Origin of the sequence: Pedobacter hiemivivus (assembly GCF_005144565.1) — a bacterium.
GTDB classification, from domain to species: domain Bacteria; phylum Bacteroidota; class Bacteroidia; order Sphingobacteriales; family Sphingobacteriaceae; genus Pedobacter; species Pedobacter hiemivivus.
Genome location: NZ_SWDX01000009.1, coordinates 57,672 through 172,426 on the forward strand (window position 1 = coordinate 57,672; position 114,755 = coordinate 172,426).

Consider the following 114,755-nt stretch of genomic DNA (forward strand, 5'->3'; position numbering starts at 1 on the left):
GTGAATGTAAATGTAAAAGATCCCGAGCTCCCATACTTAAATAATTACCTGAATGAAGTGGCTATTTATGATAAAATACCAGCCGTACATGTAAACAATGCGGGTTTGCAGAAATTAACAGGAAGACAAGCCGTAGCCTATACAAGGATTAGGGGAGTAGGGAATGGTGATTATGAACGGACCGAAAGACAAAGGACTGTCCTGGTTGCTTTGTTTAGTAAATTAAAAAGCTCCGGACAAGAAGTGTTTCCAGTTTTTGCATCGCAGATATTGCCGAACTTAGAAACCAGCATGGCCAATATGACACTTATGAGGTTTGCTGGCAGCGTTTTGAACTCAGAAAATAAAGTAATTGATCAGGCAAGGTTTCCACTAGATGGGCAAAGTGTGGGGAAAAGGATCAACAACATCTGGTACCTGACTGTTGATTTAAAAACGACCACAAATTCTATTCATAATTTTATTTACAAAAATATGAAGCCTGTTGGCAAATAAAAATAGTTAAGATTCTTATCTTTGTAAAAAATAGCGATTACAAGGTTATACGATTCAGCTACTTATGTTTAGAAGATTAACGGGCATATTTATTTTACTTTCATTTTTACTGGTAAAAAGTACCTCGTTATTTGCTATAGACAAACATCAGCAACATTTATCTGTTTGTTCTACCGAACAAGAAGCTGATGAGGTCCCTGACCTTGAAAAGGAGTGCAAGCAGTTGGAGATTATGGACGAAGATTACATATCTCATCCAATTTCCAACCCGTTTTTCCTTTTGCTTTCCAAAAAATTGATTCTTTCTGGTGTCGCCAATATTAGCGATCCTTATATTTCCTTACCGTACCTGCCTCCCAACGGCTTGTAGTACGCACATTCTATCTTTTGGGTTGTATTGATCAACCCGTATTCAAGCATTTATACAATAATTTAATTTTATGAAATATCTAATATTCAAAGGAGCTTTTATGGCCCTTTTACTAAGCGCAAGTACTTTAACTGTAAGTGCTCAAAAAATTGACGAACAAGAACTTAAGGTAAGTGTTGGGAAGATTTCTAATTCAACGCAACATTTAAAAAAGCTGGAGCCTGTTACCTTCAAATACGATGTAAATAAGTATAAGCATCTTAAACTTCCTGCAGGTGAGCAGTATGGTTTTTTGGCCAGTAATGTACAGCCAGAATTTCCAGCAATGGTTTATGAGGCTTCAAAAGTTTACGAGTCTGGTAAAAACAACTCAAAAGTTGCCAAATACAACGAAGTACAGACAGCGGATTTGATTCCTGTATTGGTAGCTGCAATTAAAGAGCAACAGGCCGAAATAGAGCTATTAAAGAATGAGGTGAAGCTGTTGAAAGCTAAAAGCAAATAAGAATTTTTCAGTTTAAGTGTTTTGGAAAGAAGCTGCCCCATACGGGCAGCTCTTTTTTTTGTTATGCTTTATACATTTTTTCATAATATTCGTTGGCCATTCTGCTAGCTTCAAAAGCTGGTACCACATCCATGGCTGCTTTTTTTACCAGGCTTAACCATTGCTTCTGGTCGTTATAGTAGGTTGGCAGTACTGTGCGTTCTAATACATTCATGAGGTTGGTATTTTCCTGGTTGTCTTGTTCCTGATCTGGTAATCCATCTGCTGCTGGTTGAATTAGGAAGCTATTTATATTGTCTTTAGCAAATTCTGGTACCCAGCCATCAGGCAAGGAAAGGTTAATGCTACCATTCATGGCTGCTGTCATACCACTGGTGCCAGAAGCCTCTCTGTACATCCTTGGATTGTTTAGCCAAACGTCGGAACCTCTTTTTAATAAGGCTGATAACTCTAGCTCATATCCGGTAAGGACTGCACAGTTTTTTAGCGGTAGTGCACGATTGATGATGGAATTAAATAGGCCGATCGCCCCAAAATCTTCTGGATAAGGTTTTCCTGCCCAAATGATTTGAACCGGAAATGCTTCATTGTTAATCAAATTTAAGAACCTGTTCCAATCCTGCATCACCAGATCTGCTCTTTTATAACCTGCAAATCGTCTTGCCCAGACAATCGTCAGCACATCTGGATTAAAAAGCTTGCCACATTGATTGGCCACAACTTTAAATAAATCGGCTTTCATTTCTTTTTTGCGAAGCATAATCTCCTGATCATTACCGGACTTTATAGCTTTACCTATTGTAGGATCTTCCCAATATTTCTGGTTTTGAGCATTGGTGATAGAGGTGATTTCACATATACCTAAGTTATGGCTCCACATGTCCCGGGCCACTTTACCATGTAGGGCTGATACCCCATTGGCTTTTCTGGCAAATTTAAGTGCGCCAAGTGTATAGCTGAAATTATCGCCATCCATACCTAGAATCGACTTTACTTCATGTTCCTGCAGATGGTAAAAGAAGGACATTTCTTTAAGTAAGCTATACCTATGCTCTTCATTACCGGCCATTTCTGGTGTATGTGTGGTAAATACTACTCTCTTTTTTATTTCTTCCAGGCTTTTGTGCTTGCTGTAGAGGTAAAAATTAAGGGATACTGAATGACCTTCATTCATATGGTATATGTCGGGAGGCATATTTAAAATGTCCAACAGCATCGCTCCGCCAGTGCCTAGTATGATAGATTGGGCAATGCGCGTAGTTTCGTGAGGATCGTATAAACGATGCGTTATCGTACGCGATAAGAAGTCGTTCTCGGGTACGTCTGTGCTTAGCAAAAATAAAGGTGCTGTGCCAAATGTTTCTGGTTTTAACAGATAGGCACGGACGTGTACTTCAGCATCGTGAACAGGGACTTTAAAGGTGATGCCTGTATCTTGTAAAAACGCATATTGTTTTTCTGTATAATCAGGTTTCATCAACATATCCTTATCTCTGGACTGGTCGTAATACCCATATTTCCATAGTATTCCTATACCAAGCAGGTTCTGTTTTAACTCGTAGGCACTCCTTAGGTGGGATCCGGCAAGGAAACCTAATCCGCCACTATATATTTTTAGTGCCTGGTGTACCGCAAACTCCATAGAAAAATAAGCCACCGCAGTACTGTACTGCTGATTGGGTTCGTAACCGAAAATGTCTTTTTTAGATAGCATGGGTTTAATTTATAAAAATTATACTAAAAAAAGGTTTTGGATCTGATTATATATTAGGGGCTTGTAATGATATTGTTTAATTTCATCACATGAAAACATTGAAACCTACTGTAACTATTGAATACTGTCCAAAATGTGGTTGGATGCTTAGGGCTGCATATATGGCGCAAGAACTGCTGAGTACTTTTACCGACGAGCTGAATGGCGTATTGCTAAAGCCAGCAGAAATAGGAGGGGCCTATGTGATCAGTATTGATGATGTTGTTGTATTTGACAGGAAAGAGAAAGCTCGTTTTCCGGAAGTTAAGGAATTGAAACAACTGATACGGGACATAGTGAGTCCCGAGAGAGATCTCGGTCATTCTGACAGGTCGTCTTAATTTATTTTTGAAATAATATTTCTTCCCAAGTTGTAGGACTCAATTTCGTTGAATCGCTGTTTTTACAGTTTTATGCATTTTTACATGAAGATTTGGTAATTGTAATGGCTTAATAATTGATACGTTTTAATCAAAAGTTAATTACTTCGGAGTTGGACCGTTGAGGGAACTGTGACACCCTGTGATTTCTCTATATTAAACAAGGAGATAACAGGGAGAAAACAGGGACTTAACAGGGACTATTCTCCTGTGATGTCCTGGTTTAATCCTGGCTTAATTTTACTAAAGTTATTGTTATTATTATTTCACTTATTATTTACTTAACAACTTGTATTATGGCGATTATTAAAAAGGGTATTTTAGGAGGCTTTAAAGGAAAGGCTGGCACGGTTGTCGGTTATCGTTCAAAAGGGCAGGATCTTATGCGTGGTGTACCACGTAAGCGAAGTACGCCTCCGACAACGAAAGAGTTGGTGAACAGAGCAAAGTTTGCAACATCTCAAGTATGGCTTCAGCCATTGATTGAGTTTGTAAGAGTAGGTTTTCAAGGGTATGCTGAAACTTATGAGGGGTTTGTTGCGGCAAAATCGTACAATTCTAAGCATGCCTTAAAAGGGGAGAACCCAGACTTTTATATTGATCCGAAATTAGCATTGCTAAGCTTTGGAGATATGGATCAGTCTGAAAAGGCTACTGCTGTGTCTGAAAGCCCAGGAACGATTACGTTTGAATGGGATGGAGGAAGATTAGTGTATGATGATCGTGCTATGTTTGTGGCCTACGATATCGAAAAGGGGAAGGCATGTTTTGATACTGCCGCAGTAAAACGATCCAAGAAGAAAGGGATATTTGAAATTGATCCTGATTACTCAGGAAAAACAATTCATGTTTATCTCGCTTTTGTATCGGAAGATAGAAAAAGACGAAGCAACAGCCAGTATTTAGGTACTGTGAAGGTACTTTAAGCTTTGTTTTTTGTAGAATATGCTCGCTTTCGGGACCTAAATTAGGTTCTAAAAGCGAGCATATGTAAATAATCTGGCTTAGAACCAGCGTAGTGCGTGTTTTGTCAATTAATTATTTGCACAATATATATCGTAGTCCTATATTTGCGCCAATTAAAAAAGAAACCATTAGAGTTTACATTTAATTAAAAATAATGATTCCGTAGCTCAGCTGGTAGAGCATTACACTTTTAATGTAGTGGTCCTGGGTTCGAATCCCAGCGGGATCACAGAAGATAGTATCAAAACTACGTAAAAGCTTGCAAATCAAATGATTGCAAGCTTTTTTGTTTTACCGGAAACACCAAAATATGCAATAAATCGCATAAAAAAAGTGAGTGATTCGGTGAGTAGTTTTACAGAGTGGTATACTCACTGAAAACGATGTAAGTTATTGACTTACAGAAAGTTCAATTATTGAACGACTTGATACGATTAGACTGCAAGGCTAACTTTGTTAACTTTAAATCAGTCGATTATGAAAACTAATTTCAGTCTGCTCAGAGGGCATTTTAATTGTAGGTATGTCTTTCCTTTCGTATTCCATCGCTTTCATAAAACCTGATGTTGTGTGCTGTGGCTTTTTCTGTCCTTGGTATGCAGTCGTAAAATTATTGGAGTCGTTGATAATATATAAAGTCCAAAGATTATTTGTAAAACTATTTTATAATCATCAGAATTGCCAAATCTTTCAAATGTCAACCCGTTTGTATTTATTAGTACGTCTGAAACAATGATTAAATTAGAAATTATTAAAGCTGGAACAATAGTTCTTAAAATTAAGATAATAGCTAAAAAATCTAAGAAAGTTAACGATACCCAATATATGTTTTTCCACGTAGGCACATTTTTATTAAGTATTAAGCCATGATTTAACAAGTCCAATACATGGGTAGTTGTCCCAATGGCAAAACCTAAAACATAGATTGCTAGTAATATTTTTATTGTCTTAGGATATTCTAAAAAGTCTATTTTCAATTATTTTCGTTTTTTTAGTCAAAAGTCTTAATGTCTAGTCTGTGTCGATAGTGCCATTGTACACAACTTATATATAGGTCTGGCGCGGTCAGACCTATCCACCCAAAACTGGGCATATAGACCTAATAGAGTAGATCCTTTCAATAAATTAAATCTAAGAATAATCCTGTAAAATTAGCTGAATAAACCGTTTACCAAGTGCACCAAAATGATTTAAGATTGAATTAAAGTTCACATTCGATTATAAACAACAAATTATCAAAAAACGGTGAGATACTGGTAATTTGTCGCAATTATTTTTTAAGCTTTGCGATCTGTTAATTCCAAAATCATATTTGGTTTCATCGTTGTATGCCTTGACTTTGATCTATACCCTTTTTCTTCTTACGTCTTGCGGGTTCCTTGTGGCGCTATATAAACAGGCTTCATAAGCATACTTAATAGATCGGCACCCAGCTTTCCGGTTGTGCCGATCATTTCCCCGACACTTTCAAAAAGCCCTTCCGCCACACTTTTGCCCAGATCGTTGATGGTGTACTGGTCAGCCTTTTGATTATATTTATACAACAGCAATTGCAGCTAAAACGTATCGAAAAAAATGGTGAGCGATTAGGTGAGTCGAAATCGAAAACCGTATAGAATATTATTTAAACGCTGATATTGGAACTAGGTTCGAATCCCAGCGGGATCACAATAGAAAACAAAAGCCTTTATAAGTCAGACACTTATAAAGGCTTTTTTGTTTTACTGTCATTATTCCTGTCAGTATATATTCCTATAAGGTAGCGGGTTTCAATCGCTATTTATCAACATTAACACTTCGTATTTCATATCTATAGAATTAAATACATAAGATAACATCTTATTTAATTAACCAACTCAATACATGTCTAAATTATTGATCGATCTTAACGACGAATACAAAGTAAAAATTGAAAATAGCAACGAATTTGAAAATTCGATTTTTAAAGATGTTTATAATAATGCTGGGGAATAAACGGATATTGGTCAACTGCCAAAAAAACAAACTGACCACTCATTTCGCTCCAAACTGATCAGTCGGCTTATTTTAAGGGTTTTTAAGCTTCTGTGGAGGCCTTGTTGACGGCAGTTCATTTGTGTCTTTTTGAAAGACTGGTGATCTTAAAACGGGCGGATACTGCAAAATTATTTGCTGCTGACCAGGCCATGTTTGAACTTGATGGAGATATCGGTCAAGGCTCTGAACTGATCGCCGCAGGCGGTTAAAAATGGCCTGAATGAAACCGGGAGGAGGGTGGTATTCTGAAAGGCTAAAGGTCTGGAACTGGAGGAGTGTTTACCTGGAGATCAGCTGAATGCTTATATTTGGAGGTCCGATACTCCTATGATTTTCTCAATAAAAAATTCTTAAGACGCTTAGGAATGGAGTCTTTATCCATAGTAAGTAATACAGGAGAGCTTTTTTACATCTCTTCGGTGCCACAAGAACGTGGTACTGCTTATCCTTTTACCCGTCAGTTTTCTTTGTCTTTATACGCAGCATTTAAAATATGAAAACCTTGAAAAAAATATTTACTATTATCCTGATGCTGGGCACTTTATTGTTTACAGCGGACTTGCAACAGATGTAATGTATAAAATGTTTATTCAAAAGGCATCAACCTTACCTATAAACCAGGTGCTGCAGGTTCCTTTATTGCGCCTGAGTGAAATGTACCTGATCCTTACGGAATGTGCCGAAACAAAAACTGCGGTAGAAACGGCGAAAAGGCATATGCCTTTTATTGCGATAAGAAAGGAATTCCCTTTACTACTTTTAATGCGGAAGACTGGCTGACCGACCGCAGGAACAAAATGGTTAGGGAGTACTTGCGCGAACTATACGGCGAAGGGCAGTCATTCTTTGCCTTTAAGCGCCTTAGTCTTCAACCATTGCCTTGAAAGTGTATGATAGGCTTTCAATTGTGAAAAGTTAATACTATTCTTCCACTAAATATTGATTATGAGGAAATTAAAATAATGCATAAGGAGCTTTTAAGTCTACTATGACCCGTACGTCACAATGCCATTACAATGTCGTTTTATAAGAACTTCTGTGTATTATTAGAAAATAATTAACCTTAAATCCATATTTTATGAAATCAAAGTATTATCTATTTTCGATTATCTCACTTTTAATTTTTATTGCTAGTTGTAAAAAATCTTCAGATGTTGATGCCCCTGAAACTAAGCAAACTGTCGGAAAAGCTAAATTTAGCTTCACTCCATTATCAAAAGACTTAAAAACCTCTTTTTTAGAAGCAGATTCAGCCTATTTTACCGTTATGGTTACAAGTAACCCAACTGATTATTGTTATGTAAGTCTTTTCTACGAGGGTACGACTAGTAATCCTTTCGCTGTAAAATATTTTGAGGGCTCCACGAGTCCCCCATACACCTTCCAAATGTTGTTGGGGACGAGATTTTATATCCATACAACTACAGCATTAGGATCTACATTTGATAGCCAAGTTGTTGAGGCCGGAACAGTCGGGGGCGTAACTATCTCAATACCATCAAATTGAATCTAATTGTCCATTTTGTAATTATTTCAATAAATGGGAAAAAATAGACTTCACAAAAGTTGAATTAAATCAATTATTAACAGATGAGCTCAATATTATATTGGGCTCACTTCTTTAAATTTAATCTTATCCTGATACTTGGATTGAGTGGCTTCGGAAATATTTACCAAATCGTTATTGTATTGATAAGGCCATTATCATTGATAGTACAGGTCAACTAAGTCATCAAATTGACTTAGTCAGTTACGACCAGCAATATACACCGTTTGTTTTAACACAGAATGGCATATACTATATTCCGGCCGAAGGAGTTTACGCAGTGTTCGAGGTTAAACCTGACTTAAATAGTTCAATTATGTCTGGCGGTGATAGAATCAGCTATATTGAATATGCAGGTAGAAAAATCGAGAGCGTAAGGCGTTTGAAACGCACAACTACATCCATCATTGATAGGGGTAAAAAATATGACCCAAGGCCATTGACTAAAATAGTTGGGGGTATATTGGCAAGTACAAACACTTGGATATTCCGCTACAAAGTACGCCACCCATTCCGGAGCAAAGTACACCAGTATTCCGCTGGAAAGGGTACCACTTATTCCGGGCCAAAGTACGCCACTAACCTGAGTTTAACCGCCGATTACCATAAGTTTGGTTTGTAACCAAACCCAATGTAGTATGGCAAATAAGCTACTTAGTATGCATAAGATAAGACAGATACTTTTATTTCTTGAATGTTAAGATCACCTATAGACGTATTTACGCCGCCTTGCGTAACCAGACTTTCCATAGCCTTGCTGAACTTAACAGGGCGATCAGGGAAAAACTGGACCAGCATCATCAACTCAACTTTCAGAAAAAGATATTTAGCAGGCAGGAGTTATTTGATAGTCAGGAAAGGGCATTGCTGCAACCACTACCGGAATCTGTATACAGCATCAGGTATTACACCAAAGCAAAAGTGCAGAAGTACTATCACGTGCTGGTAGGTGAAGACTGGCACTTTTACTCTGTCCCTTACCGCTACATCGGGAAAGAAGTGCGCATCGCGTATTGTGCAGATCACGTGGAAATCTATTATGATGGCAAAAGAATCGCTGTACATACCAGAAATTATACCAGTCATGGTTACACCAGTATCAAAGAACATATGCCTGAAAGACATCAGGCAATCACCCGTCAACGCGGATGGAGTCCTGAATATTACTTAAAAAAAGCGGAGGACAATGGGCCACATACCCTGGAGTTCTTTAAAAAAGTAATGGATGATTGATTTTTAACTGTGTTAAAAAAGCTCTTTTCATTTTTAATAAACCAATTCCAAAAATCTTCATTTGATATTACAGGGGTATCAGCTTTGCCGAATATTTTTTTTTAAAAACGTCGCATAAACTAAGGTAGAAAGTTGGCAACGCTATCTAAAGTATTTTGTAAAATAACTAATTCTTCTTTCATTTCCATTACCTCTTCCGAATCAATTTTGGGCACGAACATTATGGCTTTGGTGCTCAAAATTCTAAATTGCGTAAAATCTCCATGTTTGTAACATAGTTTAGCTAATAAATATTTTGGCTTTATAAGGTTTGGAATTGCCTTCTCGATAAGCGTGTAATTCATTTTAGCCTCTCTATAATTGCCAATTTTTTCTTGACAATTGCCCAAGGCATAATAGAATCCTTTATAAGGAGAAAATTTTGTGGCGCGTTGCAAATAAGGTATTGCTTTTAAATAATGGCCGTTTTTAATATAATAGGAAGCAATCCGATTCAAATAATTGGGTTCTGTATTTAATGCACTGTATAACATTAAAAGGTCATTAATTTCAAAGATATCATCCTTTTCAAAAGTAATAGAAGTCCAATGTAAGTAAGCTTTCAGTTTGATGAACCCATAATATGCATGCGAAATTCCAGCTGTAAATAATAAAATAGGAAGTAGGGTTTTTAAAAAATATACTTTTGTGTTGAAAGATATTTTAGCCTCGGTATTCATTGACACAGAAACTGCAATCATAAACCAAAACAAAATGGCGAGCGGCAATATTGTCAAAGGATAAGAACTAGCTCCGGCAATAATAACAGTTAACAAACCGGAAAAAATGCAATAATTAAATATGGAACGATAACTCGATCCCTTGTTAAGAGATTTAAATATTTGTTTGCCACACAATGCAATAATTAATACAAATATCAATAGACCGAATATGCCTGTTTCACAGAATATCTGGATGGCATCATTAAATGCATAACGAACATCTCCTGCAAGGTTCCCATATTTTTGAATATTTAAGTCATTTTCCTCGAAAAATTTGGCTTGGTAAAAAATGTATTTCGGTGCAAAATTTCCGATCCCGACCCCAAACAACCAATTTTCCTTAAGCATAAGGGCTGTTACGTTCCAGATAAGTAAACGGCCTATAGAAGAAGCTTCTTTTAAGTAGTATAACCAATAAACAAAAGCAGGAAAAAGAAGTATGAAAGCTGAAAGACTTAATTTCCTTGTAGATGTCGATATTTTTATTTGAGCTTCGTTAAAATAGTAAAGGCAGGCAATCAACAACCCGAAGAAACTACCGAGCCAAGCAGAGCGGGACATGCAATTGATAAGAAAGAAAACTGCAATACATACTAAAATGCAATAAAATAGTAAGATAAAATAATTATTTCTAAACAGGCTGTTTACAATTAATATCCCCACGATGGAAAGAAGCATTGCTATAAGAATTGCAAATGGCGCTGGGTTAAAAAACATACCTGTAACACTAAAATTGGTATGGCAAGATGACATTATCGAAAAATACTGTGCAGCCGCAATAATGAGGTTGCAGCAAAGCAAAATCAGAAAAGCTACGATAATGGTTTTTATCAAAAAAACTTGTCGAATACCTATGCTTAAAATCCTTATTGAGAAGTAGCAAATTCCAAAATTAATCTGGTTTAGGATTTTTGAAGTGTTGTTACCGTCTTTATTGAATAGTAAGTCACTTATGGGCAGTAGGAAGAGAATGGCAAATACAAGGATGTCTATAACTTTAACTTTTATTTTAGTTGACCCTAAATTAAAAACCTTCAATGCAGTTAAAATGCAGCATATGCCTGCGGCCAGTCCTAATCCTAGTTCCTTTGAAGTAAATAAGCTATTAGGCAAGGAATCATATACCAAAAAACAATTAATAAATAAGATTGTGACGGCAATTCTAAACAGCCAAATATTAGTCATGGTTGAATTTAATTTACAAATCCTTTTATTTTCAAGGTATGTAATTGCATTTCAGTATTAGTTTGTATGACAATTTCCTTTTCAACCTTACCCGTATCATAAGTGATTGATGGCTTATAAACGAAACCTATCGCTTTCTTTTCTCCCGGAAGAATAGACTTTTTTTCATAACTTGTTATGGTACAGTTACAGGAAGGTGCAATGTTTTTAATCACAAGATCCCCACTTCCGATGTTCTCTAGTATGAATTCGCCCTTTACTGAATCGGCTTTATCTATTTTTGCAAAATCATAAACACTATTGTGAACTTTTAATATGGGCTGGTTACTAACGTTACAACTATAAAAAATAGAAGTTATGAGCAAGTATAGGATGACTTTATTTTTCATTGAGTAAGGCATTTATGGTATTTGTTGTTTTTTTATAATAGTAATCAGTTAAGGGTTCCTGATACCCTAGATGTATGCTTATGATTTTACCGGATTTATCTATTATTAGTTCTATCGGATAAACAGATACTCCGAGTTTTTGATGAAGCTTAGTTATGAGTTCTTTATTTGCGAGTAGAGAAACATCGAATACATCCTTGTATTCGATGTTCATTTTCTTAAAGGATTTAATATCGTCGAGTTTTCCGTCTATTATTCCTATAACTACAAAATCTTCTCTGTCTCTATATTTTTCATTTATTTTCTTTATTAGTGGTAGCTTTTTAATGCAGGGCAAACAGTAGCTATACCATAGCTCTATGTAAAGAACTTTATTATTGTATTTAGTCAACGATAGGGTGTCAAGCGATGAGGTTGTATAAAAGAAATTTTGTGTATCCTTTATGAAGTTTGCATTCTGAGGAATACTCATATCACCTTTATCATAGTAATACATTGGAGCTATATAAATGTTCTTTACCGCAATTAATACAATGCTTATGAAGGTTAAAGCCATCGCAACTTTTACATTTTGTTTTTTAATTGAAATGACAATAGCGAGTGAGAGACAAACGAAAAGTATGCAAAATGGTATTATTATCGGATAAAGGCTCTGATAATTCACAGCAGCACCAAATACAGCCAACATTAGCCAGGGTATAAGTGTCAAATAAACCAACCCAGTATCTTTTCTTAAGGTGGTAGCGAAAACAAAATAAGATAAAAGAATAATGATGTCGCAAATATATTGATGTAGAAATCCGGATCTTTGCAACATAAACATTGTAGCACAAAGCCCAAAGTACATCAACAACTTGAATGTAAAGATCAATATCTTTTCCGATGAAAACTGCATGAATTGGTTATAGCAGAATTAGCATTTTACTACACCAGCCGTTACAGTCCCAAACTAACAGGAAACCACATCCACTGCTATATGTAGTACAATTGGCACTTACACAGTCACCTTCAGTTGCTGAATTACACCAATCACTTGACTGAGAGCATTTGCAAAACTTCTTTCCTCCATTTTCTGAACCACCATCGTCACCTTCCGAATCGCCGTTATCACCATTCAAAGTTACTACATTATTTGCCTTCTGGTTTGTACTGTTTAGCGTTGTCATTTTATCCCTGATGAATTTTGGGCCTAACACGTTAGCTGCTGTTTTTATCCAGGCGTTTCCATAATCAGTCATAAATTTATCTCTAGCTTTACCGTCATTTTCATAAAAGTTTGATGGAATATGAATTATCAAATCCTTAACAAGCGCCACCTGTTCACTGTTTAATTTTGGATCCTCTGTAAGGAGCGTTAATTGATCGGTTATGGCTGTCAATTTTTCTGATTGGTTCAGAATCCTAGAAAAAGCTATTTTTCTAGCGTTCGGCGTAGAGAGGCTCTTAACTTCTTTAATTAATTTTAAGTCAATTTCATTATTGCGCGCACTATCGGTCTTTTTACAAGAGATAAACGACGCTATAATAAGGATGGATAGTAATAGTTTTTTCATTTTTTTTTAGATCTGTTAGATGAGTTGTTAAATTGAGAGTAAAACTAGACAATATATATGGCTGCACTCGGATGATAACTTTGATACTTAGAATATGGCGATAACGGTCATGAATTGTAGTGTTTCCTGTTGGAATACAGTCATTTCGAATCCACCGGTGAAAGTTGCTCACCACCAAACCTGTTTGCCGTTTTGCAGGAGAAAAATACGCTCCTCTTTCCCCCTTGTATGGTTATGTAAAAGAAATAATGCACCCTGGGGGCAGTTGTTGTAGACGAGGGTTTCTGTATTGGCTTTCCTGGCACCCAATGTGTTCCACTGTCCGTCATTCCAATACAGCAGCTCATAGACATCACCGATCCGGATATTGTTGTCGTCGTTTTTTGGGAGAAAATGGATCTCATCTATTGTCTTGCCTAATTTAAGATCATATCCGACCCAAGCACCAGAATCCACAAGCGCATCGAAAAATGAAAGCACGTCACCATCTAACGCCTTTTCTTTCGTCTTTTCCGGCTTATCTCCATAGGAGCCAGGGGTACCAATTATGTCACCGCAAACACGGGATAATATTCCACGTTCTTTAGTATAAAATTCTATCTCTGCGACATTAGTGAAACTCCGTGGGCCTCCAATATATCTTACATATCTAAACTTTTTTCGAATATTCGTTTTAACTTTGTTAAATGTGACTTTCGGCAATAATTTAATAGAATACAAATCCTCAGGTTTCTTAAAACCAGGATCGTTTGCACCCTGAAACCGACCATTAAGCATTCTTTTCGGATACTCGCGTACTTTTATGGTATAATACTTTCTTGTTAGAATAGCTTCTGTCGTATTTGCGGTATCGACCGTTATTGCACTAATTTTTCCGAGTGTATCCAGTATAAAAGGGGCTGCAGCTGCAACTATTTCATTATTAATGTAATAGGCTGGTAAATATATCAGTCCCTTACCCATTTTTGAAAACTTCACCTTAGTGCCTTTAACTAAGCCCCAATGTACGGGAACCCATCGCTTGTTATCAAAAACGCATAGATAGGCTACCTTTGGAAATGTGGCGCGGCTGTTTTCTAGATTAAGATCAACATCACACACAGGAAAGTATTCTTCCGAAACGTCTTTCAGGTTTGGTGATTTTAAAAAACCAGGCAATGATTCTCTGACATTTTGTTGTGCAAGACTTTCTTTCTGAATACTATAGGTTTTTCGAAATACCTTTGGGCAATGGAAAGTAGACTCTATATGCCAGTCTTTTATTTTTTCATCAAAACCTAGGAACGGATATTTTTTACCGTCGTCTCCAATTAATATATTCCATGTGTGTGAACTGTTAAAATTAATCCATTGTGGCGAAAAATCAGTTCCAACAGGGAGCCCCAATGATCTCATGAGATAGATTGTCTTCGATTTGTATTCTTCACATGATCCAGAGCGGATGTTATCTACCAAAGTTGGAGGGTAATTTCTTAATCCTTTCTGATACAACACAATTTTACTGTGATGAATAAGGCTGCCATTAACAAGTTCACAAAACTGCTGAATACTCGTGTTTTTATTTTTATTGGCATAATTATTAAGATAATGTCCATACTTACTTCTATAATAGCTGATCCAAAGCTCCCTTTTTTCATTCGATTCTGAATACGGTAGAATATATTCACAAAAATTTTCAAATGTGATCTTTTCTCGCCAGGGGGCGTTATACCATGCATCAAAAGATGCATCAATATGACTAATCAAAAAATCATACGATAAAGTTTTAATGTCTGAAAAGTTTCTTCTATGGGGCGTAGGGATGGTTTTTCTAGTAGAGTCAAATATTTTGTAAACACTATCAGTACTCAGCTGACTTCTATTTAAAGAATCCATGATATGAAATAATTTTGGATGAACTTCGTCATATTGATGTGATGGCATGTTTTCTATTAGAAAACACGCTGCCTTGTATTTTAAAGAATCCTTAGCCGTATGATAATGATCAAGTACTCTTTCTAACTCAGGACGATTGCTACCCGCAAGCATTAAAGCTTGCTCAATAGGCTTATCGCCTGTGTTACTGCAAGCCATTGAAACTATACATACGAGCGTGAAATATAAGAATTGTTTTAAATGAGTGTAACTTACCGTCATTGTCTTTCTTATTTAATCTTCATGAGTACTAAAAGTTCAGCTATAGAAGTAGTGAAGGGAATTTGCTTATCGTCGAGCAATTTAAGCTGTTTATTTTTCTTGTCGATAAGCTTAATATGATCTTTATTAACCAGAAAAGATTGACTAACCCTTATAAATTGTTGCGAACTAATTTCATCAGAAAGCTTTTTTAACGATTTGCAGACTATTAATTCCTCGCCATTATCCAGAAAAACACTAGTATAGCAATTGTCCGATTTACAGTATTTTATACTGGGTATTGAGATGAAACGAAGAGTGTCCTGAGAGTTGATAATTAATTTATTCATTTATTGAGTAAGCATGAAAGCGTAAAAAAAAAATATTTTGATATACTACTAGACGAATAACTTTGTATCATAGAGTATACGAATTAATATTATTTTGAATTTGAATTAAAGGCGACCCATGTAAAGACAACATAACATGTCGAGATAATTTCACTTACATTAAAAAAAATCTAAATAACTCTTAATTCCTATCTTTATCAACATGACAGCTACTTTAATCGCAATCCTACTCTTTTTCATCTTTCTGTTACTTTCAGGTATCCATATATATTGGGCTTTTGGTGGAGAGTGGGTTAGTGCTGCGGTTATTCCAACTAAAGAAGACGAAGTGAAGATAGCTGTGCCCAGCGCTTTTGGGACCTTGGTTGTGGCTGCGGGGCTCATGGGGTTTGGACTATTAGTTTTGGCAAGATCCGGCCTGTTGGATATCAGTTTACCAAATTGGCTCTTAAGGTATGGCCTATGGGCGATTGCCGGAATCTTTTTGCTCCGCGCAGTCGGAGATTTTAGGTATGTCGGTTTTTTCAAAAAGTATACAAAGACTCGTTTTGGACAGAACGATACGAAGTATTACTCACCGCTTTGTTTAGCCATTGTACTGATGATACTAATTATGGAATGGGTTTCTAGGTAAATCTATAGGTAATTTAGATTCAATAACTAATTAAATTATAATTCAGCACTCTCCACACATTAAAATAAAATTAATAAGGAAACTTGTAAGAAAGAATGGCATATGTTTATTTGGCCTATTCATGACGCATTCAATGTCAATATTACAAGAAAAAAAGCGGGCTTCGATCAGTCTATTGAAGAGTATGCAAAAACTTTCGGAATATCGTATCAGCTTGTAACATTGGATAGTGTAAAAAAACTTAAGGACTAAAAATATTTGAATGTATTTTTTTTAGTAGTATTGGTGCAAATTAACGCTTATTTATAAATGAAAAAAATACTATTGGTTACGCTCTCTATACTTTCTATATTACTTCTACAGGTTGATGTTGTTCTTTCTCAAGAAATTTATACGGATATAGCGGGTAAAAAGATGAGCTTTTTTAAAAAGCTGGAAAGGAAAAACAAGGGGGAAGTTTACCAAACAGATGGTGATATTATTATTCCCGGAGGTATGGCAATGCCTATCATGTATAGAAGGGCTCAAAAAGATATGCCGGATTTGATTGTGAATTATGTGTTTACGGAAAAGGATTCGCTAATGCACACTGTAGAGTATGAGTGGGATGTGCAGAATCAAAAAGCCTTTGTAAATAAGTACAATGAACTTCTAAATTTGTTAACAGCTAGATATGGAGCAAGTGTTTCTAAAGGTGAGCTTGCTGATTTTTTAAAGGTTGACGGATCGAAAAAGTTAAGCAAATCTGACAGGTGGTCAACTAAGGAAAATGCTGAGGTAGAATTATATGCTTTTAGGTCTAAAGAGTACAACCCTGTCTATAAAATAAGGCTTTATGTTAGTCCTAAAAGATCTTAAAAAATTTTATTTTTCTTAAAGTCAAGCTTTATGAAGTTATCGAGAAATGATCCTTTTGATTTAAGGCTGTGCATGAGAGGACTGGGGGCATTGGTTACCCGGATGCATTCAGATATTTATGAATATGTTTATCATTTTACCTTTAAAAAATCTCTAAAATCCTATGGAAAGGATTTTAAGGATCCCTGGGACCAATATATAGAAGATGATGATTTCTTTATGGATGTTGATGATCCCCTCGTTAAAAATTGCATTGTTAGTATGGGGAGGCTTATCGAATACAAACAAGCGCTTAACCTGATATTCGGGATAGAGGAAGTGGAGGATTTAGAAGACGAATTTATTGTATCGGAATCTAACAGGTTCAAGATATTTCTATTGGTTTATAAGCATTCTAAAAGCTATAAAAAATTGAAACCGTATTATGAACGTACTTTGGCGGGTTTTATTGAAAATCTGTCTTTGTACGCTTATGCTTTAACCGCTCAGAGTTATAAAATACCACTTGTATTGAGGCGACAACTTAATCTTCCGGGTGAGGAGAGCCTGAGGTTGCTAAATGCTGATGATACTAATGTAGCTATGATTAAGGAGTTGGTTATTGGATTAAAGAGAGATCTTGAAAATTCTAAAAGCTTAAGCCTTAGTAAAGCTGCTAAGCGTAAATAAGAAATAAATTCTTTTATTCTATAAATCAGTAGTTTAAAGGGAATGACTGGATTAAAATGAAATTAAGTCGTTGTTAAGGTATGAAATCATCATAAATTTTATACTTTTGCACTCCTTCAAACAAGGAAATGATTCCTTAGCTCAGCTGGTAGAGCATTACACTTTTAATGTAGTGGTCCTGGGTTCGAATCCCAGAGGGATCACAGAGAATAAAAAGCCTGCAATCAATTGATTGCAGGCTTTTGTTTTTTAGCTGTATCGTCCTAAAATATTCAAAAAATCAACTATTGTGCTTCTTTATTGACACCGTAATTTATCATCCAGCATACTCCGTATTTGTCCTTAAAACTACCGAAATAATCACCCCAGAACTGATCCTGCATGGGCATTTCTACTTCGCCGCCTTCCGACAGACCTTTAAACAAACGGTCTGCCTCTTCTTTACTTTCAGGACTAACACAAATGTAGTTGTTATTGCCAACCACTAATTTTTGTCCCATAGAAGGCATAGTATCGGAGGCCATTAACACATGGCCGCCGGTTATGGGCAGTGATACGTGCATTACCCGTCCTTTTTCTGCGTCAGTGATGCCTTCATATCCAGGTGCTCCATCCATCCTCATGATACCGCCGGCAAACTCACCGCCGAAAACAGATTTGTAAAAATTGAACGCTTCTTCAGCATTGCCGTCGAAGTTTAAATAAGAATTAAATTTTGGCATAATCGTATTTTTAGGAATTGCATTAATAATGAGTTTTCTTAACATTTTAGCCGCGCAATAGTTTTATAAAAATTCTTTTAGTTGAAATTTTATAGGCAGGAGGCTTTTACTCTTAGATCAAATTAGTCTTGTATGCTTATTTTTTTTGAGGTATTTTTAATAGGACATAAATATCAAATGTTATGGAATTCGAACAATCAACCAGGGTTATTTATTTGACGGACGAAGGTGAGCAAGTGTTCACTTTTATCAAGGATGTAAATGAGAAAGAAGGTTTGTATATTCTTGATTTTGAAGATGTAAAAATTTCCGAAAATAAGCTGAAATTAAATACCTATTCGAATTTTAGCGTTCCACATGCCATGAGTAAAGATCACATCAAAGCGTATCACTATGATCAGTTGATTAACCTTATAGTAGCGTTTCTTAAGGATCATCATGCTGAAGAGTACCTTGAAATTTATCGTGATATGGATACAATTTATTTTGAAACTGTATTTCATGCACCTAAAACCCCTGAAGAAAAGAAACTTTTCCAGGAAGTTGTTGATAAATTTAACAGAATCATCGGGCAGCTGAATAGTGCGGTTAAAAGTCGTTTTAACCAGAAGATTGAGGTTATTTTAAAATTCCCTCCTAATACCCATTATTTGCATTCCATTCGAGTGTAGAAAACCTGCATTTGGTCATACTCAGGTAACCACTCGTCAATAATCTTTTCTCCTTTAAGGGCTGCTTCCGTTCTTCGTGTCTGATATACAATAAGATCAGATACAAAATATGAAAACATTACGTTATTCTCTTACCATAGCTGGTATAGCTTTCGGTTCATCCTTATTTGCGCAAAGTGGATTCTCGGGGAAAATTAAGGCCGAATATGTTCCTTTCTCCAATTATGTAAGACCGATAGACAGCCTCAAAACTGGATCTACCAGCGACTTTAAGCGAATCCAGGCTGCTTTTAGCATTCCCATTTCAACAACATTAGATGAACTTGGGCGACCGAAAATCTGGGCTGTTGGAGTAGAGGGGTCATATGCTAAAATGACTAACCGAAACTATGAGGAACCGTTATTCCCTACAGAAATGCTCAATGCCCAGATTGGTTTAATCCATTCCAGGCACATTAGTAAAACCTGGTCAATCATGGCGATGGCTTCAGTAGGGGTTTATACTGACATGGAAGAAATTTCATCTAAAGACCTACTTGCCCAAGGGGGTGTTTTGTTTATTAAACATTTCAATCCAAGACTGGCGCTAGGGGTGGGGCCTGTATTAACCAATGCCTTTGGTGTTCCTATGGTTATGCCGGGTTTATATTTCAACTGGTCTACCCAGGGGCGGTACAAACTACAAATCAATTTCCCGAATGGAATCGAATTTGGTGCAAAATTGAGCGATGCGGTAGAACTTAAAACTGTTGTGGAACTGAGCGGTATGACTGCCGAAGTAAACCGCAACAATACTTCAATGCTTTTAGGCTACCAACAGGTTGTTGCTGGTTTACGTCCTGAAATTAAATTGAGTAAATCACTGTCTATTCAGTTGACTGCTGGTACATCACTTGCCCGCTCTTTTAGTTTGACCAGTAGAAGATTGAAGGATTTCTTTAAGATGAAGGATGAAGCGGATCCTCGTTTTACGACTACGTTTTATGGATCCGCTGGATTGTCATGGAATTTTTCCAAGCGCTAGCGGCTTAAAAGTTTATTGTAAACCACCTCTTTTAATAAATCCTCTCTGCGGGTTCTGGAAATTGGAAGTTCCTGTCCATTGATGAAAATCCGACCTCCCGATACCTGGTCAATATGAGCAATGTTGATTAGATAAGATTTATGAATTCTAAAGAAGTTATCCCTTGGAAGTGTTTCTTCCAGGGATATCATCGTTTGGTGAATCACCAGTTCCTGATCTTTAAAATGGAGCTTGGCATAATTCTGCATACCTTCAATATATAAGATGTCAACCCAGGATATCTTTCGGAAGCTATCACCCTGTCTAATGTATAAAAATGTATCTACAGGTTGCGGATGTCGCGGGCTTAAGCTCATCATATGCATCTGCCGGGCCTTTAAAGCGGCCTGGTAAAAGCGCTTAAAGGGGATTGGTTTTAATAAATAATCTACAATCTGAAGTCGGAAGCCTTCTAACGCATGTTCCGAATAAGCGGTAGTTAGGATGGTAAGTGGGGGATGTTCTAGTGATTCTAAAAAATCGAGTCCGGATAAATAAGGCATATTGATGTCCAGAAAAAGAAGGTCGATATTCCCTTTTCTTATGTATTCAGAAGCCTCCATCGCCGAAGAACAAGAGCCTACAACAGTTAGAAAGTCTAACTTTTCAATGAAATCAATAATTCCAGCCCTCGCCAGGGGCTCATCATCAATAACCAGGCACTGCATTGCAGGTTCAGTCTGTAAAGAGTTTGAGTTGAGTGTCGTGGTCATGAGTTTGATGGATTTAATTCTAAGCGCAAATGTACCTTATAGCTTGATTCTGTTTTTTCAATATTTAGTTCGTGTTTGTCCGGGTATAGAATTTCCAGTCTTTTTTGAACGTTGGTTAAGCCTAATCCTCCACTATCTTGTTTGCGTGGCTGTTGTGCCGAATTGGAATTTTCAACGTTCAATTCCAGCATGTCGCCTGATTGTTTTAATATCAAATGTACATAGCCCTTTTCTGTAGGTAAACGGGATACATGTTTAAATGCATTTTCTATGAAGGGTACCAGCAATAATGGAGATATTTCACTTTTGCCATTCTGAATGGTCCAGCTATATTTCACTTCAAGTTCATCTGCCCATCTGATTTGTTCTATTGCAACCAAATCTTTCAGGTATTTCAGTTCCTTTTCCAATGTCACAAATTCACGATTACACTCGTACAACTGATACCGGAGAATATCTGAAAAACGGATTAATAATACAGAGGCGCGGTCAATGTCTTTCTGCATAAGGATATGAATGTGATTCAGTACGTTAAACATCAGATGCGGATTGATCTGGTCCTGTAAAATCCTGAGTTGTGCTTCCAGATGTACCTTTAATAATTCCTCATGATTTTTCTCCATGAGGCTATGTTCCTGGTAAAATCGCAGACCGCAGGCTGTAGCATTGATTAGAATTGCAGAGGGAAGGTTGCTGTAAAACCTGAGTAGGGATTCTCCATAGGCTTCCATTCTTTCGGGAGTATCGAAAGCAGTCCCCATTACATAATGTTTATAAAACCACAATGGAATCACTGTTAATACAAAAGCTAAAAGCAAGGTCATTAAAAGGCTTTGGCCTACAAATAACTTCATTTTTCCATTAACGAGGGCATTTGGAAGTAGAACGTCACTAACTGTATGGGCCACAACAATGGCTGCTGTTACAAATGCGAGCGACTGCAAAACTGCGGGTACAAGCTGAAAATCTTTTATCATTTGCGCCCAAATGGATATACCCAGGAGTAGCCAGTAAAAGCAGATAAAAAGCCAGTGTTTATTGAGTAGAGTCTTTTTCATATATAAGATAGAAGTCCGAAAGGCAACAGTTCATAGAGAGCCGTTCCGTTCGGACAGTTTGAAATAGAAGGTAAAAGTATTTGTTTTTTTTTCCACAAAAGTAGGGAATTCGCAAGTGCGACTCAAAATGATTTGACCAATTGCAGGTTTGTATTGACAAATGGCGTTTTACTTCCTTAAGATAAAATCTATTTAAGCTTAAGGGGGATTTAAAACTTTACGCGTCCTGACTTGTAGTATTTAAGATTAAAACAACAAGCTATGTTTAAGAAATCAAAAGCATTCAGCTCATTTTCAGTGGATAATCTGGAAAAAGCAAAAGAATTTTACGGATCAATACTTGGACTCGAAGTTAAAGACAATCCAATGGGAATTTTGGAACTGCATATTGATGGATCATCTCCGGTAATGGTTTACCCTAAGCCCAACCATCAAGCTGCAACATTCACTGTACTCAATTTCCCTGTTCAATATGTAGAAAATGCAGTTACAGAACTCGAAGAAAAAGGTGTTCATTTTGAACACTATGATGATGAGCATCTTAAAACGGATGAGAAAGGAATTCTTCGCGGCCAGGGACCTGTCATTGCTTGGTTTAAAGATCCAGCAGGTAATATTCTTTCGATAGTAGAAACAATTTAAAAATGAAAAAAATACTGAAGATTTGCTGTTTTTTTACCCTGCTGACAGGGAGTTTATATCTTTTATCTTCCTTCCTGATCAATCCAGGACCTGTTAGCATATATAAATTCCCCTATAAACGGGCAGGTCTAACGGAACGGCAGGCTGCCGAACATTTGTTGAGCAGATTTTCTTATGGTGCAACGCCTGGACAAGTTGACTCCGTTATGAAAATCGGGTTGGAGAATTGGTTCAACCAGCAGCTCAATGCGGATTTGCCAGATGATTCTTTAAACAAACGTTTGAGCGTATATGACGGCCTTAAATTGAGTAATGCGGAGGTATGTAGTCAGTATCCACCCGGATTTGTAATCCGGTCGATGGCGATCAAAGATTCTGTAATCAGTAAGGATTCGGTAAATAAAGCAGTAGACAAAAAAGCATTCAACTTGCAGTTGCGGGCGTATATGGATAAGAAAGGCTTTAAGTCCGATCAGGATCTTTATAAACAGTTTATTAATCAGAAAATACTTAGGGCGGCCTATACACGGAACCAATTACAGGAGGTGATGACCGACTTCTGGTTTAACCATTTTAATGTTTCCTTTTTTAAAGGAGAATGCGCCCAATTCATTCCCGCGTATGAAAGAGATGTGATTCGACCCAATGTTTTGGGTAAATTTAGTCAATTGCTTTTGGCCTCCGCACAGTCGCCAGCAATGTTGTATTACCTGGATAACTTTACCAGTGTTGGACCACCGGCAACAAATCTACCTAAGCCTAAGGCCAAACCAGTTGCTGCCAATGAAGGTGCCGATATGATGATGATGGGAGGTAATAATGATACTACTGTGCCCAATAAAGTAAAAACCCTTACCAAGCCTGCGAATGTAAATGGTTTGAATGAAAACTACGCTCGTGAAGTGATGGAACTACATACCCTTGGGGTAGAGGGAGGCTATACGCAACAGGATGTGACCCAGGCAGCCCGTGTACTGACTGGCTGGACCGTTTACCCGATTAGTGACAATGCATATGGAAGTGCGATGAAAGGCTTAGTTGCTAAGATTGGTGAAAATAACCTGGCACAGAAAGGTTATGTTCGTGAAGGCGACTTCCTATTTACACCAAATCGCCATGACCAAGGTGAAAAAGTCGTGCTAGGTCATCGTTTTCCGGCCGGCTCTGATCCTGCAGCGGCTTATCAGGAGGGAGTGACACTATTGGATATGCTAGCACATCAGCCCGCTACGGCGAAATTCATTTCGCGTAAGCTCGCTGTCCGTTTTGTTAGCGATGCCCCGGTGCAAAGCCTCATTGATAGAATGGCGAAGTCATTTACTGATCATGATGGCGATATGAAGCAAGTATTGATCACATTGGTAACTTCCCGCGAGTTCTGGGATAAAAAGACCCTGTTTAGCAAAACAAAATCACCTTTTGAACTTGCGATAAGTTCGGTGCGTGGTTTAAACGCTGATGTTAAAGATCCTTATCCGCTATTTAGCTGGATTTCCAGGATGGGACAAAAGATTTACTATTATCAGGCGCCAACAGGTTTTCCGGATCGTGGTAAATACTGGATCAATACGGGTTCACTGCTAAACAGAATGGATTTCAGTCTAGCTTTAGCTTCCGGACAAGTTTCTGGAGTTAAAGTGAATCTCAATAAAATTACTGCGAAACAACAAACTCAGGAAAATGCGGAAGCCATTATTAACACCTATAGTAAGTTGTTATTGCCTGAGAAAAAGTTAGATCAAACGAATAAAAAACTTGCTGATCTATTAAATGATCCGAGCTTCTTGGTTAAAGCAAATAATATCGTTCGACAGGATAAAACAGTGTCGACAGCGGTATCGGAAAAGCCAGAAGTGGGGGCATCAGGTGATATGATGTTTATGAGTGCTACATCAGACAGCAAGTCTAAAGTTGCAGAAACAGTGGAGAAACAGAAAAACAATTATGAAATGTTCCGAACTAAGCGCACTGCGATGCAAGCATTGGCGGCAGGTATCATCATTGGCTCTCCTGAATTTCAACAACGCTAATAATTTTATGATTTTTTTATTAAATAAAATGATCCTAAGAATGAAGAGCGGTATTTAGCCATTCAAATCCGTCAATGGCGTTGGGACGGTCAAATCCTTTGTATCGTACAACCCATATTCCTTTGAGGGCAGCGCTTGCTAGGGTACTTTCATCGGCATGCACACACACAATAACAGGCTGTAACTGTAATTGTGCATATTCTGGTACTTGTGCGCCGAGTTTATCTATAATCTTTTGTAGCTGAGTGAAGGTCTCGGGCTTGAGTTGGGTTTTCACTTCAATTACGTAGGCATGAGTATCACTCAAGGCAAGCAAGTCTATTTCAACATTTCGGGTTTTATGCCAGAAGCGTTTATACTTCTGAAAAGAGGTATGAACACCATGGTGTTTACGGAGGTAATTTAGCATGTATTGGACGCCTAGGGATTCAATATAGCTTCCCCAATGGCTACTAAACATGCCTAACTGGTAATTGGTATCGTTAATATGCTGATTAAAAAGCACACGGAATGCTTTGGCCGATTCTTCGAAATCTAATACTTCCTGTTTATAATCAGGGATCAAGTTTTGGAGCTCCTTGTTATCTGCTAATGCGGTTGGAATATCTGGCTGATTTAACAATTTCAGCAACGTTTGATGAGTGTTTTTTAATGACTTTTGCCAATCTACCATTTGCAGCAGATGCGTTACATGGCTTTTTTGCGTGCTTTTTAGCAGTTCGGTGAAGGCATTTAGTTTTGCAGGAAAGATATTGTTGGTTTCTTCCATAAGAGGTTGATTCAGTTTTGTAAAGTTTCATATAATATATGAGCTGACCAAACACTTCATGCTAAGGATTTTTATCATTGATGGGATAGCTATCGTTGAATTATTAACTTAGCGACCTATTTATTTAGTTATGGAGAAGAATACCACTTTTTATTCCGGGGCAGACAATCCGGAAATGCTTGAGGCTTTTAGTAAAGCACAGGAAACTTTCAAATACTTTTGGAGAGAACTCTCCTGGGAGTTTCGGCGAATTGTCCCAGCAGTGGACCTTGCTTGTGTAAAAGTAGCTTTTATAGAAAATGTGCTTAGTCAAACTGCACCAATAGTCGAGCACATGTGGATTAATGATATAGATTTTGATGGCGAAATTGTTAGTGGAACACTTGCAAATGACCCGAATCAATTATCGAATATAAAGAATGGAGACTTTGTTCAAGTGCCATTAAACCAGGTTAGTGATTGGTTGTTTACCAGTGTAGGCAAAACTTATGGTGGATTTACGATACATGCATTAAGATCAGCAATGGATGAGCAGCAACGGCAACAACACGATGAAGCCTGGGGACTAGACTTTGGCGATTATAATGATATTTCTGTTGTTCGAGACCAAAAAACAAACCCTGAGCACCTAATTGAGCATCCGATGAGTCTCAATATGAAAAATGAATTGACCAAGTTTCTTAAAGAACATCCTGAAGAACTAACAGCGAAGGATGAGGCAGGTTATACACTTTTACACAAAGAAACCATAGCAGGAAATAGAACTTCTGTAGAAGTCATATTGCAATTTCATATTGATAAAGACGTGCAAACCGCCAAAGGACTGTCAGCATTAGACTTAGCAAAACAGGTCGGATGGACGCAAATTATTCCCTTGCTTTCACATTAAACTTATCAAATGGCTGTTCCAACTAACAAAGAAGAATTACAGCTGGCAATTCATACCAATTATGGAAAGCTTAAAAAGGAATTATCAGAGATCCCACATGAATTGACGCTGGGTAAAAATCTGGAAGGACATTCAAAAGGCACATTAATGAGTGTTAATAATCTTGTTGCTTACCTGATCGGTTGGGGACAATTGGTCCTGAAATGGAATCGAATGAGGGATAATAATGAAGATGTGGATTTTCCGGATACTGGATATAAATGGAATGAACTCGGTAAGCTTGCCCAAAAATTTTATAAAGATTATGAGGATGATGATTACGTTGTTCTGCTTGAAAAGTTAGATCAGACCGTAAAGGATATTTTGTTAATCATAGATAAGAAAACAAATAATGAACTTTATGGAGTTGCTTGGTATGACAAATGGACAAGAGGCAGGATGATACAGTTTAACACTTCCTCACCATATAACAACGCGAGGGGAAGAGTACGAAAATGGAGGAAGTTGTAGAAAAAGCTATTTTGTTCTTCCTTTGTCTAGGAAACTTTGAAGCATAGGAATAACAAAGTGTGCTTCTTTAGAATTAGATTTCAATGTAGTTATTTCCTCAATATACTCACCGTGTACACCTGGGATTATTGCCAATTCAGAGTTAGCAATTTGTCTATGCATTTCGATCGCGTGCTCGGGTTGTACAACATCTTGGTCGGCTATAATGATTAGGGTAGGGGCTTTTATGGATTTGATCGGTTCATCTGGTATATCTTTAAAATTAACCATCCTTTTTGCGTCCTTATCGTGCATCGCCTGCAAGCCGGCTGGGTTTGGCGAAACTTATAAATAAGCTTCTTTTAGCTCTTCAGGCGCTCACCTTGTCCATAAATTTCATAATACATTTTAATTCCATTAACTTCTGAATAGCCATTTTTGGCGATCAAGGTGTCATTTGCAGTTGCCATAGCTTGATTATTGTTTCCTTTTGATTGGTTTACATTGTTGCAGGATAATAATATTAGAAACGCTAAAATAGGGTATACGATTGTCCTTTTCATTTTATTGGTTTTAGGTTAATCAACTGCATTTCATTAGGATACCTTTACGCATCTTTACATTACGCAATCATATGATTGCAAATATATAAGCAACTATTTAATTGCGCAATTATTTTTAATATTATTTTTAGAACTAAAATCTTTCATTCTATAAATCAGCGGTTTAAATGGAATGACCGAATTAAAGTGAAATTAAGCCTTCCTTAAGGTATGAAATCATCATAAATTTTATACTTTTGCACTCCTTCAAACAAGGAAATGATTCCTTAGCTCAGCTGGTAGAGCATTACACTTTTAATGTAGTGGTCCTGGGTTCGAATCCCAGAGGGATCACCAGAGTAAAATTAAAGCCTTGCAAATCAATAGATTGCAAGGCTTTATTATTTTAACTGGCAATACTACTGTCAGTTGTTTTTATATTTCTTTTATAAGATTTCTAAAACTTCTAGTTTTTCTGCTCATAAATTGAATAAACCATTTTAATTGTCCCCCTCCACCATTTTCAGAACTACAACTAATGGCCTGATCATTAATGCCAATGGGAACAATGTAAAATTGACGAAAGATTGGTAGTTTGCAGTGGTTTATCCATATGCTACAAACGCATCTTTTAAAGACGTAAATTATCAACATGCTTAAGAGTTAAACTAACATATCTCTGTATAATCAACTTTTTTCAAAGACTTTCAGTGTAGGTTCGCTATTTATGAATTAATTAAATATTAAAGCATAAAATATCAGCGTGTTACATGCGGTACAGCTTGCGAAAATGCAATTCGTCTATGGAAATAGTTTTGCTAAACATTTTGTACATTAGTTTCGTATTAACAACTGTTACCTGTAATGTTAAAACCAATATCTCTACGGAATAAATTATGACGGAAAAAACAAAAAAAGACAAACAATTTACTTGTGGGATTATAATGCCAATAAGTTTAATAGACAACTGTTCACCTGAACATTGGGCTGATGTGTTAGGAATACTAAAAGACGTTTGTATTACAAATAATTTTATTCCAAATCTAGTGAGCGATGCAGATGATATTGGTGTAATTCACAATAGGATTATTGAAAATATTTATTCAAGTGATATAGTTATCTGTGATGTTAGTTGCAAAAATGCTAACGTAATGTTTGAATTAGGAATGAGGTTAGCTTTTGATAAACCAACAATAATTATTAAAGATGATTTGACTGGCTATTCTTTTGATACTTCTCTAATTGAACATTTGGAATATCCTAGAGATTTACGATTTACCTCAATAAACAAATTTAAGGATAGTCTAGGGAAAAAACTAATAGCGACTTTTGAGAAATCAAAATCTGACCCAAACTATTCTACTTTTCTTAAGAACTTTGGTAAGTATAAAATTGCTCATTTAGAAGATAGAGAAGTTAGTACAGATACATTTATCCTTAATGCAATAGAAGAATTAAGACGAGATGTGAGGATTATTAAAAACGTTTCATTACATGAAAGAGGAGATAATGTTAGAGTTAATCTTGGTAGATCTATTAATTCTCATGAACTAACAGAGGAAGCTAGAACTATTTTCAAAAAAAATGTACATGACTATATTAAGAAAAATAACTTGATGGCAAAACCTAGTGAAATGGATATTATGTTACCTGACATTATCGAAGAATTAGAAAAGAATGAAGAATTAAAACTAATTGCTGGAAATAGTAATAATTTTAGAAGACTTGTAAGAGATAGCATATACGCATAAACACTAAAGCTAATAATGGTTTTGCGTCAGGTGGGCTGAAGTGCAAAATTAATGCTTTATACTTCTATTGAATTTTAGTAATAATATCAACCTTTGCGCCTCGAATGCAAAGCTCCGAAACGTTACCTGCAATGGCTTGACTGCATCCAATGAAAGAACTATTAATATTAATGTTTACCTTTTTAACTTTAACTTGTTTTGGGACAAGTGTTAAAGTAGAAAGGGTTATTGACGGCGATACTTTTGAAACCGAAACAGGAGACAAGATTAGGCTTATTGGAATAAATGCACCAGAAATTACAGACATCTTTGGACAAGAAGCAAAAGAACATCTTGCCCAAATTATAGAAGGGGAAATCGTTGATTTAGTAGCCGATAACATTTCAAATGACAGAGATAGATACAATAGGCTTTTGCGGTATGTTATTTTCAAAGGTGTAGATGTAAATAAAAAAATGTTATTAGAGGGCTATGCGTTCGCATATTTAAAATATCGGTTTGAAAAAAAAGAAGAATATAAACAGGCTCAAATTCAAGGAAAGAAAAGTAATAGTGGGATTTGGAATATCGAGCAGAATTTAGCAAATCCAAAGTCAGATGAAGTCAAGTCTACTAATCACTGGAACAAAAATCATTTTACACTTGGGCTAATATTCATATTATTAGTTTTAGGCACATACTATTATTTTGAAAAATAATGGAAATCGGAAAAAGAGAATTTAACGAAGTTTTCCTATCAGAAATAAGTAAGTTCGATAGTGGTAATTATGCTTATGATATATTTTTCAATTGTGATAAAGAAAGATTTTCTAAAATAGCGACAAATTACGGTAAGCGAGGAAAATACGGCTCATTAAACTATATGTATGAAAATTTTTATTCTTGGAAAAATGGCACTGTAAATCCAAATATTAATACTAGAACTAAAATTGTCTGTAGCACTATTGAAACTTTTACTGTAGAAGAAAAATTTATAGAAGCATATTCAAAACTTGCAAAACATATTAATGAAAAGTTTTATGAAGAGGTCAACCTCAAAGATTTAGGACGAAAATTTGCTTCAATAATCGATGTAATCGAAAAGTTTGAATTAAAAGACTGTTATAGACGGTCGCATATAGTTTTTAAAACAGAAGAAATAGAAGACTATCAAAATTATGTTAAAAACGTATTTGTTTTTTATACAAAAACTATTTTTAACAATTTAATTAAAGATATACCTTTAATTTTATGGGCAAGTCAAAATATTAACTCATCATTTCTATCTTTCACATTTCGAACTTATCTGTTTAATATCAAAATAAATGTTCAGGAAGTTTCTAAAAAAAATTACAACTATAAAAAAGTACTTGAGGAACTCTTTAAACTAGAATATGAGCAACTTTTAAACAGTAAATTATTTGATTTTTCAATTTCAAAAATATTAGAAATAACCAAAGCAAATAACATTACTAAAATTGATGCTTTATTGACAGAAAACCAAATTGAAAAAATTATAGAACAAAAAAATCAAATAGAACAATCTAAACAGAGCGGGATAATAAAATATATATTAAAAACTAATGGTGGAATTTTAACTATTGACTTGAAAATTTTATCCCCTCTAGAAAAGCTCATTATATGCTTAAGAGTTTTAGCTTATATCTCAACTATTGCAGGTTTGATTTATTATTGTTTTATTATTACACAATCATATTTTATATTTGTTTTGGGTTTAATAGCGTCTTCATTTATTATAAACTCAATACAGACAGATATCGTAAACCTTTTCAAAAATATTTTAAGACAGAAATAGATGGATGATAAAAATAAACTTCAAAAATTTGACCTAGAGGCTCTACCTTCTTTTTTTAAAGATTTAACAGGAGAACAGCAGACAAATTACTTAGAAAAATTAGCTGGAGACAATGCTGATTTAAAGCAATATATAGGAAAAAAAATCTCTGACAGTAAAATTGCAGAACGAGATATGGTTACCGACATTGAATTCTTAAAACAAATCGAAACCGAAAATAAAGTAATTAATATAAAACGTGAATATCAAACAGGCTCTGGAAAAATGGAACTCAGCATAAAAGGTGGCGACAAAAAGTTCATTATTCCAATTTTGGTAATTTTAGGAATTGTTATAATTGCTATAGCCATAATTTTCTTTGGTAAGTAATATCACTTAATATTCGTGAGTTAAAAAGCCACATGCAGGTAACAACAAATTTGCCAACCGTTCGTTTATCGCTTTTTATTGGGGTGTATACCGAAACTTGAACAAGTATATCCATACTATAATAGTTATTATATCTAATCTTTTTTGAGGTAAACTGTTTTGCGAAATGTTATATCTATGCCTGATTACCTTATTGAAACAAAGCGCACACTTAAATAACTTTATCATTGATGATAATAGGAGGTGGACTTTTTCTTTATTCCTGTTACAATTAAAATAAATAGCTTTTATAAATTATTAATAATGGAGAGTGAAAAATCATTCTGTTAACCATTTTTAATTGATTTAAGGCGGTTTTGAACTTTGCCTTACTACTGACGTCACGGCTTGTGGTACTATCAGAAGTTACGTTCTTATCTTTGTCTCCTCTAAATCCTTAAATCGGGCGAAGCCGATAAGCCATTTTAGCGTTGCCCGTTATGCTCCGATATATGCATTGGCCATTTTCGGCAATTAGAAGAGTAGAAAGTCTGTTTTTTTACATGGTCGTTTAATGTGTTCCAGTTTGTCTATAACATGCTGGAACGTGTCTCAATAGTGAGACTAACTTTACTTCATTTCTTTACTTCGGTTTACACGATTGGTGCATTTTATTAGCTGCTTTATTTTGTTGTTGATTTAAGATTTTAGCTAGGTATTAAATAATGTTTTTGTTGATTTGACCCCTGTAACTAACTATTAATTATATATTTAAGTTGTTTTATGTTCGACTTTGTTTTCTGTTTCATGTAACCCAGATGCAAGAACCATAAAACATATGTTGTTGCTTTAATAGCCTTAGTATTTTTAAAGAATGCATATTTACAGATGTGTAAGGAGAATTATTTCAGTTTTCCTGAATAGAAACATTTCCATTATAGCTTCCCCACATCTATTAACGGAAGTTTTTTCGGGTTGGAGGAAACTTAGGAATTTTAATCTTAAAAGCAACAACCTCGACTAATTGGGTTTCCAGAGCTTTACAAACAGCGATTAAACCACTAACAGACATATTATTATCCCCCCTTACAATTCTGTAAACCTGACTATAGCTAAACCCAGTCCTATCCTGTATGTCTTCCAGCGTTATGCTTTTAGCGTTAGCAATTGCCCACAGCTTTTCTCTTATAATTGTTAAAGACTCTTTATCGATATACTGTTCAGCCATATCAACAAAATGACGCTATTTTATTAAATTAAATTATTCCAAATTTGGAATAATCTGAATTAAAATATATATTTGGATATGAAGTAAAAATACAGGACATCATTTAATAATAATTTTGTTGTAACGAGCCTCGCGAAAGGAATCTGGTAAATTTTAATCGTGCGAGTGTGAGTGGCGCCAAATAACTACATTTGTAGTCCCTAGCTGTCAAGGTGGGGCTGGCGCTTACTTATTTTTTGCACGATTAGCCGTTTCGAAAGAAATGGTGAAGCTGAAACCTAAATTTATTTTGGGTGAAGGCGGGTTTACCAGAGCCTCTTTTGCAATTAGTTTGTGAGTTGTCAGCCCCCTTTTGAGGGTTTAACATTGCATCCTTTGGCTCATCGTTAAACATTTAATCATGAGCAGTAAAACAAACCTTCAGTACAGCCAACTCGTCAATGAGGAAATGCGCACCTTTTGTTGGGTAAATAATCATTCTACTTATTTTAACTTGTTTGTAGAATCACTTGTACTCAAATTTAAACCCTTACAAATCTTCTGTTTCTCCAAAGAAACTGTTTTGGAAGAAGTCCAAAGCTATTTTAATGAAGGAAAAGTGAAACAGCAATGTAATTACTGTCTGCTGCTGGTGACCGAAAGTACCAACAGAATAGATCATGAAGTACAGGACTGCTCAAATGCCCACTTCAAACTAGGTAAGGTACTATCCTATATGATCACTAAAGGTTTATTGAGCGAATTACAAAAGCTAGGTAAAAAGCTATGACCTCTCCGATAACTCGTTTATGTTTGGATTGCGGCAAGCTCTTACACGGGCGGATTGATAAGAAGTTCTGTGATGAGCATTGTAGAAGTAGCTACAACAATGAAATAAAGGCAGCAAACAATGGTATGATCAAATCAGTTAACCTCATCTTAAAAAAAAACCTTGACATACTGGGAAAGCTTAATCCTGCCAAAGAAACAAAGGTTAGTGGCAGTAAGTTAATGGCGTCAGGTTTCAATTTTAATTACCATACCCATAGCAACAACAACTATAGGGGCTATGTTTGTACTTTCTGTTATGAATATGGTTACATACGGTTACCCAATGATGAATATTTGTTGATCAAAATTTAAACGATGGACTTTAGGCCGTTTATTTACTTGGATGATGTTAATAACAAGAGGTTTAGCCTTAAAATAAAATACTTCAATGCCTTCGTAAGCTTATAAATCAGACGAATTAATAAACAGAAACTATGAAAAAGCAAAAATTAAAAAATTATGAGGAATTAACCGAAGCCGAAAAAGAACGAATGATACGCGCTATATTCTATTTTAGTTTGGAATATCCTTTCAATGAATTTAAAATGCGGTTGTGGAAATTTTACGGTACATGGGTGTGCAATGCGGCACAGGTTGCGGAGCCAGCTGACCATGAAGATAACATGCTATTCTATAGCAGTCTCATTAATCTTTTTAAGAGGTTTAAAAAAAGCAGAAGAAATTACCGACCACATAAAAACAAAGGCCTATAAGGAGCTAAGATTTGTTCTTGGGGATTTCCTTTGCTACTGCCGTTACGGCTTGTAGTACTGTCAGAAGTTACTCTCTTGTCTTTGTTTCAGCTAAATCCTTAAATCGGGCGAAGCCGATAAGCCAATATTTGTGGGCAGGCTTAGGCCATTGGTTATTCGGTCTCATAAAACACTTAAAAAATTTCTTTAAAAAAAAAGCCTCGATTTCTCGAGGCTTCAATTATAAAATAATGGTGTGGAGTTCTATAACATACACCAAAGTGTCCCACCAATGGGACTAGTTTACATCATTGCTTTACATCCTCGTCAAACATTCTTACTGTAATAAGTTGGCAGTTTTTCATTGAATGAGAAGTTGACTTTCTTGTATCGCTCTATATAAGCTCTGTCAAAAAAGCGTTGATTACCCTTTTTAATGCTGATTATCTTATCCATCCTTATCCAGTTATTGAGCGTGGTTCTGGAGATATCAAAACAAGCGGTCACTTCATTAGTCGTCATCAAGCTTTGTTCTGCGTCGTCATTTCCTTCTGTTTTCATTCCAAAAACCCTTTTAAAAAACTCATCTGCTTTTTGATCAAATAGCTTTGTAAATTCTTCCCTGAATTCATCAAGCGTCATTGGTAAATACCCCATGTCTTAGTTAAATAATGTTTAAAGAATATTTTTGTCTCTTAATCGCTTCCAAAAGCTCTGAGCGTTTGAAATATAGCTTTCTACCCATTTTATGGCTTTTAATAATCCCTTTCTTTTTCCAGTTGTGAATGGTGACTTTTGAAACCTTTAGAAATTTAAGGGCTTCTTCCATGTCCATTAGATCTGGATTTTCATTAAGGCTCTCACCATTCTTCAAATCAGCGCCTTTAAAGTTTACCTTTTGCAAGGCATTACCAATAACATTATCTAACATGGATTTAAGTGTAGCCATGTCAATTAATACTAAGGGATTCCTTTCAGCTTCCTCGAAGCGTAATGTTTTTGTGTTTGTGTAACTCATGTGTTTATTTTTTGTAAGCCACAAAACACATCCATTTCTCAAAATATTCTGGGGGACTTGTCGGGGGACAAAATCATAACTCGCTGTATTTTAGTTTACTTATTTTAATGGAAGTTTAGATAAATCCTGACTCATCTTTATTAAGATGTCTTTTAATGTATCTAATTCCTCAGGCTTAAATTGAATTTCATCCTTATTTAGCTTTGTGTAGTCTTTCCTTAATTGCTCTCCGCTATAACCAGTTAATGTTCCAAAGCATTCTGATAATGCCTTATCGGTTATTTCTTTGTTTACGAGGTTATTCTCCCTAAAACACTTCATCAGGATTAAAACCTGCTTAGTGTTTATTGCAGGCTTATTGTATTCTGACAATACAGGCTTTCTAAATTCAACACTCTGCTTTGCATTAGAAGTCTGTCCTCCTTTTGTTTCTAAATAATTTAGATGTCCCTTCAAAAAATTATAAACCCTTAAATACTGCTTTGCACTTTTCTTTCCGTACTTGCTGGGTGAGTTAACACCTAACATGTGTTGATAGTAAATGAAATCTATAAATTCCTTTAAAAGGGGGAGTGATTCTGGTGTATTAATTTCAGTAATGCTTTTATAAAGCTCTTTGCTTAGCTTTTCAAATTGATCATCAAGCATAAAGTGCGAGCCTTGAAATACAAAATCATATCTCTCAATATCACAACATTGGGACAGACCTTCTTTATAGGTTTTAAATAGCTCTCTTGTTTCTATTTCATTCATTCGTTTATGGTTTAATATTCCAAGCGTTGTTCATCTCTGATAACTTAACGTTTTCTGTTAGTTTGATGTACTTTTTAAATGTGGCGTAATCTTTATGCCCTGTTATTGACATAACTACCTCTGGGCGCATTCCTTTTTCTAAGGAAAGGGTTACAAAAGTTCTTCTTGCAGTATGAGAGGAAAGAAACTGGTATTTCGGTTCAGACTTCTCAATCTTTGTCGCACCTTGATATTTTGTTAAGATAATAGCGCTGTTTATTCCAGCTTCCTTGCCAATATCCTTGATGTAATCGTTCATCTTCTGGTTACTGATCACAACTGGCGGTTTTCCTTCATGTTTATTCAAAATCTCTTTTGCATAATCATTTAAAGGGATTCGCAGAAAATCCCTTGTCTTTTTTGATTTAAGCTCAATAAAATTATGCTTAAGATTGGCTAATCGTAAATCTAATAAATCCGAAAATCTTAATCCTGTAAAACAGCCGAGGCAAAATGCGTCTCTCACCATGCTCAAACTTTTAGATAGGCCTTCAAGATTATAAATCTTCAAAAGTTCATCTTCTGTCAGGTAAATAATGTCTACATCCTGTTTTATTACCTTAAAGGTCTTAAACTTGTAATTATTGGTGTATCCTCTCTCTACTGCGAAGTGCATAAAAGACTTAATTGTTTTGATGTACCTGCCGATAGTATTATTTACCAGTCCGCAATCTATCATCAGATACTCCGTAAACTTGCTCTCAAACTTGCTGTCTATATTATCAAAGCTCAAAAGGAATCTTTTATCGCTGTCAAAGGCTTTTATCTTGTCTCTGGTGATCTCATAGATTCTTTTGGAGTTAATGGTCTTGTTTATCTCTGCCTCTTTGATATACTCGTCAAATGCATCATAAAAGGTAAATGAACGTTTCTTCTTTCCTGTTGCTTCCTCTAATTTGGTACGGATAAAATCAAGGGTTAACCTTGAAGGCTCAAATTTGGTGTCAAGTTCAGCTTTTGAGATTACACGCTTGAACTCATTTAACGCGAAATTTATCTCGCTTTCATCAGCGCCGTTTTTCTTTACAATCTGTTTTTCAGAATTCCAATCTTTATCCGTTGTTTTGAGCTTGGTTGAGAAACGGATTTTACTTCCGTTTAATAGGTAGGTTAATAGGATAGGGCGTTCGCTTTTCCTGTTTGGTTTATCTAAATAGAAGTTGACTGTAGCCATAATAACTGACGGTGTTTTTTGTTTACTGTCAATATTACTGTCAAAAATCGACTTATTCAAATGTTTTTTGATTTATTTTACTTTATAGTAAACGCCTTTTAAATCGATAAAAAGGACATTTAAACATCAATCAGGCTAAATTTAGATAAAAATAGATACAAAAGGTTAGAGTCCCAGAGGGATCACAGAAAGGCTTAGAGAAATCTAAGCCTTTTATATTAAAAAGGCGATTGCATAAAATTTGTAGATGTCGTTAGTATACTCAGTTCCGGTCCCATTTAATGATTTAAAATATTCCATTAAATCTTTAGGTATAGCCCTTTATTTTTTTCTTGAAATGACTGTAAATAGTCCCCAGAGCTTATAATTTATAAACTAATCCTTATTGATAATAATCAGAAAAGCGATTAAAGTGTATTTTAAGCTTTTCACAAAGTAAGCCAGACACCATATTTCTATTCAGAAATTCTGTTGTGTAAAGTATTTCAAGAATTCCTACTGTGACTATATTTAAGATTTCTAAATTATTACTCTCTCCTAAAAGATTAATGTATTTGAAAGCATTCTTCACAAAGCTGGAGGAATTGTCGATAGAGAGTTCTCTACCCAAGTCCATGGCAAAATCATTCATGAAAAAATAAATCCCTTCTTGAAACACATCTTCCTTGGAATAACCCTTTGCATACTCTGGAACCATCTCAAATAACAAGGATTTCAACACTTTACAGATAAAATTATCTATTTCGTTCAATTCATGTTTTTTTACCATTTCAAACCTGTTCCTTTCGTTAAGTTTTCTACAATTTCAAATACAATTTTTCTATCTGAATCCGACAATGTACCAAAATTATCCTTTAAAAGCTTTCTCATGCTATCTAATTTAACCATAGGGATCACAAAAGCCTCAATGCAAATTGAGGCTTTTTTAGCAGAGTTCGTACATCGTTTTCTTCAAGGTGGTGTATTTGAAGAGACTGGCTTGTATGCCTGGCATGATGAGATTATAAAGGAATAGTTCTTCGGGAAGAAATAGAATTTACAACAAACATATTTCACCATATTAATATACGTATTTGAAAAATTCTATATACATTTAGATCAAATATTTTAACGCTCAGACTTCTATGAAATCTCGCTCGCTATTCGCAACCCGTTCCATTAGTTTATTACTCCTTATCGGTACAGCCGCTTTATCCTGTAAGAAGGATAACGATTCTGAACAAGAAAAAACTGGTTTTGGCAACATTTCCTATTTTGCAAACACTTCAAACTCTAATGTCAGAAAACTTTCAAGTAATGGTATTAAAACCGGGGTTTTGAGTGTAGTTGACACGACAACTACGGTAAATGTAGCATGGTCTTCGGCAACTGTTTATGTAGAAAAGATTTCCTTTGTCGGAAAAAGTAACAGTTTGCTTGATACGACAATAACGGTCGAAAAGAATTTGAATATTTTTAGTCAGGATGCGCTGGCAGGTGTATTTAAATTACCTTCTGGTTCTTATAAAGACGTGGCCGTTAAACTACAATGCCGGAAGTCGCTGATTCCCGGATTGGCATTTAATTATTATGCATTTTATTTCAAGGGTACATTTAAAAACATTTATGGTGGTATAGACAGTGTAATAGTCGGAAGCTCGCTTCCTTTTGAGGCAAATCTTTCAGTGAACGAAATCGTAATTGACCCTTCTGACAACTATAAGGCTACTTTCAGTTTTGACTTGAATAAAGTGTTAACGGGAATCTCTGCTGGACAAATGGAAGCAGCTAAAAGCAATTATAAAGATGGCAAAAAAACCTTTTACATTTTCAAAGGAGGATCTGCAGATGAACCATTTTATGATCAGGTGATCAGGAACTGGCAATCTGTGGCAAGTGTAGTCGTTACAAAAGAATAGGAATCCACCTACTTGTCACATTTTACCTGAACTGACCAGGGCTGGATTTCGGATAAGCAAAAGTAGCCAGCCCAGGTACTCAGATTATTGAGGTTGAGTTAACTTGGGATCTTAAAGCTGCCAACATAGATCATGTCGTTATAATTTTCGAGCGGGTTGTCCATGCTAAGCTCGTCGTCGGCATAACAAAGTATGACATTTGCAGTTGAAATTCCTTTGCTAACACATGCCTGGTAGATGTCTACTTCAGCTTGATCATTCCAGATTGGTAATTCTTCGATGGCTGCCTGTATGCTGATTCTTTTTCGGCTGTAGAAAATTGTGATCCAGTTTGCATCATAATCGTATTGTTTGTCAATTGCTTTACCGAATTGGGAGCGGAGATTGAAGTCTGGGGTGTTTCTCGCATAGCTTTCATCCGTATTGAAGCTGTGGTTATCTTTGATGAACTTGCTTTGGTCAAAATACTTATAAAATTGATCTTCTGTTTTATTTGTTGTTCCTGCCCAAATGTGGATGCGTTGCTCTGCCATTTTATTTCTTATACTTTTAGTAGGGGCTAAAGATACTAACTTATTAACTGCTGCAGGGGTAAATATCCATAGTCAAGGGGATTGTGTTTTCCTTGACTATGAGGCGATTAAATTATTCTACACGGAAAGACACCTTGCAAATGACACCATAAGATGTAATCTGGTTGTTTTTAAGATGCACTTTAAAATCTTTGACATAGACGGAGTCGATGTTTTTTATAGTCTTAGATACTTCTGTTACTGCATTTCTTACTGCATCTTCGAATCCGCTTTCTGATGAGGAAATGACTTCAATTACTTTTACAATGCTCATGATATTAGTTTTTTAGATTAAAAGGTTAAAATTTTAAACCAATGCGAGCGGGTTTTGTTTCAACATAATGAAGAACAGTATTTTATCGTTGGTATTTTTCCTTTGTGTAGTCGTTTTTGAAAGCTGCCAGCAGAAAGATCAGCGCGCTGGAACTAATGTAGTTGATACATCGAGAATAGATGGTAGGCAGAAACTAGAAAATGAGATACAAACTGCCATATTTATCGAAACGGTAGCCTCGAGGGAGATGCTTAAAGTTACATTAGGGAAACTCGCTGTTGAGAAGGCAGAAAATTCTGGGGTAAAAAGCTTTGGAAACCTTGTTGTTCGAGATCATAAAAAAATGAATGATGCATTAAAAGTATTAGCAATAGCTAATGGGCTGAAACTGCCTATTTCCTTGTCTAAAAATGATTTGAAGCAAGTGCAGGAAATGAGCAATATGAAAACCATTTATTTTGAAAAGTTATATATGAAAATGATGATCGAGGACTACAATAAGGATATTGAACTTTTTGGTGGGGCCAAAAATAGTCCAGACACAGCAGTCAGTAACTTTGCTCGTAAGTTTTTACCCGTTTTGGAGATTCACAGAGAAAACGCGGTAAAAGTCCGCAGTGGCCTTACTCTTTAAAATTCAACACGAAAATGATTGCGCCTGTCAAAAAAAGTACAGTGGCCAAAACCATTAAGGCTACGCTTAAAGAGTTTTCTTCCGTACCCCATGCATAATCAACTAAGAAACCTGCAAAAACAACCAGAACTCCAGAGATTACAAAATTTCTTTTTCTCTTCATGAAACATCTCCTTTCTATTATGAAGTAAACAAATCAATAGTAGAATTGTTTAAGCAGAAATACTTGTATTATGCAACGCAATATAAAAAGTATGATCGGTTTCGCCATGGCGGCAACTGACGGGGAAATTGGAAAGGTTGATGAGTTTTATTTTGACGATGAAACCTGGACGATACGTTACCTGATCGTAAAAACAGGTGGCTGGCTACTGGAACGTAAGGTTTTGATCTCGCCAGCAGCTTTAAAGGAGCCGGACTGGGAAAATGAGTCATTTCCAGTTAACTTGACAAAGGATCAGGTTAAACACAGCCCGGATATTGACACTGAAATGCCGGTATCTCGACAGCAGGAACTTACTTTGTACAATCACTATCAATGGCCATATGGCAATGTCAACAGTATAGGTTTTTATGGCGGCATGGGCATGCTGGGTATGATGGAGTCCAGACTGCCCTTTGAGGAGGCCATTGCGCTACTGCGCCACGAAAAAGAATCCAGTGATCCGCATCTACGTAGTATGAGTGAAATAAAAGGATACCGTATTCATGCTACAGATGGAGAAATAGGAGAGGTGTCGGATCTTATGGTGGATGAGAACTGGAAGATTTCCGCTCTGGTGGTGGATACAGGTCATTGGTTCCCGGGTAAAAAAGTACTGGTCTCACCAACATGGATAACAGAGTTAAGTTGGGGAAGCTCATCCGTAAACGTGAATGTTTCCAAGGAAGCCGTAAAGAACAGTCCAGAACTGTTAACCTAAATAATTGTTATAGTTTAAAATCAATAAATCCCTACAAATCATTTGACTTGCAGGGATTTATTAACGTAGTTGGTTAAACGCCTACACTAAACTCAATTTCTTGAGGAGGCAAGCACTGCGTGTCGTCGCATGTTCCAAACTCCAACTTGCCTTTAACAGCTATTTTTCCTTTTGACTTTATATTAATCTTCTGCTGAAAAATTACAGCCTTTTCAAAGTACCCGATCTTCATATTAAACATTTTGTCAAAATGACTTATAGGTTTAGGTTCAATTGTCTTACCATTTAATACATAGTCCTTTGAAGGGTGGAAAGAAAAAGCTGTTTTGGTGGGGCCATCGCCTGCGATATTTTGTGAATAGATGTGCCAGCCTTTGTCGATTGTTGCTTTTAGATAAACTATGGCTTCTTTTGAATTTAAGCGCTTGGCCGCATAACTCCATTTAACAGGATTTAAAATTTGTGCACTAGCGAGTTCGCCAACTAGGCATAAGGCAATAAAAATTAAGAGTTTTTTCATTGTGTTAGTCGTATATAAAGGTTAAGAAAATATTATACTTTTAAAATTAGGCATTTAAAGCAGTTATTTTTACTTACAAGGATTAAATTTTCAATCTATAAATCAGTATTTTAAGAGAGATTTATGTGTTAAGTTGAAATTAAATCCTTGTTAAGGATTGAAATAAGCATTATTTTTATACTTTTGCACTCCTTCAAACAAGGAAATGATTCCGTAGCTCAGCTGGTAGAGCATTACACTTTTAATGTAGTGGTCCTGGGTTCGAATCCCAGCGGGATCACAGAGACCTGAAAGACGGTCACCGATTAAACAGAAAAGGCGCATCAAAATGCGCCTTTTCTGTTTAAAATGTTTTTTTTTCCGTTGCTCAAAAAATAAGCAGATCAAATCGAATCATTTTCTATATCCTTCGTTTGGGTATATTATATAATTAAGAACTTATTGTAAATGTGATGTAGGTCACACTATAGATTGTAATATACTTCGGAACTTTGTGCTTCCTGATTTGCAGGAGATGCATTAGATTGATTAAATTATTATGAAAAAGACAAATTATATCAGATTTCTATTATGTAGTCTAGTATTGCTAGGAGCTCAGTCTACCAAGGCGCAGAGTTTACCGAATGACAAACTGGGTGATATTTATGCAGAAGACATCAAATGGTCGGCATTTCCAGCATTTCCTCCAGAAGCTCGACTTGCCGTTTTGATAGGCGATCCAAAGACGGAAGGCCCCTACGTAGTGAGGGTAAGACTTCCTTCCAATGTGGTGTTAATGCCTCATAAACATCCCGAAACTAGAGTATACACGGTAATTAGTGGCATATTTTATATAGGCATTGGAGAAAAGTACGATCCTGCAAAATTAAAAGCATATCCACCGGGAAGCGTGTTAGTACTTCCTGCTAATACACCTCATTTTCATTGGGCTAAATCTGGAGGTTATGAAACACAAGTTAGCGCTTACGGTCCACTGGGAATTAGCTATATAAATCCTTCGGATGACCCCAGTAATACAAAAACAAATAGTCGTATAAAACAATGAATTTACAACTAAAACATACAATTAAAAGGTGAGTGATTCGGTGAGTACTAAATCCAAAACCTTCCAGATAATGATTAACCCACGGTTTTCGCAGCAGGCGTGAATCCCATCGGGATCACAGGAAATAGTAGACTTATAAAAGCCTGTAATCAATTGATTACAGGCTTTTCTTCTTTACATGTATCGTCCTAAAATATTCAAGAAATCACGCATCAATGGATCAATTACAAATTGTTGCAGTTAGTTTTAATTGGGGTTGGAGTTTCGTATTGTCAATGATGGCCTATCTTTAATCCGAATTTGTAATTATAGAAGTAATCATTAGATTTGCCGCCCAAATGAACAAACGGCGCCAAAGGCCCTGATTACTTTAGATAATTACGAAAAATATAAAATGGAAGAGAACGATTTTGTATCCATCTGGCTGGAAGAAAGCGGAAATCCTGCTATAGAGGAGTTAACACAGCTTAATCTGGACATGGCCAGTAAAGCAGAAAAAACCTTAGCCGATAAAGGCCTTTCAGAAAATGATCTTGCGGTCTCCCTGGATATCAATGCAGATGAAATCAAAAGATGGCTTATTGGCAGGCATCCTTTCAGTATAAAGACTTTAAAGGAAATTTCTGCTACACTCGCAGATTATTAGCATAAAAAAGCCGAACCTAAAAAGTTCGGCTTTTTTATGCCCAAAGGGCATAAATTCAATATTTACTTTAAATCAAATCTATCCAGATTCATCACTTTAGTCCAGGCGGCTACAAAGTCATTTGTAAATTTGGCTTGACCATCAGCGCTTCCATACACTTCAGCAATCGCTCTGAGTTCTGCATTTGAACCAAAAACAAGGTCGGCACGAGTACCTGTCCATTTTATTTCGCCGGTATCACGGTCAGAACCTTCGTAAATTTCTTTATCTACTGATGTGGCTTTCCAAACGATGTTCATATCAAGCAGGTTTACAAAGAAATCATTGCTAAGCTGACCTGGACGGGAGCTGAACACCCCGTGTTTAGATCCATCAGAATTAATGTTCAGTGAACGCAAGCCCCCCAATAATACCGTTAACTCAGGTGCAGTGAGGGTAAGCAAATGTGCTTTATCAATCAGCAGCTCTTCGGTGGAAACCGGGATTTTCGATTTGCGATAGTTACGGAAACCATCGGCAACAGGCTCCAGGTAGCCAAATGATTCCACGTCTGTTTGTTCTTGTGAGGCATCCATACGACCAGGTGTAAAAGAAACCTTAGTCGCTTGTCCTGCATCCGAAGCTGCTTTTTCAATACCCGCGCAACCGGCCAGTACAATCAAATCTGCAATCGAAACTTTTTTGCCATTTGCCTGTGCAGCGTTAAATTCCTTTTGAATGCCTTCTAGTACATCTAACACCTTCTGCAATTGCGATGTATTGTTTACCTGCCAGTATTTTTGGGGAGCAAGGCGAATACGTGCGCCATTAGCACCACCACGTTTGTCTGTGCCACGGAAGGTAGAAGCCGAAGCCCACGCTGTAGAAACCAGTTCAGATATACTTAAGCCCGAAACTAATACTTTTGTTTTCAATGCTGCAATGTCGCTTTCATCAATAAGCACATGGTCTACAGCAGGAATAGGGTCTTGCCATAGCAACTCTTCTTGTGGAACATCAGGGCCAAGATAACGTTCACGTGGTCCCATGTCTCTGTGTGTTAATTTATACCATGCACGTGCAAAAGCATCCGCGAACGCGTCAGGATTTTCAAAAAAGCGCCTAGATATTTTTTCATATGCTGGATCAAATCTTAAAGCAAGATCTGTAGTCAGCATGGTTGGACGATGTTGTTTTGAACTATCAAATGCATCGGGAATAAAAGCTTCTGCATCTTTCGCTACCCATTGGTGGGCACCAGCTGGACTTTTAGATAATTCCCATTCAAAGCCAAACAAGTTCTCAAAAAAGTTATGGCTCCATTGAGTTGGTGTTTTTGTCCAGATCACTTCCAGTCCGCTGGTAATTGCATGTGGACCTTTACCAGAACCATAGCTATTGCTCCAACCTAAACCTTGCATTTCAACGTCCACTGCTTCCGGTTCCTTACCCACATGCTCAGCAGAGGCTGCACCATGGGTTTTACCGAAGCTATGGCCACCGGCGATTAAGGCAACCGTTTCCGCGTCGTCCATAGCCATACGGCCGAATGTATCGCGAATGTCTTTGGCAGCAGCAATAGGATCTGGATTACCGTCCGGACCTTCCGGATTCACGTAAATTAAGCCCATTTGCACGGCCGCAAGCGGTTTCTCCAGATTCCGGGAATGGATATCACCATCGGCATTGTCATCTGAGACCAATACACCATGGCCTTCTTCTACGCCTGCTGAACCATGTGCATAACGCAGATCGCCACCCAGCCAGGTCTTTTCAGCACCCCAATATACTGATTCATCGGCTTCCCATACATCTTCACGTCCACCACCAAAACCAAAGGTTTTAAAACCCATTGATTCCAATGCGATGTTCCCTGTAAGAATCATCAGATCGGCCCATGAAATATTACGTCCATATTTTTGTTTAATCGGCCAAAGCAATCTGCGAGCTTTATCCAGACTTACATTATCCGGCCAGCTGTTAAGCGGAGCAAAACGTTGTAGACCTGCGCCGGCACCACCACGACCATCACCTACACGATAAGTCCCGGCGCTATGCCATGCCATCCGTATAAATAAACCACCATAATGACCAAAATCTGCGGGCCACCAGTCCTGCGAGTCGGTCATGAGCACGTGAAGGTCTTTTTTTACGGCCTCCAGGTCGAGGCTTTTAAATGCTTCGGCATAACTAAAATCTTCGCCCATTGGATTGGATAAAGAGGAGTGTTGGCGAAGAATATTCAGTTTTAACTGGTTGGGCCACCATTCGCTGTTCCGGGTGCCTCCACCGCCAACATTATGTTTCATGCTGCCATTATGAAAGGGGCATTTACTGATGTCATTTGATTCTTTTTCCATATTTTAGATATTATGTATTGAACGTTTTTATACTTCGATAATTGAAAAGTATTATAAATTTAAGGTATTGGATGTTATAATCACAATCAATTAATTCTATGGTGGATAGTTAAAATCTATAAACTTTTCAATTTTCACTGCTGGTACGATTGTCCAGAATGAAGACTGTGGCGTGACAATTAACAGCCAATTTATAACTAAGTTAGTATTATGTATAGCAAACTGAAAGTCAATATTTTCAGCATGAATACACCAATCTTCCTGTTCGTTTCTGTCACTGGTGTTCTTTTAGTCTTGTGCTGCTTACAATTAAAAGCTCAGACCGTTCAAACGAACGGAAGCTCGAGGACAAATATTATTACAGGTGTCCCCTTCTTACTTATTGTACCTGACGCGAGGACAGGTGCGATGGGAGATGTCGGTGCGGCAACGTTGCCAGATCAGAATGCGTCAGCAATTAACCCCTCAAAATTGGCTTATATGGAACAGCCTTATGGCATGTCCGTATCCTATTCTCCCTGGCTAAGCAATTTAAAAGCAGGCATCAATCTCGCCTTTCTTAGTGCCTATTATAAAATTGATGAAAGAAATACAGTAGGAACGTCTTTAAGATATTTATCACTGGGCGAGGTGCAGCTTTTTGATGCCAATAGGCAGGATTTAGGTACCTATAGCCCAAATGAATTTGCGTTTGATGTTACTTATGCGAGAAAATTTGGTGAGTCGTTTTCTCTCGGAACTGCATTAAGGTACATCAGATCTGACTTGGTGTCGGGGCAGCTTTCTTCCGGTGGCACAGGTTATGCCGGAAATGCTGTTGCAATGGATGCTTCAGCCTATGTCAGGAAGCATACCGTCCTTTTTGGAACCGATGCACTGCTGGCATTTGGTTTAAATATCTCCAATATTGGAACAAAGATCGGCTACAATGATGCGGGTAATAAGTTCTTCCTGCCCGCAAATATCAGGTTCGGTGCTGCATCCACTTTTATTTTTAATGACCTAAATCAGTTTACTTTTGCGCTAGACCTAAACAAACTACTGGTTCCCAGCCAGCCGGTTTATGACAGCGACGGCAAAATTATAAGTGGACATGATCCAGATGTATCCGTTCCGACGGGGATTTTCAGTTCTTTTAGCGATGCCCCGGGTGGAGGGAGTGAAGAATTGAAAGAGTTAAGTATTGGAACCGGTCTGGAATATACCTATGATAAAAAAATTGCCCTCCGTGGTGGCTATTCATATGAAAATCCTCAAAAGGGAGACCGCCGATATTTTACAGTAGGAGCAGGCTTCAAATACCAGCCATTTGTGTTTGATCTGGCTTATATGATTGCAGGATCCCAAAATAACCCCCTTGCTAATACACTAAGATTCACATTAACCTTTAGTCCTGTCCGCAAATAAAAAGAATAATTGCACGACAATCGTAGAATGAATTTAACTAAAAGTTAAGTATTGGGGGTTAATAACCGAATCATGTTTTTAAATTAAAAATAAAATACTTTTTTATTGTCTTTTATAAAATTTTATTAGCTTAAATAAAAAGAATAAAAATTTTTATTTTGTTCAGACTAATAATAAATACATGATTTTATAGAAAAATCGTTATTATTTAGTTACCTTTGTTTCATTACCAAATAGTTTAGAGCGTTCCAGTAACCGCACTGATTCTTTTAGAGACATTTCTATTTTCTTTAAACTATATAATTGTAATAATAATCATTCACTTAATCATCCCCATTATGAAAAGATTAATCATTGCTACTGGCATTACTTTTTCCGTATTTTGCTTCACATCTTCCGGATTTGCACAAGCATCAGCCGAAGCCGACGCTTCAGCAACAATTGTCACCCCCATCAGTATCGCGAAAGTAGACGATATGGACTTTGGAAATGTCGCTACAAATGGGGCTGTCGGTACAGTTACCTTATCACCAGATGGCTCACGCGGCTTTTCAGGCGGTGTAACCCTACCTGCAGACGATGGTTCTGTTAGCGCAGCTACCTTTACCGTTACAGGATCGGGGGCATATACCTACACCATTACACTGCCTACATCAGTAGTCATTACAAGCGGTACAGATAATATGACTGTAAATGCTTTCACAAGTACCCCATTGAGTGCAGAAGGCTTGTTGGCAGGCGGCACACAAACGATCAGTATTGGTGCGACATTAAATTTAGTTGCTTCGCAGGCAGAAGGATCATATACATCAGCGACTCCATTCACCGTAACTGTAAACTATAATTAGAATTTTACGTTCTTAGTATACGGTCTCATCAACCGTTCATCATACCCTATTGAAATCACCTTATGCATAACAAGGCTGGAATACCTATGCTCATGGCATTTGCCCTGACCATAGCAGCACAATTTATCTATATACCCGGCATAATGGCCCAGGGCAACCTCGTCATTATGCCGCGAAGGGTAGTTTTTGAAGACGCAAAAAAAAGAACCCAGGAACTCAATATCGCCAATAGCGGGGCGGATACTGCAAAGTATCTGGTCTCAGTCATTCAATACCGAATGCTCGAAAATGGCAATTTTGAACTCATCACAGTACCCGATTCCGGGCAGTATTTCGCAGATAAGAATTTCAGGTTCTTTCCGCGAAGTGTGATCCTTGCGCCTAATGAGGCACAGACGATAAAAGTTCAGGTCATCAATACAGGAGAACTAAAACCTGGTGAATACAGGTCACATCTCTATTTTAGAGCGGTGGCCAAGGAAAAACTCCTTGACCAAAAGCCAGAAGCAAAGTTTGCAAAAACCATGACCGTGCACTTGGTACCAACTTTTGGCATTGCCATTCCGGTGATCATCAGAGTAGGTATATCACCTGCTACAGTCAGTATTTCAAAATCTGAGTTTACCCTGAATGTCCAGAATTACCCTTCGTTAAGCCTAACCTTTAATCGAACAGGTAACGCTTCCGCGTATGGAGACATTAAGGTGAATCATATATCCGATCAGGGAAAAATTACATCCGTCGGACTGGCAAAAGGGTTTGCGATCTATACACCGATTAAAATACGGCGCTTTACATTTAAGCTGGAGAAATCTCCGGGCGTTGATTATCGCAAAGGGAAGCTACAGATCTTATACACAACCTCATCTGATTCGAAGCCGGTCATAATTACGGAATCCTCGCTTAAATTATTTTAAAGAGATCCGAGGCACACAAGGGCAATTTAACCGCTCAAATAAATGAAAAAAAATATACTTAGCAGGGGTATAACCTCTTGTCTTGCAGTTATTTTTCTCAGCTTTCAACTGTCTGCTCAATCTGTTACCAATTATACCTTTACTGGCACGACCGCTACTTTCACTGCTTTATCGGGCGCGAGTGCGACGAGCTGGACAGGATCTACAGATGATGGTTTGTCAACGCTGATACCAATCGGATTTGACTTCTGGTATATGGGAGCCAGATACACCAGTATTTCCGCCAGTACCAACGGCTGGATTTCAATGGGCAGTGTCCCTACAGATTACGTGTACACCAATAGTCTGTCTACCGCAGGATCGCCCCGACCAGTTATCGCACCACTGTGGGATGACCTGGATGTTGTAGTGACCAGCAACGTCACGTATAAAACTACCGGGGCAGTGGGCAACCGCGTATTCACCTTGCAATACCTCAATGTAAAATGGTATTACCTGTCTTCGGGTGCAGTATGCTCCTTCAAGGTAAATCTATATGAAACAAGTGGCAAAGTAGAATTTGTTTACCGTTCTGATGCCACTGCGGTCGCTTCTCCCTCTGGCTCTATAGGGATTACCGCCACCGCAATAGGATCAGGAAATTTCCTGTCTGTAAATAATGCAGGTACCAGCGTAAGTTCTACAACTGAGGCCAGCGTTACCACAAAAAGAGTCACTGGCAGAACATATACCTTTACCGCGCCAATCCCAATTGCCCCGTCTACACTTAGCTTTTCAGCGATTGGAAATACAGCGATGACCTTAAACTGGGCCGATCTCTCTTCAAATGAAAGGGGCTTTGCGATTTATCGCTCAACGGATGGTATAAACTACACTTTTATTAGCCAGACTGCCGCAGCAGCCACATCTTCAATTCAATCCGGCCTTACGTCAGGCACCACTTATTATTGGAAAGTCTATGCCATTACAGAAGGAGGAATGAGTACCGCACTTAGTGGCAGCCAGACTTTGTCATGCACAGGCCCGGCAATTTCGCAACTTCCTTCCAGTAGTCTCATTGCTTATTACAAGTTAGAAGGAAATGCAAATGATGTTACAGGTAACAATTCCGGAACTTTTCAGGGCGGTACGCCCACGCAATCCGCCGACCGTTTCGACCTTGCAGGCAAAGCCTATATTTTTAACGGAACAAGCAATTATATTTCAACAGCGAATGTTTATATAAACCCGGGACCGCTGAGCACCTCCACCTGGTTTAAAACTACGACTACAGTTGGCGGGGCGTTAATCGGTTTTTCAAGCCTCCAAACAGGTGGAAATGGAAGCAGGGACCGTTTCATTTACATGACCAGCGCCGGTACTTTATACCTTGCCGTTGCACCGGGCGCCGTGAAAAAGTACCTCAGTACCACAGCTTCATACAATGACGGAAACTGGCACATGGCCACAAGCACGCTGGGTACCGGAGGTTTAAAATTATATGTAGACGGGGTTCTTGTGGCCAGTGATGCTACGGTGACCACCGCCGAAACGACCACCGGCTACTGGCGCCTCGGGTATTCGGATTTATCCACCTGGCCAAACGAACCTTCCAGCTATTATTTCCAGGGTACACTCGACGATGCGGTAATATACCACAAAGAGTTGTCTTCCACAGAAGTAGGCATTTTATATAATTCGCCGGATGGCGCCGGAAGTAATTCACCCGTTTGCGCAGGGACAACACTTAACCTTACCGCTACAACAGTGGCCGGGGCCACCTATTCCTGGACTGGCCCAAATGGCTTTACTTCGTCCTTACAAAACCCTGGTTTAACCTTTTCGGCCGCCTATGCAGGTATTTATACGGTACAAGCCACAGTAGCCGGCTGTGCGGTAGCCTCAGTAGCGTATGTCAGTGTTACCTCAACAGGTAACACAGGGCAGTGGACTGGCAACCTAAGCACAGACTGGGCAACCGCCGGAAACTGGTGCGACGGGGTAGTTCCAGGTTCATCCACAGATGTAATCATCGCCGCCAACGCAACGAGAATGCCGAATATCAGCACCAGTGTAAGCACTAAAAACCTGACCATTAACACGGGGGCGAGCGTAACTTTGACTGGTACAGGCACACTTAATGTTGCCGGCACGCTTGCCAATAACGGAACCTTTACGAACACGGGAACGGTCAATTTTAATGGTACCGGCGCACAACAAACCTTCTCCGGAATAACTTCCTTTTTTAATCTAACGCTGAACAACAGCAATGGTCTGCTTTTACCCGCAGCAATTACCGTAAATAACAACCTGCTGCTTACCGCAGGCACATTAAATGCGAACAACTTTAACCTGACCATTAAAGGAAACTGGACAAATAATGTTTCAACCACCGCATTTACAGCAGGGACAGCAACTGTAACTTTCAACAACACAACAGCACAGGTCATTGCAGGCACATTCAGCACCACCTTTAATAACCTTGTCATCGCAAATACAGCTAGCACAGTTACCCTAAATACAAACATCAGTATAAGTGGTAACCTTTCTGTAAACAGCGGAGCATTTGATCTCAGTACTTTTACCGCCAACAGGGCAACCGCAGGGGGCACACTGATGGTAGCCAATAATGCAACTTTAAAAATCGGGGGTACAAATACTTACCCGGTTAATTTTACCGCCAATACTTTGGTGGTAGCAAGTACGGTAGAATATTCAGGAACCGCCCAAACTGTGGCGAACCAATTGTATGGAAATCTTACGCTAAGCAGTTCAGGCGGCGCAGTCATAAAAACATTTCCAGCAATAGCACTAACCGTACTCGGGAACCTGAACAGCAATTTAGCGGCTGGCACCTCTGTTTCTTTTACTGCCGCAGCAATAATTACTATCAACGGAAATGTATCTATTGGCGCTTCCACTACATTTAATGGCAGCAGCTTTTCACACAGCATTGGTGGGAACTGGGTAAACAATGGAACATTCAATGGTAACACCGGCACCATTACTTTTACCGGCCCGGGCAAGACGGTAAGTGGGGCGGGCACCCAGAATTTCAATAACCTTACTATTGCGGCTTCATTAATTAGCTTTTCGGTAGGCAGTATCAGCTTAACAGGAAACCTTGCGACTACAGGATCCGGATCTTTCAGCCAGCTTTCCGGGGGAACCGTCCTAATGACTGGCACAAGCAAAACCATTAGCGGAACAGGGATTTCACCTGATAACCTAACGATTAGCGGCACAGTAAGCACGACTGAGGCCTTGGTTATTACCGGCGATTTATCGGTAAGTGGAAGCTTTACAACAAGTACTGGCGCTACTACCATGAGCGGAACTTCAAAGACAATTTCTGGCGCAGGTACCATGAGCTTCGGCATACTTTCTGTAGCCGGCACCATTACCTCGACAGCTAATTTTACGATCTCCTCCAGCCTTTCGGTTAATGGTAGTTTATCTGCGACAGCTGGAACGGCAACATTTACCGGGACAGCTACATTAAGCGGAACAGCCAACCTTTTCAATACAACCATTAATGGCACTTCATTGCAATTATCAGCCAGTTCTACGCTGGGGATCGCAAGCGTGCTGACCATTACTTCAGGCATACTGGATGTCAGCTCTTCGGCACCTAATACCGTAAATTTTAACGGTAGTGGGGCCCAGAACATCAATGCCATTACTTATAACAACCTTAGCCTTACTAACGGAAACAACAAAACCGCTATCGGCGCTTTAACGATAAATAACAGCCTTACCATCGGTACCAATACCACATTTATACCTGGTGCCTTTACACATTCCATTTACAGCAACTGGAATAATTCAGGGACTTTTACCGCAGGTACAAGTACCATACAGTTCCTTGGAAATCAACCCTCTAATATTACCGGGGCCACAACTTTTAATATCCTCACTGTAAACAATACCACAGCGACTACTGGTGTAATCCTGCAAAGTAATATAACTGCGGCGACGGTGAACATGACACTGGGTACCCTGCTTAGTGGATCAAATACCCTTACCATAACCGGCACCAGGACTGGCAACGGAATTATACTGGGTAATATTCAGCGAAACCATGTTTTTACAACAGGTGTAGCCTATGCTTTTGAAGGACCTAACAATCTGGTCACTTTCTCCGGGCCTTCAGGCATCAACAGTGTAACCGTATCCGTTGTTGTTGGCCCCCTGGGTGATTTCCCCTTTGGTGGCTCGATCAGCAGGTTCTACACCATTACCGTTTCATCGGGCACCTATACCAGCGCTACGCTCCGCCTGCATTATGAAGACACCGAGCTCAACGGCAGCAATGAGTCCACTATGGGATTATGGCACTACAATGGAACTTCATGGATGGCTTCTGGTAAAACAGCCAATGATGCGACAGCCAATTACGTGGAGCAAACGCTCGTACCAGATATTACCAATCGCTGGACCCTTTCCGACAATTCAAATGTAGTGCAATGGAACGGCAGCGTAAGTACAAACTGGAATACCGCCGCCAATTGGACAACCGTTCAGGGCTCGGCATCAACACCGCCATCGGCTACGGATATTGTAAATTTAGGCACCATAACTTTCAGTAATCAGCCAACCATTAGCAGTACGGTAAATGTTAAGAATATAAATTTTGGAAGTGCACAAGCGGTAACCCTTTCTATGGCGAGCGGGGGCTCACTTACTTCAGGCGATATCTATGGAACCTGGAGCAGTAATGTAACACATACCATCAACGCCGGTAATCAATCCCTCATCGTAAACGGAAACTTATCCCTGAGCGACGGAACAAGTGGCCATGCCATCAATCTGAACATTGGTACAGGAACCGTAACCCTGGGCGGCTCCCTTACCCAGTCCGGCGGCGCAAATGTTGTTTTTAGCGGGACAGGAAACCTGATCATCTCTGTAAACCATAATTATGTGAACGGAACCTTTACCCCCGGCACGGGAACTGTTACTTACAGTGGCATAGCCAACCAGGTCATTGGTGCGGTAAGCTATAACAACCTGACCATTAACAAAAGTGCAGCTGCGGCGGAAATCAACAACACCCTCAGTATTGGCGGTAACCTAACGGTAACCGCCGGGGAACTGGATAATTTTTCAGCGACTACGATTATAGGAAATGTGAGCATTTCATCCGGGGCAACACTCCACAATAACAGCATTTTATACATCGGAGGCAACTGGGCGAACAGTGGTACTTATAATGATGCCGGAACAAAAACAGTTTTTAATGGCGGCGGAACACAGACCATCACAGCATCTACCTTCAATAATCTGGAAATAAATAAACCGGTAGGCACTATCGCTGTCCTTACCGGGGATGTGACCTTAAAAGGGAATCTTACCGGAACATCGGGAACACTGGACATCAAATCCTTCTTTTTTAACAGGACTGTGGTCGGTGGCACAGCTATCATCGCAGATGCAGGTACCTTAATTATTTCGGCAGATAATGCACCTAATAAATTTGCCAATTACGCTTTAGGTCCGCTTAGCACCGTGATTTTCAATGGTACTGGCACGCAGCACCTGCTTTTACCGGGTGTGGTGTACGGAAATTTAACCTTCAGGGATACCGGACTGAAAATACTCTATACGCCGATTACTGTTAATGGTGATCTGACCATTGAAACGGGCGCTACATTTGATGGCGGCTCCAATACCCTTACGGTGAATGGCAACTGGATCAATAGCGGAACTTACATCCCATCTGCAAGCACAGTCCTTTTTGCAGGCGCCACTAAAAACATAACAGGAAATAACACCTTCCATAAGGCCACCGTTACAGGAAGCTATACCATTGTAAATGATGCGACTTTTAACACTTTACTGAACATTACGAGTACCGGAGCTTTATACGGAGGATCAACCCTCCATATTACGATGAACGGCGACCTCATCAATAGTGGTATTTTATACAATTTAGGCAGTACTACATTTACCGGAAATGTGGTGCAGACGCTAAGCCTGATCAATGCAGTGAACACGGTTGCGCTAACCGTGAATTTTAACGGTACCGTATCACCGGTTTTAAATTCGACGTCTGCTCCTCAATTTGGCTTTTTGAACATCAATAACACTGGTGGTGTAAACCCGAGTGTTGGATGGACTATATTATACGCGCTCACGGTGGGAAGTGGTGTCTCATTTACCGGAGGAAACCCTACGCATAATTTATTGGGGGCACTGACAAATAATGGCACGATAACCAGCAGCGGCACCTTAAACTTTATTCCAACAACAGCTGCCACTATAAACATGGGCAGTATTTTCTCAAGCACAGGTACGGTAGTTTTTGGCGGTGCTGGCGCAACGACCCTGGCGGGTAGCCCTACCTCATTTCGTAATGTTGTAATTTCCAATACCAATGCCGCCGGGATCACACCTTCCTCCGCATGGACGATCACCAATAATCTTACTATAAATAGCGGGGCCATCCTGAATGCGGGGAGCTATGCTCATTTAATTGCGGGTAATATCTCCAACAACGGCACTTTGAACCGCAATACTTCTACCTTTACCATGAATGGAGCTGCTGTACAGAATATTTACAGCATTTCTCCCTTCAATAATTTAACGGTCAGCAAAACTGCCGGCTCAGTACAGCTTTTATCGGATGTCGGCGTAAACGGGACGCTGAACTTTACAGCAGGGAACATTCAGACCGGCAGCAATGTACTTACTCAATCTTCTACAGGTAACATTACCGGTGCCGCTCAGAATACGGGCTGGATAAATGGCCGGCTGCAGAAAAACATAGCTACCGGACCTACCACAAAAACCTTTGAGATTGGTGATACGATAAGTTATACGCCTGTTTCCCTTACTTTTGCAAGTGTGACTACTGCAGGTGATTTGATCGCTTCAACTACCTCAGGCGACCATCCTGAAATCAGCGGTTCCACCATCAATGCAAGCAAAAGCGTGAACCGGTTCTGGACCCTGGAAAATAGCGGAATCGCATTTACCACCTATAATGTAACTTTTAATTTTGTAGCTGCAGACCTGGACGCAGGCGTAGCAACCAGCGCCTTTATTGTTGGTGGATTTAGCGGGTTTAGCGCATTTGCCCGTGGCTCCTGGACTTATCCAATGGTCGGAACTCCAGCATCTACGACGATACAGGCCACAGGGCTTACAGAATTTGCTGAATTCCAAATTGGGGAAATGAGCATTTTTATTAAGACCTGGGATGGCGGTGCAGGAACAAGCAATTGGGGCGATGCGGCGAACTGGAACGTGGATGGCGTACCTACCGCTACTGATAATGTGGAATTAACTGGGGCAAATACGATAAACATTAACGTAGTTGCGGTTACAAAGAATTTATTGCTCAGTAATACCGGACTTATATTGACTACAAATGCAGGAAACGCTTTAACAGTATCCGGAGATTTCAGCCTCAATTCCGGAACATTTAATACCGCGGCTGCCTTTCCATCAGTATCCGGAACAGTTGATGTAAGCAATGGTACAGTAGGATTTATCGGCGGTACTGCCCAGACAATTCCGGCATACAATTACTATAACCTGACCAGCAGCTCAACAGGAAGCCGTACACTTGCAGGTACTGGCACCATTGGCATTGCAAATACATTTAGCCCAGGCACCAATACTTATACCATAACGGGAAGCACGGTTAATTTTAATGGCAGCGAACCACAAACTATCCCGGCGTTTAATTATAACCAGCTTACCTTAAGTAATGCAGGGTTAAAGACATTTAATACTGGTACAACAGGAATTGCAGGCACTTTAGCTGTTACAGGAAGCGCTACAACAAATACAGCAGCAAACGCTTCCACAATCAGTTATAACGGTCCGACAGATCAAACTGTAACAACAATTCCATATTACAATCTTGATGCAGCAAATTCCGGTGGCATAGTTAGCCTTTTGGATGCGACAATTAACAACAATCTTAGTATAACGTCGGGAACTGTCAGCATCGGAACGAATACAACAGTACAAAAAATTACTGTAGACGGAGGTATAACAATAGCTAGCGGAGCGACACTAAATGTGGCCACCATTTCTGATGCGACGCACCTGTTAACAATAAGTGGAGATGTAACAAACAACGGAACACTGAACCTAAGACCTGACGCAAACAGTTCAGGTAATACTACATTTAATAAAAATGGAGTTCAAACCATAACAGGAGCAGGTACCACAACAAGTTTTAACAGCATCACTACGGACATGGGTGCCTTAAATACCAATTACCTTGAGGTAACAGCCGCTAATTTCTCTGCCCCAGATGGATTTCTGACCCTCCGTAACGGTTCATTCCAGCTCAACAGTTCAACGGTGAGCCTTAGTCCTTTTACAGCCGACATTGCAACAGATAATTTTTTAATACCTGCTACTGCCGGTTTATGGGTAAACGCAGGAATCATTAATTCACCTGACATGAACTGGACGGTTGCCGGACTTGTTAAAGTTACAGGTGGTGCATTAAATATGGGTAGCACAGCAAACAATTATGTATTACCTAAGAGCACAGCGCATTTTGTAATTGCCGGCGGAAATTTTAACCTGGCATCAGCAATTAGTAATCCCAGTGAAGCCTGGACACTTGATGTACAAGGCGGAACAATGACCATAAATACTTTGGGAAGTACCACAGCAGGTATCGCCCCCTTTAACATGGATGGACCGGGCGCTACATTTGGCATGTCTGGGGGAACCATCGTGATTCAAAATGCGGGCGGAAGTGCCGGCCAAAACCTAGGGTACAGAAACCTTAGCACCACCGGAACCGGCTTTATCGGCGGAACGCTAAAAATGGGGAATGCTTCAACAGCCGCGGCACAGACCATGGATATCAACTCAACCAATCCTATTTATAATTTAAGTCTTGCCAGCAGCAATGTAACCGTTCCACTTATGTCTTCCGACCTTATCGTTAAGAATAATGTGACTATTACCGCCGGTACACTGGACATCAACAGCCAGACCTTAAAAATAGGCGGGAGCATCAGCAACAACGGAAGTTTTATCGTGAGTGACGGAACGATTGAAATGAACGGTTCAGCTGCGCAAAATATAGCGGGAGCTGCTTTTACTGGAAACCGGATCAGGAACTTAACGATTAACAATACTGCTGGAGTAACTTTAGGCGGTTCATTGGACCTTACGGATATTCTTCTGGTAAGTACTGGGCAGTTTAATTCAGCGGGCTACCTTAAGCTGGCATCAACGACGACTAAAACCGCCCTGATTGACGGAAGTGGTATCGGTAGTGTAACTGGTAGTGTAACCATGCAAAGGTACCTTGCCGCCGGCTTCGGATATAAGTATTTCAGTGCGCCTTTTCAGAACGCAACGGTAAATAGCTTTGCGGCAACAGTTGACCTAAATGCCTCCTTTCCCAACTTTTATAATTACATAGAGGATAAGGTAAGCAGCGGATTTACTTCTTACACCAATCCTTCAAATCCATTGGTGCCATTACAGGGATATGCAGCAGATTTCGGGTCATCAACTTCGTCAAAAACAGTGAACATGGCTGGTACAGTAAGTAATGGGGCATTAAGCACTACTTTATACAATCATAATCAATTGTATACGAAAGGATTTAACCTGGTCGGAAACCCTTACCCTTCACCAATCAACTGGGATGCTTCGAGTGGATGGACCAGGACAAACATAGACAATGCGGTATATTTCTTTAACTCAGGAAGTGTGAGTCAATACACTGGAGGCTATAGTACTTATGTCAATGGTATTTCCAGCGATGGCATAGCTGCTCCGGTTATCGCCTCTATGCAAGGCTTTTTTGTTCATGTAAGCGACGGTACCTATCCCGTAACCTCAACACTGGCTATGAATAATAGTGTAAGAGTGAATGACCTTGCGCCTGTTTTTCATAAATCTGTCATGAGCACTGCAAGGAATGTGAATTCAAGCCCACGTATGCTGCTCAGGTTTAGTGCTAATTTTTCAGATCACGCACAATCTTCAGACCCGATTGTGGTTTACACAAACGGACAGGCAACCCAGGGCTTCGACAAGCAACTGGAAGCAGTTAAGCTGATGAATGACAATGGAGAACTTCCAAATTTATACACAATAGCTGAAAGCACCTCCAAATTAGTGATCAATGCGCTGTCGGAACTCGATACAAGCACAGTAATACCTCTTGGAATAAAGATAGAGAAAGACGGCAATATTACATTTAACCTTAGAAATCTCGAAAATTGGCCGGCGAACCTAAATCTTTACCTCACAGATGCGGTAACAGGCGCTAATCAAGATTTACAGCGGAACCCGATTTACACAGTATCCTTGAAGAAAGGAACGATTGAAAACCGGTTTTCTTTACGCTGCACGGCCAAAAATGGGGCCAACGAAACAGATGGGGATATTTATACCATATATGGATCTGGTGGAACGATGTATGTAAAGATTAGATTGCTAACAGCACAGCGGGGACAGTTGATCATCAGCAACATCATGGGGCAGGTCATTTCGCAAAGACAAATTGAAGGAAATGGGGAATACCCACTTACCGGACTGGCCCCAGATGTGGTCTACGTGGTAAGTTTTATAACACCAAGAGGCACACATAGCAAAAAGATATTAATCAGTAGCAGATGATTTAAATGAAGAAGATGAAAAGATATATATGTTTACTAGCAGCCTTATTTAGTGGATTTTCGGTATGTGCACAACTAAAAAACAGAGCATTGTCATTGGCTCCAGAGAACCCACCGCGGCCAGTAGTGGTTTATATTAACCCAGCACAAGGACTTATTTTTGGTGCCTTTTACCAGGGAAGCTCGGGCGGAACAGTGATCATTTACCCCGATGGTTCCCGATCAACTACAGGAAGTGTGATCCAGGCAAGTCAGGGTTTCTCCTTTTCCCCGGCGATTTTTGAGGTTGACGCAGAGCCGGGGACGCTCATAACTATTGTAAACGGACCGGATGTCACCCTCTCTGGGAGCAATGGGGGAAGTATTAATCTTCACATCGGAAATGCCGACCCGGGAAGTCCTTTTATTGCTACGGCAACTTCTCCGGGCCGTACACAGATCAGGATTGGCGGCACCTTAACCTTAACCAATCCACTAACAAATCCGCCTGGCAATTATAGCGGCACTTTTTCAGTGACTTTTATTCAACCTTAACCTGGAACGGACTAGAAGAATGATGCGGAGCTTTATGGCAAATATGATCTTAATGACCGGTCTTTGTATGTTTAATGTGCAAATTTCCCAGGCACAAATAGATCCTGAGTATGAAGAACTATCTATCTTTTTAAAAGTACAGCGTGTTGGCGCCGCTGAAATCCCGGCGTTGATCAAAGGTGAAACCGCTTATCTTCCGGTTATAAATATTTTTACCTTTTTGAAGCTCAATATCACCTCGGGCAACCCGGACTCGGTGTCCGGAACATTCATTGACCCGGAAGCTAAGTTTTTTATCGATCTGGCCAAAAACAAGATTATTTACCGTGATAAAGTGTATCCGCTTAAAGATGGTGATCTGATTAGAACAGCGACTGAGCTATACCTGCGGACGGATTACTTCGGTGAAATCTTTGGATTGAATTGTACCTTCAATTTTCGCAATTTGTCTGTTGTGCTCAGTACAGATCTGGAGCTACCTGTACTTCGTGAGCTACGCCTGGAGCAAATGCGTAATAATTTAAGCCGGTTAAAGGGGGAATTTAAGGCAGATACTATCATCGGACGGAATTATCCTTTGTTTTACTTCGGAGCAGCTGACTACGCGGTCATCACTTCTGCTGGAAATAAGAATACACCAAAGGACGCGAGGGTTAGCCTTGGCCTTGGGGGGATGCTTGCCGGGGGCGAGACGAATGTTGTGCTCAATTATCATAACAATGAAAAATTAAATCCGCGCCAGCAATATTATTTATGGCGATATGTAGACAATAACCGTTCTTTTGCGAAACAGTTCCTTGCGGGGAAAATCCAGGGGCGATCTATCGCTTCTATTTACGCGCCAATTATCGGTATCCAGGTGACCAACGCAGCTACTACTTACAGGCGCTCGTTCGGGACCTATACTTTAAGTAACAATACAGAACCAAACTGGACAGTTGAACTGTATGTTAACGGAGTCCTGATCAATTATGTGAAAGCAGATGCCTCAGGTTTTTATACCTTTAATGTACCGCTTGTATATGGAAATACAGTGATAAAATTGCGCTTTTATGGACCCTATGGAGAGGAACGTTCAACGGAACAGAATATTAATATACCTTTCAATTTTTTGCCGAAAAATGAATTTGAGTACTTTGCCAGCACGGGCATGGTGGAGGATACAAAGCGTACCCGTTTTGCCCGTTTTAGTAGTAATTACGGAATTAGTCGAAATGTGACTGTCGGCGGCGGTATTGAGTATCTTTCTTCTATAACTTCAGGCACTAAAATCCCTTTCATCAATACTTCTGTACGTCTGCTGCCCAATTTGCTGGCATCCGGAGAGTACGATCATAATGTACGATCTAAAGCTGTATTAAGTTACAATCTGCCATCAGGTTTACAGTTGGAACTAAACAGCACCTGGTACAAAAAAGGGCAAACGGCCATTAACAATACTTTTGAGGAAGACAGAAAAGCAATCCTTTCCTTTCCAATTCGAGGCCGTAGTTTTTCAGCCTATACAAGGTTAACATTTCAGCAGATCCTGCTCCCAAATACAAAATACACGACTGCTGAATGGATGTTATCCGCTTCCTTGGGGAACTACAATGGAAGTGTAAGTACCTACTCATATTTTCTGAAAGGAACAAATGCTGATGTGTTCAGTAATTTTTCTTTGTCGACCAGACTAAAAACACTATTGATTACACAGCAGGCACAATTTAATTATGTTGACAAAAGTTTTATGGCTATAAAAACAGAAATTGAAAAACGGGTATTCAAGAACGGCTATATAAATGCATCTTATGAGCGGAATTTCAGTAGTGATGTCAACAATATTGAACTCAGCTTGCGTTATGATTTCTCCTTTGCACTAACCCGGCTATCTGTAAGAAAGAGCAATGACGAAGTCAGACTGCTTCAGGCTGTAAGCGGCAGTTTGATCCATGACGGGAAAACCGGCTTTACGAATTTCAATAACCATTCCAGTATTGGCCAGGGTGCGATATTGTTAATTCCTTATCTGGACCTGAATGGTAATAACCGGCAAGACAAGACTGAACCGCGGGTTCAGGGCTTGAAAATAAGGATAAATGGCGGTCGCATATCACAATCCATCCGCGACACCACTATCCGCATTACTGACCTCGAAGCTTATACAAATTATAATCTTGAGCTGGATTCCTCCGGATTTGATCGGTTGGCGTGGAAACTTCCTAAAAAGAATTACAACGTTGTTATCGACCCTAACTATGTGAAGAATATAGCCATTCCTGTTGTGGTATATGGGGAAGCGTCGGGCAGAGTTATTTTAAAGGAACAAGGAGAAGACAAAGGTCAGGGTGGGGTAACAATTAATTTTTACAACGAGCGATTCGTAAAAATCGCGCAAACCGTTTCGGAAGCAGATGGTTATTTTTCTTACCTGGGCTTTTTTCCGGGGAAATATTCCGCTAAAATTGATCAGGGTCAATTGGAAAAGTTGAATCTAATTGCTACACCCGGATCAATAGGTTTTACCATTTTACGTAGTGTAGATGGTACACTGGTCAATAACCTCTTATTTAATATAACGCAATCCACTACCTATGAGCGAGCACCAAAATAAAAAACTTAACGATTTAAGTTCTGAGCAACAATTACTAAATTATCAAAAGCGAATAGCCAATATCCTGGAGAGTTTTACCGATGCCTTTTTTGAGGTGGACAGTGAGTGGACCGTGACCTATTGGAACAAAGAAGCAGAAAAATTATTATTGATGCCCAGGCACAAGATTATTGGCCAGAATTTATGGGAGGTATACCATGACGCTATTCCTTTAAAATTTTATACGGAATACCACCGGGCTATGGATAATAATATAGCCGTGCATTTTGAGGAGTTTTTTCCGCCACATCAAATATGGATAGAAGTTGCCGCCTATCCATCAGGAACCGGGTTATCTATTTATTTTAAAGACATCACAGAAAGAAGAAATTCAGTAATTAAACTGGAGAAGGAAAAGCAAAAATATATTGAGCTATTTAACTTAAGTCCTGTACCCCAATGGGTGTATGATCTGAACAGCCTGCAGTTTCTGAATATAAACGAGGCAGCGATCCAGCATTATGGATATAACAGGGCCGAATTTATGGAAATGACAATTCTGGATGTACGGCCGGAGGAAGATATGGACTGCCTTTTTGATATCCTTACTAAGGAAGATAGCATCGGTTTGTTTGATAAAAGTATCGTACGGCATATAAAAAAGAATGGTGATATGATCTACGTATGTGTAGAAGGAAACAACGTTTTGTTTGAAGGTAAAAGTGCTCGGCTGGTGATGATTATTGACCGCACAGCGGAGATGCGGGCCAAACAGGCGATGGAGGAAAGTATTGAACGCTTTAACATTGTATCGAAGGCAACGAGTGATGCGATATGGGACTGGAATATCCTTACCGGAGAGATGATCTGGAATCGTGGAATCGCAGGGATATTTGGTCATAAAAAGACTTCCAGTACCGAAGAGTGGTGGAGGAGCCATGTTCACCCAGAAGATCTGGAAGATGTGATTAAAAAGGTAGATTTTCTGATTAAGAACAAAAAACAGAGGATAAAAATTGATTACAGGTTCCGTTGTGCGGATGGATCCTATAAGTTTGTTCAGGACAGGGCCTTTATCCTGTTTGATCAGTTGGGCCAGCCAATAAGAATGATAGGGTCCATGCAGGATATCACAGCACGGGTTAGTCGTATTAGGGCGATCGAAGAACAAAACTCGCGTTTGCGGGAAATATCATGGATTCAGTCTCATAAAATCCGAAGCCCCCTGTCAAAAATACTGGGACTTGTTTCTTTAATCAATTTGCATGATATCGATTTAATGAGTGTAAAAGAGCTGATCCCACATTTGAAGGCATCCTCAGAAGAGCTGGATATGGTATTGAAAGATATTATAAAAAAAACACACCATCATTTATCATGAGGCCGTTTCCTCTAAATTGATCAATTATTGATGTCATGGGGGAGGTGGATGCAGATATAACCATTGTTCAAAAGGGAAAAGATAATATCTTCTTCATGGAAAAAATTCCCTTCAACTCTGAGTATTTTGTCTACATCCTCCAGGTCGATAGAGATCTTGAATGCTGGATATCTAAACAACAGCTCGGTTATGACGTTCATTGCAGCTGCTGGGTGTTTGACATTTGTTTTGAAAATTGCTACCATGCTTATTGGTTTTGATATGCGCTAATTCTTCTTCCCCAGTAAAGAAAAAGGATTAAACGAGATGCCTATATTGAAGTAAAATGCCGGATCAGGAGTTACTTGATAAACAGGCTTCTGAAATGCCTCCTCTTTTTTAAATATCCTACCCGTAGGTGTAACTTTTACCCCACTTTTTGCCGTAAGCATAAAGTGTTTTGCAATTACATGTTCATAGGTCAGTCCTGAATTGATATCCAGTTGCCTGTATTCATATTTTTGAGAAGTACCGTCTAAATTGTATAGGTAAAATGAGGTTCCATCCAATTCAGTGCCCAATGAAATTCTGCCGCTGTTAAAAACAAACTTTCTTAGCTGTATGCTTCGGGGGAGGAAAATATCAGCGATTAAGCCATTATTGAATTTATGTTCATAAGAGAATATAGGGATGAATGGAGTTACTGCACCCGGATCAATGTTAACCATGAATCCTGCTGTCATCTTGGTCTTTTGATTGGCTTTTAATACCATTACGCCGGCAAACAAGCCTTTTACCCTTTCGAAATGTTTATCACTGCCATCTACCACGACACTCGAGTTATAAATTACCCGCTTTCCGAATAAAGAGGAAAAATAGCTCAGGTTCAGAGATGAAAACAGGTAATAAAAATCATTATCCATGGTGATCTGATCTGTTGTGCCAGTTTTAGTAACATCTGTTGCCACCGAAGTGAATCTGTAGCCCATAGTAGTACTCAAAAGCCATGTCTTTTTTTTAATCAAATTGATGTTGGCGCTCAATTTCACCTGCTGAAAGCTGGTTACTTCGCCGCCTGGGGAGATATTATCTTGCTTTTTTGACTTGTAATGATACGGGGCAGTATTACTGAACTCGAAATTTAAGGGCCGGGCTATGGCAAACTTATCAGCAGCAAATGCAACTACTCGTTTTCGTATACTCAAACTATCTTCTGCCTTCTTCGGGATACTATCTGTAACCTGAGAGAAGCACTTTGCTGATATGATCAGCATGCCGAATACCGTCATTGTACTTTTTATCCTATTCATGTGTTCTATTAAGATTCTGATGGTGAATTGAATGCAAAGAAATGTATAATGTGAATGCGTATTTTTGTTTTTATACCAAAGCGCTTAGTTATTATACTAAAATTGACATATCCTGAATTTGGTATAATAAAGGGTTTGTTTGGTATAATTTTGCTAATGAGGCTTTGGCATAGTGCTATCTTTGCTAACCATAAAAAATTGAAATGAAACCAGAGCTTGAACTGAAGAATACAAATCTCCTGCAGTTTATTATTGATGATCGGTACAGGATCTTACGTCATGTTGTATTTTTAGTGGCAAGCCTGGTTGTAATCTCTTATTCCAATTGGCAGGTTGGATATCCCGAACCTTTAAAGTATTATAGATTGTTCTGTGTCTACGGAGTGTTGATCACAATATGCTATATCAATATGTACTTTTTGGTTCCCGTTTTCTTCTTTAGGGGTAGACATTTATTGTATCTGGTTCTTCTTTCGCTTTTGGTATTCCTTAGTCTGACTTTCATGGCTGCTTTGTTTCATGCCTATCTGATTTCAGGTGAGATTCCGCAGGCTGTTAACTATAGGGGCTTTTTTGAGGGCTTTTTTATAACGGTGTCGATTGTTCTGATTACCACCATGATTAAATTATTTCAACGTTGGACCAGAGATAATGACCGAATTGCCGAGTTGAAGAATATTACCCTAAGGATGGAACTCAATGAGTTAAAAAACCAGATCAATCCGCACTTCCTCTTTAATATGTTGAACGGCATAAAAGCACTGATACGAACCGATCCTGATAAAGCTAATCTTGTGATTATGAAACTGTCTGAATTTCTACGTTACCAGATTTACGAGAACAATGAAGAGCAAACATTATTGAACTCTGAAATCACTTTTTTATCGAACTTCCTTAACCTTGAAATGCTTAGGAGAGATCATCTCCTTATTGACGTTAGTACCCCAGATACACCAGGATTACTGAATGGTATTTTTGTGCCCCCTAACTTATTTACCACTTTTGTAGAAAACGCGGTCAAACATAGTGTGGATATCAGTGGCAATCAATCTCATATTGGTATCAAAATAGTACTTTTTGGAAATCAGCTTCATTTCTCTTGTACGAACTCAAAAGATCCTCATTTTATTTTATCAGATCAAAAAAACAGTGGGTTAGGACTGTTGAACATTAAACGTAGGCTTGAGTTATTGTACCAAGAGAATTATTCTTTGACTGTGAATTCCACAGAAAACCAGTTTACCGTTACCTTAATTTTACCCTTATGAACTGTATCATTGTAGATGACGAACCCCTGGCCAGAGCCGAAATGAAGGCCTTGATAAAGGAGGTATCCAATACTGAAATATTGGGGGATTTTTCCAATGCCCGAATGGCGCTTGACTTCTTGAGATTAAATCAGATCGATCTGATTTTTATGGATATTGAAATGCCGATGGTAACCGGACTTGAGTTTGCTACGCAATTGCCAGGATCGACAATGGTCATCTTCACGACAGCTTACCCGCAGTATGCTTTAAAAAGCTATGAATTGGATGCTATTGACTATCTGCTCAAACCAATAGATAAATCGAGGCTAAGCAATGCCATAAGAAAGGCAGAGGCATATCAGGGATTGTTATCGGATAGTCCTGAAAAGAATACCGTTGAAGGTAGTACTGCAGATTTTCTGTTGATTAAATCTGACAGAAGGTTTCACCGAATCAAATTTGTTGATATCAGGTTTGTTGAAGGTTTGAAAGATTATGTAGTAATCCATACAAGTAATCAGAAGTTGATTACTGCAATGAATTTAAAAACCTTTCATCAAAAAATTCCAGGGGATACGTTTTTGCGGGTAAGTAAATCCTACATAGTAAATAAAAATTATATCGAGTCTTTTGATCACCATACTATTTATCTGGGGGAAAATGAACTTCCCATTGGTGAGGTTTACAAAAAGGAATTCTTTGCCATCTATTCAGGCGGGGCAGTCTCGCCAGATATCATGGGGTTGTAGTTTCATATAGATCCTGAAGCATATCAAATTTGGCTTTGTACCTGAAGTTAGCCTTTTCAAGCACCTTCCTTGCTGCAATGTTTTTTCGGTTGACTACTGCTCCGATTTTAGAAATCCCTTGGTCAGATAGGTTGTCAATCAATTGCGGTAGGATTTCAGTCATGATATAGCAGCCACTAGCAAAGCCACTCAAGTAAAATTCAATAAAAAAAGGATAGTGATCCATTTGATAATGTTGCCTGGCTACCTCCGGAGAGATCAGATCAATGATACCAATTACTTTGTCTAGTTGTTTATGCGTAATGAAGTGAATGTAATTGTGACCCGAATGATAATTCATAACCATGGTCTGTAAAAACAATTCCGCTTCCTGTAAACTGTTCAGCCGCTTGCCTGGAATAAACTTCAAGGTTTGATCGTCCGACAGAATGGAAAAGATATCGCTGCTGAGGTCCTCGAATCTTCCTAAATCTTCAGGACGGAAGGGGTGGATCAGTAGGGTGTCGTTTTCAAGGAATATCGGTTTCAGCATCAGGTTCTAAGAAAGGAGATAAGCTGTTACGATATCTTGTATTTGTGTGGATAGGCTTGCTGGGCTAAGGTTATCCAGCTGATGTTGCGCCGAATTGAATTTTTCAATATAAGTGGCACTCTGTTCATTGAATTTCAGGTAACCCTGTTCAAAGAAACGTTCCTGCACTTCACCTGAAGAGTCCATGGAACGGAAAGTCAAGGACTGAATTTGTGCTGATTTTTTATCCAGGATGAGCCAACGGAATATTTCTGAGATATCAGCATCTTCAGCAAGATCTGTTCTTTTGATCTCCAATATAGATTGCTCAGGATTTTCCAGGTAATAAAGACAGGTAAAAAGAAGTTTCATGTGTTTTGTAATCGTATCTAAGCGCCGAAAATAGAAAAAAATGATTTACTATAATTATTTTTCTTTGCGGATACGACTTAAACTTACTGGCGTAATTCCTAAATAAGAAGCGATAAACTTCAGTTGAACGCGTTGCAGAAGGCTAGGGGTACTTTTTAACAACTCATCATAACGCTCTTTTGCAGATTGCAATTCTCTTAAGATAACTCTCTTTTCAAGCTTTAAGAGCTCTTTCTCCGCTAATTTTCTACCCCAATTGGCGATATGTATGTCCTTGTTAAAAAGCTCCCGCAGGTGGTCAATGTTTAACTCGTACAGTTCGCAATTTTCCAGAAGTTCAATATTTTCGTACGATTTCTGATTCTCTACATAACTCTTCATGGAAAGGACAGTTTCACCTTCTTCACCAAACCAAAATGTGATGTCATTTTCTTCCTGAGCGGCAAAAGCTCTTACCACACCTTTTTTTATAAAATATAGATGTCTCTCTATTTTGTCAGCCCTTAATAGGATATGTCCCTTTTCAAATTTAACTTCCTTGATGTATTTAGTGATCTCGGTTATTGTCTCAGAAGGAAGCGGATAAATTTTGTTTAAAATTTGACTGATGTTCATACTTTGAAATGACTTGCAGAATGCTGTTATGTAGCATTCAAAAGTAAGTAATTTAATCAGTTTCCTACCCAATTGTTACTTTAAGCCACCAAAAGCGGCGAAACAAGAGTTTTTATGGAGTACTTCAACATCCTTAAATCCTATTTTACTTAACAAATTAAGCTGGTAGCCTAAAGAACGTGGTGTGTCCTCATAGTCAATATAATCAAATACTTTTTGCGCATATTCCGGACCACCAAGCGTTTCAAGATATGCCCTGTATTTATCTTGAAATAGCTTATTAATCAGCGCTGAGTCATGCGTAATTAAGTCAGAAATCCAAATACTACCACCCGGTTTAAGTGCATTGTATATCTTGGTAAAAACAAGTTCCCAGTCCTGATCGGTACGTAAATGGTGGAATGTGGCAGCAGCCAACACAATATCAAAATGGTTATTTGGTAGATCAAGGTTACGCATATCGTCATGTATGGTCGTCACCGTACCCTTGGTGTTTGCAGACACCCTTTCTTTAGCTTTGCTAAGCATTGGCATACTCAAATCATTCAGCGTACAATTTAATTCGGGAATCTTGCTCAGCATTTTCAAAGTGTAATTACCCGCGCCGCAACCTATATCTAGCAACTCTTTCGCCTGTGGAGTGATATATTTTGCGGCCTCAGTGCATAATTCCATAGTTAATGGGGCGTCAACGGTGGTTTGTTGCCCGGATTCAAGATTTGAAAAGCGTTCCACATCATTATCGAACCGCGACTTAATCTCATCGTTAGTCGCCTTTTGTGAATATTCTGTTTTCATATTTTATCATTTTTCGTTTGTCAAAACTAACCGCTTTTACCATATTTGAAAAATATCAATTTTATCAACTGACGATACTTAATAGGTATTAAAGATATGGAGCTTAGACATCTTTTATATTTTAAAACCGTTGCAGAAGAATTACATTTTACAAAAGCTGCAACAAAACTCTTTATTTCACAGCCGCCCTTAAGTCGCCAAATTAAAGAGCTGGAACAGGAATTAGAAGTGCAATTATTTACACGCAACAACAAACAGGTTACCTTAACTGACGCTGGAAAATATTTCAAAAGCGAGGTTGACGCGATTTTTGCCAAATTGGAAGAAAGTAAAAGTATAGTTCGTCAAATTCATTTAAGTGCCAGCGGCGAATTAAAGATTGGTTACATCAGTTCGGTTTATCAATCTGACCTGGCCGAGATTTTAAAAGCGATGCGCCAGGAATTTCCATATATAAAAACTGGATTATTTGAAATGCCGACGATCACCCAGATAGCGGCATTAGAGCAAGGAAAGTTAGATGTAGGTATTTTAAGGGCGCCGATTCTTTCCGAAAAGCTAATCGTTAAGACCTTATTTTTTGATCCTTTCATTGTTGTCATCCCGCTTTCAGAACAAAAATTTAATAGCAATAAAGAACTGGCCGACTTTTTAAAAAAGAGTCCATTTATATTTTTCAATAAAGAATTTGCACCTCATTATAACAACAAGCTACTTGAAATTTGCAAACGCATGCAGTTTAGTCCTGACATTACACATGAGGCTAATAATGTACATTCTATATTACAGTTAGTAGAGGCGGGGCTTGGTGTATCGATACTGCCATTATCCCTTAAAAGACAGTATGAGCACTTAAAAGTATCCTTTGTCGAATTAAAAGATATCCCCGTAAATACCGAAGTAGTGGTAGCTTACAAGCATACCAATAGAAACCCTGCATTGAAATGGTTTATTGACAATTACAGCAATACCCGCGAGTAATTTGATTGCAAAGACCGGGTTTTCTCTTTTATATTATCTTTGCAGCACCATGAATAACGAGATTATCTTAAAGAAAAAGAACAGTTTTCTATTTTTTATCTACTTAGTCGGACTAAGCATTATAGGTTTACTAGCCACCGACATGTACCTACCTGCATTTGACAAAATGCGTGTGGATTTGGGCTCCACTAAAAGCAGTATAGGTGCTACAATGAGTTTATTTTTAGCTGGATATGCCATTGCACAATTGATATGGGGTCCAATATCTGATAAAGCGGGTAAACCCAAAACAGTACTAATAGGATTGAGCATTTTTACGATAGCCTCAGTAGGTATTTTCTTTACAGAAAGCGTAAATGTGTTATTGCTGTTAAGGTTAGTACAAGCGATTGGTGTTTGTGCAGCTGCTGTATGCTGGCAAGCCTTAGTTATCGAGAAATATCCATCAGAAGAAACAAATAAGATATTCGCCTCAATTATGCCTTTAGTGGCGCTATCTCCGGCATTAGCACCGGTAATGGGCGCTTCCTTGCTAAATTATTTTGGATGGAGATCTATATTTATAGCACTGGCTTTAATTGCAATATTGTTAATCCTCTACACCTTAACCATAAAAGAGGAGAAAATAGGAGATAGCCATACGGCTAAACCGGTTAATTCAACGGAAGAAAGAACTTATTTATCACTGTTAAGATCTAAAGGTTACGTAGGAAATGTATTGATCTATGCCCTCTGCTCAGCAGCCTTTTTTGCATGGCTTACTGGTTGTCCTTTCTTTTTGAAAGAGCTTGGATACAATGAAAGTGAAATAGGATTTAGTTTTTTCCCACAAACCATTGCATTTTTGATCGGTGGATATGGATACAGAAGTCTGTCAACTAAAATAGAAGGGAAAAAACTACTTCCTACATTGCTAATCTTATACTCGATAAGTTGTGCATCACTTTATTTAATTACCATTTCAATTACGCCTACATTAACTATAATATTGATACCCTTTTGTTTAATGGCTTTAGTTAATGGAGCATGTTACCCTATAGTTGTAGCAGCCGCATTAAAACCATTCCCACATAATTCTGGAAAGGCAGCTGCTATGCAAAACACAATTCAGCTAGGGATTTGCTTTTTAGCAAGTGCAATTGTTTCGTTGTTTTCTAAAGACGCTTTGTTGATCACTACAATTGTGATGGCCGGCACAATTCCTTTTGTTTATTTAGGATATAGGTTAAGCCTCTAGTATCCATATGGTTCTCGCATTTTTTTTAAAAAATATTTGCGTAGTTAAATAGCTACACATATATTTGTAGTCAAATAGCTACATAATGAATTTAAGACGAGATGTATTTCAAGCCATAGCAGATCCAACAAGAAGGGCTATACTGATGTTGGTAGCTACACAATCTTTGACAGCAGGCGCTATAGCCTCAAATTTTGATACCGCAAGACCGACCGTTTCAAAGCACTTGCAAATACTTACCGAGTGTGAATTGTTGAATCAAGCGCAAAATGGGAGAGAGGTTTACTATGAAATTAATGCAAAAAAGATGAAAGAAGTAGCCGACTTTATTGAGCCATTCCGCAATATGTGGGATGATCGATTTAATAAATTAGAAGCCATCATGAAAAATTACAAATCTGAAAAATAGAATCATATGGAAAGGAAAACAAAAATCAATGCAGAAGAAGGTAGACAAGACTTATTGATTACCAGAGAATTTGATTTGCCATTGGAGTTGCTTTTTAAAGCGTATGCGGAGCCAGATATTGTTGAGCAATGGATGGGGACTAAAGTGCTGAAGCTTGAGAATAAGCAACACGGTGGCTGGCAATTTGAAACAAATGATGCACAAGGAAATGTAGCGTTTCGTGCCAATGGAGTGATCCATGAGTTTGTTCCGAATCGGAAAATCACACGAACATTTGAAATGGAGAATGCGCCTTTTGACGTTCAACTCGAGTTCCTGGAATTTGAACGCCTTACTGAGAACACTAGCAAACTCAATATACATACGATATATAGATCAGTTGCCCTCAGGGATCAAATGCTAAAACTACCTTTTGCACAAGGTATAAATATAGCACATAACAGATTGCAGGAAATTGTAAACAAATTAAAATAACACGTTATGACAAAGAGAAACAAAATCATCTATTGGATTGCTACACTCTGGCTTTCGTTAGGCATGGTGTCAACTGGAATAGTTCAGTTATTAAAAATGAAAGAGGAAGTAGCACTATTTACACAGTTAGGCTACCCACTTTATTTTATGACGATGATAGCGATTTGGAAAATTTTAGGCGTGATTGCAGTGCTTATTCCTAAATTCCCTTTATTAAAGGAATGGGCGTATGCGGGATTCTTTTTTGCGATGTCGGGAGCCGTTTTTTCTCACCTGGCCAGTGGAGGTGGTGCTAAAGATTTTTTTGGACCGGTATTATTACTTGTCTTGACTGTTGTATCTTGGTATTTTAGACCAGAGGATAGAAAAACCATTTCAGTTAACGTATAATTATAAACGATATGAAAAACAATAGTAAAGTGTTGTCAGCAGAACAAAGTGAAGAACTACTCAACACATTGAAAGAGCGCTTTCATAAAAACATGAATCGCCATAAAGACTTGGAATGGGCTAAAGTACAGGCAAAGATCGAAGCTAAGCCTGAAAAATTATGGGTGTTGGATGAAATGGAAGTAACTGGCGGTGAGCCAGACGTTGTTGGTTATGATGAAAATACCAGCGAATACATTTTTTATGATTGTTCAGCAGAAAGCCCTAAAGGTCGCAGAAGCCTTTGTTACGACCGCGAAGCCTGGGAATCAAGGAAAGAGCATAAACCAGCAAATAACGTTATAGATACCGCCGCTGCCATGGGCATTGAACTTTTAACGGAAGAACAATATAGAGCGTTGCAGGAATTTGGGAAGTTCGACACGAAGACTTCAAGTTGGTTGAGAACACCTGCTGACATTAGAAAACTTGGTGGTGCCATTTTTGCAGATTATCGCTACGGAAAAGTGTTTGTGTATCACAATGGTGCGGAATCTTACTATGCAGCAAGGGCTTTCCGGGGCTCTTTAAGGGTGTAAATAATGAAATAAGCCAAGGTTCATAACAGCGATTTTCGTATCTTTCGCGTATGCTATTTTCGTTTATTTAATACTGCTCAGTATGGTTTTTGGTGTGTTGCAATATTATTGTCTAAAATAATTAGGACAGCTCCTGAAGTTCTTCAGGTCTTACTTTTCGTTGCGGGCGATAGCCGATTAATGCCAGATTGATTTCATCCTGAGTGTTTGGATTGATCAGTCTGGAGCAATAGCCATTACCGTTTTCATCGCTAAAGCTAATTACCGTTCGTTCACTAGGATGATCAATTTCCGGCAAAGTGGTTAGCACTGCTAGTAAGTTGTCAAAGACGCTCTTGATATCCTCATTTATTGGTAAAACAAACAGAATTTCATCCCTACGGCCATCAAAAAAGGTAATTGTACGCCATGATTGTTCTTGGTAATGTGCTTTCAGGTTCAGTAGGAGCTGCGCTTTATAAGGATGTTTCATTTTAGAGGTCTGATTGGTGGCGCTAATATAGCAGATTCAGCGGATTTGTCACCACCAATCATAGTATTGATACAATTTTAGGATTCGGCTTTGGAATTTATGTGTGTGTTTATTTACAATTTAACAAATTATGTATTAATTTGTTAAATCTAATTAATCATCTTATGACTCCTGCAATACAAGGCCTGCATGATGTTTGGCTTTCCAATAGAACAGTTGAAAATACCCCGCATCAAATATCCTTTGGTGACCTGACAAATTCAATTATAAGTACTGGGCCCTTTTCTTTTTATGTGATAGACTTTTTTGATATGTCTATTTCTGACATCAGTCCATCACTTTACGATATGCATGACTTTGAACCTGGAAAGACCAGCTTTAATGATTTATTGGGCGCTATACATCCTGAGGATATGGAGTTTGTTATTAAAGCGGAGGCATTTCTGACTAAATTTTTTCTGGAAAAAATTGAACGAAATAAGTTGTTGAAGTATAAAATTAGTTACTGCTACAGAGGACGTTTAAAAAATGGAGAATATGTACTTTTCAATCACCAGGCATTGATGTTAACTATGGATGATCAGGGGGGCTATGGTAAATCATTAAATATCAATACCCGTATTGATCACCTGAGTAATTTTAATACTTACAAAGTATCACTTATTGGCCTTCATGGCGAACCTTCATTTATGAATCTAAGCCTGGAGGCAGATGATCGGGATTTAAAGGAGTTTTCTAAAAGGGAAATTGATATTATTAAGCTTGTTAGTAATGGCTTAAATAATGAGGAAATAGGTGAAAAGCTATTTATCAGCCCCCTTACGGTAAAGAAACACCGCAATAATATTTTGATAAAATCCGATTCTAAAAATACTGCCCAGCTGATAAAAAACTGTATCCTTCAAGGGGTAATTTAGGTTTAGCAACTTAGGTTTTAACCCTACATGTTCTAATTTACCAAACATGCAGGGTTAAAAGCTTTCAACTAGATTTTTGATTCATATTCATGTAGTGCTGAACTAACATACATGTTGTGAAGCGGCAATATTACCGGATCACCTTTTGGAAATCCATTCTTTTCGAGAATTGGCATTAAGGTTTTGCCAAACTCTTTAAAATCATCTTCAGATTCCCAAACATCAACAACCAACCAACTATTTGGGGTTGGTGCAGCTGCATGATGTAACAATCCTTTTGGAGTTGGATTGCCTGATTCACGCAAGTCTCTCCAGACTTGATCATACTGTTCTCCTGAAACACCAGGCATGTCGAAATAAACCATTACTTTTTCCATTGTATTTTAATTTAGTACGCATTGCAAACACCTTGTTCAGTTTTTAGTTTTTTATTTTGCATACGAGTTGGAAGGTCATTTCTCGGCATAAATTACAATAGCACTAGAGTCAATAACAACATCTCCATCAGCGTACTTTTGATTTATTGTTTCATATACTTCAGCTTTTATTTTGTCCTTCGTAGCCTGATCCGCTTTACTAAGCGCTGCAACAACAGGTGCAGCTACATCAGTCATCAGATTCCAGTAAGTATCCGTGGTTCCGCAATTCATTTTTCCTGCAACCTCTTTTTCTGAAATATTTATTAAGCCTGCCTGTTTGAATAAATCAGACATCATGCCCGCTTCGGCACAGCGAAACATTCCCGGAGCCTCAGGAGGAGGTACAGGTATATCCATATTTTTGCGGATTACACCCATGGAGGCCGTTACCCAGAAGTTTTTCTCAGGGATATTCCAAACAGCAGTAGCGATTCTTCCCCCAGGTTTCAGTACACGGGCCATTTCCTTAATTGCAAGTAGCATATCTGGGAAAAACATGAAACCAAATCGACAACTTATAACATCAAATGTATGGTCTTCAAATGGCAGTTCACAAACATCACAAACAATGGTTTCAATGTTTTTAATCCCTCTGTCAGCTCCATTTTCACGAGCTATCTCAAGCATGTCGGCCGAAAGATCTGTGAGTGTGACTTTTCCATTTGTGAGCATGGATGCAATAGTTAAGCCTGGTTCGCCAGTACCCGAAGCGATATCGAGTACCATATCATTACCTTTAGGATTAAGTAATCGGATCATTTCATCACCTACAGGCTTTAAAAAGTCCATGGTAAGCGTATCCCATTTTTTCCAGCCTGCCGAAAATTTATTCCATACCTCTTGTTGCTGGTCACGTATGATTTCGAGTTCTTGATTCATGATCTTAGATTTTTAATGGAAGAAAGTATTTACTTCGCCATGAAAAACAACGAAAAGAGTTTTAAGTTTTTTACATTTGCTATATGGACATTTCAGCACAATTCCCAGTATTAGAGCGCTATACCTACCTCAATACCGCCAGTTCTGGTATTTTATCACAATCCATACAAGAATGGAGGAGAGCTCATGATGAAGATTTTATGCGACGTGGAAGTGAATTTCGCTTACAGCAAGCTGACTTTTTACAGGATGTAAGGCAGCAGGTATCTCGGTTTTTTAAAGGTAAGGTAGAAAACACCTTTCTTGTGCAGAATTTTTCTATTGCATTTAATATTTTCTTAGATGGATTGTCCAATGATCATACGTTTTTACTGATCAATAGTGATTATCCTTCTGTAAATTATCCTGTCGAAAGTAGAGGGTTTAGTTGTGAATACGCCGAACTAAACGAAGACCTTGAGCAAAATATATTAGCTAAAATAAAAGTCTTTAAACCATCTGTATTGGCCATAAGCTTGGTTCAATACATTAGCGGGATTAAAATCGATCTTAATTTTGTAAAAAGATTAAAAGCCGAATATCCGAATATGCTGATTGTTGCTGATGGAACTCAATTTTGTGGTACAGAGAATTTTAATTTTCAAGAATCAGGATTAGATGTGCTGATCAGCAGTGGCTACAAATGGATGCTTGCCGGTTACGGTAATGGATTTGTGCTCATTAAGGAAGAGGTGTATAAATATCTATATCAGGATCGATTGCATTATACCTTACCTAAGGAGCCTTTTTTAAAAGACAGAAAATTACTATCGCTTTGCTTTGAACCGGGACATTTAGACACACTAAACTTTGGCACGCTGAAACAATCTATATCGCTTTTAGAAGGGCTTGGCTTAGATTTTATTGAAAAACGATTACACACATTAGCTGAAACTGCGAAAAATGCCTTTATGGATAGAGGGCTTCTTTCCAGATCGGTAACAGAAAGAACTTCACATTCAACAATATTCAACATTTCAACGAATATCGAGTTGACAAAAAGAATAAATGATGCCAAAATATTGGCTTTACCACGTAGCGAAGGCTTAAGGGTAGCTTTTCATTTTTATAATAATGAAAAAGATCTAGCGTTGCTATTGAAGGTTATTGACGAGAATTAGTGCTTATTTGTTGTGGAAAGCAACGTGTACTTTAAAGTCACCTTAAGGTAATTGTTAAATATATAGCTAGTTACGTGAAATAAAATTGTTACATTTGCCCCAAGTTAAACCTTAAACCAATTAAAAAACCACATCTGCATAAACCTCTTACTTAAACATATTTATTTTTTAAAGCTAAGTAACTCTATAGGATGAGAAAATGCATTTTAGGGTTGTGGACGCCAATTGTTATTATATTGGCTTTGACTACAATCAGCTGGAGATCAGTGAAAAGGACGGAAGTACAACCAACAACAACAATACAACCAAGTAAAATCGTAAACAGTGACTCGCTGTACAACAATTACATTAGTAAATTGTACGATAGTGTTAATTTGGAAGCTAGTGGCTTGAAGCTAGAAGTTTTTGAAAAGGCAGTTACAGGCTTCTTTAATCTTAAAAATTTAGGAAAAGTCGACGAAGATAAATCTGTGGTTACCATCGCGGACTTTGACATGAAGAGTACTGAAAAACGTTTGTGGATTATAGACCTTCATAAAAAAACTTTATTGTTGAATACCTGGGTGGCCCATGGACAGGCTAGTGGTGGCGATAAAGCGGTAGATTTTTCTAATACGAGCGAATCCCTCAAAAGTAGTCTGGGTTTTTATATAACCGGAGAAACTTATAATGGGAAGCACGGTCGTTCCTTAAGGTTGGATGGAATGGATGAAGGCTTTAATTCTAATGCGCGAAAACGTGCTATAGTGGTGCATGGGGCAAATTATGTTGGCCCGCAAACTATTTCTGCTTTAGGTAGATTAGGTAGAAGCCAAGGATGCCCGGCAGTACCACAATCAGTAGTTAATAAAGTAATCGATAACATTGGGGGTGGAACAGTTTTGTTTATTAATTCTAGTGAGGAACATTTTAATTCAAAATACCTTGATGAAACAATGATGAGTACCTTAAAACCTTGGGCGGGGAGCGAGGATAATGTATAATCTATTGGTTTAAACTTTCCAGGTAAACAGTTGTTATGTAGATTCAAATCATAACACATCATGTCACAAAAAAAAATTATTGTAGTTTTTGGAGCAACAGGTGCCCAGGGCGGCGGTTTAGCGCATGCAATTCTTAACGATAGTAACAGTGAATTTGCTGTTCGCGCAGTAACCAGGGATCCAAATTCTGATAAAGCAAAAGCACTCGCTAAAATGGGCGCAGAGGTTGTATCTGGAAATGTGGATGATATGGAAAGCATGAAAAGGGCTTTAGCTGGTGCCTATGGAGCTTATTTCGTTACATTTTTCTGGGATCATTTTTCTCCGGAAAAGGAAATGGCGGAAGCGAAAAACATGGCGGCCGCAGCCAAAGAAGCAGGGTTAAAACATGTCATTTGGTCGACGCTGGAGGATGTAAGAAAGTGGGTTCCACTCGATGACGATAGCATGCCAACGCTGCAAGGAAATTATAAAGTGCCACATTTTGATGGGAAAGGTGCCGCTGATCAGTATTTTATTGACGCTGGAGTGCCGGTTACTTTTATGCTGGCTTCTTATTACTGGGATAACTTGATTTATTTTGGAATGGGGCCAAAGAAAGATAAAGATGGTAAACTGGCCATCACATTCCCAATGGGCGATAAGAAAATGGCTGGAATAGCTGCTGCTGATATTGGCAAATGTGCTTATGGGATATTTAAAAAGGGTCCCGAGTTAATTGGCAAAAGGATAGGAATCGCTGGTGATCAACTCAGCTGTACTGAAATGGCTAAGGAATTATCCAAAGCTTTAGCGACAGAGGTTTCCTATAATGACATCAGCCCTGATCAATATCGGAGTTTAGGTTTTCCTGGGGCTGATGATTTAGGTAATATGTTCCAGTTTTATCGCGATTTTGATGAAGTGTGTAATGGTGTGCGTGATGTGAAATATTCCAAAGTGTTGAATCCGGAATTGCAATCCTTTGATATGTGGCTCGAAGCTAATGCAAACCGCATACCTCTTGAATAAGGTATGCGGTTTGCAATATATTATGCATTCTCCAGATCCGCGATAACCAGTTTTTTCATTTGCATCATTACCTTCATCACGTTTTGTGTACGGGCTGGGTCAGTAACCAATTTCCCTAATGATTTTGGTACAATCTGCCAGCTTACCCCATATTTGTCAGTTAACCAACCACAAGCAACTTCATAGCCGCCATTAGCGGTTAGCAGGTCCCAGTAATTGTCGATTTCATCCTGCGTTTCACACTCTACAACTAACGAGATGGCATCATTAAAGCTGAAGCCATGTTCGGCTGAGCTGTCCATGACCATCGCTACGAAATCATTGATTTTAAATTGGGCATGTTTCACAAAATCAACACTTTCTTTATCGCCTTCAGCGTATTTCATGATGCCTTGGATGCTAGAATTTGGAAACAACTGTGTATAATAATTTACGGCGTTTTCGGCCTGACCCGCTTTGTCACCTGTAAACATTAAAGTGGGACAGAATTTTTGCGGTGTATCTGCTTTATCTCCGGTGTACAATTGCCAGGATACCCCGTATTTATCTTGCACCCAACCATATTTAGGACTCCAATCATAGCTGTCCAATGGCATAAGTATACTTCCGCCTTCAATCAATTTATTCCAGTATTTTTCTGTTTCTTCTGCAGATTCACAGATAACCATAAATGAAATGGCGGGATTAGGATCTGTAGACGGTCCATCGTTAAGTAACATGAATTTTTCTCCGCTCAATTCAATTTGTATAACAAATGATGAGGTTTGATTGATTTTCCCTTCTCCAAAAGTTTGGATATAAAAATCCGCTGCTTCTACAATTTTACCTCGGATAGTTAGACAAGGATAAATGGAATTTTTCATAACTGTTAAGCTTTAAGTTTTTGTATTTTATCTACACTAAGTTACTGTTGTTTACAACCATTCCTGATTGTATAATCGACAATTTAAGGGGTGATATGCGACAAATAGCATCGCATATTAAATGCAATAGGCAAGTCCGGACAGTTTCTCTGGCTTTACGCCCTTTTGCTGGATAAGCACCTTGTACTTACTCCCCATATCCAGTAAAAGGGTATGACTTATGGCTGCGACTTGTGCCGCAGCACGGAGAACATCTTTTTCTTCGGCCAAAGATTTGACCAGGTGTTCTCTAAAGCCAAATGACATTAAAAAATATCCTTGATTGGTAAGTCCGCATGTTGCTAATCCGTCTTTTGCTCCCCAATGTGCTAAGGCAGAAAAATTAATATGGCAAGTCATGTCTTGTTCGCCAATATGCTCATACGGAGAATCATTTATTGCGTGCTGGTGGTAACAGAGAAGTGTACCCTGACTTTTACTGGCTTTGTACACCTCTGAATTCTGAAAACCATAATCGATAGTAAGCACATAACCGCTGTTGAGCGCTGAAGCAATTTCGGCCATCCAGTCTAGTGCCTCCAAATTAATTTCTGTACAGTATCCTCTTGGAAGATCTATATTCAATTCTGATAAGTAGTTTTTAAGCGCTGGATTAGCTGGGAGTAAGGTTTCCGCAAAACCATTTTTGTGGTTTACATACACTTCCATCAGTTCCTGCTGCATCACTACGCGGTGAACGGCAAAATTATCGACAAGTTCATTTGATAAGATACAGCCATTTACCTCTTTAATTTCTTGAATTGAATTGTACCATTCCACCTTTTCAGATAAATGTTTAGCTTCTTGATCACACATTACCGGGCTCTTCTCTATGATGCAGTAGCGCAGCTCTTTGTACATCCTTTCATTGTTCTTTAAATGATTAAGGATAGATTTGCAGAGCTCACCAGTACCCGCACCATATTCTACAATGGTAAAGGCGGGACTACCCATATGCACCCACATCTCCTCTAGCTGTTTTGCTATCATTACGCCAAACACAGGGCTGAGGGTGGCGCTGGTATAAAAGTCACCTTTTTCCCCAATGATATCGGGGCTTGATGTGTAATACCCCATTTGAGGATGATACAAACAAGTCTCCATATAATCATGGAAAGATATAGGTCCATGCTCGTGAATTTGCCGGATAATATGTTCAGAAAGTGGAGCGGAATTTGCCAATGCCATTTCGGTGTCCTCCAATTTTTGTAGCTGGCTTATTCCAACCACATCGTAAGAACAGCTATAAAAAAAAGTAGTTTGTTTTTTTTTATAAAACTGTTGTCATCAGTATTTGTTCTTTACCAAAAGCGGGTTTCATTTATGAGTCTGATTTTTTGCATCTTTTTAACGCTCGTTACATAGAGGATTTTAATTCTCATTAAGGAGATCATATAATGGAAACATTTTCTGTAAAATTCACGACGGGTTGTCTTGATTTAAGCGCTATTGTCACTGCATTTGACCATTACCGTCAATTTAAGGTGGAAATGGTAACAAACGAGCCTAGTCCGATTCTAATGAATCGTTCGTTAGATGGAGTATGGACGATTGTAAAGCGTGGTGAAAGAAAGATTTCTGATCTTGGATTTCAGGAATTGCAAGCGGCCATTGAAATACAACTGGATAAGTTTAAGGGTGTAACTCACATGTTGGTGCTTACTGATTTCTCGGACGCAGCGCAGAACGCATGTATGTATGCGGCCGCATTGAGTAAACAGTTGAAAACGACGAACATGATGCTGTATCATTCCTATGAGTCTATTTTATTACCACCAACAGGCTTTACTCCGGTTGGTTCCAAAACTGCAGATTCATCGGAGGACAGTTTGACTAAGTTAACCAAGCTAAAAGACATGATGCAGCCATTGGTATCTCCTAAGACAGAAATAAAAATTCAAAGTGATGAACGAACATTGGTTACAGCGGTAAACATGCTAGTTCAACAACAACGCGCCGGGCTTGTAGTAGTCGGGATTACTGGAAAGAGTAAGCTGGAAAGAGTGCTTATAGGTAGCAATACCTTGGATTTAGCAAATGATTGTCTAGCTCCCTTATTAATTGTACCACCCGTGGCCGTTTTTAAAAGAATTGAGAAGATCGTATTTGCCTGCGACTTGAGGCGAGTATCAGAATCGACCCCTGTTCTTGCTATGAAAGGTTTGATTGATGCGCTAGGGGCGACCTTATACATCTTAAATGTAGATCGTGATGGGGCACGCTTTAATCCTGATACAATTAAGGAGATCTCTGATCTTCACCTATTGTGGGATGGAGGGGAGCCTGAATACCATTATACTAGTCATGAAGATACGGCCACTGGAATTATGGAATTCGCAGACAAGATTAAAGCAGATCTGGTCATCACCGTTCCCAAAATATATGGTTTTTTTGAAAGTATTTTACATCGCAACCTTACGAATAAGTTAGCCTACCATACACACCTTCCTTTATTGTTGTTTAGGGAAGAGCTTTGATCTGTTTCTTTTGGTCAGCAACATCCATAGCTTGATTTTTTATCCAATCCCGATCTTCCCGAAAATCCTCATCAGCATGAAAATAATAGCTAGGTCTATGAGACGCTTTTGTTTTCTCAGACCTTGTGCTTTTTGGGTCTTTATTTTTTGCTTTCATGGTAGAAAAAATAAGTTAGTTGCTATATAAACATACCAGGAATCAAAATGTTTTGATGAAATGATTAAAAATATGGAAAAGATGAGCGATGATGGTGCAGTTTTTATTGGGAACAGGTATATTTACCGCAATTATGGGTTACGCAAAAGAAAGAGGAAAGCTTGAACAGCTAATAGTTAAAATTGCAAGTATAAATACTTACGATCAGAAAAGTTTAGCAATTTTAGTAGATAGCTACGAAAAGTACTCACACACGGTGAGAATATTGAAGAATAAAAATGCGGACAGCTTTATGGATCTGTATACAAATGAATTACAAGCTATAAAAGAAGCTAAAAAAACGCTTAGAGAAAGTGATTCTGATGAAAATCGTCAGCTCAATTTCGTCGCTTACAAAGCGTCAATTGTAAGTGCATTAGAAAAGACCATTAAAACTACACTGGATACTTTGTAGTTAAATATGCCGCTGTAGGTATCCTGTACTCAGGATATCTATTTTGCTGTCACCCGATTTTTTTAAACGCAATGTAAATTCTTATCTTTATTTACGTTTAAAAAAATCTTCCTATGAAATCTCTCTCTAAACTACTACTCTTTACATTATTGCTCTCCTCATGTGCATCTCCGCAGAAATTATATGAGAAAGGGGAGTACAGCAAAGCTTTTTATGCAGCGATAAGTGATCTTAAAAAGAACCCTTCAGATGCCAATGCTTTAAGAATTCTTCCAGATGCTTATAAGGAGGCCTCAGCAAAGTATGAGCAAGATATTATGGCCGTAAAAGGTGGTAAGGGGAGAAAGGGAGAACGACTAGCGGGGATCTACAACGGCTATTTATCGCTGCGAAAAATGTATGAAGCAGTCGAAAATGCAAATCTTAAAATTGATGCTTTTACTCCCCGAAATTATGCCACAGAGTTAAATCAGGCGGCATTGACCGCGGCAGAAGCGCATTACAATAGAGGAATAGCTTTGCTGCAACGTAACGATCGTGCAAGTGCGCGTAAAGCTTATGACAACTTAAATCTAGCCGACAGCTATGTTCCCGGTTATAAAGATGTTATCGAAAAGAAGCAGCTGGCTCATGAAGCTGCGATTACCAATGTGATGGTGACGAAGCTGGATCAGCGTTTTGGGCATTACAACATCAATGGTAGCTTTTTTGAGAGGGATATTTTATGGAATCTAAATAACATTGGCAATTCCAATTATTACGAATTCTACGGCTTAAATGATAGGCAGCCCGGTAGCAGAAGAATAGATCAGTATATGGAGCTTTCTATGTACGATGTCTGGTTCAGTAACCTGGCTAGTAATAATTACTCCTATACAGTATCCAAACAAATTCCTGTAAAAAGTGATAAAATGGCTGGAAGTGTGAGTAACATTACGGTAACGGCTACCGTACGTGCCACAAGGAGGATCGTGAATTCTAGAGCGGTAATGGATTACAGGATTACAGATGCCTTTACCCACAGAACAATTGCTGCCGATCGGATTCCGGCACAATATACCTGGGAAAGGATTACTGGTAAATATACGGGAGACTCAAGGGCCTTAGGCGATAAAGAACGTGCAATTATTAATGGTGCATACAATAACCAACCAGATTATAATGAGCTATACCGGGAGCTTACCCGACAGATTATGAGTCAATTTGACTTCAGAATGCGCGATATATATCGCTAATGCTTTAAAGACTAAAACTTTATTTTTAATTTGTAGTTAGTTCATAAATAATTAAATTACAATGTATTAATTATGAACTAACTATGAAGTTTAAACACGCTCTACTATTTTCAGCGACCGTGCTTTTGGCCTGCACAGCTGGAAACGAAAAAAAACAAGCCGAAACCATTGCAATTAAAGGAACCTGGCAGCTCGTGTCGGCCACTACGGTTGAGAATGGGCAAGAATCATTTACTGATTACACTAAAAATCAACGGATGATCAAAATTATCAATGATACACATTTTGCCTTTTTGAGACATGATTTAACGCTAAACAAAGAAGGTAAGAATAATTTTGATGCAGGAGGTGGAAAATATAAATTGGTCGGCGACCAGTATACAGAGTCTTTAGACTTTTATAATGATAAGAACTGGGAAGGTAAAACTTTCGATTTTAAGGTTAAAATTCAAAACGACACCTTGGTACAAACAGGAATAGAAAAGGTTGAAGCAGCAGGAGTAGACAGGGTAATTACTGAGAAGTATATCAAGGTGAAGGATAATTAGTTAGATCCCTAACTTATTTACAACATTTATGCTTTAATTTGTAATTCACAACGCCTCTCTTTTCCTAATATAAGCAGGGCGTTAGCAGGGATTATTAATGTTTAAATATTTAAAGCTTAAGTGGGAAAATAAATGGCTCCAAATGGTAGGCGATGCAGAACGCTTTTCATTGGAAGGTCGTATATTTCATGCCAATAGTATTGCTATTATTTTTGCTGTTTTTGTAACTGGGATTTTTAATTATGCCAGCTCCCTACATTTTGCAGCTTTAATTTCGGTTGTAATTCTGTTTGTTCAAATTGGCTTATTCGCATTGAGCCGATACAAAGGCAAGACCAAACTGGCCGTCATATTATCTGTAATTCAGATTAACTTCGCTATTACAGTAGCGTATTTTTATAATGCTGGTGCAGCAGGAAGTATAATGTTACTGTTTGTGTTGAGTGTATTCCTGACATTTCTTATTATTCCACGTAAAAAGTTAGCCTTCTGGTATATTTTTAATTTAGTATCCGTATTTGCAGCGCTCGGGGTTGAGTACTTTTATCCGGACAGCATACAGCAGCATTATTCGAGTAGAGCTGAAGGCTTTGCCGACATTGCCTTTACCTACCTTCTGGTTAGTGTAATGATTGCTGTAGGTACGATCCAATTGCGTAGAAGTTATCGTGCGCAAAAAGAAAGGGCTGAGGAAAAAGCGGTGAAGCTGGAGCTGATGAACAAGGAGAAGGATAAACTTTTTTCAATCATTGCTCATGATTTAAGTACGCCATTAAATTCATTACAGCAATATCTGCAACTGCTCAACGAAATGGAGCTAAATGCCGCAGAACGTTCGGAAGTAGAGCAAAACTTATCGGCCTCCTTATCCGACGCGCAATACTTGTTAGGTAATTTGTTGGAATGGGCAAAAAAACAGCTCCATAATGCACCTATGGATTTGAAGCCTATGGTACTGTATACCCAGGTATGGCCTACTTTACGCATGTTTGAACAGGTGGCATCAAGAAAAAGCATCTCACTAATTATTGACATTGATAAAGATGTGGCAATTCTTGCCGATGAAAACATGTTTGATCTGGTGCTGCGTAATTTATTAAACAATGCGGTGAAGTTTACCAAGTTAAACGGCAAGATTTGGGTAAATACTATTGTAAACAAAAATCACTGTGTATTAGTGATCAAAGACAATGGTATCGGTATTTCAGCAGAGCGACAAGAGGAAATATTTAGCTTAAACATAGCCTCCAGTTACGGAACGATGAATGAAAAGGGGACTGGACTAGGCCTGGTACTCTGTAAAGACTTTATTGTTCAGCAAGGGGGAGACATTTGGTTTACAAGTACAGCCGACGAGGGAACCGCATTCTATGTAAAAATGAAGCTGGCTCAATAAGCTTGTCCAGGGGTATCATTTTCAGCATACGTTTAAAATTGGTAACTTTACGATCTTGATTTTTAACAAATAAAACCTACTTTGGAACAACAATTATTAGATAGAAGCGAAAACAAATGTGAATTATGCCAGTCGGCCGGACCTCTAAAGGTATACGAGGTTTTACCTCAATCAGGCAGAACTGAAGATAACTGTATCCTAATCTGCGATAAATGCCTGGGTCAGATAGAAAAAACTGAAGGGCTGGATGTAAGACATTTGAACTGCTTAAGAACAAGTATTTGGAGTGCCGTTCCAGGCGTACAGGTAGTAACCTGGCGTTTGTTACATCATTTAAAAGACGAGAGCTGGGCTACAGAGAGTTTGGAAATGATGTATATGGACGACGAGACTTTGGCATGGGCACAAGCAGGTGCTGATGAGGATGGAAGTGACACTGTTGAGGTTCACAAAGATTGCAATGGTCAAATGTTGGAAACCGGAAACGCTGTGGTTTTAACAAAAACGCTAGATGTTAAAGGTTCTTCATTGAGTGCTAAATTAGGTACTGTGGTAAAGAACATTCGTCTAGTAGAAGATAATACCGATCAGATTGAAGGTAAGATTGAGGGACAGACAATTGTAATTCTGACTAAATACGTAAGAAAACAAAACTAAAATGAACAAAGCTATATTTCTAGATCGTGATGGTGTTTTGAATCACGAGAGAAACGATTACATTACCAAACTGGAAGATTTTGAAATATTAACCTATCAGATTGCGCCATTAAAAAAGCTACATGATGAGGGATATCTTTTGATTATCATTACCAACCAGGGTGGAATTGCACAAAAACGTTATACAGAAGAGACACTTGCAGAAATGCACAAAGCCTTATATGCTAGTTTTGAAGCCCAAGGTGCATTGATTACTCATGCCTATTACTGTGCGCATCACCCGACTGTCTCTGGAGACTGCGATTGTCGTAAACCAAAATCAGGAATGCTATTAGAGGCCATTGCAACCTATAATATTGATCCAGCACAGTCTGTTATGATTGGTGACAAGCCACGCGATGTAGAGGCTGCAAATGGGGCAGGAGTGAAAGGTATTCTAATCGCACCTGACGAACAGATTGATTATGATTTGGTAAAGCAAGTATTAGCCGGAGATAAATTCGATGTCTTGTCGGAAGCTATGCTTAAATAAATTACCAATAACAGATTGTTTTGAACTTTCTACTAAAGCGGTCGTCATGCTAATTTATTTCAGCATCTCGCAAAAGAAAGGCGGCTTAGTAGGTGCGAGGTCCTGAGATAAACTCAGGATGACGTGCACAGACATAAAAAAACCTTGATGAAATGATCATCAAGGTTTTTTTATGATTGGTTTTTAAATATTATTTTCCTGAAGCCTTAGCGTGGTCAGCTAAGAAAGTAGCTAAACCGCTATCAGTTAAAGGGTGTTTCAATAAAGCAGTAATCGCTGCCAAAGGAGCTGTAATTACATCAGCACCCAATTTAGCACAAGCAACAATATGCAATGGTCCGCGGATAGAAGCTGCAAGGATTTGAGTAGGATATCCGTAATTGTCAAATATCAATCTAATATCTTCAATTAAGACTAAGCCGTCAGTAGAAATATCATCTAAACGACCTAAAAAAGGAGAAACATAAGAAGCTCCCGCTTTAGCAGCCAATAAAGCCTGTCCAGCAGAGAAGATTAAAGTGCAATTGGTTCTGATTCCTTTTGAAGATAGATATTTAATTGCCTTTACGCCATCTTTAATCATAGGGATTTTAACTACGATTTTAGGATCTAATTTAGCTAGCGCTTCACCTTCCTTAATCATTTCCGCATAAGTTGTTGAAATAACTTCCGCGCTTACGTTGTCATCTACAATAGCGCAAATCGCTTTATAGTGGGCAATTACATTGGCATCGCCAGTAATACCTTCCTTAGCCATAAGACTTGGATTAGTGGTTACACCATCTAAAACACCAAGGTCTTGTGCTTCTTTTATCTGGTCAAGATTAGCTGTATCAATGAAAAATTTCATGTTGTTTAAATTAGCAAATTGGTTAACGTATAAATTCTATCAAATAATTTCGCCTAAATTAGGCAATTACATTGAGCTCTTTTAAGAAAAATTGAATAATAAGGGGGATGTTTCAGATTTACTTCTATTGAAAAAAGTAAAAAATGGGCAAGCACCTTTTATCGCATCGCTACAACCTTCTACCCTTGCTTCGTTCCCGCCCTGGGGGAGTTCAAAGGGAGCTGATCGTAAAAGACTTGCCCGCCACAAAAGTAGGAAAAGAGTTTAGTCTACCAAAGAAAAATGCATAAATATTTAAGTTCTTTTAGTAGAAAAGACCTAATCAATTGAGGGTAAATAGATTGAAAGGATAAAAATTAACAAATTATATTTACTAGTTTTATAATTCAATTATCAAGGTAGGAGCCGGCAAATATTGCGATCTGATGGCCTGATGCAAGCTTATGAAAATCAATTCTAAATAACAGGATTACTAATGTCATAATTTCAATCGTTGCATTTTATCAATATCGCAATATAGGTGGGATTAATTTTAAATATGTTGTATATATCCTAAAAAATATATAAATATTATAATTCGTCATTTTTTATTCGTATCTTAGTGTCCTAAATACACTATACCAAACTATTATTAAACGGAACTTATGGAATTAACACAAGATAACCAAGGGTTATACGACCAGCGTTTTGAACATGATGCGTGCGGCATCGGATTTGTAGCTCACATTAAGGGCAGAAAGTCGCAACAAATCATTTCGGACGCGATAACCATTCTTGAAAATCTTGATCACCGCGGGGCAGTGGGAGCCGAAATCAATACTGGAGACGGTGCTGGTATCATGATACAGATACCTCACGAATTCCTGTACGATGAATGTCTTAAAATCGGATTCAGTCTAAATGAATCAGGAGATTATGGCGTAGGGATGCTTTTTTTACCGAAAGATGTAAAAGCAAGAGAAGAATGCAGAGAGATTATTTACAGGGCAGCGGAAAAGCTTAACCTTGAAGTCTTAGGCTTTAGAAAGGTGCTGACCAACACCGAAGGTATTGGCGATATGGCCTTATCTGTAGAGCCAGAAATGGAACAGGTGTTTATTGCCCGTCCTTATGAAATTGCTGCAGGTGCAGATTTTGAACGTAAACTATATGTATTCAAAAACTACCTGTCTAAAACCATTAACACTACTGTAAAAGGTATTAATGGCGAATTTTATATCGCTTCTTTTTCTTCCAGAACCATCGTATATAAAGGTCAGCTTACTTCATTACAAGTTAGATCTTACTTTACCGAATTAGGTGATAAGCGCGTAGTGTCGGCATTTGGATTGGTGCATTCCCGTTTTGCAACCAATACATTCCCTTCATGGAGATTGGCACAGCCTTTTAGATACATTGCCCACAATGGTGAGATTAATACCTTACAGGGTAACCTAAACTGGTTTAGAGCAAGTGTTAAGTCTTTCGCTTCTCCATACTTTACACCAGAAGAATTAAATATTTTACTTCCTGTTATAGATGAGTCGAACTCAGATTCAGGATGTTTAGATAATATAGTAGAATTATTACTGCACTCAGGCCGTTCATTACCGCATGTATTGATGATGCTGATCCCAGAAGCATGGGACGGTAACGACGATATGGACGAACTGAAACAAGCTTTCTATAAATTCCATGCTACTTTAATGGAGCCATGGGATGGACCGGCAGCAGTTTCCTTTACAGATGGTAACCTAATTGGTGCTACCCTGGATAGAAACGGTTTACGTCCGCAAAGATATGCCATTACTGAAGATGACCATGTAATTATGGCTTCTGAGGCAGGCGCTTTAGCACTTGATCAAAGCAGAATCATTGAAAAGGGTAGGTTAACCCCTGGTAAAATGTTTGTGGTTGACATGGAGCAAGGTCGTATCATCAGTGATGCAGAAATTAAACAACAAGTTTGTAGTAGAAGGCCTTATGGCGACTGGATCAATCAATATCAAATCAGACTGGAAGAACTTCCTGAGCCTAGATTGGTATTTAGTGGTTTATCTCAGGAGTCAATTTTTAGGTATCAGCAGGTATTTGGTTATAGCAGAGAAGATGTAGATCTGATCTTAAAACCAATGGCCAGAGATGCTAAAGAGGCAATCGGTTCAATGGGTACTGATATTCCATTGGCAGTTCTTTCTCAGAAACCACAGCATTTATCTTCATACTTTAAGCAATTATTTGCACAGGTTACCAATCCACCAATCGACCCGATCAGGGAAAAAGTGGTGATGAGCCTTGCAGGCTTTATGGGTAACAATGGTAATATATTGGAAGAAAACGCCCTACAGTGTCACTGTGTGGGTATTAAACACCCAATCTTAACCAACCACGAGCTGGAGAAACTAAGAAGTATTGATACTGGTGTATTCCAATCTAAAACCTTGCAGACTTACTTCAGAGCTGATGGTAAGCCAGGTGCTTTGGCAAAAGGCTTAGATAGACTTTGTCGCTATGCAGTTGATGCGGTTGAAGATGGTTTCCAGGTGATTGTATTGTCAGATCGTGCATTGGATTCAGAACACGCTGCTATTCCTTCTTTATTGGCTGTTTCTACAGTACACCATCACTTGATCCGTAAAGGATACAGAGGTGCTGTAGGTATTGTAGTTGAAGCTGGCGACGTTTGGGAAGTGCATCACTTTGCAACTTTAATCGGTTTTGGAGCGACGGCAGTAAATCCTTACCTGGCTTTAGAAACCATTACAGGTTTCCAAAACGAGCTAGGTGTTAAACCTGAAAAACTAATTCAGAACTATATCTACGCTACTAATAATGGTTTGTTAAAGATCTTCTCAAAAATGGGAATCTCTACTTTACAATCTTACCATGGTGCGCAGATATTTGAAATTCTTGGCTTAAATAAAAGCGTGGTAGACAATTACTTTACCGGTGCTGTATCAAGAATTGGTGGACTAGGATTGGATGAGATCGCTAAAGAAACTTTAATTAAACACAATAGGGTATTTAAGTTGGCTAATCGCCCAGACCCAATATTACCTACAGGTGGTAACTACAAATGGAAACGTAAAGGTGAGCAGCATTTGTTTAACCCACAAACTATCCACTTGTTGCAAAATGCGACCCGTAAAAAGGATTATGGTGTTTACAAACAATACTCTAAACTGGTAAATGAGCAAACCAATCAGGCGTTTACCATCAGAGGCTTATTTGAATTTAATTACAATCGTCCGGCTGTTCCATTGGAAGAAGTTGAACCGATTGAAGGTATATTAAAACGTTTTGCTACGGGAGCTATGTCTTTCGGCTCTATTTCTCACGAAGCACACTCAACTTTAGCGATTGCCATGAACCGTATCGGTGGAAAAAGCAATACCGGTGAGGGTGGTGAAGATGAGTTGAGGTATGACCTATTGCCAAATGGCGATTCTATGCGCTCTGCGATTAAGCAGATTGCTTCGGCTCGCTTTGGGGTAACTAGTTATTACCTGAGTAACGCTGACGAGTTACAGATTAAAATGGCGCAGGGTGCTAAGCCTGGTGAAGGTGGACAGTTACCTGGTGAGAAAGTGGATGATTGGATCGGAAAGGTTCGTCATGCTACACCTGGTGTAGGTTTAATTTCTCCGCCACCGCACCATGATATCTATTCTATTGAGGATTTGGCACAGCTGATCTTTGATTTGAAAAATGCTAACCGCGAAGCTAGAATCAACGTTAAATTGGTTTCCAAAGCTGGTGTAGGTACAATTGCTGCTGGTGTAGCGAAAGCACATGCTGATGTGATTTTGGTATCAGGATTTGATGGTGGTACAGGAGCTTCTCCATTAACCTCTATACAACATGCTGGCTTACCTTGGGAACTTGGTTTAGCTGAAGCGCATCAGACTTTAGTTAAAAACCGCCTACGTAGTAGAGTTGTATTGCAGACAGATGGTCAGCTTAAAACTGGTAGAGATATCGCGATAGCTACTTTATTGGGTGCTGAAGAATGGGGTGTAGCTACTGCTGCGCTGGTAACTGCAGGCTGTATCATGATGCGTAAGTGTCACTTAAATACTTGTCCAGTTGGTGTAGCCACACAAGATCCTAACTTAAGGAAGTTATTTACAGGCGAAGCTGATCATGTGGTAAACTTGTTCTATTTCTTAGCAGAAGAGTTAAGAGAGACTATGGCTGAGCTTGGTTTCAGAACAATCCAGGAAATGGTTGGACAAGCGGATGCACTTAGTGTTCGTCCTATTGAAGAAGCTGACTGGAAATTGAAAGATCTTGATTTGTCGGCTATCTTATATAAAGCGCCAGACAATGGATTGAGCTTATATCAAACTGAAGTACAGGATCATGGATTGACTGATGTATTGGATCATGAACTGATTAAAGCTGCACAACCAGCATTGGCGAGTAAAGAGCCTATATATAAAGAGTTTGAGCTGAAAAACACGAACCGTGCGATTGGTACCATGCTTTCTAATGAGGTTTCTAAGGTGTATAAGAGTCAGGGTCTACCTAATGATACCATTAACTTCAAGTTTAAAGGTTCTGCGGGACAAAGTTTCGGTGCTTTTGCAGCTAAAGGTATTTCGTTACAACTGGAAGGTGAAGCGAATGACTACGTTGGGAAAGGACTTTCTGGAGCTAGATTATCGATCTATCCTTTCAGTGAAACTAAGTATGTACCTGAGCAAAACATTATTATCGGTAACGTAGCACTGTATGGTGCAACATCTGGTGAGCTTTTTGTACGTGGACAGGCTGGTGAGCGTTTTGCGGTAAGAAACTCTGGTGCTACTGCGGTAGTTGAAGGATTGGGCGACCATGGTTGCGAGTACATGACCGGTGGTGAAGTGCTTGTGATTGGCGGTACTGGAAGCAACTTTGCAGCTGGTATGAGCGGTGGTGTAGCCTGGGTTTACAATACCGCAGGTGATTTTGCCAGCAAATGCAATAAGGAAATGGTAGATCTTGATCCGCTTGACGAACAAGACGAACTGAGAATTAATGTATTACTGAAAAGACATATCCAGCTTACAAATAGTGATTTAGCTAAGTTTATCTTAAATGATTGGGCAACTCAATCTGCACACTTTATCAAAGTATTCCCTAAAGAATACAAAGCGGTGTTGCAAAAAAGAGCGCAAACAGTTAAAGTATAAGCCAAAATCAGATCACCAAACAAAGAAGATAATAATGACCATCACTAATAATTCAAATATATAATAATGGGAAAAGTAACCGGATTTTTAGAGTATGAAAGAACTGCTCCTGTAAAAGAAGATGCTAAAGCTCGTTTAAAACATTATAATGAGTTTGTAGAAGCTTTTGAAGCTGAACAGGTAAATACACAAGCAGCAAGATGTATGGATTGCGGAGTACCATTTTGCCAGTCGGGATGCCCGCTTGGTAATGTGATACCAGAATTTAACGAAGCTGTATATAAAGGAGATTGGCAGCTGGCATCAACTATTTTGTTGAGCACCAATAACTTTCCTGAGTTTACAGGCCGTATTTGTCCGGCACCATGCGAGTCTGCATGTGTGTTAGGTATCAACAAATCACCTGTATCTATTGAAGAAATAGAAAAACACATTATTGAGATTGCTTTCAGTAAAGGATATATCAAAGCCGAACAACCTTTAATCCGTACAGGTAAAAAGGTAGCGGTGATTGGCTCTGGTCCGGCTGGACTAGCAGCAGCTGCACAATTGAACAAAGCAGGACATGAGGTAGTTGTTTACGAACGTGACGATACACCAGGTGGCTTGTTAAACTATGGTATTCCTGATTTTAAACTACAAAAAGATGTAGTAACCAGACGTATTGCACTGATGGAAAAAGAAGGTGTAGTGTTTAAATGTAACTCCAATGTAGGTGTAAATGTAGAATTGAATACCTTGCTTAGAGATTTTCAGTCGATCATTCTTGCAGGTGGTTCTACGATTCCACGTGATCTTCCTGCTAAAGGTAGAGAAGCTAAAGGAGTACATTTTGCAATGGACTTTTTGAAGCAGCAGAACAAAAGAGTTAAAAACGTTAAGGTTGAAGGCGAAGATATTTTGGCAACGGATAAAGATGTGATTGTAATTGGTGGTGGTGATACCGGATCTGATTGTATTGGTACATCAAACCGTCAGGGTGCTAAATCGGTAACTCAGTTTGAGATTATGCCGATGCCATCACAAAGTCGTACCGATAATATGCCTTGGCCAACTTATCCGATGCTGCTTAAAGTAACGTCTTCACATGAAGAAGGTTGCGAAAGAGGCTGGGGTGTAAATACTAAGGAGTTTATCAAAGACGAGAACGGAAACCTTAAAGCGGTAAAAGTTGTTGATGTGGAATGGGATATCGATGCTACTGGTCGTCCTTTGAACTTCAAAGAAAAACCAGGTACTGAGCGTGATTTACCTTGCCAGTTGGTATTATTGGCCATGGGTTTCTTACATCCACAAAAAGAAGGCTTAATTGAAAAATTAGGTGTAGAAATAGACAACAGAGGTAATGTGAAAGCGGAAGAAGGTAAATACCAAACCAATATTGCTAAAATATTTGCTGCCGGTGACATGCGTCGCGGACAATCATTAGTAGTATGGGCTATATCTGAAGGCAGGGAAGCTGCACGTAAGGTAGATCAGTATTTAATGGGACATAGCAGTTTGCCATCAAAAGACGGCATTCCATACGCGTAATAGATCGTCATATTTTAACCAAAGCGCCTGTATCATTATCGTGATACAGGCGCTTTTTTTGTAATATTACGCTAACACAATCCTGACTATTATTTACGAAAAGTCAAAATGTATAAGTATGAACTAAGCCTGACAAATAGTTTTTTCTAAACTGCGTGCTTTGCAGGTATATGAGAACATTTTTCCTTTTTTTTATTAGTATAATATTAGTCAGCTGCAATCATTTTGAATTTAGTCCCAACCAAACCTTTGATGGTGTATCATTAAAGGTTATAAATGCCAATAATTTAAAGCGATTAGGGACAGGTGTAAATGATGATACAGTAAAATTTATTTTAACAGGGGACAGTCAGAGGTCGCGCGATGAAACAGTTAAACTTTGCAAAGCCGCAAATGCTATAGATGGAATTGACTTCGTAGTACTTAATGGCGATATCACTGAATTTGGTGTTCTTAAAGAGATGGTGTGGATTTCGCGAACACTTGAAGATTTGACCATGCCTTACATAGCCGTGATTGGAAATCATGATGAAACGGGTAGAGGCAAAGAGTCTTTCAGGAATATGTTTGGTGAATTAAACTATTCCTTTGTTTATGGCGGTATTAAATTCATTTGTCATGATTCAAATAGCCGAGAATATAATTTCAACGGACAAGTCCCAAATATGCCATGGATGAAAGCCCAGCTGCAGCCAAGTCCAGATGTTACAGGTTATATAGCAGTTTCGCATATACCAGTCAACTCTATAGACTTTGACAGTAAGCTGAAAGATGATTATATCAATTCTTTTGCGCAAACACCGGGCTTTCTTGCCTCTCTGAATGCCCACACGCACAATTTTGAAGTGTTTTATCCCGATAACTCAGGCATTCCGTATATCGTGACCAGTTCTATGGATAAGAGAGAATTCTTAGTTATACAAATTGTAAATAATAAATTAAGTTTTGAGCGTGTACCATTTTAAATTTAGAGTAGTTTTTATATTGTTGCTGATAGGCAGCGGCTTAAACGTTAATGCGCAGCAGCTTAAATTCCTAATTCCTGACGAGGCAATTATACAATATGCCGGTAGCATCGGCTATTTAAGTGCTGGCGCTGGGTATGAGATATTCGGCAATAAACGTGGTAATTTGTCTTTTCATTATGGATATGTACCCAAAAGCAAGGGTGGCGAACTACATATCACCACCATAAAATTGGCGTATAAACCATGGGAAATTCGTTTAAAGGATTGGGGGAAATTGTATCCCTTTAATCCTGGATTTTTTGCCAGTTATACTTTTCACAAGGATCTGGGCTTCCTTTTTCCTAAAGGACAATATCCGGGAGATTATTATTATTGGTCCGAGGCAATACGGCCACATCTCTCTTTTAATACTGAACTTGAGATAAAACCACCGAAAGCCTTAAGAAATAGCGGCATACGTGCAATGGGTGTTTATATAGAGACCAATACAAATGATTTTTATCTCATTAATTACCTGCAAAATACATCCGCACTTAGGATACATGATATTTTTCAGCTTGGAATAGGGCTAAGAGTTAAATTTTAACGACATAAACAGAAATGCCCCGATAGTTTATCGGGGCATTTTATCTTTGATATTTTACAACCTTAATTTAGCAAAGAAATCCCAAAGTACGATTCCGGCTGAGATCACGATATTAAAGGAGTGCTTTGTGCCAAATTGAGGAATTTCAATACATTGATCAATTTGCGCCATCACTTCATCACTTACGCCATTTACTTCATTACCGAAGATTAAAGCATACTTTTCATCAGTAGAGGGCTTGAAAGTGTTTAACATGGTACTTCCAGCTGCTTGTTCTATAGCTATGATTTTATAACCTTCAGCTCTTAAAGCGGATACAGCATCCAGTGTAGTTTCGAAATGTTTCCAGTTTACAGACTGGGTTGCGCCTAATGCTGTTTTTTCTATTTCTCTGTGTGGAGGCTGTGCAGTAATGCCGCACAAATAAACTCCTTCTACAGCAAAACCATCACCCGTTCTAAAAACAGAACCGATATTATGCATACTGCGTACATTATCAAGCACTACAACTACCGGAAGCTTTTCCTGTTCTTTAAACTCTTCAATACTCACACGATTCAAGTCGTCTAATTTTAATTTCTGCATGGCGCAAAAATAAAATTAAATTACCGAAGCACCAGTACCAATTTCACTGATATAGATTGTTGGAGCGTAACCAATTCTATCTGTATAAAAATCAGTTAGTTTTTTAGTAAAATCATCTTCCTGACCTTTTTTAAGCAGAGCGATGGCGCAACCACCAAATCCAGCACCCGTCATACGTGCACCAATTACATGTTCGTAATCTGAACAAAATTCAACTACAGCATCCAATTCGGCACCAGTAACTTCATACAAATCCTTCAAAGATTGGTGAGAAGCATACATTAAACGACCAAATTCTGTTAAGTTACCACTGTTTAGCGCTTTTGCGGCCTGGTTAACGCGATCATTTTCATTAACTACGTGCGTTGCGCGGTTTAAAACAATTGGGTCTGTGATCAGGTGATTGTATTCATCAAATTTATCAGCATTTAGTTCACAAAGGTTATTCAAGGAAATCTCTTTGTTTAACTGCTTTAAAGCCGTTTGACATTCCGCAACACGTTGGTTGTATTTAGATTCAGCCAGTTTACGTGGTTTGTTGGTATTTATAATGGCTAATCTATAGTTTCCAAGGTTACAGTCAACAATTTTATAATGAAGCGTATCGCAATTCAATACAATAGCTTTATCAGTTTCGCCAAAGGCAACGGCAAACTGATCCATGATACCACAGTTTACACCTATAAATTCATTCTCAACTTTTTGTGCAAGTAAAGGGATTTCTATTTTTTCGTAGCCTAGATTGAAATAAGAATTTAAGGCATAGGCCATTGCTACTTCAATAGATGCAGAAGAAGATAATCCTGATCCGATAGGGATGTTACCAAAAAACAACAAGTCCAGACCTGTAGTTAATGGATACTTTTTTATGATTTCATTAAAAACACCTAGTGGGTAATTATACCATTCTGCGCCAGTTTTGGTATAGCTGGATTGCACTGGAAATTCATGCTCTTCTGGAAAGTTTAAACTTTTAAATCTGATTACATTATCCTCGTTAGGAGCCATGCTTAGCCAGGTTCCGAGGGTTACTGCACAAGGCATCACAAGCCCGCCATTATAATCAATATGTTCTCCAATTAGGTTTACACGACCAGGGGTAAAATAATTTGCAGTTGGCTCATGCCCGTATTTTTCTAAGAACTTACTAATTAATTCCGTTTTCATTGTAATATTTTATGTTTGGTTTTGGTTTTAAGTTAAAGTATTGATAGTATTGTTAGTTCATAACAAACGCTCCTAATATACAATTTATGGAAACAAAGCTGATCAAGACTGGAAAATTTATTGATGAAAAAGAGGTCTTAGCAATAGAACTGACAAATATTCATGGCACCTATGTTAAAATATATAATTATGGGGCGATTATTGGCAAATTCGTAGTTGCCAATAAGAATGGGGACAAGCAAGATATTGTTTTAGGTTTTGATGATGTAGATCAGTATACAAGCGATGAATATTTAAATAGCTACCCTTTTTTTGGTGCTGTAATAGGACGTTATGCCAATCGGATTAAGAACGGAAGGTTTAGCATCGATGGCGCAACATATCAGCTTTCGCAGGCTCAAGGTGGCGATTGTTTACATGGAGGTGATGTCGGTTTTGACCGTAGGATGTGGGAAGTATTATCTACAATTGATCCGAGTGTTACGCTTCAATATGTAAGTCCTGACGGAGAGGAGAATTTTCCTGGGAACTTAACTGTACAGCTCACTTTTAAATTGACCGATGAAAATGAGTTGATTTTAGATTTTAAAGCGACTACCGATGCGCCTACAGCTGTAAACCTTACCCATCATGGCTATTTTAATCTAGCACCACAGGGCGGATCTATAGCAAATCACATACATAGAATGCCTGCAAGCAATTATCTGGAGCAAGATGATAATTATGTGGTTACAGGGAAACTAATCCCTGTGGAAGGAACAATACATGATTTTCTTGGTGATAAAGCGATAGGGAGGGATTGGGATCCTACAGAAGGATATGATCAGACTTACGTTTTAGATAAGCCTTATGGCGAGCTTACATTAGCTTCGGAAACTTCGGAAGAAACTGGTGGACTAAAACTCTCAGTTTATACTACAGAGCCTGTAGCTCATTTTTATACAGCTAAATATCTGGAGGTTAAAGGCGGCAAAGAAGGCAAGGATTATCATCCTTATGAGGCGTTTTGTGTAGAAACACAACATCACCCAAATGCGATTAATATTCCAACTTTTCCAAATACCGTTTTAAGGCCAGGGGAAAACTATAAACAAACTACAATTTACAAAATAGAACATAATTAATGAAGGTTGATATTTGGTCGGATGTAAGGTGTCCGTTTTGTTATATAGGCAAAAGAAAGTTTGAAATGGCATTGGCCCAATTTGAGAACAAAGACGAAGTAGAGGTGGAGTGGCATAGTTTTGAGCTAGATCCGAATGCTACCACTATATTGGATAAAAACGCTTATGATTACTTAGCCGAACGCTATGGCAAGAGTAGGGAATGGTCTGTAGAAACGCATAAACATGTAGCTCAAACCGCAGCTGAGGTAGGTTTAACTTTTAACTTTGAGCAGTCGGTAATTGCCAACTCTTTTGACGCCCATCGTCTTATTCAGATGGCTAAGCAGAATGGCGCGGGGGATTTAGTAGAGGAAAACTTGTTTAAGGCTCATTTCACAGATGGTAAAAATATTGCCGACCATGAGGTTTTACTTCAAATTGGTAAGGATAGTGGACTAAATGCGTTGGAAGTGGAAGTTATGCTGAAAAGCGATGATTTTACTGATGAAGTGAGGTATGACGAGAAAACCGCTCAAGATCTAGGAATCACAGGTGTTCCTTTCTTTATTTTTGATCAAAAGCTAGCAGTTTCTGGTGCACAACCACCTGAAACATTTTTAGGCGCAATGATTAAAGCTGGAGAAGAAGCTAAATAATACCAGATAAAACAATCGTATTAGCATGAATTGATAAGGAAACAATAGGTCTCTTTATAAGAACATGGATTTAACTACAATGTAACAAGGATGTAGTAGGGGCTTAAGAGGAATTTGTCCCTGTTATCCCCCTGTTAAGTCCCTGTTTGATCCCTGTTATCTCCTTGTTATATATTTCTTTAAACAGAGGACTTACCGAGTTTATTACGCTCTTGCCTCTAGGTTTTATTAATTTTTAGTTAATTTTTCATTTTTTTCTTTGATGATTTAGCCATTGGATTAAATTCCAGACAGAGCTCCACCCAATATTTAAGTTTCTTCTGATTGTCAAACGCGGTATCTTCAACATATACGTAGTCTTTCATGATACGGCCGTTGTTCATCATGTTGCGGCAGTTGCCTTTTTCCAGTTCAGTTTCTACTTTTTCTACACCGATACGACACAGCAGTTCTGTACCTGAGACGCAGATACACATCTTATCATTCACCATAAAACATATTCCACTAAACATTTCCTTTTCAGTTACATCTTCACGATCAAAGAGTAATTCGCGTACCCGATCGGCTAGGTGTTCATCATAAGCCATAGTTGTTTAATTTTAAATAATGTTCTAATGCAAATTTACTGAATATATGGGAAGTCGATTAGATAATCATTCTGTCAAGATTGAATTAATACTAGAGCTATTCACGAATAAATATCTTCATTTGTGACATGAAGTATCTTTTTATATTCATTGCTTATATCAGTATTAAATTATTAGACTAGAAGAATTAGGGTTTACGGAGATCTATGAACTAAAAGGAGGGATGCTGGCATGGGAAGAACAAGACTTACCTGTAGTTAAAGAGGAAACTCCCAGCCCACAATAGACTTCTACTCTGTTTTATACAACATTAATAACATGGTCAAACCATATAATAGTTCGAACTTCAAACTAGTTGAATCTTGGGTAACTGATGCAGATCTCTTACTTCAGTTCTCAGGAACAGATTTTTCTTACCCACTTACAGCGCAACAAATTATTGATTACCAGATTAGCCATCCAGATCGCTGCTTTTATATAGGCTATACTCATGATGATTTACCATTTGCCTTTGGTGAGATTATTCCTCAAGAAAGCGGTTATCCAAGACTAGCTAGGATTCTAGTGGGGAATTCAATTGCTCGAGGCCAAGGATTAGGCCGATATTTCATCGGATTGCTTGTGGAAGAATCTAAACGACTTTACAATACAGATACTGTTGAACTTTTTACATGGGATAAGAACTACGCAGCAATAAGGTGTTATGAGTCGGTTGGTTTCAAGTTTTTACCGGAGATATGTAAAGTAATGGTTCACAATGGCATGAGTTACAACATTCATAAGATGATCTATACTTGTCCGCAATAATATCCAGGACCTAAAAAGAAATTGTCCCACCTTCGAAGGGTTAACCCCAACCATAGTTTTTACAACAATAAGTTGTACCAGATTATCAACGAACCTAAAACTAGGATAAGGGATATATAATAGTTGCTCCGTTTTGACAGCGATTCCCACAAAATTTCTTTTTCAGTTAAAACATTCTTCCAGTGTCTTAAGTCTTGCTTTCTTTTACTTGTGGCTTTAGGCAACTTGTCCATACTTAAAGTTACACAATCGAACTGAATAACAACGTGGATATAAAATTAGAAGCTTTTGCTGATTAGGGATTAATATGAATTATGGGGATAAAATAGGAGAATGGCTATATCACTTAACCGCTCAAAATAACATTACAAAAGGTCTATAAAAAAAGAAAGAGGCACTCCATCCAGACGTTCCTCTATTCTAACCAAATATAAACCTGTATGAACGGGAGCTGCGCCCATTACTTGCTAACGCAAGTAATGGCTTCTTTTTTAGCTGATAGGGACAAGTGTAGGGACAACCTTAGGTTGAGCATGGAACTGAAGTTTCATGAAAATCAACAGATCAACAAAAGCAATCAGCTATTTACTAGCTAATCACCAAGGAGTAGAAATCTTCCTGTCAGTACCCGGAGTATCTGCCAAAGAACAAAAGTACTTTCTTGAGTACAACAACGAGGGACGTAAGAAGTACTATGGAAATGGAAGTATTAAACGTACGGCTATTGAATTCTTTAATACACTACCGGAGTACTATCAGGATAAGAAGGCGTATATCGAATCACAGTTAGCGGAACTGTACAAGCAGGATATTGATATTATCGTTCATGAATTACATGCAACACCAAGCGTAGGTGCTGTTACCATGAAGAGTACCGTTAGGGCTACCATTGAAGCATTTTATGCCTATAAAACGCTACAGAAGATGGAAGGGACTATAGAGAAACGTGCATTAAGCAATTACGGACAGTACCATAATAAATTACTTCGTTACTTCGATCTAGAACCACAGCGAAAATATACTTTAGCTGACCTGTCAGCGGAGTTTTGGCTCAGATACAGGATAGCCTTGCTTAATAACGAGGGCGGCATTAATACAAAACCATTGTGTAACGCATCTGTCAACCAACACTATCAATACATAACTCAGTTCTATGGATGGCTGATTGACTATAATGAGTTACCAGTCCGAAATCATATTAAGAAGTTAAAGAAGCTGAACGAAGCCAAGCAGGCTAAGCGGTTTAAGGTGCTGTCTGATCAGTTGCTTAATGAGTTCTATAGCGTACTGGAACACAAAGAAAAGTTACAATATACATCATTATACCTAGCAGCACTGCTGCTTTACGAGAACAATATCCGACTATCCGAACAGGTCTTGATTAAGGTAGGACATATTGATCTTAAACGGAATAGGCTAAGTGTTGTCAATAAGAAGAACGACACGGTAAGAACTGTAATCATTTCTGCTAAGGCTACGGAGTTGATTGAGATTATACATAGTAAAACTGTGAGGAAGGGCGTTGTTATCACAGATGAGATGTACTTATTCGGTGGTTACAACAGATTAAAGCCTGGAAAGCCCCTTAGTTATGAAGATCTAGGTACATGGATGCGGAGGTTTAGAAAAGCCTATCCACAATTTGCAGGAAGGACGTTGTATGAACAGAAACATACATCAATCACGAATCAGTTTGATGCAGGTATAGACCATCAAAGCATACGGGAGAGGGCTAACCATAGCAGTATAACTACTACAGAAATATATCTGCAAACCAACAAGGTTGTGGCTCCATATGAGTTAAGGTTGGACGATATGGAGTAGTAGACTTGAAAATATAATGCTAGTTAATATCTTTACAGCGGAGTGGTAACTGCTCCGCTTAAACAGATAGCCATGTACCAAACCACACTCAACCCTGACTTCAATAAAATTAAGGAGTATATACCTAACATCACCGATGCCGATTTAACGCTTATACAACAGGCAGGAGGGGTTCCCGTTTACCTAGATTACATGAAGGAGGCTGATTATTTACGTGTTGCTGAAGGTCTGAAACAAGCTGTAAACACTTATGGGGTAGCAGACCACTACGAAGAATTGCTATACCTTATCTTACAGAAGAACGAACAGATAAGGGTACGTTATGATGCCTACTGGCAGAACTATGAGGATGACAACACCTCTAAAGAAGTAGCGAAGTTCCTGTTAGCCTATAAAGAATCAAAACCTAATCAGCACTTTCATCTGGTAGCCAAGCCTGTTACAGGAAGCGTGGCGGTTAAAGACACTGTGATAGCAAAATGGATGTGTGAACAGATATACAAAGCTATGGAGGCAAGGGATTTCCCACTCGGTACCTTTGGCGACAAGATACTATTTGATTTGTTCGGTGAAGACCTTGAAAATGACTCACCAATAGCGATAGAACGACTTAAGGCTACGGCCAACCTAAGCCCACGCAAGCCTACTGTACGATTAAAAAAATTGCAGGTAGAGTTATGTAGCTATATACAAGTCTACCTTATAAACCAAACAAGCCTGACTGCAACACCCGATGTACTACTTACAGATGCACAGGCAAACCTCTTCTTTGATATACTGGAACTGATCGGATATGTAAACAGGGATAAAGTAGAGTCCGAACCTAAGGACTACATGCATGCAATGTTCAGAAATCACATCAAGATAAAGCATTGATGGACAAGGCTATAAAAGTATTCAATCTGTAGTAGGTATCATTGCCGTTGGCGTTTGGCAGTCTGCTGACTTTTGTAATGTGATATAAACAAAGTCACATTTTAATACATGTTAAATAGAGATACATTAGCCTTGTTAAGGCGCCAACGGCTACCAAGCATTATCAAACTAAGCGAAACGTATAAGTCATTGCAACCTACCCGGATTAACGAATTTGCTCCAAGGGTGGGGGTTTACCTTATCCAAACTGTATACTACGGCTTTCTAAAACCACATACGGTGAAAATGGCACAGGTGCTATGGAAGCAACGACTGGAAGATGATTTTGAGGGGGACTTCATTCTAGAAATACAACTTGAATCCTTTGAGCGGAACCAGTATCCAGGCTCTTCAAGGTTACTTGAAGAAGACTTAACGAATAGAACCATCCATGTCAAGAGCGCCCAAAGAGACCTTGAAGGCACAGGCAAGTTCATTGTAGACTGGGAGATATTGCCAGTTAAGAGTGCTACTATTGACGACTTGAATAACCTACTTCAATCGGGTAGCAATACTGTTATTGACAGTATGCTAGAATCAATTGATGATGTTGACTTAGGTGACGATCTGATCGACTATGGAGCAGACAATGATGTAGAATACTAATTTGCACTAATTACTTTGTTGACAAGGAACACCTCACAGTGTTCCTTTTTTTATGTTCTTTAATTGATTGTAATATATTGATCTATAAGGTTATAAAGCTTTTGTAAATGCATTAGGAACCATTGCCTTCCACGCATCCACGGGTCAGCACTTTTGCATCATCGGAATCAAAACCCTCCGGTGAAACAAGAGATGAACAATAACAAACTAGAGATCAAACTAAAGCTTGATGCAAAATTTGAAGATGCATTCCCAGACAAACTAATACCATCCAATTCATATCTAGACAAGAGCAAGACCGGGCTAGGCATGACGTATGCCGAGTTTCATGCAGACCGTCATAGTATTATTGTAATTCCTTATACCAGTATAATCGAATTGAAGGTGAAGGCTTACAAGCACAGAAACACCTTTAAGATCATCGATAAAGTTAAGCCAGGTGCAATCGAAGCATATCTAAAATGTGATAAAGAACATAAAAAACTTGTAACCACACCTGAGGGTTTCAAGAAGATCATTGATGCAGCTAAAGCAATTGGAAAGATAGATTGGTTGTACAAAGAGTTCTTTTGCTTACTGGATGAGGCGCACTGCTATGCTGTGGATGCTTTTAGGAAGTATATCCTTACACCATTCGATTACTTTTGGAAGTTTGAGAACAAAGCACTAGGCACCGCCACTTACTTCCCATATAGTGATCCACGCTTTGCAACACTTACCCACTACAAGATCAAGTTCGATGAGACGTTTGGTAAAGTGATTATTGTCGACAATAACGACCCCAAGACGGTTCTAAATGACTTCCTCACTAATCCTGAACAGTTTCCTGGGAATGTGCACATCTTTTATAACTCCGTTAAGGAGATGGAGAAGGTAATACGCACAGCGAAGATCTCTGATGTTAACATATATTGCCGGGATGAGGAAAGAAACCTTAGAATACTTGCTGACCTCTCTGTACACTTTAAACATGAGCCTCGAGCAGGCGAGTACAAGAAGTTTAATTTCTACAGTATGAGATACTACGATGGATGGGACATGTTTGACAATAACCTAGCTACCATTATTCTGGTAACGGATGTGAAGGTGAAGCATAGTCTAGTTGGTATACCTTACAATGGCTTCCAAGCAATCGGCAGACTCAGAACGGTACAACCACATGAAATATATCACGTTACCAATAACTTTGGAACCGACATCAGTGAAGTCAGGTCATTTGAACACATAAGCACGAACTGGTACTACCAAGCAATTAATCATGCACAATACTATAATGACTTTAAAGCAAAAGCTGTCAAAGATGGAATGGAAGAAAAGCGTGTAACAGAGCGATTTGTTGAGCCCTATTGTAAGTTCACGAGAGAAACTAAAGAAGCATATGTATACCCTATGAAAGTCGATCAGCACATCTGTAGAGAGTACACAAGAGAGGGGTATGCTAATATCGCTACGATTCAGCAGCATTGGATAGACATGAACTATAATGTGCGTATACAATATTCTGATCTAGAACCATTGTTGGTCAAGGGGGTATCAAAAGCAACAATCAACAAGCAGGTTGTGTCTCTTATAAAGGAGTATCGTCAAAACCCGGAGAAGTACTTATATCATAAGAGCAAAATGACCTTCAATAAACTCAAGGATAGCTACTGGATTGTCTTTTCTGCTCTTGATGCTCTAGGTGAAGAGTCGATGATACGGTTAGGCTACGATGACAGGAAGATGCACGCTGAACTGGTAAAGCTTAGTAATTCTAATCTGGACGAACAACTCAAAGCAAGACTGAAAGATGATATCATTCGCGATATGCCATACACTACTGATCAGTCTTGTGCGATTTTACAGCGGGCATATGATGACTTAGGATATAAAAACGCCCAAGGTGGGAGGAAGATCGCAAAGGCTAAGCAAATAGAAGATCTAAACATTTTCTCTATCATAAAGACACGAGTGAAGGATTCTAATGGAGCACTCAACCCAACTATGGGGAAGGTCAGAAGGATACCTGCATGGAAGTTCTGCGACTTACCCGTGTAAACATAGTTATTGGCAAGGTTGAACCAGCGGGTGTGTCAAAAAACATGGAATACGCCCTCTACAGTATATATATACAAATGAACGACGATAAGACATATTATTTGACACCTCATAAAGTAAGGCAGCAAATGTGGGATAGGTCGATTTGCTTATACTTTGACTATGCTAGGTACTGTGTTTACCTTATATGACATACAGCCAATTGCAACAGTCAGCATATAAGAAACAACTGTAACGTAATCTCCGGCACTGATTATTTCTTGACCACCTATATAGAATACAAACAGAAGGACTGTGAGCAATAAACTGGCAGTAAGTAGAAGCACCTTCTTTCTAATCAGTGGCCACGTTGTTTTACTGATAAAGTAATAACAAACCCACAGGAGTAACCAGTTTGGGATTGAGAATAAAGTGCTCACCATTACAGCTACAACATAGTAGCCCCAACCACTGAACAAGGCTGCGTACTGGTCTCGGTAACCACCCATCTCAATAATGAGCAAATAAAGTAACGGGCTTACAAGCACACTGGTTAGCCAGACCTTAAGCGGATATTTATAATAGAGTAGCATCAAGGCTAAAGGTAATAATATACCAACACATACCATATATATATTCTGAAGCCGAACTTTTACCCACCCCTCCACCTATCGCACTAGAAAACCAAATCGTTATGGGTGCTTCGGAAGGTGAAGCTCTCCTGATCTAGCCATATCACCCAAATCCTATAAAAGGTAAAACAGCCCTTATAGCTTATTATAAGGAGTGCCCGAGTAAAATTTCGAGTATATATATCGACCACTGCCATAGGTCTGACCACACCCCGGGCATGATCAAGATAGGGAAGCAAATAGTATATACAATTCTTACTTGCCATAACAGAACAGCTTCTCCTAAATCAGTCAAGACAAAACAACTTACCTTTTAAAAGATTAGAAATGAAGCCAGAGATCACCCGAAACACTCAGATTACCAAGGACAAAGCAGCACTAGAGCAAATAGAAACCCGGTTAAGCTCGACTAAGTCCATCTACAAAAACAAAACACGTGCTGCGCAGTATGGTAGCAACGCTCAACAGTCCTTCAACCCCGTTATTCAAGGGATGTACTTTGCAATCCTTAAGAAAACGAAAGAGCTTTACAAAGGCTTACCGAGCAAGGAGGACAGAATCATCATTGAACTGAACAACGAACAAGACCCGACAGACTCACATGGCCTCTATACTTTGATCACGCCATCCTTCTTTTTTTATCTTGAATGCTCAATCACCAACCAGTACCGCATTGAGTACCAGTTTGATCACTGCCCGTTTGAAGAAGAGATAAAAACGCTCATTGACAGGTTTGCCATGAGAAGCTATAGTACCGAAGCGGTTAAGCAACCGGACTACCCAACATTCTTCCGTAACTGCTTAGCCTGTCAACCCGACAGGTTCATCACACATCTTTAATCATCCGCATAGGGCTTGCCAGTTTTAACGGCAAGCCTTTATATAACAATATAAATCACAGTTAACCCCACATAATCACAACATGAAAGCAAAAAAAGCAAACACCGTAGACGATCAGCTCACGACAGAACAACAGATGAACGCAGAAGTGCTGCAAGCATTCAATCTGATTACCCAATCGGCACGTGCGGTAGTCAGCAACTTCGAGACCAAGAAGTACAGGACATCAGTATTGATAAACCACTTACAGAATAACAGCAACAGCCTTGTCAAGGAGTATCTATCATACTTCTTTAACGTTACGCTTACCCGTAACAAAAACTCCTTACTGGTAATCTACATAGGGTTCGATACCGAGGCCGTCACTCGCTTTGGTTCAATGCTACACAATCAACTAATCAGAGAAGTGATGAAACACACCATGCAGGACAACACCAGTGTAAACATAGAATCCTGCATCAGAGTTGATGCCAATACGAAAGATGTTAGGTACTTCTTTTATAAACGGATAACAGAGGGAGAGAATGAATACGTAACCATTTTAGTAGATGAACCTGTAGCAGTATAGAAAGAAAGGGACTCAGTGCCCTTTTCTTTTCGCTTAAACTTCATTAGCTTTGTGTAAACTTAAAAACAAGGAGAACAGAGCCTATTACAGAGACTAGAGAATAACATATCATTAAGAAATATTAGCGTAGCTATCAGTTCTTGCATATCAGGAATCCTAGGAAAATTCAACATTGCAACAAGAACAGAGTGGTTCACGCCTGCGCTACAGCGTAGGTGCTGTCCACCTGTTGCAATGGGCCCTCCTAGGAGCCTCTGAGTGCAGGATTGGTTCAGTTCCCTACGCTTTAGTGTTTATTAACTGCCGAGTTGGGACTATCGGTCAGCCTAAAACATGAATCAAGATAAGTCCAGACTCCAAACAATCTTAATCGAACAACTTCTTGGCGACTCTGCCAAGAAGGAAGATGTCAATACCATAGTCATAAACGACTATCAAACCAGTATAGTAATATTTAGAATCGAGTTTACCGCTGTCATGGACAGGGGCGTAAAAAAAACACTCGTTACATCTTGTGGATTGGAGAAATCCATCTTCGGAAAGGGAATCCGGTTACTACTTGCCTTAGACAAGAAGCACTCATTGATGAACTGGTTAACACGAGAGGGAGTAACGAGAATCATTGTAACCACCGTTAAAGACCCATCGCAGATGAACATTACTAATCACTATACATATGGAACTCAAGACTTGAAGGAGATAGTTAAAGAACTAAATCTATTAGCCGTAAATCACCGCCAAGCTTATGAAACTGCTGTAGAAAGCCTTATAGCGCAGAACACAAGGTAGAATTATAACTAAATACATAATCAGATGAACAAATCTATTTTAATGCTCTCAGCAATATGCTTGCTGATTGTAGCTTGCTCTAAAAACAAAACTGAACCGGAACAGGAAACAACTTGTAAGGTGAAAGTGGTGGAACACACCTACAAAGATGGCAATGCTGATGTTACGGATAAGTACTATTACAGCTATGACAGTGATGGAAGGATAACAAGAGTCGATTATGGTACAGCGCAGTCAACCGAATATGAAACATTTACCTACGGAAATAATAAAGTAACGTGGAAAGGTGTTGGAGGCGATACAGAGGTTTATAACCTTGACGCGAACGGTAGAATCACCAGTGCCAATCAAGGTAGTGATCTACTCAACTTTAAGTATAACACTGATGGTCAACTGATCGAAGCAGGAATCGGCACCGACAAGCAGACCTTAATCTATTTAAACGGTAATCTGTCTACCTCTGCCTACAACAATCAAGCTTGGGTTAACATCACCTACGGCAACGCAGAACCCAGTAACAATATTGTTTACGGTTGGTTATTTGGCGAGGTACTGGACTTTGACGAGATCGGGTATCGTGTTACTCCTTACATCGGCAAGCTATCCAAGAACCTACCAAGTAAGATCATTTACGAACCGGGATCGAATCAGACAGTGGTTGACTTTACCTACATCAACGACGCTACAGGTAAGCTATCTTCGGCTAAAATGGTGAGTACTGGTGGGTACACATCCGAGTACAGATTTACTTACGAGTGTAAGTAACAGGTAAAACAGATTATCGCTACAGAGCTGCACAACGTGTGGCTCTTTTTTATATCTTCACCTTATATAACATGAAGGACACATTTAGATTTTACAAGACAGCAGACGGTAAATGGTACATTGATCTGCCGCAGTGGAGCGGGTCAATTGATGATTTACAAATGGTAGAAGGGGCTGATACTATGCTTGATAAGGTGAGTAGCTACACTAATGAATGCTACCTAGAAATGAGTGATGAACCGTTTGAAGGTGCCGACAGGATTGAACTAGTAGAGGATTTAACAAACTCTGTTGGTGGTGGCAACTACGTTATGGAAACCTATAAGGGTGAACCAGTTAACCATGCTATGTGGTTATGTCAGATTACAGTCGAGGTTTTTCATGAATTGCCTGTAGCTATTTATTTCTGTCCTGTAAACACCATAATCTAATTTAACAATGAGAACAGAACATGACCTATGTCTACTATGTGGAGTCGAGAATGCAGACAAAAGGAATTCTCATATCATACCTAAGTTCATGACTAAAACGCTGCTTAAGGAGGCGGATAGATTTAGAGGTTATCAGATGTCAACAGACAAGGTTGATAGAGAAACTAAATATGTACAATCTTCAGATGCTGAAGATCATCTTTTATGCTCATCTTGTGAGGGGTATTTCTCATTGTTAGAGACAATTATGTGTAACGGGACACATAATGCACTATGGGACGTTAGAAAGAAGGATTGGTTTGAATGGCAGGAGGTAGATGATGGCTCTCTAGCCACAGTTAATAGAGTTGATGGTTTCACATTTAGATTATTCGTCAGTTCCATCATTTGGAGATGCGGTATAAGTAAAAGCTATGTAGCAAGTAGGTTCTTTCTTGATACACAAATAGAGAAACAACTACGCAGTATATTAGTTGAATACAAGAGTATAAAGAGCAGCGAGTTAGTATCCAAGGTTAAGGGCAGTACGATTAGTTTTCCCTTCAGTTTTTCTTTAGCTGCTATAAGAGATATAGAGGAGGTGAACGGGAAAATTGTCTTCCTACACCCCAGTAGTGCTACTGAAGGGTACTTCATTTTAAACAGTTATATCTTGACCTACTCATTCGAAGATGAAAAGGGAGTTAAGGAGCTGATTAACAGCTGCACATCAAATGATACAATTAAGATACTATTTGTCGGCAGTAACTTATGGAACCAGTTACATGACAAGCTTGTTGTTAAATTTGGTAACAAGGCACTGGATTACCTAAAGAGGGAGGATAAAGAGTACTTTGGTATAAGGCGTTAGTACATTCCCAATCCATCCCCCTTCACAAAAGGGGTGGCTTAGGCCGTGAATTATTAAGCACTTTTATTCTGTACAATATGTTAGTGCTTAACAGAAAGCAATTGTAAAGTGTTAACCGCTTCTCCAAATGTATGCTGTAAGGCTCCTATTCGACGCAGTAGATCCTCTAGGTCACTATATGTGTAGGGAACTTCGGCCGTAGGCACTGTATTCCAGTTTTTTAAATCTGTTAGTGACATCCTATTGATTATGCCGTTCTCTAGAGTTTGAGGTGCGAAAACCCACTGATCATGCATGAATCGGTTTCTTTCATTCGCTACTTTAAATGCTTCTGGAAGCACTAACTTAATCTGCTGCAATACAACGCTGGAAATTACATCCTGCTCACCTAACGCATCTAGTAACTTCAGTTTTACACCCAGTGTTGTTGAATCCTTTAAAGGTTGCTTCACGGCCTTGTACGAATCAGACACCAATTCAATTATGCATCTAGTTACAACGAAGTCTAAGGTAGAGAAGAACACTGTTATGTGCCCGAATATCTGAAATACATTTTGTTGATTCATACTGTAAGCGTGTTTCGGACAAGATAACAATTTATGTGATGCGCTTTAATTGTATAGATAATTAAATATGCAGACGCATACAATGCCTCTCCCTCTTTTGCTGCTTAGAACAGGTTAAGGCATCGTATGGTCTTGTTTTAGAAGGTAGAAGTCCTGTAGTGCCACTTACAAAAGCATCTACGAACTATTCGTACTATCATAAGCCTGTCCGTTCTGAACAAAGCAAGACGCCGGAAATGCGGTATTCGCTGTGACTATGCTCGCCACAAAATTACGCCAGATGTCGTTCGCTTGATTAGCTTTAAAAGCACATCTTCACTTCACTTGCCCCAACGCACACAGCTAGGATTGTCATCCTGGCTTAGCCTGCCCACATGCAATCTGTCATCATTTTTGGCTTTCAGCATACGAGTCAGCTCATGAAAGCCTGCTCTATCTTCATTAACCATTTGCTGCGCTTCATTATTAATGAATCTATCGGCTTTCCCAGTTCAGCTCACCCTGCGGGTCGCTCAGGCTTCAGATTGTCACAATTGTTGCAGCATCAGCGCTCTAGGCCATCAGATCAACAATTCCGCCAATCCTCGTGTTTTCATGCTGAAAACATATCAGTACATCGCTACGATGTAGCTTTACTGTACCGACCTTCGTTCCATTCGCAGGCGGTGAGCATTAATAGGGTTGGTGGTAGGATTAGAACGATGGTCTTTGTTTGTACACTGATTTATTTATATTTGTGCCATGAAACTCTCATCTCAACGTAACGCCACCCATTCCATGTTGTTCATCTGTAAATCTACCATATCCTTTCTTTTTATATGAGTAGCTATAGATCAGAACTAGAAGAATTACAGTATCAGTGCAAACTGAAGGCGATGAATGTAAGGACGGCAATGGAGACGGTTATCAACGACGGATTTAATGATGGGTGGGCGATAGAAAACTACATGTCATGTGTAGAAGAAAGTGCACACAGTATCAGGTTACTCCAAGAATATAAAACGAAAGGCTTGTAATTAACAATATAGTTTGTTAGGTTTACAGCGAGAGCGTTAAGGGTGCATGCCGTATGGTATGTGCCCTTTCTTTTTCGGTAGCCATTATGAAAGGAAGAACTGTTAGAATCATTGTACATGAGCCCTCTGATTGGGATAAGGGCAACCTCTTTGGAACGGTCATAAGTGATAGAGGAGGTAAAAAACTACTTGTAGAGGTTGGTAAATACCTGCTTCAGCTTGTCCCTAGGAATGAGAATGAGACCTTTAAGCCCTTAATGCAATACTATTCTGTAATGGTAGATGGGGTCTTCCTCGATGAAGATGGCACTGTCATGGACGGAGGGATTTACGGTAGTGTTACGATTGATTAGCTAGGTGTTCCTGTTCGTTTAAAAGGTACAGTTTTCGACTGATAAGAGTAACTATTTACCTTATATAGCATAAGGGGTAGTAACTCCATTTATAGAAAAAGTGTAGGTGCTTGACTTAATTATCTATATCTTGTAGTGGTCTTAATTATCATTATATATGTATCAAGTAACAGGAACCTATACCGACTATCAGAAGTCATCACTGAAGAGCAGCTTCTACTTAAATGCTGATCAAGGATTCAATTATACAACGTGGAAGGCACCAATACATTGGAGTGGCACTGTTGGAAGTAAGCAGGTTAAGTTTACTCAAGTTAACGGTTCAGGTTCTAATAGAGATGACTATGATTGGACGGACTTTCCGAAAGATTTAGAACCTGCTATATCAGACATTGTAAAAGCAATTGACGATGCTATGAGGATTATGGATTAGGTCTACTCCCTCATCGATAGTACATACCAATATCCGAAAAAGTGTAACGTCCTCTTAATAATAGATTATTAATACTTTTATGGATATGAACTACGAAGCTCAGGAACGAACCATAAGAAACCTTGTAGATGCGCTAAAGGCATTAAGAGAGGGAGGTGTTACTTCTAATAAGACAGACCTAACCTGTCAGATAAGTGAATGGCTAGTTAAAGAAATCTTCAATGGCAC

At 38.7% G+C, this 114,755-nt stretch carries 123 protein-coding genes, 4 tRNA genes and 1 other RNA gene (2 of these 128 cut by a window edge); 84 read left to right on the top strand and 44 right to left on the bottom strand.

The genetic code is table 11. From position 1 onward, the window contains the following. From FBD94_RS20090 to FBD94_RS20100, 3 genes are all read left to right on the top strand, one after another. A protein-coding gene (locus FBD94_RS20090) for an LCP family protein (protein ID WP_136881521.1) crosses the window boundary here: on the top strand, positions 1-495 show its 3' portion. 486 nt of this gene lie to the left of the window's left edge; 495 of the gene's 981 nt are visible here — the last part of the coding sequence; its start codon lies off the left edge, out of view; its stop codon occupies positions 493-495. Between the two features lie 64 nt (positions 496-559). Then, positions 560-865: a hypothetical protein gene (locus FBD94_RS20095; protein WP_136881522.1), complete on the top strand. Its 306-nt coding sequence runs from the start codon at positions 560-562 to the stop codon at positions 863-865. Between the two features lie 70 nt (positions 866-935). Continuing rightward, positions 936-1,370 carry a tail fiber domain-containing protein gene (locus FBD94_RS20100; protein ID WP_136881523.1) on the top strand — a complete coding sequence of 145 codons (435 nt, stop codon included), beginning with the start codon at positions 936-938 and terminating at the stop codon, positions 1,368-1,370. A gap of 61 nt (positions 1,371-1,431) precedes the next feature. Here the strand turns inward: FBD94_RS20100 and glgP are convergent, their stop codons facing one another. Beyond that, positions 1,432-3,084 (bottom strand): alpha-glucan family phosphorylase, encoded by a 1,653-nt coding sequence (gene glgP / locus FBD94_RS20105; protein WP_136881524.1) that lies wholly within the window; start codon positions 3,082-3,084, stop codon positions 1,432-1,434. 89 nt (positions 3,085-3,173) lie between these two features. Here glgP and FBD94_RS20110 point away from each other — a divergent pair, with 89 nt between their 5' ends. The 3 genes from FBD94_RS20110 (at position 3,174) to FBD94_RS20120 (ending at position 4,698) form a co-directional block, all read left to right on the top strand. Beyond that, positions 3,174-3,464, top strand: a complete 291-nt coding sequence (locus FBD94_RS20110; protein ID WP_136881525.1) for a SelT/SelW/SelH family protein — start codon at positions 3,174-3,176, stop codon at positions 3,462-3,464. Positions 3,465-3,799: 335 nt separating this feature from the next. Further along, positions 3,800-4,429, top strand: a complete 630-nt coding sequence (locus tag FBD94_RS20115) for a DUF6266 family protein (RefSeq protein WP_136881526.1) — start codon at positions 3,800-3,802, stop codon at positions 4,427-4,429. Between the two features lie 196 nt (positions 4,430-4,625). Continuing rightward, a tRNA-Lys gene (locus FBD94_RS20120) sits at positions 4,626-4,698 on the top strand. A 322-nt stretch (positions 4,699-5,020) separates the two neighbouring features. On the opposite strand, the gene FBD94_RS20125 is transcribed toward FBD94_RS20120, so the two are convergent. Continuing rightward, a complete protein-coding gene (locus FBD94_RS20125; protein WP_136881527.1) occupies positions 5,021-5,446 on the bottom strand; it encodes a hypothetical protein in 426 nt (141 codons plus the stop codon). Positions 5,447-5,830: 384 nt separating this feature from the next. After that, positions 5,831-6,013, bottom strand: coding sequence for a hypothetical protein (locus FBD94_RS20130; RefSeq protein ID WP_136881528.1), 183 nt, complete (start codon positions 6,011-6,013; stop codon positions 5,831-5,833). Between the two features lie 522 nt (positions 6,014-6,535). On the opposite strand from FBD94_RS20130, the gene FBD94_RS25990 reads away from it, so the two are divergent. From FBD94_RS25990 to FBD94_RS20150, 6 genes are all read left to right on the top strand, one after another. Next, positions 6,536-6,694 (top strand): hypothetical protein, encoded by a 159-nt coding sequence (locus FBD94_RS25990; RefSeq protein ID WP_169472365.1) that lies wholly within the window; start codon positions 6,536-6,538, stop codon positions 6,692-6,694. Positions 6,695-6,850: 156 nt separating this feature from the next. Next, entirely contained in the window at positions 6,851-6,982 is a 132-nt protein-coding gene (locus FBD94_RS26490; RefSeq protein WP_262710996.1) for a hypothetical protein, read from the top strand. Positions 6,983-7,067: 85 nt separating this feature from the next. Further along, the gene (locus FBD94_RS20135) at positions 7,068-7,265 is read left to right on the top strand and encodes a hypothetical protein (protein WP_136881529.1); all 198 of its coding nucleotides are present in this window, start codon (positions 7,068-7,070) and stop codon (positions 7,263-7,265) included. 298 nt (positions 7,266-7,563) lie between these two features. Further along, entirely contained in the window at positions 7,564-7,992 is a 429-nt protein-coding gene (locus FBD94_RS20140; protein WP_136881530.1) for a hypothetical protein, read from the top strand. A gap of 142 nt (positions 7,993-8,134) precedes the next feature. Beyond that, positions 8,135-8,653, top strand: coding sequence for a DUF6602 domain-containing protein (locus FBD94_RS26525; protein WP_317131572.1), 519 nt, complete (start codon positions 8,135-8,137; stop codon positions 8,651-8,653). A 68-nt stretch (positions 8,654-8,721) separates the two neighbouring features. Beyond that, on the top strand, positions 8,722-9,264 hold the full coding sequence (locus tag FBD94_RS20150; RefSeq protein WP_136881532.1) for a Mu transposase domain-containing protein: 543 nt from the start codon (positions 8,722-8,724) through the stop codon (positions 9,262-9,264). Between the two features lie 119 nt (positions 9,265-9,383). On the opposite strand, the gene FBD94_RS20155 is transcribed toward FBD94_RS20150, so the two are convergent. The 6 genes from FBD94_RS20155 to FBD94_RS26610 form a co-directional block, all read right to left on the bottom strand. Beyond that, entirely contained in the window at positions 9,384-11,210 is a 1,827-nt protein-coding gene (locus FBD94_RS20155; RefSeq protein WP_136881533.1) for an O-antigen ligase family protein, read from the bottom strand. A gap of 8 nt (positions 11,211-11,218) precedes the next feature. Then, positions 11,219-11,599, bottom strand: coding sequence for a DUF1573 domain-containing protein (locus FBD94_RS20160; RefSeq protein ID WP_169472367.1), 381 nt, complete (start codon positions 11,597-11,599; stop codon positions 11,219-11,221). Further along, positions 11,589-12,287, bottom strand: a complete 699-nt coding sequence (locus tag FBD94_RS20165; RefSeq protein ID WP_169472368.1) for a TlpA family protein disulfide reductase — start codon at positions 12,285-12,287, stop codon at positions 11,589-11,591. Before FBD94_RS20165 ends, FBD94_RS20160 begins: the two co-directional genes overlap by 11 nt. 214 nt (positions 12,288-12,501) lie before the next feature. Next, positions 12,502-13,152, bottom strand: coding sequence for a bacteriocin fulvocin C-related protein (locus FBD94_RS20170; RefSeq protein ID WP_136881536.1), 651 nt, complete (start codon positions 13,150-13,152; stop codon positions 12,502-12,504). A 168-nt stretch (positions 13,153-13,320) separates the two neighbouring features. Beyond that, on the bottom strand, positions 13,321-15,288 hold the full coding sequence (locus tag FBD94_RS20175) for a discoidin domain-containing protein (protein WP_136881537.1): 1,968 nt from the start codon (positions 15,286-15,288) through the stop codon (positions 13,321-13,323). Positions 15,289-15,296: 8 nt separating this feature from the next. Then, a complete protein-coding gene (locus tag FBD94_RS26610; RefSeq protein WP_136881538.1) occupies positions 15,297-15,617 on the bottom strand; it encodes a LytR/AlgR family response regulator transcription factor in 321 nt (106 codons plus the stop codon). A gap of 202 nt (positions 15,618-15,819) precedes the next feature. Between FBD94_RS26610 and FBD94_RS20185 the strand changes: the two genes are divergently transcribed. The 4 genes from FBD94_RS20185 (at position 15,820) to FBD94_RS20200 (ending at position 17,981) form a co-directional block, all read left to right on the top strand. After that, a complete protein-coding gene (locus FBD94_RS20185; RefSeq protein WP_136881539.1) occupies positions 15,820-16,251 on the top strand; it encodes a DUF3995 domain-containing protein in 432 nt (143 codons plus the stop codon). A 309-nt stretch (positions 16,252-16,560) separates the two neighbouring features. After that, complete coding sequence (locus FBD94_RS20190; protein WP_136881540.1) at positions 16,561-17,109, top strand: hypothetical protein; 549 nt, start codon at positions 16,561-16,563, stop codon at positions 17,107-17,109. A 30-nt stretch (positions 17,110-17,139) separates the two neighbouring features. Continuing rightward, the gene (locus FBD94_RS20195) at positions 17,140-17,778 is read left to right on the top strand and encodes a hypothetical protein (protein ID WP_136881541.1); all 639 of its coding nucleotides are present in this window, start codon (positions 17,140-17,142) and stop codon (positions 17,776-17,778) included. A gap of 130 nt (positions 17,779-17,908) precedes the next feature. Beyond that, positions 17,909-17,981 (top strand) — tRNA-Lys (locus FBD94_RS20200). A gap of 81 nt (positions 17,982-18,062) precedes the next feature. On the opposite strand, the gene FBD94_RS20205 is transcribed toward FBD94_RS20200, so the two are convergent. Next, positions 18,063-18,500 carry a VOC family protein gene (locus FBD94_RS20205; protein ID WP_136881542.1) on the bottom strand — a complete coding sequence of 146 codons (438 nt, stop codon included), beginning with the start codon at positions 18,498-18,500 and terminating at the stop codon, positions 18,063-18,065. A gap of 182 nt (positions 18,501-18,682) precedes the next feature. Between FBD94_RS20205 and FBD94_RS20210 the strand changes: the two genes are divergently transcribed. Together FBD94_RS20210 and FBD94_RS20215 are read left to right on the top strand one after the other, a co-directional pair. Continuing rightward, positions 18,683-19,171, top strand: a complete 489-nt coding sequence (locus tag FBD94_RS20210; protein ID WP_136881543.1) for a hypothetical protein — start codon at positions 18,683-18,685, stop codon at positions 19,169-19,171. Positions 19,172-19,280: 109 nt separating this feature from the next. Continuing rightward, on the top strand, positions 19,281-20,195 hold the full coding sequence (locus tag FBD94_RS20215) for a DUF6268 family outer membrane beta-barrel protein (protein WP_131608370.1): 915 nt from the start codon (positions 19,281-19,283) through the stop codon (positions 20,193-20,195). On the opposite strand, the gene FBD94_RS20220 is transcribed toward FBD94_RS20215, so the two are convergent. Further along, on the bottom strand, positions 20,192-20,947 hold the full coding sequence (locus FBD94_RS20220) for a LytR/AlgR family response regulator transcription factor (protein ID WP_205945912.1): 756 nt from the start codon (positions 20,945-20,947) through the stop codon (positions 20,192-20,194). The two genes, FBD94_RS20215 and FBD94_RS20220, sit on opposite strands and share 4 nt — an antisense overlap. Then, entirely contained in the window at positions 20,944-22,005 is a 1,062-nt protein-coding gene (locus FBD94_RS20225; RefSeq protein WP_136881544.1) for a sensor histidine kinase, read from the bottom strand. The genes FBD94_RS20220 and FBD94_RS20225 overlap by 4 nt, the downstream gene beginning before the upstream one ends. Positions 22,006-22,266: 261 nt before the next feature. Here FBD94_RS20225 and FBD94_RS20230 point away from each other — a divergent pair, with 261 nt between their 5' ends. Both FBD94_RS20230 and FBD94_RS20235 read left to right on the top strand, forming a co-directional pair. Further along, the gene (locus tag FBD94_RS20230; RefSeq protein WP_136881545.1) at positions 22,267-22,647 is read left to right on the top strand and encodes a VOC family protein; all 381 of its coding nucleotides are present in this window, start codon (positions 22,267-22,269) and stop codon (positions 22,645-22,647) included. Between the two features lie 2 nt (positions 22,648-22,649). After that, on the top strand, positions 22,650-24,677 hold the full coding sequence (locus FBD94_RS20235; RefSeq protein WP_136881546.1) for a DUF1800 domain-containing protein: 2,028 nt from the start codon (positions 22,650-22,652) through the stop codon (positions 24,675-24,677). Positions 24,678-24,711: 34 nt separating this feature from the next. Here the strand turns inward: FBD94_RS20235 and FBD94_RS20240 are convergent, their stop codons facing one another. Then, a complete protein-coding gene (locus FBD94_RS20240; protein ID WP_136881547.1) occupies positions 24,712-25,446 on the bottom strand; it encodes a DUF234 domain-containing protein in 735 nt (244 codons plus the stop codon). A 130-nt stretch (positions 25,447-25,576) separates the two neighbouring features. Between FBD94_RS20240 and FBD94_RS20245 the strand changes: the two genes are divergently transcribed. Together FBD94_RS20245 and FBD94_RS20250 are read left to right on the top strand one after the other, a co-directional pair. After that, positions 25,577-26,335: a DUF2314 domain-containing protein gene (locus FBD94_RS20245; RefSeq protein ID WP_136881548.1), complete on the top strand. Its 759-nt coding sequence runs from the start codon at positions 25,577-25,579 to the stop codon at positions 26,333-26,335. A 9-nt stretch (positions 26,336-26,344) separates the two neighbouring features. Then, positions 26,345-26,845 carry a ClbS/DfsB family four-helix bundle protein gene (locus tag FBD94_RS20250; protein ID WP_136881549.1) on the top strand — a complete coding sequence of 167 codons (501 nt, stop codon included), beginning with the start codon at positions 26,345-26,347 and terminating at the stop codon, positions 26,843-26,845. A 6-nt stretch (positions 26,846-26,851) separates the two neighbouring features. Here FBD94_RS20250 and FBD94_RS26340 read toward each other — a convergent pair whose 3' ends face one another. After that, positions 26,852-27,148 (bottom strand): alpha/beta fold hydrolase, encoded by a 297-nt coding sequence (locus tag FBD94_RS26340; protein WP_235884575.1) that lies wholly within the window; start codon positions 27,146-27,148, stop codon positions 26,852-26,854. Between the two features lie 38 nt (positions 27,149-27,186). After that, positions 27,187-27,387: a hypothetical protein gene (locus FBD94_RS26345; protein WP_235884576.1), complete on the bottom strand. Its 201-nt coding sequence runs from the start codon at positions 27,385-27,387 to the stop codon at positions 27,187-27,189. A gap of 260 nt (positions 27,388-27,647) precedes the next feature. On the opposite strand from FBD94_RS26345, the gene FBD94_RS20260 reads away from it, so the two are divergent. From FBD94_RS20260 to FBD94_RS20280, 5 genes are all read left to right on the top strand, one after another. Then, a tRNA-Lys gene (locus tag FBD94_RS20260) sits at positions 27,648-27,723 on the top strand. Positions 27,724-28,262: 539 nt separating this feature from the next. Next, the gene (locus FBD94_RS20265; RefSeq protein WP_136881550.1) at positions 28,263-29,117 is read left to right on the top strand and encodes an RNA helicase; all 855 of its coding nucleotides are present in this window, start codon (positions 28,263-28,265) and stop codon (positions 29,115-29,117) included. 149 nt (positions 29,118-29,266) lie between these two features. Beyond that, the gene (locus tag FBD94_RS20270; RefSeq protein WP_136881551.1) at positions 29,267-29,815 is read left to right on the top strand and encodes a thermonuclease family protein; all 549 of its coding nucleotides are present in this window, start codon (positions 29,267-29,269) and stop codon (positions 29,813-29,815) included. Next, complete coding sequence (locus tag FBD94_RS20275) at positions 29,815-30,912, top strand: hypothetical protein (protein WP_136881552.1); 1,098 nt, start codon at positions 29,815-29,817, stop codon at positions 30,910-30,912. The genes FBD94_RS20270 and FBD94_RS20275 overlap by 1 nt, the downstream gene beginning before the upstream one ends. Next, the gene (locus FBD94_RS20280) at positions 30,913-31,281 is read left to right on the top strand and encodes a hypothetical protein (protein WP_136881553.1); all 369 of its coding nucleotides are present in this window, start codon (positions 30,913-30,915) and stop codon (positions 31,279-31,281) included. A 934-nt stretch (positions 31,282-32,215) separates the two neighbouring features. Here FBD94_RS20280 and FBD94_RS20285 read toward each other — a convergent pair. Next, entirely contained in the window at positions 32,216-32,488 is a 273-nt protein-coding gene (locus tag FBD94_RS20285) for a helix-turn-helix domain-containing protein (protein ID WP_136881554.1), read from the bottom strand. Between the two features lie 400 nt (positions 32,489-32,888). Between FBD94_RS20285 and FBD94_RS20290 the strand changes: the two genes are divergently transcribed. The 3 genes from FBD94_RS20290 to FBD94_RS20300 all read left to right on the top strand — a co-directional run bounded on the left by FBD94_RS20290 (position 32,889) and on the right by FBD94_RS20300 (position 34,011). After that, the gene (locus tag FBD94_RS20290; RefSeq protein ID WP_136881555.1) at positions 32,889-33,257 is read left to right on the top strand and encodes a hypothetical protein; all 369 of its coding nucleotides are present in this window, start codon (positions 32,889-32,891) and stop codon (positions 33,255-33,257) included. After that, a complete protein-coding gene (locus FBD94_RS20295) occupies positions 33,254-33,610 on the top strand; it encodes a hypothetical protein (protein WP_235884577.1) in 357 nt (118 codons plus the stop codon). Before FBD94_RS20290 ends, FBD94_RS20295 begins: the two co-directional genes overlap by 4 nt. Positions 33,611-33,732: 122 nt before the next feature. Further along, positions 33,733-34,011: a hypothetical protein gene (locus FBD94_RS20300; protein ID WP_136881556.1), complete on the top strand. Its 279-nt coding sequence runs from the start codon at positions 33,733-33,735 to the stop codon at positions 34,009-34,011. A 306-nt stretch (positions 34,012-34,317) separates the two neighbouring features. Here the strand turns inward: FBD94_RS20300 and FBD94_RS20305 are convergent, their stop codons facing one another. From FBD94_RS20305 to FBD94_RS20325, 5 genes are all read right to left on the bottom strand, one after another. Then, positions 34,318-34,647, bottom strand: a complete 330-nt coding sequence (locus FBD94_RS20305) for a helix-turn-helix domain-containing protein (protein ID WP_136881557.1) — start codon at positions 34,645-34,647, stop codon at positions 34,318-34,320. 7 nt (positions 34,648-34,654) lie between these two features. Then, positions 34,655-35,008, bottom strand: coding sequence for a helix-turn-helix domain-containing protein (locus FBD94_RS20310; protein WP_136881558.1), 354 nt, complete (start codon positions 35,006-35,008; stop codon positions 34,655-34,657). 99 nt (positions 35,009-35,107) lie between these two features. Continuing rightward, a complete protein-coding gene (locus FBD94_RS20315; protein ID WP_136881559.1) occupies positions 35,108-35,761 on the bottom strand; it encodes a hypothetical protein in 654 nt (217 codons plus the stop codon). 4 nt (positions 35,762-35,765) lie between these two features. Then, positions 35,766-36,974 (bottom strand): site-specific integrase, encoded by a 1,209-nt coding sequence (locus tag FBD94_RS20320; protein WP_205945913.1) that lies wholly within the window; start codon positions 36,972-36,974, stop codon positions 35,766-35,768. Between the two features lie 382 nt (positions 36,975-37,356). Then, complete coding sequence (locus FBD94_RS20325; protein ID WP_136881561.1) at positions 37,357-37,725, bottom strand: DUF7674 family protein; 369 nt, start codon at positions 37,723-37,725, stop codon at positions 37,357-37,359. 117 nt (positions 37,726-37,842) lie between these two features. On the opposite strand from FBD94_RS20325, the gene FBD94_RS25995 reads away from it, so the two are divergent. Together FBD94_RS25995 and FBD94_RS20330 are read left to right on the top strand one after the other, a co-directional pair. Further along, positions 37,843-37,989: a hypothetical protein gene (locus tag FBD94_RS25995; RefSeq protein WP_169472369.1), complete on the top strand. Its 147-nt coding sequence runs from the start codon at positions 37,843-37,845 to the stop codon at positions 37,987-37,989. Between the two features lie 109 nt (positions 37,990-38,098). Further along, positions 38,099-38,872 (top strand): hypothetical protein, encoded by a 774-nt coding sequence (locus tag FBD94_RS20330; RefSeq protein WP_136881562.1) that lies wholly within the window; start codon positions 38,099-38,101, stop codon positions 38,870-38,872. Between the two features lie 98 nt (positions 38,873-38,970). On the opposite strand, the gene FBD94_RS20335 is transcribed toward FBD94_RS20330, so the two are convergent. Together FBD94_RS20335 and FBD94_RS20340 are read right to left on the bottom strand one after the other, a co-directional pair. Beyond that, positions 38,971-39,405 carry an immunity 22 family protein gene (locus tag FBD94_RS20335; protein ID WP_136881563.1) on the bottom strand — a complete coding sequence of 145 codons (435 nt, stop codon included), beginning with the start codon at positions 39,403-39,405 and terminating at the stop codon, positions 38,971-38,973. Between the two features lie 112 nt (positions 39,406-39,517). Then, positions 39,518-39,718, bottom strand: a complete 201-nt coding sequence (locus FBD94_RS20340; protein ID WP_131608359.1) for a dodecin family protein — start codon at positions 39,716-39,718, stop codon at positions 39,518-39,520. 67 nt (positions 39,719-39,785) lie between these two features. Here FBD94_RS20340 and FBD94_RS20345 point away from each other — a divergent pair, with 67 nt between their 5' ends. Then, complete coding sequence (locus tag FBD94_RS20345) at positions 39,786-40,352, top strand: DUF4142 domain-containing protein (protein WP_136881564.1); 567 nt, start codon at positions 39,786-39,788, stop codon at positions 40,350-40,352. Here FBD94_RS20345 and FBD94_RS26000 read toward each other — a convergent pair. Further along, positions 40,342-40,515 carry a hypothetical protein gene (locus tag FBD94_RS26000; protein WP_169472370.1) on the bottom strand — a complete coding sequence of 58 codons (174 nt, stop codon included), beginning with the start codon at positions 40,513-40,515 and terminating at the stop codon, positions 40,342-40,344. The two genes, FBD94_RS20345 and FBD94_RS26000, sit on opposite strands and share 11 nt — an antisense overlap. Positions 40,516-40,585: 70 nt before the next feature. Here FBD94_RS26000 and FBD94_RS20350 point away from each other — a divergent pair, with 70 nt between their 5' ends. Then, the gene (locus FBD94_RS20350; protein WP_131608357.1) at positions 40,586-41,275 is read left to right on the top strand and encodes a PRC-barrel domain-containing protein; all 690 of its coding nucleotides are present in this window, start codon (positions 40,586-40,588) and stop codon (positions 41,273-41,275) included. Positions 41,276-41,348: 73 nt separating this feature from the next. Here FBD94_RS20350 and FBD94_RS20355 read toward each other — a convergent pair whose 3' ends face one another. Beyond that, a complete protein-coding gene (locus FBD94_RS20355; RefSeq protein ID WP_136881565.1) occupies positions 41,349-41,795 on the bottom strand; it encodes a protein-disulfide reductase DsbD N-terminal domain-containing protein in 447 nt (148 codons plus the stop codon). A gap of 207 nt (positions 41,796-42,002) precedes the next feature. Here FBD94_RS20355 and FBD94_RS20360 point away from each other — a divergent pair. From FBD94_RS20360 to FBD94_RS20370, 3 genes are all read left to right on the top strand, one after another. Continuing rightward, positions 42,003-42,075, top strand: a tRNA-Lys gene (locus tag FBD94_RS20360). Positions 42,076-42,333: 258 nt separating this feature from the next. Beyond that, complete coding sequence (locus tag FBD94_RS20365) at positions 42,334-42,840, top strand: cupin domain-containing protein (protein ID WP_205945236.1); 507 nt, start codon at positions 42,334-42,336, stop codon at positions 42,838-42,840. Between the two features lie 394 nt (positions 42,841-43,234). Further along, positions 43,235-43,486: a helix-turn-helix domain-containing protein gene (locus FBD94_RS20370; protein WP_131608351.1), complete on the top strand. Its 252-nt coding sequence runs from the start codon at positions 43,235-43,237 to the stop codon at positions 43,484-43,486. Positions 43,487-43,548: 62 nt separating this feature from the next. Here FBD94_RS20370 and katG read toward each other — a convergent pair whose 3' ends face one another. Then, a complete protein-coding gene (gene katG / locus FBD94_RS20375) occupies positions 43,549-45,825 on the bottom strand; it encodes a catalase/peroxidase HPI (protein WP_136881566.1) in 2,277 nt (758 codons plus the stop codon). A 243-nt stretch (positions 45,826-46,068) separates the two neighbouring features. Between katG and porV the strand changes: the two genes are divergently transcribed. The 7 genes from porV (at position 46,069) to FBD94_RS20410 (ending at position 64,073) form a co-directional block, all read left to right on the top strand. Next, positions 46,069-47,232: a type IX secretion system outer membrane channel protein PorV gene (gene porV, locus FBD94_RS20380; RefSeq protein ID WP_235884579.1), complete on the top strand. Its 1,164-nt coding sequence runs from the start codon at positions 46,069-46,071 to the stop codon at positions 47,230-47,232. 338 nt (positions 47,233-47,570) lie between these two features. Beyond that, a complete protein-coding gene (locus tag FBD94_RS20385; RefSeq protein ID WP_131608349.1) occupies positions 47,571-48,080 on the top strand; it encodes a DUF4402 domain-containing protein in 510 nt (169 codons plus the stop codon). A gap of 62 nt (positions 48,081-48,142) precedes the next feature. Next, positions 48,143-48,997 (top strand): fimbrial biogenesis chaperone, encoded by an 855-nt coding sequence (locus FBD94_RS20390; protein WP_136881568.1) that lies wholly within the window; start codon positions 48,143-48,145, stop codon positions 48,995-48,997. A 42-nt stretch (positions 48,998-49,039) separates the two neighbouring features. Beyond that, positions 49,040-59,587 (top strand): fibronectin type III domain-containing protein, encoded by a 10,548-nt coding sequence (locus tag FBD94_RS20395; protein WP_136881569.1) that lies wholly within the window; start codon positions 49,040-49,042, stop codon positions 59,585-59,587. Between the two features lie 14 nt (positions 59,588-59,601). Then, positions 59,602-60,120: a DUF4402 domain-containing protein gene (locus tag FBD94_RS20400; RefSeq protein ID WP_165503565.1), complete on the top strand. Its 519-nt coding sequence runs from the start codon at positions 59,602-59,604 to the stop codon at positions 60,118-60,120. A gap of 19 nt (positions 60,121-60,139) precedes the next feature. Next, positions 60,140-62,713: a hypothetical protein gene (locus FBD94_RS20405; protein WP_205945914.1), complete on the top strand. Its 2,574-nt coding sequence runs from the start codon at positions 60,140-60,142 to the stop codon at positions 62,711-62,713. Beyond that, on the top strand, positions 62,694-64,073 hold the full coding sequence (locus FBD94_RS20410) for a PAS domain S-box protein (RefSeq protein ID WP_136881571.1): 1,380 nt from the start codon (positions 62,694-62,696) through the stop codon (positions 64,071-64,073). Before FBD94_RS20405 ends, FBD94_RS20410 begins: the two co-directional genes overlap by 20 nt. 20 nt (positions 64,074-64,093) lie before the next feature. Here the strand turns inward: FBD94_RS20410 and FBD94_RS20415 are convergent, their stop codons facing one another. Both FBD94_RS20415 and FBD94_RS20420 read right to left on the bottom strand, forming a co-directional pair. Beyond that, the gene (locus FBD94_RS20415) at positions 64,094-64,318 is read right to left on the bottom strand and encodes a hypothetical protein (protein WP_131608343.1); all 225 of its coding nucleotides are present in this window, start codon (positions 64,316-64,318) and stop codon (positions 64,094-64,096) included. 21 nt (positions 64,319-64,339) lie between these two features. Continuing rightward, positions 64,340-65,362, bottom strand: a complete 1,023-nt coding sequence (locus FBD94_RS20420; protein WP_136881572.1) for a hypothetical protein — start codon at positions 65,360-65,362, stop codon at positions 64,340-64,342. Between the two features lie 203 nt (positions 65,363-65,565). Between FBD94_RS20420 and FBD94_RS20425 the strand changes: the two genes are divergently transcribed. Beyond that, positions 65,566-66,630, top strand: coding sequence for a sensor histidine kinase (locus tag FBD94_RS20425; RefSeq protein ID WP_131608341.1), 1,065 nt, complete (start codon positions 65,566-65,568; stop codon positions 66,628-66,630). After that, the gene (locus tag FBD94_RS20430) at positions 66,627-67,361 is read left to right on the top strand and encodes a LytR/AlgR family response regulator transcription factor (protein WP_136881573.1); all 735 of its coding nucleotides are present in this window, start codon (positions 66,627-66,629) and stop codon (positions 67,359-67,361) included. Before FBD94_RS20425 ends, FBD94_RS20430 begins: the two co-directional genes overlap by 4 nt. Here the strand turns inward: FBD94_RS20430 and FBD94_RS20435 are convergent. The 4 genes from FBD94_RS20435 to FBD94_RS20450 all read right to left on the bottom strand — a co-directional run bounded on the left by FBD94_RS20435 (position 67,348) and on the right by FBD94_RS20450 (position 69,657). Continuing rightward, positions 67,348-67,893 (bottom strand): GNAT family N-acetyltransferase, encoded by a 546-nt coding sequence (locus FBD94_RS20435; RefSeq protein WP_136881574.1) that lies wholly within the window; start codon positions 67,891-67,893, stop codon positions 67,348-67,350. The two genes, FBD94_RS20430 and FBD94_RS20435, sit on opposite strands and share 14 nt — an antisense overlap. Positions 67,894-67,899: 6 nt before the next feature. Next, positions 67,900-68,244 carry a hypothetical protein gene (locus FBD94_RS20440; RefSeq protein WP_131608337.1) on the bottom strand — a complete coding sequence of 115 codons (345 nt, stop codon included), beginning with the start codon at positions 68,242-68,244 and terminating at the stop codon, positions 67,900-67,902. A 54-nt stretch (positions 68,245-68,298) separates the two neighbouring features. Then, positions 68,299-68,859 carry a Crp/Fnr family transcriptional regulator gene (locus FBD94_RS20445; RefSeq protein ID WP_136881575.1) on the bottom strand — a complete coding sequence of 187 codons (561 nt, stop codon included), beginning with the start codon at positions 68,857-68,859 and terminating at the stop codon, positions 68,299-68,301. Positions 68,860-68,934: 75 nt separating this feature from the next. After that, entirely contained in the window at positions 68,935-69,657 is a 723-nt protein-coding gene (locus tag FBD94_RS20450; RefSeq protein WP_136881576.1) for a class I SAM-dependent methyltransferase, read from the bottom strand. A 96-nt stretch (positions 69,658-69,753) separates the two neighbouring features. Between FBD94_RS20450 and FBD94_RS20455 the strand changes: the two genes are divergently transcribed. The 6 genes from FBD94_RS20455 to FBD94_RS20480 all read left to right on the top strand — a co-directional run bounded on the left by FBD94_RS20455 (position 69,754) and on the right by FBD94_RS20480 (position 73,726). Continuing rightward, positions 69,754-70,638, top strand: coding sequence for a LysR family transcriptional regulator (locus tag FBD94_RS20455; RefSeq protein WP_136881577.1), 885 nt, complete (start codon positions 69,754-69,756; stop codon positions 70,636-70,638). 49 nt (positions 70,639-70,687) lie between these two features. Further along, entirely contained in the window at positions 70,688-71,875 is a 1,188-nt protein-coding gene (gene punC, locus FBD94_RS20460; protein WP_136881578.1) for a purine nucleoside transporter PunC, read from the top strand. Between the two features lie 85 nt (positions 71,876-71,960). Beyond that, positions 71,961-72,284 carry an ArsR/SmtB family transcription factor gene (locus FBD94_RS20465; protein WP_131608332.1) on the top strand — a complete coding sequence of 108 codons (324 nt, stop codon included), beginning with the start codon at positions 71,961-71,963 and terminating at the stop codon, positions 72,282-72,284. A gap of 6 nt (positions 72,285-72,290) precedes the next feature. Further along, positions 72,291-72,758 carry an SRPBCC domain-containing protein gene (locus FBD94_RS20470; RefSeq protein ID WP_136881579.1) on the top strand — a complete coding sequence of 156 codons (468 nt, stop codon included), beginning with the start codon at positions 72,291-72,293 and terminating at the stop codon, positions 72,756-72,758. Between the two features lie 6 nt (positions 72,759-72,764). Beyond that, positions 72,765-73,148, top strand: a complete 384-nt coding sequence (locus tag FBD94_RS20475; protein ID WP_136881580.1) for a DoxX family protein — start codon at positions 72,765-72,767, stop codon at positions 73,146-73,148. An 11-nt stretch (positions 73,149-73,159) separates the two neighbouring features. After that, complete coding sequence (locus FBD94_RS20480) at positions 73,160-73,726, top strand: DUF4256 domain-containing protein (RefSeq protein ID WP_136881581.1); 567 nt, start codon at positions 73,160-73,162, stop codon at positions 73,724-73,726. Positions 73,727-73,847: 121 nt separating this feature from the next. Here the strand turns inward: FBD94_RS20480 and FBD94_RS20485 are convergent, their stop codons facing one another. Next, complete coding sequence (locus FBD94_RS20485; protein WP_136881582.1) at positions 73,848-74,198, bottom strand: hypothetical protein; 351 nt, start codon at positions 74,196-74,198, stop codon at positions 73,848-73,850. Between the two features lie 164 nt (positions 74,199-74,362). Between FBD94_RS20485 and FBD94_RS20490 the strand changes: the two genes are divergently transcribed. Next, positions 74,363-75,115 (top strand): LuxR C-terminal-related transcriptional regulator, encoded by a 753-nt coding sequence (locus FBD94_RS20490; protein ID WP_136881583.1) that lies wholly within the window; start codon positions 74,363-74,365, stop codon positions 75,113-75,115. Between the two features lie 68 nt (positions 75,116-75,183). Here the strand turns inward: FBD94_RS20490 and FBD94_RS20495 are convergent, their stop codons facing one another. Further along, a complete protein-coding gene (locus FBD94_RS20495; protein ID WP_131608327.1) occupies positions 75,184-75,492 on the bottom strand; it encodes a hypothetical protein in 309 nt (102 codons plus the stop codon). 75 nt (positions 75,493-75,567) lie between these two features. Next, positions 75,568-76,413, bottom strand: coding sequence for a class I SAM-dependent methyltransferase (locus tag FBD94_RS20500; protein ID WP_136881584.1), 846 nt, complete (start codon positions 76,411-76,413; stop codon positions 75,568-75,570). A gap of 83 nt (positions 76,414-76,496) precedes the next feature. On the opposite strand from FBD94_RS20500, the gene FBD94_RS20505 reads away from it, so the two are divergent. The 3 genes from FBD94_RS20505 (at position 76,497) to FBD94_RS20515 (ending at position 79,567) form a co-directional block, all read left to right on the top strand. After that, on the top strand, positions 76,497-77,573 hold the full coding sequence (locus FBD94_RS20505; RefSeq protein WP_136881585.1) for an aminotransferase class V-fold PLP-dependent enzyme: 1,077 nt from the start codon (positions 76,497-76,499) through the stop codon (positions 77,571-77,573). A 191-nt stretch (positions 77,574-77,764) separates the two neighbouring features. After that, positions 77,765-78,556: a murein L,D-transpeptidase catalytic domain family protein gene (locus tag FBD94_RS20510; RefSeq protein WP_136881586.1), complete on the top strand. Its 792-nt coding sequence runs from the start codon at positions 77,765-77,767 to the stop codon at positions 78,554-78,556. A gap of 60 nt (positions 78,557-78,616) precedes the next feature. Beyond that, positions 78,617-79,567: an NmrA/HSCARG family protein gene (locus FBD94_RS20515; protein ID WP_136881587.1), complete on the top strand. Its 951-nt coding sequence runs from the start codon at positions 78,617-78,619 to the stop codon at positions 79,565-79,567. Between the two features lie 20 nt (positions 79,568-79,587). On the opposite strand, the gene FBD94_RS20520 is transcribed toward FBD94_RS20515, so the two are convergent. Continuing rightward, the gene (locus FBD94_RS20520; RefSeq protein WP_136881588.1) at positions 79,588-80,430 is read right to left on the bottom strand and encodes a VOC family protein; all 843 of its coding nucleotides are present in this window, start codon (positions 80,428-80,430) and stop codon (positions 79,588-79,590) included. A 117-nt stretch (positions 80,431-80,547) separates the two neighbouring features. Then, positions 80,548-81,672 carry a class I SAM-dependent methyltransferase gene (locus FBD94_RS20525; RefSeq protein WP_205945915.1) on the bottom strand — a complete coding sequence of 375 codons (1,125 nt, stop codon included), beginning with the start codon at positions 81,670-81,672 and terminating at the stop codon, positions 80,548-80,550. 194 nt (positions 81,673-81,866) lie between these two features. Here FBD94_RS20525 and FBD94_RS20530 point away from each other — a divergent pair, with 194 nt between their 5' ends. After that, a complete protein-coding gene (locus tag FBD94_RS20530; protein WP_136881589.1) occupies positions 81,867-82,946 on the top strand; it encodes a universal stress protein in 1,080 nt (359 codons plus the stop codon). Here the strand turns inward: FBD94_RS20530 and FBD94_RS26005 are convergent. After that, the gene (locus tag FBD94_RS26005) at positions 82,930-83,103 is read right to left on the bottom strand and encodes a hypothetical protein (protein WP_169472371.1); all 174 of its coding nucleotides are present in this window, start codon (positions 83,101-83,103) and stop codon (positions 82,930-82,932) included. The two genes, FBD94_RS20530 and FBD94_RS26005, sit on opposite strands and share 17 nt — an antisense overlap. A gap of 88 nt (positions 83,104-83,191) precedes the next feature. On the opposite strand from FBD94_RS26005, the gene FBD94_RS20535 reads away from it, so the two are divergent. The 6 genes from FBD94_RS20535 (at position 83,192) to FBD94_RS20560 (ending at position 87,925) form a co-directional block, all read left to right on the top strand. Further along, positions 83,192-83,557: a hypothetical protein gene (locus FBD94_RS20535; RefSeq protein WP_225874675.1), complete on the top strand. Its 366-nt coding sequence runs from the start codon at positions 83,192-83,194 to the stop codon at positions 83,555-83,557. A gap of 113 nt (positions 83,558-83,670) precedes the next feature. Further along, positions 83,671-84,792: a hypothetical protein gene (locus FBD94_RS20540; RefSeq protein ID WP_136881590.1), complete on the top strand. Its 1,122-nt coding sequence runs from the start codon at positions 83,671-83,673 to the stop codon at positions 84,790-84,792. An 83-nt stretch (positions 84,793-84,875) separates the two neighbouring features. Then, complete coding sequence (locus FBD94_RS20545; protein WP_136881591.1) at positions 84,876-85,340, top strand: hypothetical protein; 465 nt, start codon at positions 84,876-84,878, stop codon at positions 85,338-85,340. A gap of 97 nt (positions 85,341-85,437) precedes the next feature. Beyond that, positions 85,438-86,736, top strand: a complete 1,299-nt coding sequence (locus tag FBD94_RS20550; RefSeq protein ID WP_136881592.1) for a sensor histidine kinase — start codon at positions 85,438-85,440, stop codon at positions 86,734-86,736. Between the two features lie 81 nt (positions 86,737-86,817). Continuing rightward, complete coding sequence (locus FBD94_RS20555; RefSeq protein ID WP_136881593.1) at positions 86,818-87,393, top strand: PhnA domain-containing protein; 576 nt, start codon at positions 86,818-86,820, stop codon at positions 87,391-87,393. Position 87,394: 1 nt separating this feature from the next. Then, positions 87,395-87,925: a D-glycero-alpha-D-manno-heptose-1,7-bisphosphate 7-phosphatase gene (locus FBD94_RS20560; RefSeq protein WP_136881594.1), complete on the top strand. Its 531-nt coding sequence runs from the start codon at positions 87,395-87,397 to the stop codon at positions 87,923-87,925. A 190-nt stretch (positions 87,926-88,115) separates the two neighbouring features. Here the strand turns inward: FBD94_RS20560 and fsa are convergent, their stop codons facing one another. Both fsa and ffs read right to left on the bottom strand, forming a co-directional pair. Beyond that, on the bottom strand, positions 88,116-88,775 hold the full coding sequence (gene fsa, locus FBD94_RS20565) for a fructose-6-phosphate aldolase (protein WP_131608314.1): 660 nt from the start codon (positions 88,773-88,775) through the stop codon (positions 88,116-88,118). A 142-nt stretch (positions 88,776-88,917) separates the two neighbouring features. After that, an RNA gene (ffs, locus tag FBD94_RS20570) (signal recognition particle sRNA small type) lies at positions 88,918-89,017 on the bottom strand. A gap of 402 nt (positions 89,018-89,419) precedes the next feature. On the opposite strand from ffs, the gene gltB reads away from it, so the two are divergent. From gltB to FBD94_RS20590, 4 genes are all read left to right on the top strand, one after another. After that, complete coding sequence (gene gltB, locus FBD94_RS20575) at positions 89,420-93,928, top strand: glutamate synthase large subunit (protein WP_136881595.1); 4,509 nt, start codon at positions 89,420-89,422, stop codon at positions 93,926-93,928. A gap of 66 nt (positions 93,929-93,994) precedes the next feature. Next, on the top strand, positions 93,995-95,461 hold the full coding sequence (locus FBD94_RS20580; protein ID WP_136881596.1) for a glutamate synthase subunit beta: 1,467 nt from the start codon (positions 93,995-93,997) through the stop codon (positions 95,459-95,461). 170 nt (positions 95,462-95,631) lie between these two features. Beyond that, positions 95,632-96,426 carry a metallophosphoesterase family protein gene (locus FBD94_RS20585; RefSeq protein WP_136881597.1) on the top strand — a complete coding sequence of 265 codons (795 nt, stop codon included), beginning with the start codon at positions 95,632-95,634 and terminating at the stop codon, positions 96,424-96,426. Beyond that, positions 96,413-97,015, top strand: coding sequence for a hypothetical protein (locus tag FBD94_RS20590; protein ID WP_235884580.1), 603 nt, complete (start codon positions 96,413-96,415; stop codon positions 97,013-97,015). Before FBD94_RS20585 ends, FBD94_RS20590 begins: the two co-directional genes overlap by 14 nt. Positions 97,016-97,069: 54 nt before the next feature. Here FBD94_RS20590 and FBD94_RS20595 read toward each other — a convergent pair whose 3' ends face one another. Both FBD94_RS20595 and FBD94_RS20600 read right to left on the bottom strand, forming a co-directional pair. After that, a complete protein-coding gene (locus FBD94_RS20595) occupies positions 97,070-97,600 on the bottom strand; it encodes an RNA methyltransferase (RefSeq protein ID WP_131608310.1) in 531 nt (176 codons plus the stop codon). A 15-nt stretch (positions 97,601-97,615) separates the two neighbouring features. Then, the gene (locus FBD94_RS20600; protein ID WP_131608309.1) at positions 97,616-98,767 is read right to left on the bottom strand and encodes a galactokinase; all 1,152 of its coding nucleotides are present in this window, start codon (positions 98,765-98,767) and stop codon (positions 97,616-97,618) included. 86 nt (positions 98,768-98,853) lie between these two features. Here FBD94_RS20600 and FBD94_RS20605 point away from each other — a divergent pair, with 86 nt between their 5' ends. Beyond that, on the top strand, positions 98,854-99,891 hold the full coding sequence (locus tag FBD94_RS20605) for an aldose epimerase family protein (RefSeq protein WP_136881598.1): 1,038 nt from the start codon (positions 98,854-98,856) through the stop codon (positions 99,889-99,891). After that, the gene (locus FBD94_RS20610; protein WP_136881599.1) at positions 99,891-100,529 is read left to right on the top strand and encodes a DsbA family oxidoreductase; all 639 of its coding nucleotides are present in this window, start codon (positions 99,891-99,893) and stop codon (positions 100,527-100,529) included. The genes FBD94_RS20605 and FBD94_RS20610 overlap by 1 nt, the downstream gene beginning before the upstream one ends. A gap of 239 nt (positions 100,530-100,768) precedes the next feature. Here the strand turns inward: FBD94_RS20610 and FBD94_RS20615 are convergent, their stop codons facing one another. Then, complete coding sequence (locus tag FBD94_RS20615; RefSeq protein WP_136881600.1) at positions 100,769-101,116, bottom strand: TfoX/Sxy family protein; 348 nt, start codon at positions 101,114-101,116, stop codon at positions 100,769-100,771. A gap of 318 nt (positions 101,117-101,434) precedes the next feature. Between FBD94_RS20615 and FBD94_RS20620 the strand changes: the two genes are divergently transcribed. The 11 genes from FBD94_RS20620 to FBD94_RS20670 all read left to right on the top strand — a co-directional run bounded on the left by FBD94_RS20620 (position 101,435) and on the right by FBD94_RS20670 (position 112,159). Further along, complete coding sequence (locus tag FBD94_RS20620) at positions 101,435-101,923, top strand: GNAT family N-acetyltransferase (protein WP_136881601.1); 489 nt, start codon at positions 101,435-101,437, stop codon at positions 101,921-101,923. Between the two features lie 549 nt (positions 101,924-102,472). Next, entirely contained in the window at positions 102,473-103,747 is a 1,275-nt protein-coding gene (locus tag FBD94_RS20625) for a tyrosine-type recombinase/integrase (RefSeq protein ID WP_136881602.1), read from the top strand. Between the two features lie 72 nt (positions 103,748-103,819). Next, complete coding sequence (locus FBD94_RS20630; protein WP_136881603.1) at positions 103,820-104,623, top strand: hypothetical protein; 804 nt, start codon at positions 103,820-103,822, stop codon at positions 104,621-104,623. A 108-nt stretch (positions 104,624-104,731) separates the two neighbouring features. Then, on the top strand, positions 104,732-105,268 hold the full coding sequence (locus FBD94_RS20635) for a hypothetical protein (protein WP_136881604.1): 537 nt from the start codon (positions 104,732-104,734) through the stop codon (positions 105,266-105,268). Positions 105,269-105,460: 192 nt separating this feature from the next. Beyond that, positions 105,461-107,305, top strand: coding sequence for a hypothetical protein (locus FBD94_RS20640; RefSeq protein ID WP_136881605.1), 1,845 nt, complete (start codon positions 105,461-105,463; stop codon positions 107,303-107,305). Positions 107,306-108,243: 938 nt separating this feature from the next. After that, positions 108,244-108,756 carry a hypothetical protein gene (locus FBD94_RS20645; RefSeq protein WP_136881606.1) on the top strand — a complete coding sequence of 171 codons (513 nt, stop codon included), beginning with the start codon at positions 108,244-108,246 and terminating at the stop codon, positions 108,754-108,756. An 82-nt stretch (positions 108,757-108,838) separates the two neighbouring features. Next, entirely contained in the window at positions 108,839-109,324 is a 486-nt protein-coding gene (locus FBD94_RS20650) for a hypothetical protein (RefSeq protein WP_136881607.1), read from the top strand. A 477-nt stretch (positions 109,325-109,801) separates the two neighbouring features. Further along, on the top strand, positions 109,802-110,113 hold the full coding sequence (locus FBD94_RS20655) for a hypothetical protein (RefSeq protein ID WP_136881608.1): 312 nt from the start codon (positions 109,802-109,804) through the stop codon (positions 110,111-110,113). A 24-nt stretch (positions 110,114-110,137) separates the two neighbouring features. Beyond that, positions 110,138-110,878, top strand: a complete 741-nt coding sequence (locus tag FBD94_RS20660; protein ID WP_136881609.1) for a DUF4595 domain-containing protein — start codon at positions 110,138-110,140, stop codon at positions 110,876-110,878. Between the two features lie 71 nt (positions 110,879-110,949). Then, on the top strand, positions 110,950-111,309 hold the full coding sequence (locus FBD94_RS20665) for a DUF6717 family protein (RefSeq protein ID WP_136881610.1): 360 nt from the start codon (positions 110,950-110,952) through the stop codon (positions 111,307-111,309). A gap of 7 nt (positions 111,310-111,316) precedes the next feature. Then, positions 111,317-112,159, top strand: a complete 843-nt coding sequence (locus FBD94_RS20670) for a hypothetical protein (RefSeq protein ID WP_205945916.1) — start codon at positions 111,317-111,319, stop codon at positions 112,157-112,159. Positions 112,160-112,239: 80 nt separating this feature from the next. On the opposite strand, the gene FBD94_RS20675 is transcribed toward FBD94_RS20670, so the two are convergent. Continuing rightward, entirely contained in the window at positions 112,240-112,632 is a 393-nt protein-coding gene (locus tag FBD94_RS20675; protein ID WP_136881612.1) for a hypothetical protein, read from the bottom strand. 911 nt (positions 112,633-113,543) lie between these two features. Here FBD94_RS20675 and FBD94_RS20680 point away from each other — a divergent pair. The 4 genes from FBD94_RS20680 to FBD94_RS20695 all read left to right on the top strand — a co-directional run. Next, positions 113,544-113,741: a hypothetical protein gene (locus FBD94_RS20680; RefSeq protein ID WP_136881613.1), complete on the top strand. Its 198-nt coding sequence runs from the start codon at positions 113,544-113,546 to the stop codon at positions 113,739-113,741. 53 nt (positions 113,742-113,794) lie between these two features. Further along, complete coding sequence (locus FBD94_RS20685) at positions 113,795-114,094, top strand: hypothetical protein (protein WP_136881614.1); 300 nt, start codon at positions 113,795-113,797, stop codon at positions 114,092-114,094. A 157-nt stretch (positions 114,095-114,251) separates the two neighbouring features. Beyond that, a complete protein-coding gene (locus tag FBD94_RS20690; protein ID WP_136881615.1) occupies positions 114,252-114,527 on the top strand; it encodes a hypothetical protein in 276 nt (91 codons plus the stop codon). Positions 114,528-114,612: 85 nt separating this feature from the next. Then, positions 114,613-114,755: the start of a hypothetical protein gene (locus tag FBD94_RS20695; protein WP_136881616.1), read on the top strand. It continues 328 nt past the right edge of the window; only the first 143 of its 471 coding nucleotides appear in the window; it begins with the start codon at positions 114,613-114,615; its stop codon lies off the right edge, out of view.

Bases quoted from the DNA above. Each gene is read 5' to 3' on its own strand.
- FBD94_RS20400 (WP_165503565.1), top strand. From the start codon at position 59,602: ATGAAAAGATATATATGTTTACTAGCAGCCTTATTTAGTGGATTTTCG.
- FBD94_RS20665 (WP_136881610.1), top strand. From the start codon at position 110,950: ATGAAGGACACATTTAGATTTTACAAGACAGCAGACGGTAAATGGTAC.
- FBD94_RS20335 (WP_136881563.1), bottom strand. From the start codon at position 39,405: ATGGCAGAGCAACGCATCCACATTTGGGCAGGAACAACAAATAAAACA.
- FBD94_RS20600 (WP_131608309.1), bottom strand. From the start codon at position 98,767: ATGAAAACGGAATTAATTAGTAAGTTCTTAGAAAAATACGGGCATGAG.
- FBD94_RS20385 (WP_131608349.1), top strand. From the start codon at position 47,571: ATGAAAAGATTAATCATTGCTACTGGCATTACTTTTTCCGTATTTTGC.
- FBD94_RS20270 (WP_136881551.1), top strand. From the start codon at position 29,267: ATGAAAGAACTATTAATATTAATGTTTACCTTTTTAACTTTAACTTGT.
- FBD94_RS20205 (WP_136881542.1), bottom strand. From the start codon at position 18,500: ATGCCAAAATTTAATTCTTATTTAAACTTCGACGGCAATGCTGAAGAA.
- FBD94_RS20095 (WP_136881522.1), top strand. From the start codon at position 560: ATGTTTAGAAGATTAACGGGCATATTTATTTTACTTTCATTTTTACTG.
- FBD94_RS20315 (WP_136881559.1), bottom strand. From the start codon at position 35,761: ATGAATGAAATAGAAACAAGAGAGCTATTTAAAACCTATAAAGAAGGT.
- FBD94_RS20110 (WP_136881525.1), top strand. From the start codon at position 3,174: ATGAAAACATTGAAACCTACTGTAACTATTGAATACTGTCCAAAATGT.
- FBD94_RS20595 (WP_131608310.1), bottom strand. From the start codon at position 97,600: ATGCAGAAATTAAAATTAGACGACTTGAATCGTGTGAGTATTGAAGAG.
- FBD94_RS20115 (WP_136881526.1), top strand. From the start codon at position 3,800: ATGGCGATTATTAAAAAGGGTATTTTAGGAGGCTTTAAAGGAAAGGCT.
- FBD94_RS20390 (WP_136881568.1), top strand. From the start codon at position 48,143: ATGCATAACAAGGCTGGAATACCTATGCTCATGGCATTTGCCCTGACC.
- glgP (WP_136881524.1), bottom strand. From the start codon at position 3,084: ATGCTATCTAAAAAAGACATTTTCGGTTACGAACCCAATCAGCAGTAC.
- FBD94_RS20635 (WP_136881604.1), top strand. From the start codon at position 104,732: ATGTTAAATAGAGATACATTAGCCTTGTTAAGGCGCCAACGGCTACCA.
- FBD94_RS20295 (WP_235884577.1), top strand. From the start codon at position 33,254: ATGACCTCTCCGATAACTCGTTTATGTTTGGATTGCGGCAAGCTCTTA.
- FBD94_RS20535 (WP_225874675.1), top strand. From the start codon at position 83,192: ATGATGGTGCAGTTTTTATTGGGAACAGGTATATTTACCGCAATTATG.
- FBD94_RS20370 (WP_131608351.1), top strand. From the start codon at position 43,235: ATGGAAGAGAACGATTTTGTATCCATCTGGCTGGAAGAAAGCGGAAAT.
- gltB (WP_136881595.1), top strand. From the start codon at position 89,420: ATGGAATTAACACAAGATAACCAAGGGTTATACGACCAGCGTTTTGAA.
- FBD94_RS20550 (WP_136881592.1), top strand. From the start codon at position 85,438: ATGTTTAAATATTTAAAGCTTAAGTGGGAAAATAAATGGCTCCAAATG.
- FBD94_RS20240 (WP_136881547.1), bottom strand. From the start codon at position 25,446: ATGGAAGAAACCAACAATATCTTTCCTGCAAAACTAAATGCCTTCACC.
- FBD94_RS26610 (WP_136881538.1), bottom strand. From the start codon at position 15,617: ATGAATAAATTAATTATCAACTCTCAGGACACTCTTCGTTTCATCTCA.
- FBD94_RS20410 (WP_136881571.1), top strand. From the start codon at position 62,694: ATGAGCGAGCACCAAAATAAAAAACTTAACGATTTAAGTTCTGAGCAA.
- FBD94_RS20175 (WP_136881537.1), bottom strand. From the start codon at position 15,288: ATGACGGTAAGTTACACTCATTTAAAACAATTCTTATATTTCACGCTC.
- FBD94_RS20365 (WP_205945236.1), top strand. From the start codon at position 42,334: ATGAAAAAGACAAATTATATCAGATTTCTATTATGTAGTCTAGTATTG.
- FBD94_RS20480 (WP_136881581.1), top strand. From the start codon at position 73,160: ATGAAAAACAATAGTAAAGTGTTGTCAGCAGAACAAAGTGAAGAACTA.
- FBD94_RS20445 (WP_136881575.1), bottom strand. From the start codon at position 68,859: ATGAACATCAGTCAAATTTTAAACAAAATTTATCCGCTTCCTTCTGAG.
- FBD94_RS20350 (WP_131608357.1), top strand. From the start codon at position 40,586: ATGCAACGCAATATAAAAAGTATGATCGGTTTCGCCATGGCGGCAACT.
- FBD94_RS20195 (WP_136881541.1), top strand. From the start codon at position 17,140: ATGAAGTTATCGAGAAATGATCCTTTTGATTTAAGGCTGTGCATGAGA.
- FBD94_RS20505 (WP_136881585.1), top strand. From the start codon at position 76,497: ATGGACATTTCAGCACAATTCCCAGTATTAGAGCGCTATACCTACCTC.
- FBD94_RS20470 (WP_136881579.1), top strand. From the start codon at position 72,291: ATGGAAAGGAAAACAAAAATCAATGCAGAAGAAGGTAGACAAGACTTA.
- FBD94_RS20580 (WP_136881596.1), top strand. From the start codon at position 93,995: ATGGGAAAAGTAACCGGATTTTTAGAGTATGAAAGAACTGCTCCTGTA.
- FBD94_RS20215 (WP_131608370.1), top strand. From the start codon at position 19,281: ATGAAAACATTACGTTATTCTCTTACCATAGCTGGTATAGCTTTCGGT.
- FBD94_RS20405 (WP_205945914.1), top strand. From the start codon at position 60,140: ATGATGCGGAGCTTTATGGCAAATATGATCTTAATGACCGGTCTTTGT.
- FBD94_RS20340 (WP_131608359.1), bottom strand. From the start codon at position 39,718: ATGAGCATTGTAAAAGTAATTGAAGTCATTTCCTCATCAGAAAGCGGA.
- FBD94_RS20660 (WP_136881609.1), top strand. From the start codon at position 110,138: ATGAACAAATCTATTTTAATGCTCTCAGCAATATGCTTGCTGATTGTA.
- FBD94_RS20430 (WP_136881573.1), top strand. From the start codon at position 66,627: ATGAACTGTATCATTGTAGATGACGAACCCCTGGCCAGAGCCGAAATG.
- FBD94_RS20690 (WP_136881615.1), top strand. From the start codon at position 114,252: ATGTATCAAGTAACAGGAACCTATACCGACTATCAGAAGTCATCACTG.
- FBD94_RS20495 (WP_131608327.1), bottom strand. From the start codon at position 75,492: ATGGAAAAAGTAATGGTTTATTTCGACATGCCTGGTGTTTCAGGAGAA.
- FBD94_RS20510 (WP_136881586.1), top strand. From the start codon at position 77,765: ATGAGAAAATGCATTTTAGGGTTGTGGACGCCAATTGTTATTATATTG.
- FBD94_RS26490 (WP_262710996.1), top strand. From the start codon at position 6,851: ATGGAGTCTTTATCCATAGTAAGTAATACAGGAGAGCTTTTTTACATC.
- FBD94_RS20560 (WP_136881594.1), top strand. From the start codon at position 87,395: ATGAACAAAGCTATATTTCTAGATCGTGATGGTGTTTTGAATCACGAG.
- FBD94_RS20655 (WP_136881608.1), top strand. From the start codon at position 109,802: ATGGACAGGGGCGTAAAAAAAACACTCGTTACATCTTGTGGATTGGAG.
- FBD94_RS20610 (WP_136881599.1), top strand. From the start codon at position 99,891: ATGAAGGTTGATATTTGGTCGGATGTAAGGTGTCCGTTTTGTTATATA.
- FBD94_RS20650 (WP_136881607.1), top strand. From the start codon at position 108,839: ATGAAAGCAAAAAAAGCAAACACCGTAGACGATCAGCTCACGACAGAA.
- FBD94_RS20500 (WP_136881584.1), bottom strand. From the start codon at position 76,413: ATGAATCAAGAACTCGAAATCATACGTGACCAGCAACAAGAGGTATGG.
- FBD94_RS20100 (WP_136881523.1), top strand. From the start codon at position 936: ATGAAATATCTAATATTCAAAGGAGCTTTTATGGCCCTTTTACTAAGC.
- FBD94_RS20210 (WP_136881543.1), top strand. From the start codon at position 18,683: ATGGAATTCGAACAATCAACCAGGGTTATTTATTTGACGGACGAAGGT.
- FBD94_RS20620 (WP_136881601.1), top strand. From the start codon at position 101,435: ATGGTCAAACCATATAATAGTTCGAACTTCAAACTAGTTGAATCTTGG.
- FBD94_RS20355 (WP_136881565.1), bottom strand. From the start codon at position 41,795: ATGAAAAAACTCTTAATTTTTATTGCCTTATGCCTAGTTGGCGAACTC.
- punC (WP_136881578.1), top strand. From the start codon at position 70,688: ATGAATAACGAGATTATCTTAAAGAAAAAGAACAGTTTTCTATTTTTT.
- FBD94_RS20190 (WP_136881540.1), top strand. From the start codon at position 16,561: ATGAAAAAAATACTATTGGTTACGCTCTCTATACTTTCTATATTACTT.
- FBD94_RS20140 (WP_136881530.1), top strand. From the start codon at position 7,564: ATGAAATCAAAGTATTATCTATTTTCGATTATCTCACTTTTAATTTTT.
- FBD94_RS20435 (WP_136881574.1), bottom strand. From the start codon at position 67,893: ATGCTGAAACCGATATTCCTTGAAAACGACACCCTACTGATCCACCCC.
- FBD94_RS20300 (WP_136881556.1), top strand. From the start codon at position 33,733: ATGAAAAAGCAAAAATTAAAAAATTATGAGGAATTAACCGAAGCCGAA.
- FBD94_RS20165 (WP_169472368.1), bottom strand. From the start codon at position 12,287: ATGTTGGCTGTATTTGGTGCTGCTGTGAATTATCAGAGCCTTTATCCG.
- FBD94_RS20245 (WP_136881548.1), top strand. From the start codon at position 25,577: ATGGAGAAGAATACCACTTTTTATTCCGGGGCAGACAATCCGGAAATG.
- FBD94_RS26345 (WP_235884576.1), bottom strand. From the start codon at position 27,387: ATGAAAAGGACAATCGTATACCCTATTTTAGCGTTTCTAATATTATTA.
- FBD94_RS20515 (WP_136881587.1), top strand. From the start codon at position 78,617: ATGTCACAAAAAAAAATTATTGTAGTTTTTGGAGCAACAGGTGCCCAG.
- FBD94_RS25995 (WP_169472369.1), top strand. From the start codon at position 37,843: ATGCTATCTAATTTAACCATAGGGATCACAAAAGCCTCAATGCAAATT.
- FBD94_RS20475 (WP_136881580.1), top strand. From the start codon at position 72,765: ATGACAAAGAGAAACAAAATCATCTATTGGATTGCTACACTCTGGCTT.
- FBD94_RS20630 (WP_136881603.1), top strand. From the start codon at position 103,820: ATGTACCAAACCACACTCAACCCTGACTTCAATAAAATTAAGGAGTAT.
- katG (WP_136881566.1), bottom strand. From the start codon at position 45,825: ATGGAAAAAGAATCAAATGACATCAGTAAATGCCCCTTTCATAATGGC.
- FBD94_RS20155 (WP_136881533.1), bottom strand. From the start codon at position 11,210: ATGACTAATATTTGGCTGTTTAGAATTGCCGTCACAATCTTATTTATT.
- FBD94_RS20220 (WP_205945912.1), bottom strand. From the start codon at position 20,947: ATGACCACGACACTCAACTCAAACTCTTTACAGACTGAACCTGCAATG.
- FBD94_RS20450 (WP_136881576.1), bottom strand. From the start codon at position 69,657: ATGAAAACAGAATATTCACAAAAGGCGACTAACGATGAGATTAAGTCG.
- FBD94_RS20425 (WP_131608341.1), top strand. From the start codon at position 65,566: ATGAAACCAGAGCTTGAACTGAAGAATACAAATCTCCTGCAGTTTATT.
- FBD94_RS20490 (WP_136881583.1), top strand. From the start codon at position 74,363: ATGACTCCTGCAATACAAGGCCTGCATGATGTTTGGCTTTCCAATAGA.
- FBD94_RS20605 (WP_136881598.1), top strand. From the start codon at position 98,854: ATGGAAACAAAGCTGATCAAGACTGGAAAATTTATTGATGAAAAAGAG.
- FBD94_RS20310 (WP_136881558.1), bottom strand. From the start codon at position 35,008: ATGAGTTACACAAACACAAAAACATTACGCTTCGAGGAAGCTGAAAGG.
- FBD94_RS20170 (WP_136881536.1), bottom strand. From the start codon at position 13,152: ATGAAAAAACTATTACTATCCATCCTTATTATAGCGTCGTTTATCTCT.
- FBD94_RS20455 (WP_136881577.1), top strand. From the start codon at position 69,754: ATGGAGCTTAGACATCTTTTATATTTTAAAACCGTTGCAGAAGAATTA.
- FBD94_RS20275 (WP_136881552.1), top strand. From the start codon at position 29,815: ATGGAAATCGGAAAAAGAGAATTTAACGAAGTTTTCCTATCAGAAATA.
- FBD94_RS20395 (WP_136881569.1), top strand. From the start codon at position 49,040: ATGAAAAAAAATATACTTAGCAGGGGTATAACCTCTTGTCTTGCAGTT.
- FBD94_RS20230 (WP_136881545.1), top strand. From the start codon at position 22,267: ATGTTTAAGAAATCAAAAGCATTCAGCTCATTTTCAGTGGATAATCTG.
- FBD94_RS20185 (WP_136881539.1), top strand. From the start codon at position 15,820: ATGACAGCTACTTTAATCGCAATCCTACTCTTTTTCATCTTTCTGTTA.
- FBD94_RS20225 (WP_136881544.1), bottom strand. From the start codon at position 22,005: ATGAAAAAGACTCTACTCAATAAACACTGGCTTTTTATCTGCTTTTAC.
- FBD94_RS20345 (WP_136881564.1), top strand. From the start codon at position 39,786: ATGAAGAACAGTATTTTATCGTTGGTATTTTTCCTTTGTGTAGTCGTT.
- FBD94_RS20265 (WP_136881550.1), top strand. From the start codon at position 28,263: ATGACGGAAAAAACAAAAAAAGACAAACAATTTACTTGTGGGATTATA.
- FBD94_RS20330 (WP_136881562.1), top strand. From the start codon at position 38,099: ATGAAATCTCGCTCGCTATTCGCAACCCGTTCCATTAGTTTATTACTC.
- FBD94_RS20280 (WP_136881553.1), top strand. From the start codon at position 30,913: ATGGATGATAAAAATAAACTTCAAAAATTTGACCTAGAGGCTCTACCT.
- FBD94_RS20685 (WP_136881614.1), top strand. From the start codon at position 113,795: ATGGTATGTGCCCTTTCTTTTTCGGTAGCCATTATGAAAGGAAGAACT.
- FBD94_RS20485 (WP_136881582.1), bottom strand. From the start codon at position 74,198: ATGAAACATCCTTATAAAGCGCAGCTCCTACTGAACCTGAAAGCACAT.
- FBD94_RS20305 (WP_136881557.1), bottom strand. From the start codon at position 34,647: ATGGGGTATTTACCAATGACGCTTGATGAATTCAGGGAAGAATTTACA.
- FBD94_RS20670 (WP_205945916.1), top strand. From the start codon at position 111,317: ATGAGAACAGAACATGACCTATGTCTACTATGTGGAGTCGAGAATGCA.
- FBD94_RS20235 (WP_136881546.1), top strand. From the start codon at position 22,650: ATGAAAAAAATACTGAAGATTTGCTGTTTTTTTACCCTGCTGACAGGG.
- FBD94_RS20520 (WP_136881588.1), bottom strand. From the start codon at position 80,430: ATGAAAAATTCCATTTATCCTTGTCTAACTATCCGAGGTAAAATTGTA.
- FBD94_RS20530 (WP_136881589.1), top strand. From the start codon at position 81,867: ATGGAAACATTTTCTGTAAAATTCACGACGGGTTGTCTTGATTTAAGC.
- FBD94_RS20640 (WP_136881605.1), top strand. From the start codon at position 105,461: ATGAACAATAACAAACTAGAGATCAAACTAAAGCTTGATGCAAAATTT.
- FBD94_RS20625 (WP_136881602.1), top strand. From the start codon at position 102,473: ATGAAAATCAACAGATCAACAAAAGCAATCAGCTATTTACTAGCTAAT.
- FBD94_RS20645 (WP_136881606.1), top strand. From the start codon at position 108,244: ATGAAGCCAGAGATCACCCGAAACACTCAGATTACCAAGGACAAAGCA.
- FBD94_RS26005 (WP_169472371.1), bottom strand. From the start codon at position 83,103: ATGAAAGCAAAAAATAAAGACCCAAAAAGCACAAGGTCTGAGAAAACA.
- FBD94_RS26000 (WP_169472370.1), bottom strand. From the start codon at position 40,515: ATGAAGAGAAAAAGAAATTTTGTAATCTCTGGAGTTCTGGTTGTTTTT.
- FBD94_RS20540 (WP_136881590.1), top strand. From the start codon at position 83,671: ATGAAATCTCTCTCTAAACTACTACTCTTTACATTATTGCTCTCCTCA.
- FBD94_RS20585 (WP_136881597.1), top strand. From the start codon at position 95,632: ATGAGAACATTTTTCCTTTTTTTTATTAGTATAATATTAGTCAGCTGC.
- FBD94_RS20135 (WP_136881529.1), top strand. From the start codon at position 7,068: ATGTTTATTCAAAAGGCATCAACCTTACCTATAAACCAGGTGCTGCAG.
- FBD94_RS20415 (WP_131608343.1), bottom strand. From the start codon at position 64,318: ATGGTAGCAATTTTCAAAACAAATGTCAAACACCCAGCAGCTGCAATG.
- FBD94_RS20420 (WP_136881572.1), bottom strand. From the start codon at position 65,362: ATGAATAGGATAAAAAGTACAATGACGGTATTCGGCATGCTGATCATA.
- FBD94_RS20440 (WP_131608337.1), bottom strand. From the start codon at position 68,244: ATGAAACTTCTTTTTACCTGTCTTTATTACCTGGAAAATCCTGAGCAA.
- FBD94_RS20615 (WP_136881600.1), bottom strand. From the start codon at position 101,116: ATGGCTTATGATGAACACCTAGCCGATCGGGTACGCGAATTACTCTTT.
- FBD94_RS20545 (WP_136881591.1), top strand. From the start codon at position 84,876: ATGAAGTTTAAACACGCTCTACTATTTTCAGCGACCGTGCTTTTGGCC.
- FBD94_RS20250 (WP_136881549.1), top strand. From the start codon at position 26,345: ATGGCTGTTCCAACTAACAAAGAAGAATTACAGCTGGCAATTCATACC.
- FBD94_RS20320 (WP_205945913.1), bottom strand. From the start codon at position 36,974: ATGGCTACAGTCAACTTCTATTTAGATAAACCAAACAGGAAAAGCGAA.
- FBD94_RS20160 (WP_169472367.1), bottom strand. From the start codon at position 11,599: ATGAAAAATAAAGTCATCCTATACTTGCTCATAACTTCTATTTTTTAT.
- FBD94_RS20465 (WP_131608332.1), top strand. From the start codon at position 71,961: ATGAATTTAAGACGAGATGTATTTCAAGCCATAGCAGATCCAACAAGA.
- FBD94_RS20680 (WP_136881613.1), top strand. From the start codon at position 113,544: ATGAGTAGCTATAGATCAGAACTAGAAGAATTACAGTATCAGTGCAAA.
- FBD94_RS20285 (WP_136881554.1), bottom strand. From the start codon at position 32,488: ATGGCTGAACAGTATATCGATAAAGAGTCTTTAACAATTATAAGAGAA.
- fsa (WP_131608314.1), bottom strand. From the start codon at position 88,775: ATGAAATTTTTCATTGATACAGCTAATCTTGACCAGATAAAAGAAGCA.
- porV (WP_235884579.1), top strand. From the start codon at position 46,069: ATGAATACACCAATCTTCCTGTTCGTTTCTGTCACTGGTGTTCTTTTA.
- FBD94_RS20290 (WP_136881555.1), top strand. From the start codon at position 32,889: ATGAGCAGTAAAACAAACCTTCAGTACAGCCAACTCGTCAATGAGGAA.